Source organism: Mesorhizobium sp. M1D.F.Ca.ET.043.01.1.1, assembly GCF_003952385.1.
In the GTDB taxonomy this organism is placed as follows: Bacteria; Pseudomonadota; Alphaproteobacteria; order Rhizobiales; family Rhizobiaceae; genus Mesorhizobium.
Map to the genome: position 1 here is coordinate 5737487 of NZ_CP034444.1, position 114226 is coordinate 5851712.

Genomic DNA, 114226 nt, shown 5'->3' on the forward strand with positions numbered 1-114226 from the left:
TCTGAGATATTGCACGCTCAATCGTCTCAATGCCGGGCCGCAGGTTCTGACGTCGCCTTCGCAGGCTGCCGCACCGCGGGTGAATTGGTTGCCAACTCATCGCTCCCAGCCGAATGGTTTCGGCATCTTCCGGAATAAAAAGGTCAGTGAAACCCACCAAGTAATTTCAAGAAACTATGGACAATTTGTCCCTATCAATAGTGATAGGAATCGATCGGTTCATAATGTCGAGGAGAATTCTGACCGCGCCAGCGCTTCCGACATGATCAAGAATTCCAAGCTGGTCCGAAAACGGGCCATCTATGATTCTGATCTTCTGGCCCGGCCTCAATAGGATGTCCGGGTGCAAAATCCCGTCGTCGTCGGTTACCGATATCAATGACTCAACCACGCCGTAAGGCGCCGCTATCGGCATTCCCTTGCTCATGACCAGCCTTCGGACGCCGACCGTCGAGTTGATCGGGTACCAGCTCTGCTGATGCACAGCCAGTGAGACGAACAGATAGCAGTCGAAATACGCGCTTGAGACGGTCCTGACGCTGCGGGCGTGGCGGACGGTTCGCCTGCGTTTGGGCAGATAGGTGCGGAAGTTCTGTGACAGCAGGTGCCGCTCGGCCAGGCTCTCGGAATGCTGGTGCGTCTGGACCACGCACCAGCGCGCAGCTTCGCCGTCGTGACTTTTTCCCACCGTCTCCGGAAAGCGATTGTCGTATAGGTCAGGGCGCAGCATGGCGAAATACTGTCTCTTCTCTAGTTGAGGTAGTAACTGTCCGAGACGCTGCTTTCCAGCGACGTGTAACGGCCGTATCTCGGCAGTTTTGGTTCGTCCACCATCGTCAGGGCAATGCCGGCAAGCTTGGACCGATCGCCAAGGTGTCGAATTCCTTCGGCAACGGCCTCGCGCGAGGTTTCCCGCCACCTCACCACGAAGACGACCTTGTCGACATGCCTCGCCAGGATCGAGGCATCGGCCGCGGGCCCCACAGGCGGCGCGTCAATGATCACGGTGTCGAATTTTCCCCGAACCTCATCAAGCAGCGAGCGCATTCTGGCCGAAGCAAGAAGGGCAGGCGGGTTGCGGGTCCTTGCTCCCGCCGGCAACAGCGAGATCCCCGAGCGTTCGTCCAGGTGGATTGCGTTTGCGGCCTTCACCGGCAACGTCAGAAGATCGACCAAGCCGACCTTGTCGGCCATGCCGAAGAAGGCCGTGGTGGCCGAAAGGCGCAGGTCCGCATCGATGACCAGGACGCGTTCGCCGTCGGCAGCGGCCGAGCAGGCCAGGCTCAATACCAGAGTTGTCTTGCCTTCGCCGGGCATCGCCGATGTCACGAGCATCAGGCGCGGCGGACCGTCCAATTCCGGCGTTGCCTGGATGCCGAGGCGAAGCCGCCGCACCGCTTCGCTGTACCTGGACAGCGGTTTGCGCTCGAGATAGGCCACAGGCTGCGCCCGAACGTCCTTCGACCAACCCGACATCCTTGGCATCGATGCCAGAACCGGAACGGCCAATTCGTCCTCGATCTGCTTTTTGGCCATGAAGCCGGAGGCGAAAAGTTCACGCAGGACGGCTCCGGCCCCCCCGAAGAAGATGCCGAAGACCACGCCCAATGCCGCAAAAAGAGGCCTGTTCGGGAAGCTTGGCGAACCTGGAACACCGGCGTCGGTGATCACGCGGACGCCGCTGTTGAGGAGCGTGGATTTCTCCTCGGTAAGCTTGGCGCGTGAGAGGAACGTCTCAAAAAGTTCCTTGTTTGCCGCGGCGATCCTCTCCAGATCGCGCAGCTGGACGCCAACCTGACCTTCGACTTCCGATCGGTTGGACACCGAGTCCAGGGCGCGGGTCAGTGAAGCCTCGCGCGCTTCGGCCGCCTCGACTTCATTCTTCAGATTGCCGATGAGGCGCTGGACTTCGGCGGCGATCTGTCCCTCGATGTCGCGGCGTTCGGCCTGAGCCGACAGAACGTCGGGGTGACGTTCGCCATATTTCAATTGAAGGTCGGCTTCCCGCCGGGTCACTCCAGAGAGCTGAGCGCGAAGTGCATTGATCACCACGGACTGCAACACGTCCGGTATCGACTGGATGTCGCCTCCAGCAGCCTGCAACTTTTCAACCTGTTGATACTGCGCCCGTTTCGCCGATATCTCGGCGCGCGCGTTGATCAAGGCGACGTTCAACTCGGACAGTTGCTGGTCAGTCAAGCTGCCCGCTGGCGTCCCCAGCAGATTGTGATCGACCCGAAACTTCTGGACAGCTTGTTCCGAACGGCTGAGCTCCGCTCGCAGATACGCGGCTCTGTCGCTAAGCCATGTAGAGGCCTTTTGGACCCCTTCGTAACGAGACTTTAGTCGATCGGCGACGTAGGCCTGGGCAATCGCATTCGCGAGCGATGCTGCCTTTTGGGGATCGTATACGCTGACATCGATCTCGATGACATTTCCAAGCCCGACGCGCGAGACCCCCAAAGCGCTCTGGAGCCATATCAGTGCCGCCGGCCCGATCTTGGGATCCTGCGTCAGCCTCTCGCTGTCGACGACCTGCAGAAGAAGCGAGGCAGACCTCAAGACTGCCATCTGACTTTCAATAAATGTTGGATTGTCGGCAAAGTCGGAATTGGAATAATCTTGCGGAGTCATATAGTCGATCGGGGCATCGAGCAATATTTGTGAGACGCCTGTGTAAGACGGCGGGATAACATAGGCAGCGACGACAAATAGGCCGAAGGTGATTGCGGCAATTCCACACACCAGCTTCCATCGGCGGAGAAAGAAATCGAAGACCTCCCTGACATCGAGCGGCAGGAATTCCCGAATCATCATCGGATTGTCGGTTGGACTTGCCATTTCCTAGTCCTTACGATGGCAACGCAACTCCCACCCCCTCAGCGTCGGCTGAGCGGCCTTGACTTCGAAAAGGGTCCGGGCAGTTAGCTGTCAAGCGCGCTTAAACGCATGAAACGTAAGGCTTTAGTGCCCCCGCCGGCATGTCCAAATCGCTCTTTGCGCCCACTGACCGATCGCGTCACCGGTTAAGTCCAGAAACATATCAGCTTCGCGGACATCGCCGCCATTACCATTATTGAGTAGTAATTCGGCTAAAGGTCGATCTGGTCTACCCGGTATGCCTTTCAGAGCTTTAGGGCGTCGCCGGGACACCTTCCTCTCGCGCTGCAGGGAGGTCTACCACAACGCTACGATCGTCAGGGGTGCTCCTGACGGTGAGAGAGCGACTGGCCTCGGCGATTCCGAGGTGAACATGGACACTTACAGCGAAATCGTTCCGCCGTTTATAGGTTGGGCGCTCAGTCCCGGAGTCATTCTTATGCTGGCGGCAACCCTGCCACTGATGCTTCTTCTTAAGGGCCGACTGCTGGGCTACGGTACCATTGCGATCCTCATCGGGGCTGTCGCGTTGATACTGTTCGGTATCGAGAATTGGGCGGGATCGGTGACCGCCATTCTTGCATACTGTGTGCTGGTTTCATTTGCGCTGCTTTCCACCTGGAGGCGTTTGAAGCAAATCGAGGACCGCCTCGCACTGGTCCTGTCGGCAATAGAAGGCCTGGAAGTCGCCGAGGAAAGGCGGCAGACTTACAGCGCCAAGCGTTCGCGCCGGAAGCCGGCAGCCGGAGCAATCGAGCAAACCGTTTCGGCCGCTGCGACGGACAACGCAGGAAAAGAGACCCGATATATTCCCGGACCGCCTTGGCAAGAGCTGCAAGCGCTCGCTCCACGACCGGAATCAGCACCTCCGGCATCAATGAGACCGGCAGGGTCCAATTTTTCTTTGTCGTCGGGTCGAAGCCCTAACGACGAGTTCGAAGACAAGGACCTTCGGCTTGCTGGCGGCAGGTCCTCGGACAACGTGTCCGAGACGAGTCGATAGGTGAGTTGCAAGGACCTGCATCGCCGGCCTGGAAGATGAGCAGCCCGGTTCGACTTTTCATTGCGCCCGCACTGTCGCATCCGCACCGTGGTTGCTTCGACGAGATGGCGCCGCACGTGCAAGATCGATACAGCCAGTGCTTGCGCATCGATGGCATGCCGGTGCGCGCGACGTGTTGTCCGCGTCGGCGTCGCACGACGATATGTTCTGGAGCCATCGTGGCCCTGAAGGCAATCTCTGGGGCCTGGGGTGCGTTCCAGTCCGTCAAGGGTGGTACAGCCTAGTCCAAAGGTGGTAGACTGCGGCACTGTTCAGATGAACAGATAGATGGAACTTTTTGCCTAGTCGATAGTTTGCAGCTTCAGGTTGACCCGGGGGGCAAACGCGGTCTGGGGGTTATTCAGGAGAGATGAGCTTATCAAAGCAGGCTCTTGGATTGGCAAGGGGACCTACGCTTGCTGACGCAAGTTGGGAAAGGGGGATTTCTGTACTGCCGGGAGCCGTGCGCCGCACCTATCCGGCCAACACGACCATCGCAGGCGAATATCAGGCCAAACCCTTCATCCTGATTGTGATCGCCGGCTGGGCTGCATTCGCCAAGACATTGCCGAATGGCTCGCGTCTCATCGTCGATTTTGCGCTTCCTCACGAAATTGCCTTGATCGAGTTCGCCGGAGAAGCAGGCGAGACGGTAACGGCCCTGTCAGACGTTACCGCGATTGAGTTGGCTGGTCCCGTCCATACATGTTTTTTGCGCTATCCGCAGTCCATCTGCGAAGCCATCCTGCGGGCTCAGACGCTTCGATATTCAAGGGTTGCGGAACATCTCGCTAGCGTCAGCAGAAGGGGCGCCGTTGAGCGCACGGCGCATTTGCTTCTCGAACTGGCCTGCCGCGCGCAGCGATCGGCAACGAGTTTTCCGGATCGCTTTGAATGCCCCCTGACCCAGGCTGAACTGGGGGACGCATTGGGGCTCTCGGCTGTGCATGTGAGTCGCGTGCTGAAAACGTTGCGAGAGACCTCCCTGGCCTCTTTCCGCAATGGCGTCGTCGAGCTGCACGACCATGCTGGGCTTATCAAAACAGCCGGATTTGATCGGTCCTACATTTCGAGCTGACGCAGGCTGCTCCGCGGAAGACCGCACGCGGCAAGCGAGGGCCAGAAAACTTGCGCTCGTAAGAATCGGGCCCTGACGCTTCGGCCGCACCATCTTGCCGGCGCGCCATACATCGCTGAGCACATTTGGGCGATTGGGAACCGGTTCGGGACAAGGATATGCGCAAAATCAGAGATTTAGAGCGCAAGGAGTGAATCCGAAAGATCGCGATGCGCTTCAGGCGCAAGGATGCGCGCCACGTGTTCGGCGACAGCCAGGCTGGACGTCAGGCCGGGGCTCTCGATGCCGAACAGATTGACCAGGCCCTGGATACCGTGGGCCGCGGCATCCTGAATGACGAAATCGCTGCTGGCTTCGCCCGGACCGGAAAGTTTCGGCCGGATGCCGCTGTAGGCCGGCTGCAGGCTGCCATCGGCCAGCTCCGGCCAGTATTTGCGGATGGCAGCGTGGAAGCGCTCGCCGCGCGCCGGATCGACGCGGTAGTCGAGAACATCGGTCCATTCGACGTCAGGGCCGAAGCGAGCGGCACCGCCGAGATCGAGGGTCAGATGGACACCAAGCCCGCCAGGTTCGGGCACCGGATAGACAAGCCGCGAGAACGGGGCGCGGCCAGCCACCGAGAAGTAATTGCCTTTGGCGTAGCGAAGCGTGGGCAACAGTTGCCGGTCGATGCCTTCGAGCGAGCCGGCCAGCGCAACGGCGCCGAGGCCGGCCGCGTTGACCAGACGCGACGTGGCGATCTCGAAATTTTCGCCGCTCGCCGTGTTCACCGTCTGGAGCACGATGCGGTGGGCTTCGATGCGGCCCGAAACGATGCGCGTGTTGAGCGACAGCATTGCGCCGCTGTCCTCGGCGTCGCCGAGCAAGGCGAGCATCAGCGCGTGGCTGTCGATGATGCCGGTTGACGGCGAGAGCAGCGCCCTCGTGCAATGAAGGGCCGGCTCCAGTGCCTGCGCTTCGAAGGCGGAAAGGAAACGCAGGTCGCCGACGCTGCAGGCGATCGCATTGGCGTGGATCGTGGCCAGCACCGGCTCTTGCGCCTCGTCGGTCGCAACGATCAGCTTGCCCGAGCGCCGGTGCGGGATCGAGCGCTCCGTCGCATAGCGATAGAGCATATCGCGTCCGGCCACGCAGAGCCGTGCCTTCAGCGAGCCTTCAAGGTAGTAGATGCCGGCGTGGATGACTTCCGAATTGCGCGAGCTCGTCTCGGTGCCGATGGCGTCCGCCGCTTCGAGGATCAGCGTATCGAGGCCTCGCGCCGCCAGGCTCCGCGCGACCGCAAGGCCTATGACGCCGGCCCCGGCGACTATGCAGTCGACCTGTTCCATATTGCGTCTCTTCGGTTGCGCATGCCGTGCTCCACAGTCCGCGAGGACTTACACCGTCTCCGTCCGCCTTGGAAATCTCATGGCGCTATCGATTGTGACACAGCGGCTCTTGCAGCCGCATCCCGCCGTGATGCATCAAGCAGCACACGCGAGGCGGATTTTCCGGATGTTCGCAACAGGAAAACGGATCCTATTTCCGCCTGGACGGCCGCAGACAGGAGCCATCATGGACGCCAGACCGAATTCCCCTGAAGCCCGCGATATCCGCTACCATCTGCATGCCTATACCAATGCCCGCAAGCATCAGGAGACGGGCCCTCTGGTCATCGAGAGGGGCGACGGCGTCTATGTCGAGGACATTGCCGGCAACCGCTACATCGAGGCAATGGCTGGCCTGTGGAGCGTCGCCGTCGGCTTCTCGGAAAAGCGGTTGGTCGAGGCGGCCACAAGACAGATGTCGAAGCTGCCCTTCTATCACGATTTCGGCTCGAAGGCGCATTCGCCGCTGATCGACCTCGCCGAAAAGCTGGTGCAGATGGCGCCGGTGCCAATGAGCAAGGCCTATTTCACCAATTCCGGTTCCGAAGCCAACGACACGGCGATCAAGATGATCTGGTACCGGTCGAATGCGCTCGGCCAGCCGGGCCGCAAGAAGATCATCAGCCGCAAGCGCGGCTACCATGGCGTCACCATTGCCGCGGCGAGCCTGACCGGCCTGCCGAACAATCATCTCTCCTTCGACCTGCCGATCGCCAATATCCTGCACACCTCGACGCCGCACTATTGGCGCGACGCCGAGCCCGGCGAAAGCGAGGAGCAGTTCTCTAGCCGGCTCGCCGACGACCTGGAAAAACTGATCCTCGCCGAGGGGCCGGAAACCATTGCCGCCTTTATCGGCGAGCCGATCATGGGCGCCGGCGGCGTCGTCGTTCCGCCGGCCGGCTATTGGCAAAAAATCCAGGCGGTGCTGTCGAAATACGACATACTTTTGGTGGCCGACGAGGTGATCTGCGGCTTCGGCCGGACCGGCGAGATGTTCGGCTCGCAGACCTTCGCCATCAAGCCCGACATCATGGTGCTGTCCAAGCAGATCTCGTCGTCCTACCTGCCGATCTCGGCGCTCATCATCAACGACAAGGTGTTCGAGCCGATCGCCGACGAGAGCGACCGCATCGGCACCTTCGGCCACGGCTTCACCGGCGGCGGCCATCCGGTCGCCGCGGCTGTCGCGCTGGAGAACATCAAGCTGATCGAGGAGCGCGACCTCGTCGGCAATGCGCGCAAGGTCGGCGCGCATCTGCAGGCGCGGCTGCGCAAGCTGGATTCCCATCCGCTGGTGGGCGAGGTGCGCGGCGTCGGCCTGATCGCCGCCGTCGAGCTGGTCGCCGACAAGGCTTCCAAGGCACCATGGGGCAAGCCCGCCGCTGTCGGTGCGCTGGTCAACGGCTTGTTGCAGCAAAACGGCGTCATCTCGCGCAACATGGGCGACGCCATCGCCTTCTGTCCGCCGCTGATCATCACCGAGGCCCAGGTCGACGCTGTGGTCGACGCGTTCGAGCGGTCGCTCGACGCCGCGCTGCCGCAGGTCCGGCCACAGGGCTGAACCGATCGATCACCGCATCGCCAGGACCGCCACGCTTTGCGCCAGCCGGCGCTGACTTCCGGCCGGCGCGACGGTTCGGCCTCTACGGAGCGTCTCCTTCCGAGACGGCCAAGTCGTTCATGGACTATCCCGGGGCGACGGCGGCTGGCATCCTGCTATGCGCGAAAAGCGCGTTGACGACGAGGTCGGCGCTGGTTGGGAAGAAACGCTTCCGAGCGCACATTGTCCGGCAACAGAGCGTGAGGCAGGCATGAAAAAAGCTGTCGCGGAGACCAGCCGGCTGAAGATCGGCTTCATTCTTTCCCGCTCCTTCACGCTTTCGGCGTTTGCATTGTTTGTCGACACGCTGCGCCTGGCCAGCGACGAGGCAGACAGGTCCGGCAGGGTCTTTGCCGACTGGCAGGTTCTGGCGAGCACCAGGCATCTGATCACCGCCAGCTGCGGCGTGCAGGTCGCCCCGACATCGGATTTCGTGGATCCCGGGCTGTTCGACTACATCGTCGTGGTCGGCGGCCTGTTGAACAATGAGTTCCCGGTCGACGACGAAACCGTCCGTTACCTCAAGTGAGCCGCGGCAGCCAAGGTTCCGCTGATAGGGGTTTGCACGGGCACTTTCATCCTGGCGGATGCCGGCCTGATGAAGCACCACCGGACCTGCGTCAGCTGGCTGCACTATCAGGCGTTCCGTCAGCGTTTCCCGGGCCACGAAGTCAGGGCCGACCGAATCTTCAACCTCGATCGGACGCGGGGATCCTGCGCCGGCGGCAGCAGCGCGGCGGACATGGCTGCCTCGATCGTCAGGCGCCACATCAGCGAACGTGCGGAGCGAAACGCGCTCGAAGTGCTGCAGATCGACAAGGCACGCTCGGCTTTGCACATCCAGCCGCGCAGGCCACTTGCCATCGAATGCGACGATCCGCGGCTCCAGGCGGCGCTCATCATGATGGAGACCCATATCGAGAACACCATCTCGATTCCCGAACTGGCGGCATCGGTCGGGCTGTCGCGAAGGCAGCTGGAGCGTCTGTTCATGGAGAAGACGAAGAGCTCTCCGGCGCTCGTGTACAAGAGAGTGCGTCTCGAGCGGGCGAAGCAGCTGCTGCTCGAGACCAGCGTTCCGATGGTCGAGATTGCCATCGAGGTCGGCTTCGAGAACGCCTCGCATTTCTCCAGGGCTTTCGCGAGACGTTCGGCCTGCCGCCCAGCAAGGTCAGGTCGGTAGTTCCGAACTGACTTGCGGGTGGGGAACCTTACACAAGCTTGCCGTCGCCGATCTGGGCGGCGTCGAACCCGCGGCGGCTCACTCGGCCGCCTGAACCTGCCGGGCTTCGATGATTGCCCTGATCTCGGAACGGCACGAGCCGCAGTTGGTGCCGGCGCGCAGCGTCGAGCCGATCGCCTCCAGACTGTCGCATCCGGCGGCAACTGCCGATGCGAGCTGGTTGACACCGACATGAAAGCACGAGCACACGATCCGGCCGATGGCGGGCATGGGCACAGGCGAGCGGCCCGACAGGAGCGCGTGACGATCGGCGGTCGATAGCGGCTGGCGCGTAGCCAGCAACGACACCAGCCAATCCCGCGCCGGCAACTGGTCTGGAGCTGCAACCAGCAGGGCCTCGGCCATGGCGCCACCCTCCTCGACGGCGGCGGCGCGATAGGCGAGGCCGTGGCGATCCGTGTACTCCAGAAGCTGATCCTGCTGACGCACGCCGAGCAGCTTGCGCGCCAGAAGAATGCCCTGGTCCGGCGGCTCGGTTCCGGTGAGCTCATAGACCCAGCCGCCCTCGACCGCGTAGCGGCTCCAGTGGACGAAACCCGTCGGCCTCAGATCGCGCTGCGTGATGAGCACGCCCGCCCATCCGGTGTTCTCGCGCACGATCCTCGCCGGAACATGCTTGAGCTCCGGCTGGCCGGAATGCGGATCGGTGACCGGCGAGGACAGAAGGCCGGCCGCGGCCCTGGCCGCGAACTGGCCGCTCCAATGCATCGGCATGAAGGCCTGGCCGCGCCGCTGCGCTTCCGACACGCGCACTCTGGCGCGGACGAAACCGAAACGTGTCGACAGATGGGCGAGGTCGCCATCCTTCAGCTGGTGTGCAGCCGCGTCCGCCGGATTGAGGTCGACCGCGGGCTCCGGCGCGTTCGCCATCAGGCGCGGCACGTTACCGGTGCGCGTCATGGTGTGCCACTGGTCGCGCAGCCGGCCGGTGTTGAGAGCAAGCGGATAGTCCGCATCTACCGTGAAGGCCGTTGCCTCCTGCCGCACCGGCACGAAACGCGCGCGGCCGTCGGGTGTCGGGAAACGGCCGTCGGCAAACAGCCTTGTCTGGCGCTCGTCGCGATCCGGCGCAGGCCAGTGACGCGGCGCGAAGGCGACGTAGGCCGTGTCGCTGAGATCGGCGAGGCCGCCCAGGTCGAACAGGCGCTGGCCATCGTTCTCGAAAGTGGAGAGCGCGGCATGCTCGCGGAAGATCTCGGCAGGCGTCTGGTAGGCGAACGCATCGCCAAAGCCCATGTGTGCTGCGACCTCGCAGATGATGCGCCAGTCGGCCATCGCTTCGCCCGGCGGCGGCACGAACGGCCGCTGGCGCGAGACGCGCCGTTCCGAATTGGTGACCGTGCCGTCCTTCTCGCCCCAGCCGGCCGCCGGCAGCAGCACGTCGGCATAGCGCGTAGTGTCGGTGCGGGTCACGTCCGAGACGGCGACGAAATCGCATTTGGACAAGGCGGCGCGCACGCGCGACGCGTCCGGCATGCTGACGGCCGGGTTTGTGCCCATGACCCACAGCGCCTTGATGCGGCCGTCGGCGACCGCCTGGAACATGTCAACGGCCTTCAGGCCGCCGCGCCGCGCGATGTCGGGCGCGTTCCAGAAGCGGGAGACGCGGTCGATAGCGGACGGATCGGCGAAGTCCATATGCGCCGCAAGCTGGTTGGCCAGGCCGCCCACCTCGCGGCCGCCCATCGCGTTCGGCTGCCCGGTGACCGAGAACGGCCCCATGCCGGGTTTGCCGATGCGGCCGGTGGCGAGATGGCAGTTGATGATGGCGTTGACCTTATCGGTTCCATGCGCCGACTGGTTGACGCCCTGGCTGTAGACGGTGACGGCACGCTCGGTCTCGGCGAAGAGATCGTAGAAGGCCTGGACATCCGCTGCGGCCAGGCCGCAGCCCTTCGCGACACGCGCGATCGACGACGCATCGGCGCCGGCCAGCGCGGCCGCGGCGTCGAAGCCGGAGGTAGAATCGCGGATGAAATCGGCATCGATCTTTCCAGCCTGGACGAGATGCGCGAGCAGGCCGTTGAACAAAAGCACGTCCGTGCCGGGATCGAGCGCCAGATGCAGGTCGCATTCGTCGGCGGTGGCGGTGCGGCGCGGATCGATGACGACGATCCTGGTGCCGCGCTCGCTGCGCGCCGCAAGCATGCGCTGGTAGAGCACCGGATGGCACCATGCGGTGTTGGAGCCGGTGAGCACGACAAGGTCGGCGCGTTCGAAATCCTCGTAGACGCCGGGAACGATGTCCTCGCCGAAGGCGCGGCGGTGGCCAGCGACGGACGAGGCCATGCAGAGCCGCGAATTGGTATCGATGTTGGCCGAGCCGATGAAGCCCTTCATCAGCTTGTTGGCGACGTAATAATCCTCGGTGAGCAACTGGCCGGAGACATAGAAGGCGACCGAGTCGGGCCCATGCTCGGCAATCGTCTGCGAGAATTTCGAGGCCACCAGGTCGAGCGCTTCGTCCCAACTCGTCTGCCTGCCTTGGATTTCCGGCTGGAGCAGACGGCCTTCGAGGCCGAGCGTCTCGGCAAGGGCTGAACCCTTCGAGCAGAGCCGGCCCAAATTGGCCGGGTGCTCGGGATCGCCGCGGACGGTCGTCTTGCCGTCCGCGGCGACCTCGGCCAGCACGCCGCAGCCCACCCCGCAATAGGGGCAGGTGGTCCTCACCTCGCGTGCTTCTTCCATGCCTCAGGCCGCTTTCGAGGCCAGCGCTTCGAGCGCAATGAAGAGCCGTTCGCCCTCGACCCTGACCGGGATCGTCCGCACCGAGCCTTCGTCGGCGCCGAGCGCCTTGCCGGTCTCAAGCGAGATCACCCAATTGTGCAGCGGGCAGGTCACCGCCGCGCCATGAACGATGCCCTGGCTCAGCGGGCCGCCCTTGTGCGGGCAGTGGTCGTCAATGGCGAAGACCCGGTCGTCGGCGGTGCGGAAGACGGCGATCTTGCCCTGCGGTGTCGCAACACAACGCGCGCCGCGCAGAGGAATGTCGGTGATGGAGCCGATGGCGATCCAGTTCATGTTGTCTCGTTCCTGTCGGCTCACTCGGCCGCCTCCGCAAAACCCACCGACGCCATCGGCCGGAACTCATGCTTGTCCTTGCCCGAGACGCGTTCGGACCACGGATCGACCTGCGCGAATTTCTGCGAAAAGACGAAGCGGTCGAAGAGCGCCCCGCGCCGCTCGGCGTCGTCGAGGATCTGCCGTTTGATCTCGGCGGTGCCGATGCGCTTGGCCCATTTGTAGATGCGCTCCAGATAGCGGGCCTGCTCGCGATACAGCTGGACGAGCGCCACGATCACCTCCAGCGCCTCGTCCTCGGTCTTCACGAGGCCCAGCACTTCGGTGCCCTTGATGTCGAGGCCCGCAGCGCCGGCGAAGTGGATCTCGTAGCCAGAGTCGACGCAGACCACGCCGACATCCTTGCAGGTCGCCTCCGCGCAATTGCGCGGGCATCCCGACACCGCCATCTTCACCTTGGCCGGCGTCCAGGATCCCCACATGAACTTCTCGATGCGGATGCCGAGCCCGGTCGAATCCTGCGTGCCGAACCGGCACCAGTCGGAGCCGACACAGGTCTTCACCGTGCGCAGGCCCTTGGCATAGGCATGGCCGGAGACGAAGCCGGCCTTGCCGAGATCGGCCCATACCGCCGGCAGATCCTCCTTGCGGATGCCCAGCATGTCGATGCGCTGGCCGCCGGTCACCTTCACGGTCGGGATGCGGAACTTGTCGACCACGTCGGCGATGGCGCGCAACTCGTTGGCGCTGGTGACACCGCCCCACATGCGCGGCACGACCGAATAGGTGCCGTCCTTCTGGATGTTCGCATGCGCGCGCTCGTTGATGAAGCGCGACTGGTAGTCGTCGGCATATTGGTCCGGCCAGTCGCAGACCAGATAATAATTCAGCGCCGGCCGGCACTTGGCGCAGCCGCAGGAGGTCTTCCATTCGAGCTCCTGCATGACGGCGGGTATCGTCTTCAGGCCTTTTGCCTTGATCAGGCGGCGAACATCGTCGTGGCCGAGGCTCGTGCAGCCGCACATCGGCTGCACCGCCGCCGGATTGTAGGCCTCGCCGAGCGTGAGCTTCAGGAGCTGTTCGACCAGACCCGTGCACGATCCGCACGAGGCCGAGGCCTTGGTGTGGGCGCGCACGTCGTCGAGGCCGGTCAGCCCCTTGGTCGTGATCGCGCCGGTGATCTTGCCCTTGCAGACGCCGTTGCAGCCGCAGATTTCCGCATCATCCGCCAGTGCCGCAACGGCCGCCAAAGGGTCCGAGGAAACGCCTCCTTGGAACGCCTGGCCGAAGATCAGCGTGTCGCGCATCTCCGAGATGTCGGTCGCCTTCTTCTTGAGATCGTTGAACCAGGCGCCGTCGGCCGTCTCGCCGAACAACACCGTGCCGATGATGCGGTTGTCCTGCAGCACGACGCGTTTGTAGATGCCGGCGGATGCATCGCGCAGGATGATCTCCTCGCGATCGTCGCCGTCGGCGAAGTCGCCGAGCGAATAGAGGTCGATGCCGGTAACCTTGAGCTTGGTCGGCGTGTCGGAGTGGATGAAGCGCTTGTCTTCGCCGTCCGAGAGCCCGGCTGCCGCGACCCGCGCCATCTCATAGAGCGGGGCGACCAGCCCGTAGACGTGGCCGCCGACCTCGGCGCATTCGCCGAGCGCCATGATCGCCGGATCGGAAGTGCGCATGCGGTCGTCGACGACGATGCCGCGATTGACCTCGAGCCCGGCCTCCTTGGCCAGCGCGGTGCTGGGGCGAATGCCGACCGCCATCACGACCAGCGTCGCCGGGATGACCGTGCCGTCCATAAGCTCGACGCCCTCGACCTTGCCGTTGCCGACAATGGCCTTGGTGTTGGCCTTGGTCATGACCTTGATGCCGCGCGCCTCGACGGCTTTCTGCAGCAGGTAGCCGGCGGCCGGGTCGAGCTGGCGCTCCATTAGCGTCGGCATGACATGGAGCACGGTGACGTCCATGCCGCGCTCCTTCAGCCCCGCCGCGGCTTCGAGCCCGAGCAGGCCGCCGCCGATGACGATCGCCTTGGCGCGCGACTGCGCGGCAAGCAGCATGGCGTTGACGTCGTCGAGGTCGCGGTAGGTGAGCACGCCGGGCAGATCCTTGCCCGGCACCGGAATGATGAAGGGCACCGAGCCGGTTGCGATGACGAGCCTGTCGTAGCTCTCGGTCACGCCGTGGTCCGATGTGACGGTCTTCGCCTCCCGGTCTATGGCGACGATCCGGTGGCCCTTGTAGAGGGTGATGCCATGCTTGATGTACCAGCCGTCGCCATGGATGACGATTTCCTCAAAATCCTTCTCGCCCGAAAGCACTGGCGAGAGCATGATGCGGTCGTAGTTCACGCGCGGCTCTGCGTTGAAGATGGTGACGGCGTAGCGGTCATGCGCTGCTTCCAGCAGATGCTCCAGCATCCTGCCGGGAGCCATGCCGTTGCCGATGATGACGAGTTTTTCGGTCATGTCTGTCTGCTCCGATCTATTCGGCGGCATAGGAGAGGGACGCGGTCTCGACCTCGGCCGCCCGCTCCATCCGACGGATGGAGAGGTGCATCCAAAGCAGGCACGAGACGACGATCAGGAAAAGCAGCATGAAGCAGCTCGACCAGACGCCGGTAAGGTCGTTCAGCGCGCCGAAGGCGATCGGCAGGATGAAGCCGCCAAGACCGCCGATCATGCCCACCATGCCGCCGACCGCGCCGACGTTCTGCGGATAGTAGACCGGGATGTGCTTGTAGACGGCCGCCTTGCCGAGGCTCATGAAGAAGCCGAGCACGAAGGCGACGGCGATGAAGGCGAGCGGACCGATCTCGAAATGGAACGGGATCGGCCCGCTGATGCCGCGCACGACATAGTCTGCCGAGGGGAGAGACAGAACGAGCGTCGCGACAGCACAGACGGTGAAGGTCGAGTAGAGCACGGTGCGGGCGCCGACGCGGTCGGAAAGCACGCCGCCATAGGCACGGAAGACGCTTGCAGGAATTGAATAGGCGGCGCCGATCATGCCGGCGGTGGCGATGTTGAAACCATAGACGCCGATCAGGTAGCGCGGCAGCCAGAGCGACAGCGCCACGAACGCGCCGAAGGAGAAGAAATAGTAGAAGGCGAAGCGCCAGACCTGCAGGTTTTTCAGCGGCGCGAATTCCTGCCAGAAGCTTCTCGCGGGTGCGGCCTTGCCGGCACGGCGCTCGCGGATGACCGGATCGTCGCCGGTTGTGAACCAGAACACGCCGGCCATGACGACAAGTGCCGCCGCCCAGATCAGCGCGACCGACTGCCAGCCCCAGGAAAGGAGCACGAAGGGCGCCAGGAACTTGGTGACCGCGGCGCCGACATTGCCGACGCCGAAAATGCCGAGCGCCGTCCCTTGCTTGCCGGCTGGGAAGAAGCGCGAGACATAGGCGACGCCGACGGCGAAGGAGCCGCCGGCAAGCCCGACGCCGAGGGCGGCGATCAGCATCTGCTGATAGGTGTGGGCGAAAGCGAGCAGGAAGGTCGCGACCGCTGCCGCGAGCATGGTGACGGTGTAGACCAGGCGTCCGCCGTAGCGGTCGGTCCAGACGCCGAGCACAATGCGCACCAGCGATCCGGTGAGGATCGGCGTGCCGACCAGCAGGCCGAACGCAGTCTCGCTCAGGCCGAGCTCCTGCTTTATGCGCACGCCGATGATGGAGAAGATCGTCCACGCCGCGAAGCAGACGGTGAAGGCGATGGTGGACATGACAAGCGCCTGCCGAGGAGCACTGTCCTGGCTGAAGGCGGCTGGGATGTTTGCGGTCATGGTTGGCTCCGGTTGCGGTGTGGGAGGCACCGCGTGTCGTGTTGATCGAGAGGCGCGGTCGGTCAGCGCATCTGCAGGGTCGCTTCGGGGCGCTTACCCTCGGTCTTGGTACTGGTCGGGAACAGCAGGAGCGCCGCGGTGAACAGCACCGCCGTCAGCACGCTGCTCGCCAGGAAATCGCGGCGGGTGAAATCCTTGAGGGATGTTGCTCCGATCCGTTTCGTCATCGTAGTCTCCGGTTGGGCACCGCCTGGGATCGGCGCCCGCGATTGTGTTTTCGGTCAAAAACAAAAAAGCTGCCGTCCAGGCCTTCGCGTCCGTACATCCGGGATCGCGTGGTGACCTGAGCGGCAGCTTTGCCTGGGGCGCCCGCCATTGGACGCCTGTTCCGTTGCCCTGCGAGGGGCTCGACTATTTCAAAGCACGAAGCGTGCCAGTTTTGCGCTGATGGTGATTTTCAAGTAAAATCAATGCGGTATGCGCCCGTCGCGCCGACCGGGGCAAGCGGCGATGCGGTCAAACATTGATCAATGGGATGAGCAGGACGCATAAATTTTGTGCAATGCACAAGAATGACGCGCAAATAATCAGGCGCGTTTCTGGCCATGCCATTGCCGATGATGAAGAGTTTCTCGGTCATGACGTTACTCCGCGGCTTCGACGAAGTGGTGGCGTTCGTAGAGGAATTTCAGCACCGCCTCGCGGCAGCGCAGGAAAGTGCGATCCGACGCCAGCTCGATGCGCCGGCGCGGCCGCGCCAGCGGCACCGAAAGCACGTCGCCGATGGTTGCCGCCGGGCCGTTGGTCATCATCACGATGCGGTCGGAGAGCAGCACCGCCTCGTCGACGTCGTGGGTGATCATGATCATCGTCGAGCCCAGCCGCGAATGAATGTCCATCACCGCGTCCTGGAGGTGGGCGCGAGTGAGCGCGTCGAGCGCGCCAAACGGCTCGTCGAGAAGCAGGATCTTCGGCTCCATGGCTAGCGCGCGCGCGATGCCGACGCGCTGCTTCATGCCGCCGGAAATCTCTGCCGGGCGCTTGTTCCTTGCATGCGCCATCTGCACGAGGTCGAGGTTGCGCATGATCCAGTGATGCCGCTCGGCCTTGCCCTTGCTGCGGCCGAAGACTTTCGACACCGCAAGGTTGACGTTCTCGTAGACGGTGAGCCAGGGCAGCAGCGAGTGGTTCTGGAACACCACGGCGCGCTCCGGTCCGGGGCTGTCGACCTCCTTGTCCTCGAGCAGCACGGCGCCCGAGGAAACCTTGGTCAGGCCGGCGATCAGGTTGAGCAAGGTCGACTTGCCGCAGCCGGAATGGCCGATGATGGAGACGAATTCGCCCTTGTCGATGGTGAGCCTGATGTCCTTCAGCACCTCGCTGACCTGGCCGCCGCGGGTGAAGGATTTGTCGATATGGTCGAGCTTCAGATAGGCCGTCATGGCGCTCTCCTCACTTTGCCGTGGTGCCGCGGGTGACGAAGGCGCCGACCGCCGCGACCAGGCGGTCAAGGCAGAAGCCGGTGACGCCGATATAGGCGAGCGCGACGATGATGTCGGGCAGCCGCGAGGAATTCCACGCGTCCCAGATGAAGAAGCCGATGCCGACGCCACCGGTCAGCATCTCGGCGGCGACGATGGCCAGCCAGGAGAGCCCGATGCCGATCCTCAAGCCGGTGAAGATGTAGGGCGCGGCGGCCGGCACCATGATCTTGAAGAAGAACTCCAACTGGTTGAGCCGCAAGATGCGGGCGACGTTGCGGTAGTCCTCGGGGATGTTGCGCACGCCGACGGCGGTGTTGATGATCACTGGCCATATCGAGGTGATGAAGATCACGAACAGCGCCGACGGATTGGAGTCGCGGAAGGCGGCGAGCGACAGCGGCAGCCAGGCGAGCGGCGGCACCGTGCGTAGGATCTGGAACACCGGGTCGAGGCCGCGCATCGCCCAGACCGACTGGCCGACGAGCGCGCCCAGGGCCACGCCGACGACCGCCGCCATGCCGAAGCCGATGGCGACGCGCTGCAGCGAGATCAGCACCCGCCAAGCAAGGCCGATATCCTGCGGGCCGTTGTCGAAGAACGGATGCGCGATCAGGTCATAGGCCTCGTTCCACACCTGGCTCGGCGGCGGCAGGCTGGCGGTGGGCGACGAGCAGGCCACCTGCCAGACGACGAGCAGGATGGCGATGACGACGGCCGGCGGGATGAGCGCCGTCGCCATTCGGCCGGCGATGGCAGGCACATCGATGCGGCGCCCTGCCTTGGCGGTGAAGGCGATTACCTTGCCGGGCTTTGCCGGAAATGCCTTCACCTTGGTGTCCTCGATGGTTTGGATGGACATGTCTTCGCAAAACTCCGTGGGCAGGTCCTGGCGACAAACGGCGCATCGCGCCGTTTGCGCCTGGGTTGCGCTGGCGACGACGGCGCGAAGGCGCCGTCGCGCTTTGGCGCCGTTTGCGCTTAGGCCGATGCCTTGATCTTCAGGCTGTCGAGATAGGCGGACGGGTTGGCCGGATCGAAGGTCTTGCCGTCGAAGAAGGTCTCGACGCCGCGCGAGGAGGAGGCCGGGATGTCGCTTGCAGCGACACCCAGATCCTTCGCCGCCTCGCGCCAGAGGTCCTCGCGGTTGACCTGGTCGACCAGCGCCTTGACGTCGGTGGTCGGAGCGAATTTGCCCCAACGGATGTTCTCGGCAAGGAACCAGCTGTCATGGCTCTTGAAGGGATAGGAAACCCCACCCTTCCAGAACTTCATGTAGAGGTCGGTTCCCTTGGCGACGCGGTCGTTGCCGTAGTTGATGTCGCCCTTGAGGCGGCCGATGATGTCGGCGGCGGGCACGTTCATCCATTGCCGCTTGCCGATGATCGAGGCCATCTCCTCCTTGTTTTCCATGGCATCGCACCATTGCTGGGCTTCCATCACCGCCATCAGGATCGCCTTGGTGGCGTTGGGGTGTTTCTCGATGAATGCGGCGCGCAGCCCGAGCGCCTTTTCCGGATGGCCCTTCCACAACTCGCCCGTGGTGGCGGCGGTGAAGCCGATGCCCTGGTGGACGAGCTGTTCGTTCCACGGCTCGCCGACGCAGAACACGTCCATGTTGCCGACCTTCATGTTGGCCACCATCTGCGGCGGCGGCACGACGATGGTCGAGACGTCCTTGTCGGGATCGATGCCGCCGGCGGCGAGCCAGTAGCGTATCCAGAGGTCATGCGTGCCGCCCGGAAAGGTCATGGCGGCCTTGACCTCCTTGCCGGCGGCCTTCTTGGCGGCGAAGACCTCCTTGAGCTTGGAGGCGTCGAGACCGACGCCGGTGGCGGCATATTCCTGCGCCACCGAAATGCCCTGGCAGTCGTAGTTCAGCCGGGCAACGATCGCCATCGGCAGCGGCTGCTTGTTCTGCGTCACCTTGCCGGTGTGCATGAGATAGGGCATCGGCGTCAGGATGTGGGCGCCGTCGATGCCGTTGGCTTCGCCGCCGAGCACCAGATTGTCGCGCGTCGCGCCCCAGGAGGCCTGCTTCAGCACCTCGACATCGGGCATGCCGTATTTGGCGAACAGACCTGTCTCCTTGGCAATCATCAGCGGCGCAGCGTCGGTCAGCGCGATGAAGCCGAGCTTGGCGCCAGTCACCTCGGGTGCAGCCGTGGCGGCATAGGCCCCCGAGGGGAGGAGCTTGCGAGCCGCCACGAACAGCCCCGCCGTCAGCGCACCCCTGGCGAGGAAATCGCGACGCGTCATGCCCTTGAGTGCCGTTCCAGTTCCGATCCGTTTCGTCATCGTCATCTCCCGTTGAGGCGCTGCTTGGGATCAGCGCCGTCGATTGCGTGTTCGGTCAAAACAAAAAAGCCACCGGGCAGGCCGCGCGCGTCCGTCCATCCGGGATCGCGCGTTGACCTGAGCGGCAGCTTTGCCTGTGGCGCCCGCCATTGGACGCCTTTTCCGTGGCTCGCGAAGAGCTTGTTTGTTACGAAGCAGGAACCGTGCCAGTTTCGGGCGTTGCTAATAACATCAATGAAATCAATTATATGCTGTGATGCCCAGCGCGTCCGCCCGCAAAGCGCGCAGGCCAAAGAATGTTCATTGGCGCAAACGCGCGCATAATTATTGTGCAATGCACAAGATTGGCGCGAAAATAATCAGGCCGGTTGCTGGCCGGCGATGTATGCATCTATCCGGTCGGGATCGAAGGTCTGGCCGTCGAAGAAACCATCGGGTCCAAGGACAAGGCTTGCACCGGCCGAACCGACCGGGGTCGCGACCTTCAGCGCGCCTTCGACCTTGGCATTGGCGCCGGGCAGGGCGACCCCAAGCGGCTTCAGCGCCGAGCGGTAGAGGTCGGGCCGATAGCAGTCGCGGGCGATGGCCAGGTTCTCGGGCGTGTGCGCCAACTGCCCCCAGCGCACCATCTGCGTGTAGAACCAGAGCGCATGGCTCTTCCAGGGAAAGTTCGCGGCCTTGTCGAAGGGCACGAAGAAATCCTCGACCGTCCGCTCCACGCCGCCGCCGAGCTCGAGATGTCCGGTAAGGACCGGCATCTGGATTTTCGTCGGCTGGCCGAGGAAGCGGGCGTCCGCCATCAGCGCCGCCAGCTCGCCGCGGTTCTGCGCAGCCTGGCACCAGCGGGCGGCATGATGCAGCGCCCTCAGTAGCGCCGCCAGCGCGTCCGGGTTCTCCTCGGCCCACGCCTTGCGCACGCCGATGACCTTTTCGGGGCTGTTGCGCCAGAGCAGCGCCTTGACGGTGACGATGTGGCCGGTGCCGGCAGCGACGGCAGCGCTGTTCCAGGGCTCGCCGACACAATAGCCATCGATGCGCCCGGCGGCGAGCGCGTCGGCCATGAAGGGCGGCGGCACGATGACGATCTCGATGTCGCGATCGGGGTCGACGCCGCAGGCGGCGAGCCAATAGCGCAGCTCGTAGTTGTGCCCGGAATGCGGATGCACGACGGCGAAGCGCAGCGGCTCGCGGCGGCCGGCCGTCCGCTCGCGGATCAGCGCGCCGAGCGCTGCCCCGGCACGCGCCGGGTCGAGGTCCGGCGCGGCGCCATGCGCCGCCATGCCTTGCCACACCGCGTTGGAGACGGTGACGCAGTTGCCGCCGAGCCCGAGCGAGAAGGGCACGATGGTTTCCGAGGCAAGCGGCGTGAGGCCGAGGCTGCAGGCGAGCGGCATCGGTCCCAGCATATGGGCGACATCGAAATGGCCGATGGCGATGCGGTCGCGGATGTTGGCCCAGGAGGTCTCGCGATGCAGCTTGAGCTCGATGCCCTCGCGGGCGGCAAAGCCCATCTCGCTGGCCACCACCAGGACGGCGCTGTCGAAGAGCGGCATGAAGCCGGCGGTGATCTGGTGCGCGGCAGTCATGCTCATTCGCCCTCCAGCGGACCCAGCAGCCCCGCCGCGGTCACCAGGCTCTGGGCGATCTCGGCGATCTTGCGGTTCTGGTTCATCGCGGTCTTGCGCAGAAGCGCGTAGGCAGCCTCCTCGCTCAAGCCGCGCGACTTCATCAATATGCCCTTGGCCCGGTCGATGACCTTGCGGTTCTCGAGCTCGCTGCGCGCTTCCTCCAGTTCGCGCGCCATGCGCGAAAAGGCGTTGAAGCGGCTGATCGCCATGTCGAGGATCGGCTTGATGCGTTCCTTCTTCAGCCCATCGACGACATAGGCGGATACGCCGGCTTCGACGGCCGCCTCGATCGAGGCCTGGTCGGAGCGGTCGACGAACATGGCGATCGGCCGTTTCACCGCGCGCGAAAGCTGGAACATGTTCTCCAGCATGTCGCGGTTTGGATTTTCGAGATCGATGACGATGACATCCGGCTCGATCTCGGCGATCCGCCTGGCGATGCCGGCGACGTCATGGACCACGGTGACGTGGCGATGGCCGGCGTCCCGCAATCCGGCCTCGATGATCGAGGCGCGGATGCGGTTCTCGTCGATAACAAGGATGGTCAACGAACCGGCGGACATGCGCCCTATTGTGCAGCCGGACCGGAATTGTGCAATGCGGCAGCGTGATCCGAAGCGAACTTTCCAAGGCTCATGGGCCGTTGGCCAACCCCCTCATGTTCGAGGCGGCTAATTTCTCGAACTCCGTCCTTCGCTGGCCCAAAATGGTCAAAAACGTATCAGTCGGCGTGGCGTGACGAGGTGGCGGCAGTCCTTGGCCGCCGTTATCCTGACCCTAGATGAGCCAAACAAACGGCCGCGGTTCGAAGGCTGAAACACCCGACAGCCTCCGGGAGGAAGCATGGGACCCGATCTGGAAGTCATACAGATAAGGCCTGGCGAGTCATTCGCGGTGAATTGGCACGGCTATCCGTACCATACGGTGCGCTGGCATTTTCATCCCGAATACGAACTGCACCAGATCGCCGCGACTACGGGCCGCTATTTCGTCGGCGACTTCATCGGCGAGTTCGAGACCGGCAATCTGGTGCTCACCGGTCCGAACCTGCCGCACAACTGGATCAGCGAGGTTCCGGAGTCCGTTCCCCTGCGCTGCAGGCTGATCCAGTTCAGCGAGGAATTCATCGGCGGCGCGATCTCGACCTTTCCCGAGCTTGGCGCCGTTTCCCCGCTGCTCGACCTTTCGCGGCGCGGCGTCCTGTTCGGCAAGAGCGTGAGCAGGGAGGTCATGCCGTTGCTGGCGGAGATCACGCATGCATACGGCGTGCATCGGATCAGCCTGTTCATGTCGATCATGGAAGCGCTGAGCCGCGAGACTTCGCCGCGCGTGCTCGCCAGCGAAAACTATCTGCCGGATCCGTCGGGATATGTGTCGGCCGGCATGAACCAGGCGCTCGCCTATATCCGCGAGAACCTGACCCAGCAATTCAACGAAGGCGACCTCGCCGCGATCGCAGGACAGACGCCGAGCGCCTTCTCGCGCTCGTTCCGCAAGCACACCGGCATGTCAGTGCTACAATACATCAAGCGCCTGCGCATCAACCTCGCCTGTCAGATCCTGATGAGCAACGAAGAGGCGCAGATTTCGGACATCTGCTTCGAGGTCGGCTTCAACAACCTGTCCAACTTCAACCGCCAGTTCCTGGCCGAGAAAGGCATGCCGCCATCGCAGTTCAGACGATTGGTTGCGGACAATTTCGCGGCCGCGCGCGCCGCATAGAAAGGAGTTCGGGAGGAAAAACAAGCCTTAAACAAGAGTCAAGATCAAACGGTGGATCGCGCAAGCGAACCAGCGACGGATGAGTATTGCCTCGTGTCATGCCAGCGGGAGGAAGCCGTGAGGCTGCTGCACGAGTTCGTTAGACTTCCGATCGGACAGCGCAAGCAGACATCGGGGGTCCGTTACACCAAACAACGGGAATGGAGAAGACCTTATGTCCAGATACATGTCCAGACTGACTGCGGCCGCGTTGGCCGTCTCAGGCCTTGCACTCGGCGCGACGTTCGCCAATGCGCAGGATATCGCCGGCTCCACGGTCGCGTTCCTAATGCCCGACCAGGGCTCGACGCGCTACGAGGAGCACGATCATCCAGGTTTCGTCGCCGAAATGAAGAAGCTCTGCGACAGCTGCAAGGTGCTCTACCTCAACGCCGACGCCGACGTCACCAAGCAGCAACAGCAGTTCAACTCGGTCATCACCCAGGGCGCCAAGGTGGTCGTGCTCGACCCGGTGGACTCCGCTGCGGCGGCCTCGCTGGTGCACAACGCGCAGGCGCAAGGGGTCAAGGTCATCGCCTATGACCGTCCGATTCCCACCGCCAAGGCCGATTTCTACGTTTCGTTCGACAACAAGGCCATCGGCAAGGCGATCGCCGCCTCGCTGGTCGAGCATCTCAAGGCCAAGGGCGTGTCGAGCGACGGCGATGTCGGCGTGCTGCAGATCAACGGCTCTCCGACCGACGCGGCGGCGGGCCTGATCAAGGACGGTATCCATGAAGGCCTCAAGACCGGCAGCTACAAGACGCTCGCCGAGTTCGACACGCCGAACTGGGCGCCGTCGAATGCCCAGCAATGGGCGGCGGGGCAGATCTCGCGCTTCAGCACCAAGATCGTCGGCGTGGTCGCCGCCAATGACGGCACGGGCGGCGGCGCCATCGCCGCGTTCAAGGCCGCCGGCGTCGATCCGGTGCCGACGGTGACGGGCAACGACGCCACGATCGCCGCCCTGCAGCTCATCATTGCCGGCGACCAGTACAACACTATCTCCAAGCCGAGCGAAATCGTCGCCGCGGCCGCGGCAAACGTTGCGGTGCAGCTTCTCAAAGGCGAGACTCCGAAAGCCGAGACGACACTCTACGACACGCCTTCGCAGTTGTTCGTGCCGGCGGTGGTGACGCAGGAGAACCTTAAGGCCGAGATCATCGACAAGAAGATCCAGACCGCCGCCCAGCTCTGCACCGACCGCTACGCCGAAGGCTGCAAGAAGCTCGGCATTGAATAAGGAGCGAAACGGCGCAAGCCGCATCGTCTCCAGGAGCAATGCCGCACTTGCGGCATCGTCTCCAGAGCGAAGCGGCGAACCGTATCGCCAGCGATATACTCGGTGCGTCGCCCAGGCGACAGCCGGGCGTGTCCGGCCGCTACCTCCTGGCGGCCGGACATATCGACCAGAACGCGGGAACAGAGACAGGTCATGGCAATACCCGACACTCCGTCCACGACAAGCCGGCCGCCGGTGCTCAGCCTGCGCGGCATCTCGAAGAATTTCGGCGCCGTGTCAGCCCTCACCGATGTCGATCTCGACATCAATGCCGGCGAGATCGTGGCCCTGGTCGGCGACAACGGCGCTGGCAAGTCGACGCTGGTGAAGATCCTTGCCGGCGCGCACATGCCGAGCTCGGGCTCGATCACCTTCGATGGCCAGCCGGTGACGCTTGCCAATCCCGCCGCGGCGCTGAAGCTCGGCATCGCGACGGTCTTCCAGGATCTGGCGCTCTGCGAAAACCTCGACGTGGTGGCCAACATCTTCCTCGGCCGCGAGCTTCATCCGCTTCGCCTCGACGAAGTCTCGATGGAGGTCCGCGCCTGGACCCTGCTCAAGGAATTGTCCGCCCGGATCCCCAGCGTGCGCGAGCCGGTGGCGTCGCTGTCGGGCGGCCAGCGGCAGACCGTCGCGATCGCCCGCTCGCTGCTGATGGAGCCGAGGGTCATTCTGCTCGACGAGCCGACCGCGGCGCTCGGGGTCGCCCAGACCGCCGAGGTGCTGAACCTCATCGAGCGCGTGCGCGACCGTGGGCTCGGCGTCGTCATGATCAGCCACAACATGGAGGATGTGCGCGCCGTGGCCGACCGCATCGTGGTGCTGAGGCTCGGACGCAACAACGGCATCTTCCTGCCCGGCGCATCCAACCAGGAACTGGTGACCGCGATAACCGGGGCTGACGACAACGCGGTCTCGCGGCGCGGCAGGCGCATGGCCGAGGCGAGGGCGCAGGGAGATCAGCCATGACGACGGCTTCCGACCGCAATCTGCTCGACCGCAGCGACGAACGGCTCGAGGATCGCAGCGGCGCGCAGGGCGCCATCAAGGGCTTTCTCGACCGCGTCCGCTCCGGCGATCTGGGATCGCTGCCCGTCGTCGTCGGGCTGGTGCTGATCTGCACGATCTTCCAGACGCTCAACCCGGTCTTCCTGTCGCCGAACAACCTGGTCAACCTGTTGTTCGATTGCTCGACGGTCGGCATCATCTCGCTCGGCATCGTCTGCGTGCTGATGGTCGGCGAGATCGACCTGTCCGTCGGCTCCGTCAGCGGCCTGTCTTCGGCGCTGCTCGGGGTGCTGTGGGTGCAGTGGGGCTGGCCGGTCGCGCTGGCCATCCTCGCGGCCATGGCGGTCGGGTTCGTGACAGGCTGCGTCTACGCGCTGCTGCTCAACCGGCTGGGCATGCCGAGCTTCGTGTCGACGCTTTCGGGCTTGCTCGCTTTCCTCGGGCTGCAGCTCTACATCCTCGGCCCGACCGGCTCGATCAACCTGCCCTACGATTCGCCGCTGGTGAATTTCGGCCAGCTCCTGGTGATGCCGCATTGGGTGTCGTACGCGCTGGCAGCGGTGCCCGGCGTGCTCGCTTTGCTGCTCGGCTACCGCAAGGCTCAACGACGCCAGGCCGCCGGGCTTTCGTCGCGTTCGTTCGGCGGGCTCTTGCTCCAGGCCGTCGTGATCACGGTCGCGCTCGAACTGGCGGCTTACTACCTCAACCTGTCGCGCGGCGTGCCCTGGATGTTCGCCTTGTTCGTCGGCCTGGTCGTGGCGATGAACTACGCGCTGAAGCGGACCCAGTGGGGCCGCTCGATGACCGCTGTCGGCGGCAACCGCGAGGCGGCGCGCCGCGCCGGCATCAATGTGCGGCTGATCTACGCCAGCGCCTTCGCGCTCTGCGCCACGCTGGCTGCCACGGGCGGGCTGCTGTCGGCGGCACGGCTCGCAACCGCCAGCCAGCAGGCCGGCACCGGCGACGTCAACCTCAACGCCATCGCGGCGGCCGTCATCGGCGGCACCAGCCTGTTCGGCGGCCGCGGCAGCGCCTATTCGGCGCTGCTCGGCATCATCGTCATCCAATCCATCGCAAGCGGCCTGACGCTGCTCGATCTGTCATCCTCGCTCCGGTACATGATCACCGGCTGCGTGCTGGCGGTCGCGGTCATCGTCGATTCTCTCGCCCGCCGCTCGCGTGTCTCACACGGCCGCGCCTGACGGCTCATCAAGAAGACGGCTCATCGAAGAGGATCGCAATGTCTGAAAGTCTCTCCGGCAAGGTTGCCGCAATCACTGGTGCTGCCTCCGGCATCGGGCTGGAATGCGCCCGCGCCATGCTCGCCGCCGGCGCCAAGGTCGTCCTGGTCGATCGGGCCGAGGACCGGCTTAAGGCGCTTGTCGCCGAACTCGGCGACAACGCCTCGGCCGTGGTCACCGACCTGCTCGACCCGGCGAGCGTCGATCGCATGATGCCTGAGATCCTCGAGAAGGCGGGGAAGCTCGACATCTTGCACGCCAATGCCGGCGCCTATGTCGGCGGCGAGGTGGCATCCGGCGATCCCGACCAGTGGGACAAGATGCTCAACCTCAACATCAACGCCGTCTTCCGCACCGTGCACGCCGTGCTGCCGCATATGATCGAGAGGAAGAGCGGCGACATCATCGTCACCAGCTCCGTGGCCGGCTTCGTTCCCGTGGTCTGGGAGCCGATCTACACCGCCTCGAAATTCGCCGTGCAGGCCTTCGTGCACACGGTCCGCCGCCAGGTGTTGAAGCACGGCATCCGCGTCGGCGCCGTCGCGCCCGGTCCCGTGGTCACGGCGCTGCTCAGCGACTGGCCCAAGGCCAAGATGGAAGAAGCGCTGGCCGCCGGCAGCCTGATGGAGGCGAAGGAGGTGGCAGACGCCGTGCTCTTCATGCTGACGCGGCCGCGCAACGTCACCGTCCGCGACCTCGTGATCCTGCCGCAGAGCGTCGACATCTGAGCCAGCGAGGTCGCCGCCGAGAACATCCGCGTCAATGCCGTCGCGCCCGGCTATATCGAAACGGACCTTTCGCGCGGCGGCATCGAAAATCCGGAATGGTTCCCGATCTGGCGCGGCATGACGCCGATGGGCCGCATCGGCCAGCCGGAGGAGGTTGCGGCGGCCGCGCTTTTCCTGTGCTCTCCTGCTTCCAGCTATGTGACCGGCGAAGTGCTGATCATCGATGGCGGCTATACTACCCGCTGAGACCGGCTGCTGAGATAGGCGCTGAGATAGGAGAATGCCATGAAACTCAAGGACAAGGTCGCCGTCGTCACCGGTGGCGCGCAAGGCATCGGGGCGGCCATCGTGCGCGGCTTCGCCGAGGAGGGCGCCCATGTCGTGATCGCCGACCTGGGCGCAGACAAGGCGGAAGCGCTGGCGCGCGAGCTCGGCGGCAGGGCCACCGCTCTCCAGCTCGACGTGCGCGACCTCGCCTCGATCGAGGCGATGGTCGATACCGTGACAAGGACGCATGGCGGCATCGACATCCTGGTCAACAATGCCGCCATCTTCGACATGGGGCCGCTTTTGGAGATCTCGGAAAAGAGCTTCGATCTGCAATTCTCGGTCAATGTGAAAGGCCTGTTGTTCACGCTGCAGGCGGTGGCCAGGCGCATGGTCGCGCAAGGCCGCCGCGGCAAGATCATCAACATGGCCTCGCAGGCGGGCCGGCGCGGCGAGGCGCTGGTCGCCGTCTACTGCGCGACCAAGGCCGCGGTGATCAGCATCACGCAGTCGGCCGGCCTTGCGCTGATCAAGCACGGCATCAACGTGAACGGCATCGCGCCGGGCGTGGTCGACACGCCGATGTGGGACCAGGTCGACGCGCTGTTCGCGCGCTACGAGAACCTGGCGATCGGCGAGAAGAAGCGGCAGGTCGGGCCGGCGGTGCCGGCCGGCCGCATGGGCGATCCGGACGACTATCGGGGCGCCGCCGTCTTCCTGGCGTCGAGCGATGCCGACTATGTCGTGGCGCAGACGCTCAATGTCGACGGCGGCAACTGGATGAGCTGATCAACGCTCGCCGGGTCAGTGCCAATCGCGCGCGTGGTTAAGATGCGTGTCGGTCAGGCCGTTGCGGAAGAAGCGCTGGTAGTAGCCGACATCGACGTGGTGCACCTGCAGCCAGATGCCGGGCACGTGGATGGCGTCGCAATGCGCCGGGAAGCGTCCGTGCGTCTCGTAGATGTAGGTGCAGATGTCGCTCACGCAGTCGATGACGTCCGGCGTGTAGACCGCCGCCTCGTTGAGATAGCGGTGGCCGTAGTCGCCTTTGTAGATTTCGGCAAACAGCTTCTCGTCCGAGTAAAGGCCGTTCTTGCCGAACTTCGCCCCGATGACTTCGGCGACGGCGTCGGCCATCGAGTCGTAATAGGGCGGCGTCATGCCCTTGATCAGGTGCTCGCCCTTGAAGCGCAGGCCGATCGGGTTGCTGCGCAGGTTGGCGTATTTGGGCAGCGGAATGTGCCAGCGCAACAGGTCCATCAGGCGCCAGCGCGGCACGGCCACGTCGAAGCCGAGCATGGGGCCATAAATCTGCGAGAATTTCGGATCGCCGACCAGCACCGGCGGGCTGATCGAGCCGTGGATCCAGGCGCCGAGCCCCATGGCGTCGGCGACGAGGAAGATGTTCTGCAGCAAGAGATCGGCCTCGATCTGCGTGCGTAGCGAGCCGATCGCGCCGAGCGGGATCTTCAGGTCCTTGTTGAGGAAACCGTTCTTGACCCAGCGCTTGACGCCGGCCGAGCGATAGAAATTGCGGTCGTCGACGATGTGGGGCCGTGCGCAGTCGGGCTGGGTCAGCAGGTACATCAGGCCGTTGATGTACTGGCGCGAGAGATCGACGACCGGCAAAAGGATCGTCGTGCCCGGCAGGTTCGAGAGAAAACGATTGGAATCGAGATAGGCCGGAAAGTCGCGCCGGCCTTCGGCGACGTCGAGCCGGTGATCGAGGATCTTCACCTTGGCTTCGCGCGCTCGCTCCAACAGCCGCTCTGGCGTGAAAGGGGTGTTGCCGTCGGCGGGCGGCGGCAGCTTGCGCAGGAAATAGGTGCCGCTGTCGTTGACCAGGAAAAAATGCGTGCCTTGCGCGTTGTCGGGGCTGCCCGCGGTGCGGCCGGCCATGGTGAGGTTGGGCTTGGCCATCACCGGCTGCTTCGTCGCCGGGTCCTCGAAGGGCCGGTCGGGCATGGTGAGGCCGGTGCAGCCGGTCATGGCGATCAGCACCGCTTCCTCGAGCTCCGACAGCGGCTCGCCCGGCTGGTCGGACTGATAGCTCATACTGCCGGCAAGCACCGAGCTGCCCTGGCTGACGCGGTGCGTGCGGCGGCGGAAGATCGTCTCGACCAGCGGCCGTTTCAAAAGCACGTCGAGCCCGGAGGCGATGCTGCCATTCGCGGTTGCGCTCGGCTTGATCGGCGCCGTCATGGCTTCGCTCCCGCCATGGCCGGATCGGTGCTTGCGGGCACGATCGGGCGCCACGGCGCGAAGGCGCTCTGCGTCCTCGGCAGCACCGAGGCAAGGTCGGGGCAGTGGCGCAGGATGAGGCTGGTCATGCCGTTGTTGGCGATCCAGTCGATGCCGAAAGGCGAATAGATCTCCGGCCTGTAGTCGACGGTCAGGAAACGGTCGCTCTGCAGCCGCCGCGACGCCATCAGGATGAAGATGCGGAAGGCGGTGTCGCTGAAGCCGAAGCCCGCCGGGGCCGGCTCGGAGAGCAGGCCGACCACGGTATCGATCTTGTCGACGTCGCCGTAGATCTGCTCGAGCAGCCGCGCGTCCTCGGGGCTCGCGGTGACCTCCTCGAAGCTCCTGATCCGCGGCCGGTGCAGCCCGGCACGAAAATCATTGTAGCGCGGCACGCCGCGCCGCCTGGTGCGAACGATGTCGACCACCGAGAGATCGATGATCTCGTTGTCCCGCTCAAGCTTCAGCAGCGACCTTGGGAAGTTGTGCAAGGCAATGGCGCCCGGATGCGCGACGCCGAAGGAATAGAGCGTGTTGCGCAGGCCGAAGGAGCGCATGATGTCGTCGGCATTGGCGCCCTGTATGTCGAGAAAACCCTTCTCGGCGATCTTCTCGCCGGACCGGTGGTGATAGAAGCAATAGTCGTCGGGCAAGAGCGGGTGCATACGGTAGACGGTGGTGAAATCCTCGGTCAGCGAATAGGGTGCAGTGTGGTGGTCCGGCATCGTCTTCGGGATGCCGGTCGACGCATGCTCGTCGAGCAGCCACAGGCCGAATTTGGTCACCCAGTCATTGGCCGGCGGACCGTTCCAGTTGCTGGACAGGCCGACCTCGATCGCCCGCGTGGCGAGGATCGCCGGCGTCCATTCCACGGTGTGGATCTTGGCGATGAGCGCCGACACGATGAGCCGGGCGGTCTGATAGATGCGCTCGTCGTCCCAGTTCCTATAGCGGAGCCGCAATTCGTCGCAGAGCAGATTGTGCTCGCGCGCGAACAGCGTGTGCATGGCGCTGAGGCCGAGCCACCAGCTCTCGTTGAAGCCGGTGACCTCGAAGCCCTTGATGTCGACCGGCAGGTGGTTGTCGACCAGCCTGATCTTGGCGCCTTCGCGCAGCATGTTCGCCTTGGCGCTGTTCGGACCATAGACTTCCGATCCGTCCCACCAGTGCGAGGCGGCATTGCTGAAATAGACCGGCGGCCAGCCAGGGCCGTGGTTCAGCGCCTGGTTGCCGGCAATGCGCATGATCTCTTCCGGCTTGCCGCCGACCGAATTCGTCCACTTCATGCCGGCGGGCAGCGGCACAACGATGTCGTTCTTGCCGAGCGGATTGCGGGCATGGTTCACCCAGTCATGCACCTGGAACTGGATCCAGGCCGCGGCAAGGATGTTGAGCGAGCGTGCCGGAATGAACGTCTCGCGATGCAGCAGCTTTTCAGCGACAACGACCGGATTGGGTGTGTCGAACAGGTCGGGCGCGTAGGCCGGTTTCAGGTTGCGGCCGAAGGCGGCGCCGACCGCGCCCATCTTTGGCGCCGACAGGTCGTTGTAGGTGCCGTCATAGGTGCGCGTCTGCCGCACCGCCTCGGCGATCGGCGATTGCGGCTCCGGCCGCGCCTGCGGCGGCGCCTCGATCGCTTCCGTGCCGAGCAGGTTCCTTTGCCGCAGCACATGGCGGAAGGCGTCGAGGTTGAGCAGGCTGAGGCGCAGCGGCAGCTTGTGCCATTCGACGAAGCGATTGATGGCGACGAAGGCCTGGCGTGCGACGGCGCCCAGCACGCGGTTGCGCAGCGGCGCTTCGGTGCGCCAGCGATAGGCCAGCCGATGCGCGGCACTCGCGTCATAAACGACTTTGCGCGCCCGGTTGAGATTGCCGAGCGGACGGAATTCGTCGGTGGTGTTCCACGGGTTGAAGGCAAGCTCGTCGATCACCCTCGTGTTGGTGAAGGCTTCGGCGGTGCCGGCCGACGGCTGGGTGATGGTCAGCTCCGCCACCTTCATCGGCGGCGAGACGGTCTCGCTCCACTCGACCGCGGTGTCCTCGATCGGCGTCGAGCGCTCGTCGATGAAGGGCTGGAGGCAGAGCTCGAAACGGATGTCGCCAGTTGCCAGCCGCGCGGCGAATTCGTTCGACAGATAACTCGCATCCATTGTGGACGGATCCGGCGCGGGTGCTGCGCTCGGCACCGGCCGCAGCAGATACCGCACCGCAAGCGTTTCGCCCCAGCGGATGGCGCCGCGGCTCCAGTAGGTCTCCAGCGCGACGCTGCGCACCTTGCGTTTGCGCCCCTTGGAGACGTTCCCCAGCATGCGGATCACCTCGGCCGGACCGAAGCGGAAGGCGAGGCCGGCAAGACCGACGATCTTGCCGACCGTGCCGCCGGCGGTCGCCTTGGCGAAGGCGACGAACTGCGTGGCGTCGCGGGCGTGCGAAACCGGGAAGTTGGTGGCTAAAAGATCGTGCTGCTCCTGGTCCGAAACCTTGACGCGCAGCGCCACGCCGCGCAGATCTGGCTTGTAGTCGGCCTGGCCCGAGCCGTTCGCGTTGGAGAAGCGCACGATCGCCGGATAGGATTTTCCCGGCTGGGCGAAGCCGGCGCGGAAGTCAGCGGAAAGATCGTCATTGAAGCGCAGCGTCGCATCGATCGAGGCGAAGATCGGCTTGGCGTGGAAAGCGCGCTGGATGCCTGCCGCCTTGGAGCACCGCCTGGTCTTCAGCTGGACATGCATCATGTCCTGCGCCAGCCGCTCGAACAGCAGGCGCTCATTCTCCGCTGAACCTTGCGGTATCTCGCGCCAAATCGCCGTTGCCTGCCGGCCTGCTTGCATCAACACCGCGTGCCTCCTCGTCAGTTCGAGCGGATGCGTTCCGCGATCATTTCGGCGACGCCCGCGATCACGCCCTCGGGCGAAGCGCTGTAATGCGGCAGCGCTAGGCGCGTGATGTGGGCGTCGATGATTGCGGGCTTGCCAAGCGCCAGCGCCTCGTCGAGCGCGGCGTCGAATTCTTCGAGAGTCTCGACGCGATAGCCCTTGGCGCCGCAGGATTGGGCGAAGCCGACGTAGTCGGGATTGCCGAAATCGACCAATCCGTATTCGTGATAGGATTGCAACTGGTAGAGCTTGATCAGCTGGAACTCGGCGTTGTTGAAGACGATCCAGATCACCGGGATGTCATATTGGACGGCGGTGAGCAGCTCGAAGCCCGAAAGCAGGTAGCAGCCGTCGCCGCAGCCGACGATCACCGGTCGCTGCGGGTGAGCAAGCTTGACGCCGAGCGCGCCGTTGACGTTGCCGGCCATCGGGCCGAAGCCGCCCGGCTTGCGGAAATTCTGGCCCGGCGCGATCTGCAGATAGTAGCCGAGCCATGCGAGATGCGCGCCGCATCGGCGAGAACGACGGCATTGTCCGGCAGGCGCCTGGACAGCGCCTGCGCCATCTGGCCGGGGTGGATCTTGCCGGTGACGTGGAGGATGTGCTCGTCGCTGTAGTCGGTCGCCTCGCGGTCCGCCGGGGTGCTCGGCTCGAGCATGTCCGACACTCTGGCGAGGAGGGCGCCGATCGCCAGTTTCGCGTCGGCGATGATGGCGCCGTCGGTCCTGTAGACCTTGTCGATCTCGCCGCTGTCGATGTTGATGTGGATCAGCCTACGGTTGGCGAACAGGTCGTCGCGGAAGCCGAAGGTGGCGTGCTGGGCAAAGGAATTGCCGACGGCGAGAACGAGATCGGCATCGAGGAAAGCCTCCCAGGCGGCGCTGTGGCCGCTGTCGCAGAAGACGCCGAGACACAGCGGATGGCGCTCGGAAATGATGCCCTTGCCGTCGAGGGTGGTGGCGAACGGGATCTGGTAGCGCTCGACGAGCTCCTTCAGCTCGTGGCCGGCGCCGCTCTTCACCGCGCCGAAGCCGATGAGGGCCAGGACCTTCGTGCCTTTCTCCAGCGCCTCCACAAGTGTTTCGGCCGCGTTCCGCACCCGCGCCGGGTCCGGCAGGACAGGCTTCACCTGGAGCTCGATCGGGCGGAAATTGTCGACCGAGACGCCGTGATCGGTGAGGTCTTCCGGGACATGGATATGGACGGGGCCCGGCCTGCCTTCGAAGGCGACGTTGACGGCTTCTTCCAGCACATCGCAGGTTTTCGAGGCATCGGTGAGCAGGAAGGATTTCTTCGTCGTCGCGGCAAACATCGCCTGCGAATCCGGCGTGCGGCTCACGCCCGACGTCTCGTTCAGGGCGCCCTTGCCGGTCCATCTGCGCGAGGCGAAGCCGGAGATCGCAAGCACCGGGTAGGAATCCGACATCGCGACGGCAAGGCCGGAGAACAGGTTGAAGGCGCCGGGGCCGGCGGTGGCGAAGCAGACGCCGAGGCGGCCCGAGAACATGGCGTAGCCGCAGGCCATGAAGGAGGCTGCCTGCTCATGCCGGGTGATCACCGGCCGTATCGCCTTCGAATGTTTCAGCGCCAGCATCAGCCCGGCGGCGTTCTCGCCCGCGCCGCCGAACGCGGCACCGACGCCGATCCCCTCCAGCCCTTTGACGATCGCCTCGTAGACCCGCATCCGCATCGCCCCCGATTGCGCTTCCGGCCTGCGCGATCGAAGGGGTCCGATGGCGCGAGGCGGAATGGGCAGAAGTATTTACAAATGGAATCAATAGACGCTGCAGTTTCTGCTTCTGATCGTGCGCTGACTGTGAAGCAGCTAACACTTTTGATGCTGACACTCATGGAGAATGGAGACGAAGCTCAAGGCACCAAAGCCAAGTATTCCCAATGCGAGGCGCTGCTCAGGAGAAACGCGCGGCGGCGAAATCAGCGGCCAATGGATTCTCGCGGCCGGCGACGAAGCTGGCGACCCAGCGGGCCGTCACCGCCGCGAGCGTCAGCCCGAGATGGCCGTGGCCGAAGGCATAGATCACGTCCGCCGATTTGGGCGAGGGCCCGATGACCGGCCGCGAATCCGGCAGCGAGGGCCTGAAGCCCAGCCAATGTGATGAGGGTCTGCCCGGGTCTGGGAAGAACTGCCGCACGCCGCGGTCGAGCAGCGCCAGCCGGCGCGGATTGGCCGGGGCGGCAAGGCCGCCCAGCTCGACGGTGCCGGCAACCCGCAGCCGGCCGGCCATCGGCGTCATGTAGAAGCCGAGATCGACGGGGCAGACCGGACGCGTCAGCAAGGGCGTCCCGGTCGGAAATTCCAGGTGGTAGCCGCGCTCCGTCTCCAGCGGGATCCGGTCGCCGGCTTGCGCGGCGAGGGGACGCGAGAAGGCTCCGGCCGCGATCACGACCTTCCTGGCTACGACGCCGAAGCCGGGACCGCTTAACCGCACGCTGCCGGTGCTTGTTTCGAGGCCGGTGACTTTCGCCTGACACAGGACGACACCGCGCGCTGTCGCCGCGTCGACCAGCCGGCGCATCACAAGCGACGGATCGGTGAGGTTGAGCGAGTCCGGGAAATAGAGGCCGCCGCCTGCGACCGGCGGCAGCTTGGGTTCAAGCGCGGCGACCTCGTTCGGCGTCAGCACCTGCTGATGGATGCCGAAGCTGGCGCGCGCTTCCCGGCTGGCAGCCGAGTCGGTGAGATCGGCTGGGCTGCGATAAAGATAGAGGCAGCCGTTGCGGCGCAGCAGATCGGCGGCCTTGGCCTCGCCGGCCATCTCCTCCCAGGCGGGCAGCGCATCGGCGAGCAGGCCGGCCAGCGCGGCTGCGTTGGCGCGGGTCGCCGCCGGCAGCGACTGGCGAACGAAGCGTGTGAGCCAGGGCGCCAGCTGGAACAGCGCTGCCCAGCGCAGCGAGAACGGGCTGTCCGGATCGAGCAGTAGTTTCGGCAGGGCACGCAGCACCGCCGGCGTGCCGACGGGCATGCAGGCATATTCGGCGAGCGTTCCGGCGTTACCGAAAGAGGCGCCCGAGCCCGGCTCGTTCGGATCGATGAGCATGACCTCGCGGCCCTCGGCGGCCAGCCGCAAGGCTGTCGCCAGCCCGACCACGCCCGCCCCGACAACGGCAATCTCGATCCGATCAGAGGCTGGCACTTATCGCTCCTAGACGAAGCCGGGCAACTGCAGATGGCCCGCCGACAACAGCTCGGCCATGGTGGTGAGAGCGCTGCGCAGGTCCTCCTGCGAGCGCGCCGCGCCGACATTGATGCGCACGCCATGCTGAACCGGCTCGCGGCCGACGGCGAAGGCGTCGCCCGGCAGCACGGCGACGCCGCGTTCCAGGCAGGTGCGGGCAAAGCCCGCGCCGCGCCACGGCTCCGGCAGGCGCAGCCAGGCATGGGTCGATGTCGGATGCGCCTGGATGTCGAAGCGGCCGAGGATCTCGCTCAGGATCGCTTGCCGCTGGCGCAGTTCCTGTTTCTGGATGTCGATGATGCGGGCGGCGGCGCCTTCCTCGATCAGCCTGGCGCCGATCAGCGCCGTCAGCGGGCTGATGCTCCAGCAGTTGATGCGCAGTGCCGCCGCGACCTGGCCGGCGATCGCCCGCGGCGCAATCACGAAGCCTAGGCGCAAGCCGGGAGCCAGGCATTTCGACAGGGCGCCGATATGCACCGTCAGCTCCGGCTCGAAGCTGGCGAAGGAGGGCGGCGGGTCGTCGGCCAGCGGGCGATAGACGTCGTCCTCGATGATCAGCACGTTGTGCCGCCTGGCGACCGCCGCCAGCTCGTGCCGCCGTTCCTCGCTCAGCGTGATCGTCGTTGGATTGTGCAGCGTCGGCACCAGGAACACCGCGCGCGGGCGCAGCTGCGCGCAGGCAGCGTCGAAGGCGTCCGGGCGCATGCCGCCGCGATCCATGGCGACGCCCCTGAGGTCCAGCCCGTGCACGCGGCAAAGCGCGTTGATGCCCTGATAGGTGACTTCGTCGGCAAGCACGACCTCGCCCTGCCTGGTCACCGCGCCGAGCACGCCGTCCAGCCCGTGCTGGGCGCCGGCGGCAAGCACGACGCGGCCGGGGTCGCCGTCACCGGCTACGGATTTCAGCCATTCGGCAACGGCCGCGCGGCCCCAGAGCGGTCCCTCAGGCGGGTGATAGTCCTGCAGCGCGGAATAGTGTTTGTCCTTCGGCAGGCGTGGCAGAAGCGCCGCGACGGCGTCGAGGTAGGCCGGCGTGGGCGGCCGGTTGACGGAGAGATCGATGATGCCGGTTTCGTCGCTCGGCGCCGAGACGAAGCCCGGCCGCTCGGCCTGTTCGCGGGCAGCGACCGTCGTGCCGCGCCCCGGCCGCGCTTCCAGCAGGCCGCGCTCCTGCAGTGTCGAGAGGGCGCGCGTCACAGTGGTGACGTTGATGCCCAAAGCGCGAGCGATCTCGCGCTGCGGCGGCAGCCTTTCGCCGACGGCGAGGCGGCCGGTGGCGATGCGCTCGGCGATCGCATCGGCGAGACGGCGATAGACCGGATTTTCATCCTCGGTAAGGCGAAGATCTTGGAGCATGCGGATAGGATTCGGCTACGTCTTTGTCAGCGTCTAGCATAAGACATTGTCCCGGACAACACCGATTGTGTGATCATACATCCGGCGCGTGAAGCGTGAAATTATCACACATTCGCCGTAAAAACACGCTTGACGGCCAAAGTTGTATGCATCTATGGTCGAATTCAGGTGAATTGTGTGAGCATACAAGTTTGGATGGCCAGCCGAGCGCTGGCTGATTCCGACGGGATGGAGACATGCATCGCAAGCCGAACATTATAGTCTGCTGCCTGTCCGGCGCCTTTCGGAATTGCGCACGATGAGCGCCGGTCAGGCCGCTCTGTCTGCGTCGCCGGCGCCCCTCACCAGCCCGGGCTTCGTCGAGTTCAACGAAGTCGAAAAATCCTATGACGGGCGGACATTCGCGGTGACGCGGATGAACCTCACCGTCGCACGCGGCGAGTTCCTGACGCTGCTCGGGCCTTCCGGCTCCGGCAAGACGACGACGCTTAACATGCTTGCCGGCTTCGAGAGGCCGACGCACGGCACGATCACGCTGGAAGGGCAGGCGGTCGACCGGCTGCCGCCGTACCAGCGCAACATCGGCATGGTGTTCCAGAACTATGCGCTGTTTCCGCATATGAGCGTGGCCGACAATGTCGGCTTCCCGCTCTCGGTGAGGCAGGTCAGCAAGGCCGACATCGCAGCCCGGGTGGCGCGCGCGCTCGACATGGTGCGGCTGAAGCAATTCAGCGACCGCCGGCCGACACAGCTTTCCGGCGGCCAGCAGCAGCGCGTGGCGCTGGCGCGCGCATTGGTGTTCGAGCCGCGCCTGGTGCTGATGGACGAGCCGCTCGGCGCGCTCGACAAGAAACTGCGCGAGCACATGCAGCTCGAGATCAAGCAGATCCACACCATGCTCGGCGTCACCATCGTCTATGTGACGCACGACCAGAGCGAGGCGCTGACCATGTCTGACCGCGTCGCGGTCTTCAACAATGGCGCGATCGCCCAGCTCGGTTCCCCCGACGATCTCTACAACACGCCGCAAAGCTCCTTCGTGGCGAGCTTCATCGGCGAGAACAACACGCTGGAAGGCGTGGTCGATCGCGTGTTGGGACAGGAATGCCGGGTCCGACTGAACGGCGGCGGCGAGATCACGGCTTTGGCCATCGGGGTCGCGCAGGGCTCCCCGTGCCATGTTGCCGTGCGCCCGGAGCGGCTCAGCCTGGCGTCAGCCGCCAGTGGCGGCAACCTTCTGCCCGCCACGGTAGATGGCCGGATCTATCTCGGCGACCACCTGCGCCTGCTGGCCAGGCTCGCCAACAACCAGGTGCTGACCGTCAAGGTCGGTCCCGAAGCGACGATGGCAAGCGGCGAGACAGTGACGGTCTCCTGCGCGCCCAACGATTGCCGTGCCTTTCCGGTCGACGCCGGGACAGACGGCGCCATTCCAAAACAGGGGAAATAACATGAAACATGTGAGGAAGAATTTGCTCGCGCTCGCGGCCGCCATTGCGTGCATGTCGATTGGTCACGCGGCTTTCGCCGACGAACTCTCAATAATGGCGAGCGGCGGCGCCTGGCAGGACGCACAGCGCAAGGCATGGTTTGAGCCGTTCAGCAAGGAAACCGGCGTCAAGATCCTCGAGCAGGAATATCTCGGCGACCTCGGCAAGGTGAAGGCCATGGTCGATACCGGCAACGTGCCGATCGACCTGGTGACGGTCGAGACGGCGACCGTGCTGCAGGGCTGCGACGCCGGCATATTGGAGCGGCTCGACTATTCCAAGATCGGCCCGCGCGACAAGTTCATCGAGGGCTCGGCGCTCGATTGCGGAGTCGGACTCGATGCTTACGGCGACATCCTCGCCTATGATCCGACTGTTCTGAAAGAGGCGCCGACCTCGGTGCTCGACCTCTTCGACACGACGAAATTCCCGGGCAAGCGCGCCATGCGCAAGTTCCCGGCGCAGAATCTCGAATGGGCGCTGATGGCCGACGGCGTGGCGGCGGCCGACGTCTACAAGGTGCTCGCTACGCCGGAAGGCGTCGACCGCGCCTTCAAGAAGCTCGACACGATCAAGAAGGACATCGTCTGGTGGGATGCCGGCGCCCAGCCTGCGCAGCTTCTGGCATCCAAGGAAGTCGTCATGACCACTGCCTGGAACGGCCGCATTCAGAATGCGATCGATAATGACGGCAAACCGTTCAAGATCGTCTGGAACAACCAGATCCTGGAATACGACATGATCGCCATTCCGAAGGGCGCCAAGAGCCCGGACCTGGCCTACAAATACCTCGCCTATATCAGCGAGCCGAAAAACAACGCCAAGCTCGCCAGCTTCATCACCTACGGACCGGTTCGCACCGACGCGGCGTCCTTCGTCGCGGCCGACGCGCTGCCGAAACTGCCCAACGCTCCGGACCATCTGAGCGGTGCTTACCTCGTCGCCGACACCGAGTTCTGGGGCGACTATGGCGAGGACCTCGTCAAGCGCTTCAACGCCTGGCTCGCCCAATAGGCGGCCGGGGCAGGCGACGATGTCGGCGCTCCAGCCCAGCGATCTCGACCGGCCCGCGCTGGCCCGCGGCCGGTCAGCAGCCGCCGACGCGGACCTGAAGTCCGTGTCGGCGGCGCTCCGGCGCGCCGAGTTCGGCGACCGGCTGCGCTCGCTGGCGCTGGCTGCGCCGCTGCTTCTGCTTCTGGCGCTGAGCTTCGGCATCCCGATCGTGCTCTTGCTCTCTCGCGCCGTCTATGATCCGACAATCGCGGATGCCTTGCCCAAGACGACCGCGGCCCTGGCCGACTGGAGCGGCCAGGGCCTGCCCGGCGACGCGGCGCTTGCCGCGCTCGCCGCGGACCTCAGCGAGAACCAGGCCAAGGGCACGGCCTACGAGCTCGCCAAGAGCATCAACGCCCGGCTGCCGGGCGCCCGCAGCCAGGTCTTGAAGACCGTGCGCAAGCTCGAGAACGCGGGCGCCCAGCCGCCGCTCGACGTCATGAAATCGGTGCCGTTCTGGACGGCGCCCGGCACGTGGCCGGCGATCGCCAGCGGCACGCACCGGCTGACCTCGTTTTATCTGCTCAGCGCGCTCGACCTGCGCTGGAACGCCGACGGCAGCATCGAGCGGGTGCCGCCGGAACAGGCGATCTTCCTGCAGGTGTTCATGCGCACCTTCTTCGTCGCCGCCGCGGTGACGCTCGCAACGCTGCTTCTCGGCTTTCCGCTCGCCTATCTGATTTCGAGCGTGCCAAAGGGACTGGCGGCCATTCTGATCGTCGCGGTGCTCCTGCCGTTCTGGACCTCGATCCTGGTTCGCACCGCCGCCTGGACCGTGCTTTTGCAGAAATTCGGGCTGGTCAATGACATGTTGCTCTGGCTTGGCGTCACCAACGACCGGCTCGACCTGATGTACAGCCGCACGGGGCTGATCATCGCCATGACCCATATACAGCTGCCGTTCACGCTGCTGCCGATCTACAGCGTCATGCGCACGATCCAGCCTTCGCAGATGAAGGCGGCATATTCACTGGGAGCAAAACCCTTCACAGCGTTTCGGCGCGTCTACCTTCCGCAGGTCCTTCCCGGCGTGATGGCCGGCTGCCTGCTCACCTTCATCCTGTGCCTCGGCTATTACATCACGCCGGCGCTGATCGGCGGCGCCAGCGACCAGCTGATCAGCAACTTCATCGCCAACTACGTCAATGTCGAACTGAACTGGGAGATGGCTGCGGCGCTGAGCTTGATCCTGCTCGTCTTCACACTGGCGCTGTTCGGCATCTTCGCCCGTATCCTCGGCTTTGACCGCCTGAAGCTGGTGTAGCCATGCTCCTGTCTCCTTATCCGACCGCTGGTGAACGCATCCGCATCACGCTGCTCTGGATATGGTGCGGGCTGGTCATCCTCTTCCTGCTGGTGCCGATCCTCATCCCGGTGCCGCTCTCCTTCAACAGCGGCGCCTTCTTCATCTTCCCGCTGGAGGGGATCTCGACGCGCTGGTACGAGGTTGTGCTGGGCACGCAGCGCTGGCAATCGGCGATCGGCAACAGCCTGATCGTCGCCTGCGGCACGACCTTCATTGCAACCGTGCTCGGCACGCTGACGGCGATCGCGCTCTCCGACGAGAAATTTCCGGGGCGGCGCATCGTCATGCCGCTGTTGCTCTCGCCGCTGATCGTACCTGTGGTGATCACGGCCGTCGGCTCGTATCTGTTCTATGCGCGGATTGGACTTGCCAGCACCTATGCCGGCATCATCCTGGCGCATACGGCTCTGGCCAGCCCGTTCGTCGTGGTGACGGTGGCCGCGAGCCTTACCGGTTTCGACCGCAATCTGATGCGTGCCGCCGCGATCTCCGGCGCCAGGCCGCTGACCGCTTTTTTCCGGGTGATGCTGCCGCTGATCCTGCCCGGCGTGCTCTCTGGCGCCGCCTTCGCCTTCGTCACCTCTTTCGACGAGGTGGTGGTGGTGCAGTTCCTCGCCAGCGCCAGTCAGCGCACCATGCCGCTCGAAATGTTCATCGGCCTGCGCGAGAAGCTCAGTCCCGCCATCACCGCGGCGGCGACATTGATGATGGCGCTCTCCATCCTGCTGCTGCTGGTCGCGAATATTCTTTCGCGGCGCGGCCGGAAGGGCTCCGTCTAGCAGAGCCTCTTGCGAGCGCCCGGCGCCTTACACTCCGTCACATGCTGCCGATTGGGAGGAACGATCTCGCGGCTGATGCATTTTGCTTCCCTCAGCAGTTGAGGGAATCCATGCGCATTGCCCATGTCGCGCCGCTCTATGAGTCCGTCCCCCCGAGATTTTATGGCGGCACGGAGCGGATCGTCTCCTATCTCACCGAAGCGCTGGTGGAACTGGGTCACGATGTGACGCTGTTCGCGAGCGGCGACAGCGAGACATCGGCGCGGCTGGTGCCCGGCCGCGACCAGGCTATACGCCTCGACCCGCGGCCGAAGAAATCGGAGATCGCGGCGCATCTGGCAATGCTTTGCGATGTGCGCGAACGGGCCGGCGAGTTCGACGTCATCCACTTCCATCTCAGCCATTTCGTGCATTTCCCGTTCTTCGAGCATATGGCGGGACGGACGGTGACGACGCCGCATGGCAGGCTCGACTATGTCGACCTGGCGCCGGCCTACACGCGCTTTCCGCGCTTTCCGATGATCTCCATCTCGCACGCCCAAAAGCGGGGATTGCCCCATGCCAACTGGCTGGCGACGATCCACCACGGGATCCCGGTCGACGCCTATCCGCCGACCTACGAGAAGCCGGCCGGAGAGCCTTATCTCGCCTTTCTCGGACGACTTTCGCGCGACAAGCGGCCGGATCGGGCGATCGAGATCGCGCGGCGTTCGGGATTGAAGCTGAAGCTGGCGGCCAAGATCGGCGACGACGACCGCGCCTATTTTCACGACCGTATCGAGGCGCTCATCGACGGCGACCGCATCGACTATGTCGGCGAGATCGCGGAAGACGAGAAGGCCGAGTTTCTCGGCAACGCCGCGGGCCTGCTGTTTCCCATCGACTGGCCGGAGCCGTTCGGCCTGGCTCCGATCGAGGCCATGGCTTGCGGCACGCCGGTGATCGCCTGGAATTGCGGCGCCTTGCCGGAGATAATCGACCAGGGCGTGACCGGTTTCGTCGTCGACACGGTCGAAGACGCGGCCGCGGCGGTGCCGGCCCTGACCCAGCTCGACCGGCGGCAGGTGAGGGCGGTCTTCGAAAAGCGGTTTTCGGCCACTAGGATGGCGGGCGACTACCTTGCCGCCTATATGCGCCTGATCGGTGCTCATGCGGTCAAGGCTTCGTGAACCATATGCCTTAGGGGGGCGCAGCTAGCGAAGAGGTTTAGAATGATGGAACTCGACGAGCGCAAGCTCGATCCCGCCGTGGCCCTTGCCTCGCTGGACGAAACCGCGCCACGGGAACCACATCGGCTGTTCGCGCTCAAACAGGGCGACTGTTTCGTCGTCGCGGACGCCTATGGCGAAATCAGGGGCGCCGGCGACGGTTTCTTTCGCGATGACACCCGCGTCCTGTCCGAATTCCGCCTGACCGTCGGCGGCAGGCAGATGTCGCTGCTCGGTGCCTCGCTCAGCCAGGACAACGTGCTGTTCACCAGCAACCTGACCAACCTGCCTATCCAGAGCGCCGCCGGCCGCGACATTCCGCAAGGCGCGATCCACATCGAGCGCGTCAGACTGATCTGGCAGGACAGGCTGTTCGAGCGCATCACGCTTTCCAACTACAGCCGCGAGCACTCGACCATTGCGGTCTCGCTGCATTTCGCCGCCGATTTCCGCGACATGTTCGAGGTGCGCGGCTCGACGCGTCCACGGCGCGGCACGGTCCATGTCGCCAAGACCGACAAGGCGTCGGTGCTGCTCGGCTATGACGGCCTCGACGGCTTGCCGCGCCTGTCGGCCGTCTCCTTCTCGCAAGCTCCCGACCAGTTGCACGACAATCGCGCCGACTTCCTGATCGCGGTCACCAAGCGCAGCAGCAAGGTGCTCTATGTCGAGGTCGGTCCCGAGATCGCCGACACGCCCGGGCGCGACCGCTTCCGCGCCGCCGCTGCGCGCGCGCGTTTCGGCATGCGCGCCAAGCGCCGGCATGGCGCCACGGTGCGCAGTTCCGGCCGTGTCTTCAACGACTGGGTCGAGCGCGCCCGCGCCGATGTCGCACTGCTCACCACGGAGCTCGCGACCGGTCCCTATCCCTATGCCGGCATCCCGTGGTTCTCGACGGCCTTCGGCCGCGACGGCGTGATCTCCGGCTTGCAGATGCTGTGGCTCAATCCCGGCCTTGCGCGCGGTGTGCTGGCCTTTCTCGCCGAGCATCAGGCGACGGAGACCTCGCCCTTCAGCGATTCCCAGCCGGGCAAGATCATGCACGAGACGCGCAAGGGCGAGATGGCGGCGCTGCGCGAGCTTCCCTTCGGCCGCTATTACGGCGGCGTCGACACGACGCCGCTCTACATTCATCTTGCCTGCGCCTATGCCGACCGCACCGGCGACATGGCCTTTATCGATACGCTCTGGCCATCGCTCAAGGCGGCCGCCGAATGGACGGAGGAGGCAAGCCGGGCGACGGGTTTCGTCACTTACCAGCGCGCCGCCGAGTCCGGCCTGGCCAACCAGGGCTGGAAGGACAGTATCGATTCGGTCTTCCACGCCGACGGACGCATTCCCAAAGGGCCGATCGCCCTGGTCGAGGTGCAGGGCTATGTCTTTGCGGCCTACCGGGGACTCGCGGCGCTGGCGCGCCGCCGCGGCGAGTACGCCGAAGCCGAGCATTGGGAAAACCGCGCCGAAGAAATGCGGGTTGCCGTCGAGCGCGATTTCTGGATAGACGACCTCAATTTCTACGCCCTGGCCATCGACGGCGAGGGCAAGCCCTGCGAGGTCCGCACGTCCAACGTCGGCCATCTCCTCTATGTCGGGCTGCCGCAGCCGGAGCGCGCCAAGATGGTCGCCGACCAGCTGCTCTCGGCCTCTTTCCATTCCGGCTGGGGATTAAGGACGCTCGCCGACGACGCGGTGTTCTTCAACCCGATGTCCTACCATAACGGCTCGATCTGGCCGCACGACACCGCGCTCTGCGGCGTCGGGCTGGCGCGCTACGGCGAACGCGACAGCGTGGTGCGGCTGATGAGCGGCACTTTCGAGTCGGCCGTGCACTTCAACATGCGGCTACCGGAGTTGTTCTGCGGCTTCATCCGGGCGCCGGGCGAGGCGCCGATCGCCTATCCTGTCGCCTGCCTGCCGCAGGCCTGGTCGGCAGGTTCCACCTTCATGCTGATGCAAGCCTGCCTCGGCCTGGAAATCGATGGATGGGAAGGCGAGTTGCACGTCACACGCCCAAGGCTGCCGATCGGTATCGACACACTCACGCTCCGGCATCTGACCGTCGGCGACAAATCCGTCGACCTGACCTTCCAGCGCGTCGGCGACCGGGTCGTCGCCTTCCTTGCCGACCGGCATGAGGGCATGGTGCCGCTCATCGTGCGAACCTAGAACAAAGGCCGGCAAGGTTACGCCCGGAAACCGAAAAATGTCGGAACCGATCCCAACTTTGTGCGTTGCAAACCCGTACCGGCCTACCGGTCCGCAGCCGGCAAGAACGAAAACAAAACAGCGGACAGCCTGAGGCAACCTGGCATTCAATGACACAGTACGGCGTCGACCTCTTGTGGGTCCTTATCTTGGCGAGTCTCGGACTTTCGGCTCTCGCGATCTTCGTTTCAGTATCCAGGCACCGTCATCAGCATCCAATGGCTGTGAACTCGCCCGCTTCGGGTGACGACGTCGCTTCGGATGCCGCGCGCAACGTGTTGCGGGAATTCGAGAAGAACGGACAGTCGGTCGACGCGGCGCTGGTCACCTGGTCGCCGGAGACGCTGCGCAAGATTCTTGCCGAGGATCTGCCGGACGCACAGGTCATCGTCGTTTCCAACCGCGAGCCTTACATCCACAACGAGGACAAGAACGGCGATGTCGAACTCGTCGTTCCGGCGAGCGGACTGGTCTCGGCGCTGGAGCCGATCACGCGCGCCTGCGCCGGCACCTGGATCGCCTATGGCGGCGGAAGCGCGGATCGCCAGGTGGTCGACAACGACGACCGGGTGCAGGTGCCGCCTGAAAATCCATCCTATGCGCTGCGCCGGGTCTGGCTGACTGAAGACGAATACCAGGGCTATTATCTCGGCTTCGCCAATGAAGGGCTGTGGCCGCTCTGCCATATCGCCTTCACCCGACCGATCTTCCGCGAGTCGGACTGGGAGGCCTATGAGGCCGTCAACCGCAAATTCGCCGATACGGTGGTTGCCGAGGCCCGCAACGAACGGCCGATCGTGCTGGTCCAGGATTATCATTTCGCGCTTCTGCCGCGCATGATCCGCGAGCGCCTGCCCGAGGCGATCGTCATCACCTTCTGGCACATTCCGTGGCCGAACTCGGAAGTGTTCAGCATCTGTCCGTGGCGCGAGCGCATCCTGGACGGGCTGCTGGGCAGCTCGATCATCGGCTTCCACACCCAGTTCCATGCCAACAACTTCACCGAGAGCGTCGACCGCTTCATGGAAAGCCGGATCGAACGTGCAGATGCCGCGGTGTCCTATGGCGGCCAGACGACCTTGGTCCACGCCTATCCGATCTCCATCGAATGGCCTGTCCAACTCCTGAAGAGCCTGCCGCCGGTCGAGGAATGCCGCGCCCACATCCGCGAGCGCTTCGGGATTCCTGCCGACGCAAAACTGTGCGTCGGCGTCGAGCGCCTCGACTACACCAAGGGGATTCTCGACCGCTTCCATGCGCTGGAGGAACTGTTCATCCGCTACCCCGAAATGATCGGCAAGGCGGTGTTCCTGCAGATCGCCGCACCGAGCCGGGGCACGTTGCCGGCCTACAGACAACTGCATGAGGAGTGCCAGCGCCTCGCCGAGGAACTCAACGAGCGCTATGGCAGCGGCAGCTATCGGCCGGTCGTGCTCGTGGCCGAGCATCACTCGCAGAAGGACGTCTACAAGATCTACCGGGCGGCCGACATCTGCCTGGTCACCAGCCTGCATGACGGCATGAACCTGGTGGCCAAGGAATTCGTCGCCGCACGCGACGACGAAGAGGGCGTGCTTCTGCTCAGCACATTTGCCGGCGCTTCGCGCGAATTGCTGGAAGCGCTGATCGTCAACCCTTACGACGCGGCGATGATGAGCGAAGCCATGCGGCAGGCGCTGGTCATGGGGCCCGACGAGCAGCGCGAGCGCATGCGGCGCATGCGCGAGATCGTGCGCGACAACAATGTCTATCGCTGGGCCGGCAGCATGCTGCTCGACGCGGCGCGGCTGAGGAAGCGCGGCGAGCTCGACCGGGTCACCGCATTATCCGAACGGCCGGCGGTCGCCAACGGCGACAATGTCGTCTCCATCTTCGAACGCAAACAGGCAGCCGGATACCGATGAATATTCAGACAGATTTGACGCCGCGCCTTCCAGACGGCCGGTGGGCGCTCTTCCTCGACATTGACGGCACGTTGCTCGAGCATGCCGCGCATCCGGACAGCGTGTCGGTCAGCGACGACCTGCGGCTCCTCCTGGAGACGGTGGAGCGCCGGCTGGACGGCGCGCTCGCCTTCATCACCGGCCGTTCCATCGCGGCCGTCGACGGACTGTTCGATCCCTTGAAGCTGCGGATCGCCGGCCTCTACGGGCTGGAGCACAGGCTGACACCTGACGGGCAAATCGAGGCTGCCGACGAGCCGGCGGATATGGCAGCGCTTGCCGACGAGATCGAGCTGGAGCTGGCAAGCCAGGCCGTCTATGTCGAGCGCAAGGGCCCGGTGCTGGCCATTCATACAAGGGCGGCGCCGCATTTGCTCACCCGCGCGACGGAGCTGGTCGAGGCGGCGCTCGCCCGCCTGCCGAAAGGCTACCGCGTGATCGCCGGCAATGCAGGTGTCGAGCTGATGCCGCTGGAGGCAGCCAAGGGCGCCGCGATCCGGCGCTTCATGCAGCTCGATCCGTTCAGCGGCAGGCGGCCGGTGTTCCTCGGTGACGACACGTCCGATGAAAACGGTTTTGAGACCGTCAATGCCGCCGGGGGATCTCGATCCGCGTGAAGCCGCAGGGCGAGACCACGGCACGTTTCGCCATTGCCGATGTCGCCGGCGCGATCGCCTGGCTCGAGGCGAATTTCAGTGACGGCGTCGAAGAGGCGGCCCACGGCGATCTCACCGCCTGATCAAACTCGGAAAAGTCCGTAACGCGAAAAAACGGCCCCGCACGAGGCCGTCTTACGTATGGTTGCGCCGACCGCCTACTTGCTGCCGCCGTTCTCCTTGACGCTGCTGCAGAACTCCGGATGAGAGTTGGCTGCGTTGGCGTTCTTGGCCTCATCCGCACACGCGGTCATCATCGCCGTTTGATCCTCGGGCGAAAGTGCCTTCCACGCCTTTGTGAAGGCGTCCTTGCCGACCATCGTCTTCATGCTGGAGTCGGTATAGAAGGGCTGCATCTTGGCCGGATCGTCGAGTGCCGACGTACCGGTCTCGCCGGCGGCGAGAGCCGAGCCGGCGATCATCGAAAGCGCCATGGCGCCGAAGCAGATCATCTTGATGTTCACGATATAATCCTCCTGTTGCTTTCGATCGTCGAAGCAACGATCGGAAACCAACGGAAGGTTTGGATGAAAGTTCCAGGTTTTCGCTGATCCACGCGAAAATATTGCCGCAGGGGACTGGAAACCTTGCGTGATTTTCCCGTACTGCGGCGAAAAATGCCCGAGCCAATTGTTAGGGGATTTGCCGCCTTCGTCTAAGTCCTCAGTTCCTGTCGACCGGCTTGGAGCGCATCCGGGAAACGGTCTCGCGTTCGGCGCGCTTGGAGCGCATCGGCGGCAGGCCGCGATCGACAAGGTCCATGTCTTCCAGCACCATGTCGCCCATGCGCTTGAAGGCGACGTCGAGCGCGCCGGCGCGGTGGGCCGATCGCAGAAAGCCGGGGAGGGCGCGCACCGGATGCTTTTTCGCCAGCGGCTCTTCCGGAAACACGTCGCTTGCGGCAACGATATGGCCGCTTCGCACGGCCTCCATCAAGGCCGGGAAATCGACGACGCCGGCGCGGCTGAGCAGGATGAAGGCTGCCCCTTTGCGCATTTTCGCGAAGGCGTCGGCGCCGAGAAAACCCTGGTTCTCGCTGGTCACCGAGGCGACGACGAAGACGAAATCGCTTTGCGACAGCACCGTGTCGAGCGAGGCCGGCTCGACGCCATGCTCCACCAGCACGGAAGGCGGCAGCCACGGATCGAAGACCCGGGTGCGGGTGCGGAAGCCGGTCAGCAGGCGATTGAGCGCGCGGCCGAGATCGCCGAAGCCGATGATGCCGACATCGGAACCGGAAAGCAGACGTGCGCTCTGGTTGCCGTCGCCGCCCCAGAGTTCCTTACCTTGCCGGAAGGCGAGGTCGGCATCGACGATGCCGCGCGCCAGGTTGAGCGCCATGGCGAGCCCGAGTTCGGCGACCGGCTCGGCAAAGACCAGGCCGGTGGTGACGACATGGATGCCGCGGGCAAACAGCGTCTCATAGGGCAAGTTGTTGATGAGATTGGTCTCGACATTGAAGATGCAGCGCAGCGCCGTCATCTTTTGCAGCGTCTGCGGAGCGATCGGCGGCTGGCCGACGATGTAGCGCGCGTCGGCAAGCACATCCGACGGCAACTCCGCGACGCCTTCGGGCGTTGTCTCGACTATGCGATATTTGCTGCGAAACAGCGTCAACTGCGCCGGCGTGAAGATCAGGTCGAGCGTGCGCGGTTCGGGTGCGCTGATGACCAGCGGCAAGGCCTTGTCGGACATGATTATTTTCCTCCCGGCGCGATTGGATCGCGTCAATCACATCTGCGTTTTTTACTCCGGATGAAACGATTTACAACAGCGAAAAATCGATTTATCGATTACATTGATAAGAAGGCAGGCGGCCGCTTGCCTTCGGGAGAAAATTGATGGCGCAACAGGAAACCCAGCAGCGGCGCCCGTCGATCCACGACGTGGCAAGCCATGCCGGCGTGTCCGCCGCGACCGTCTCCAAGGTGCTTGCCGGCGTCACCACGGTGAAGCCGGAAAACGCGCAGCGCGTCCTCGACGCCGTCGAGCTGCTTGGCTACCGCGTCGACCCGCTCGCTTCCGACATGCGGCGGGCCAAGCGCCGCATCATCGGCGCCATCATGCCGGAGTTCGAAAGCGAGTTCTTCGGCCAGATGGTGAGCGAGCTCGAAGGCCTCGCCGAGCAGCGCGGCTACACGCTCGTCGCCGCCTCCAGCCGTGAATCGGAAGCGCGCGAAAAGGAGATCCTCGCCCGCATGCATGACTGGCGCGTCGCCGGCGTCGTGCTGGCGCCGGTGCGCAACGAGCACGGACCCGCGGCCGGTTTCATGAAGGCGAACGGGATGACGGGCGTGCTGATCGACCGCGTGCTTGCCGACGATGCTTTCGACACGGTTTCGGCCGATAGCGCCGCGGCAAGCGCTGAAGTGGCGCGCGCGCTCGTCGGGCAGGGCCATCGCCACGTTCTTGTCGTCGGCCTCGGCCAGCAGGCGGCGACGGTACGCGCCCGCCTCGAGGGGTTTCGCAAAACTGCGCTTGAGCTTACGCCGGACATCCGCATCGACGTCGTGCTCTGCGAAAGCGACGTCGAGCCATTGCGGACGCTGCTTCGCGACTATTTCAGCAAGCGGGAAGCCGGGAACGACCGGCCGACGGCGGTTTACTCGCTCTTCCTCAAGGGTACGCTGGTGGCGCTGTCGGAGTTCCGGCGGCGCGGCTGGCATTGCCCGAACGACATCTCGCTCGTCGGCTTCGACGACGCCGAATGGATGCAGGTGACGTGGCCGGCGATCGCCGCCGTGGTGCAGCCGGTGCGCGAGATCGCCGGCAACGCGATGGAGGTCTTGTTTCGCAGGATCGAAGGCGAGGACGGCCCGCCAAGAGCGCGGCTCGAGCCTTGCAAGGTGTTGATGCGGGAATCCGTTGGCTCGCCAGGCAGCGTCCCGCATTCCGGGGGAGGAGACCGACAATAGCCCCCATTGTCGAAACTGAGTGGCGCCACACCTGGCTTTGGCTCGTGGCGCGTGACATCAACAGGGAGGAAGACATGGTAGCATTCGTTCCAAAGATAAATCGATTTACGATGGCCTTGGGCATCGCTATGGCGATATCGGCCATCGGCGCGGCCAAAGCGGAGGACGGCGAATACGGCGTGCTGATGAAGACGCTGGCCAATCCGTTCTGGGGTGCGATGGCCCAGGGCGTCGCGGACGGCGCCAAGGAAGCCGGCGTGAAGTATTTCCAGCAGGCGGCCGAAAGCGACCAGGCGGCCGAGCCGCAGCTCAACCTCTGCAACACGATGCTCGAGCGCAAGCCGGTGGCGATGATCACCGCCGCGATCAACTCGACCAACCTTTTGCCCTGCCTGAAGTCGGCGCAGGACGCCGGCATCAAGATCGTCGACCTCGACAACAATCTCGACCAGGCCGTGCTCGACAAGGAGGGCGTCAAGGTGACCTTCCATATCGGCTCCGACAATGTCGCGGCCGGCGCGCAAGGGGCCGAATATCTCGTTTCCAAGCTCGGCAAGGACGCCAAGGGCCCGGTGTTGGTCATCGAGGGCCTGTCCGGCAACATCACCGGCCAGAAGCGCGCCAAGGGCTTTGCCGACAAGCTCAAGGAACTGGCGCCGGGGCTGGAGATCGTGGCTTCGCTGCCCGGCGACTGGGATCGCGGCAAGGCGGCCTCGATCGCTACCGACACGCTGACCGCGCATCCCGATCTCGTCGCCATCTTTTGCGCCAATGACACTATGGCGCTGGGCGCCGTGGAATCGGTCTATGCGGCGGGCAAAGGCCAGCAGGTGACGATGATCGGCGTCGACGGCAATGTCGATGCGGTGAAGTCGATCAAGGAAGGCCGCCTCAACGCTTCCGTCGCGCAGCTTCCTTATCTCGTCGGCAAGCAGGCGGTGGAGAACGTCAAGAAGGCGCTCGCCGGCGAGAAGGTCGAGGAAAGCATCGCCGTGCCGACCCTGGTGCTGACCAAGGAAATGCTCGACGCCGGCAAGGAACCGATGCTGCAATATGTGAAGTGAGGAAGGAGGGGAGCAAGGGAGTAGGGGAGTAGGGGAGTAGGGGAGTAGGTGGGCGACGGGTTTGCACTTCTCCGATCTGGCCCCTGCCACCTTGCTTTCCGCCTACTTCCCTACTGACTTACTCCCCTACTCCCCTACTCCCCTACTCCCCTACTCCCCTACCCAAAGGGTGAAAAACATGGCTTCCGAAACGGCGCAGCCCGGGTTTTGGGCTCGGGTGCAGCGCGCATCCGTCGAGAGACTCCACATCAGGCTGGAGTCGCTGCTGGTGCTTGTGCTGCTGAGCGCGGCGATGGCGCTGCTGTCGCCCTTCTTTCTGTCGCTCAGCAATTTCCTCAACATCCTGTTGGCGACATCGACGATCGGCGTGCTGGCGATCGCCGCCACCTTCGTCATCGGCTCGGGCGGGCTCGATCTGTCGCTCGGTTCGGTCATGGGCCTATCCGGCGTGGCGGGCGCGTTCGTTGCCGTCAATCTCGGCTGGCCGTCGGTGTTCGCGGTGCTGGCCTGCATTCTGGCTGGAAGTATCGCCGGTTACATCAACGGGCAGCTCGTCACCCGCGCCTTCGTGCCGGCCTTCATCGTCACGCTCGGCATGCTTGGCCTGGCGCGCGGGCTGGCGCTCGTCATCTCGCAGGGCAGGGCGATCTACGGCCTGCCGGCCGAGATCGTCTATATCGGGCAGGGCAGGCCGCTCGGCATTCCGATGCCGGTCGTCATCTTGGTGCTCACCGCGATCATCGCGCATGCGGTGCTCGCCTATACGCGCTTCGGCCGCCACACGCTGGCGTTGGGGGATAGTGAGAGTGCTGCCCGCGCGGCCGGCATCCGCGTCGAGCATCACCGCCGCATCATCTACACGCTCTCCGGCGCACTGGCCGGCCTCGCCGGCCTGCTCTTCACCGCCCGCGTCAACGCCGGCGACCCGACGGCCGGCATCAACTACGAGCTTACCGCGATCACGGCGGCGATCATCGGCGGCACCAATCTGTTCGGCGGTCGCGCCTCGATCCTCGGCACGATGATCGGCGCGCTGATCATGGGCGTCCTGCAGAACGGGCTGACGCTGCTTGCCGTGCAGTCCTACTACCAGCAGATGGCGATCGGCGCGGTGCTGATCCTCGCGGTCTTCATCGATCAGTACCAGGTGCGGAAGGAGTCGCGCGTATGACGCTCCTTTCGCTCCACGGCATCCGCAAGAGTTTTGGCGCGGTCGATGTGCTGCATGGCGTCGACCTGTCGGTCGCGGCCGGCGAGGTGGTCGGGCTGGTCGGCGACAATGGCGCCGGCAAGTCGACGCTGATGAAGACCATCACCGGCATCTACCGCGCCGACACCGGCTCGATCGAGTTCGACGGCAACGACATCCTTGCTCTCGACCCCGGCCAGCGCCGGAGGCTCGGCATCGAGATGATCTACCAGGATCTTTCGCTGGCCAAGCAGCAGGACGTGGCCTCCAACATCTTCCTCGGCCGCGAGCCGACGAAAAGGCTGTTCGGCCTGTTCCCGGGTTTCGTCGACAAAGCCGAGATGGACCGCCAGGCGGCGCGGATGGTCGAGCGGCTCGGCGCGCATCTGCCGTCGATCAACCGGTCCGTCGGCTCGTTCTCCGGCGGCCAGCAGCAGACGGTGGCGATTGCGCGCGCGCTCACCTTCAACCCGAAGCTCGTCATCATGGACGAGCCGACGGCGGCGCTCGCCGTGCGCGAGGTGCAAAGCGTGCTTGACCTGATCCGGCGGCTGAAGTCGGAAGGCATCGCGGTCATTTTGATCTCGCACCGGCTGAACGACGTGCTGTCGGTCACCGACCGCATCGTCGTGCTGCGCCACGGCAGGGCGGATGCCGATCTCGTCACCGCCAGGACCAACATGAACGAAGTCGTCAGCCGCATCGTCGGCGGCGGTGATACGGCCGCAGCGGCGGCGCACGAGCAACGAGGCTGACATGAACACCTTTGGACTGCACACTTTCGCCATCGCCCCGGTCTGGGACCTCGCCCGCATCGAGCCGCAGATGGACCGGCTGAAGGAGCTCGGCATCGGCCTGATGGAAATCCCGCTGCTCAGACCCGAGGAGCTCGACACCAAGCGTACGCGCGGTTTCGCCACCCACTATGGCGTTGAACTCATCCCCTCGCTCGGCTTGCCGCGCGCGCTCGATGTCGTCGAACGGCCCGATGAAGCGCTCGACTTCCTGCAGCCGGCCTTCAAGGTGTGCAATGAGGTGGGAAGCGAGGCGCTCGGCGGCGTCACCTACGGAACGATCGGTAAGACCACAGGCAGGGCGCCGACGCAGAGGGAGATCGACGGCATCTGCCGCTTCCTCGAACGCGCCGCGAAATCCGCCAAGTCGCGCAGCCTGAAGCTCGGCATCGAGCCTTGCAATCGCTACGAGACGCATCTCATCAACCGCGGCATCGACGCGGCGCGGATCATCGAGCGCATCGGCGCCGACAACATCTTCATCCATCTCGACACCTACCATATGCATATCGAGGAAGAGAGCTTTGCCGCAGGCTTCGAGGCGGCGGCGCCCTTCCTCGGCTATGTGCATGTTTCGGAGGCCAATCGCGGCGTGCCTGGGCGCGGCATGCTCAACTGGGCAGCCTGCATGAAGGCGATCGCCGACATCGGCTATGAGGGCGCGATCACGCTCGAAAGCATGAACCATGTCGATGTCGACATTGCCGGCGGGCTCGCCGTGTGGCGCCCGGTGGCGGAAGATCCGCGCGACGTCATCGAAGTCGGCCTGCCGTTCCTGCGCGAGGAGGCGAAGAAGGCAGGGCTCACTCTGGGATAGCGGGAGCCTTACTTTCGGGCGCGACTTGCCAGCCAGCGGCGGCGCGCCTCCTGCTGTTCGCCAAGCTCGGCCTCGTCCCAGTAGCCGATGAGCACGCCCGAGCCGACGATCGGGTCGAAATGGCCGATCTTGTCGTCGATCTCGGTCAGCCATTCGTCGGGGACAGTGATGCGGTTGTTGGGTAGCGCCAGCCAGCGCATCAGCATTTTCCGCAGCCGCTCGATGTCGGCGGCCGCGGACGGTTCGCGGCCGAGATCGCGCAATTCGCCGGGATCGTTCCGAAGGTCGAAGAGCATCGGAACGACACCTTCGCCATGCATGAGTTTGAAGCGGCCGTCGGTGATCATGTAGAGCTTGCAGTCCGAAACCGGCATGGCGAGCTTCAGCCGCGCCGCGTCGCCGCTGTAGTCGTATTCGCTGACGGCATAGTTGCGCAGACTTGTCTGTTCGCCGGCAGTGAGCGGCAGCAGCGAGCGGCCTTCGAGGATATGCGGCCTGGCCCTGCCGCCGAAATAGTCGAGGAAGGTCGGCGCGAGGTCGATCATCTCGACCAGTGCGTCGGATGTCGTTCCGCGCGTCGCATCGGCCTCCGGGCGCGGATCGTAGACGATCATCGGCACCTTCGCCGCGACGTCGTGGAACAGGTACTTTTCGCCGAGCCAATGGTCGCCGAGATAGTCGCCATGGTCCGAGGTGAAGACGATCAACGTGTTCTCGAACAGGCCGCGCTTCTCCATGAAGTCGAACAGGTGGCCGAGCTGGTCGTCGATCTGCTTGATCAGGCCCATGTAGCAGGGGATGACCGTCTCGCGGACCTCGTCGCGCGAGAAGTTCTTCGAATAGCGCTCCTGCTGGAAGGCCTCGAAGATCGGATTTGGCGAGGCGCGCTCGGCTTCGCTGCGGATCGGCGGCTTGATGTCCGCCTTGCCGTACATGTCGTGGTAAGGCGCGGGCGCGATATAGGGCCAGTGCGGCTTGATATAGGAAAGATGCGCGCACCAGGCCTCGCCCTTGGCTTCCGCCTCCTCGATGAAGCGCATGGCGCGGCGCGTCATGTACGGCGTTTCGGAATGCTCCTCCGGGATGCGCGCCGGCTTGTCGGCATGGACGAGCAGCCAGCCGTTGAAGTTCTCGCCATTGTCGCCTTCACCGGAATTCGCCCAATGCTCCCACGGATTTTCGGCGTCGAAGCCATGCTCGCGCAGATAGGTGTCGTAGGCCGGATCGGGGTCATAGCTGGTCGAGGGATGCAGGCCGTCATCGCGCTCGAACGGCTCGAAGCCGCATTCGGCGATACGCACGCCGATGATGGAATCCCTGCCGATGCCGAGGCGTTCCATGCCTTCCTCGTCGGCTCGCATATGCGTCTTGCCGATGAGCGCGCAGCGCACGCCGACTTCGCGCAGGTGATCGCCAAGCGTCGGCTCGCCGACCCTCAGCGGCACGCCGTTATGCGTCGAGCCGTGCGAGCGCACATAGCGGCCGGTATAGGCGCTCATGCGCGACGGGCCGCAGACCGTCGACTGCACATAGGCGTTGGTGAAGCGCACGGCCCGGCCGGCGAGCCGGTCGATGTTCGGCGTCCTCAGGCTTTTGTGGCCGGCGCAGCCCAGATAGTCGAACCGCAGCTGGTCGCACATGATGAAAAGGACGTTGCGCTTTGAGGTCATAGCTATCCGCCGGAATGGCTCTGGGACGAACGGTAATGCCAGAACAGCCAGGTTAATGAAACGCGGCCAAAGATCATTTTCTTGAGCCACCAACTGGTGCAATGTGGCTTCGGAGGATCGAAACCGTGCCATTCGTCAGCATCGGCGGCGTCACGCTGCACTATCGCTCGATCGAGGCGACCGGCACTTCGCGCCCGATCATCTTCATCAACTCGCTCGGCACCGACTTCCGGATCTGGGACGACGTCGTCGCGCGGCTAGCCGGCGAAATGCCGATGCTCGTCTACGACAAGCGCGGCCACGGGCTTTCCGATATCGGCGGCGGCGTGCGTTCGATCGACGACCATGCCGACGATCTGAGCGCGCTGATCGATCATTTCGGGTTCGACAAGGTCATACTCTTCGGCCTGTCGGTCGGCGGCATGGTGGCGCAGCGGCTCCATGCCCGCCGGCCAGAGATCGTCGAAGCCCTGATATTGAGCGACACCGCGCACAAGATCGGCACCGACGAAAGCTGGAACAGCCGCATCGCGACGGTCGAGCGCGACGGCATCGAGGCGATCGCCGACGGCATCATGAAGGTGTGGTTCACGCCGGACTTCCATGCCAACCGCGCGGCCGAGCTTGCCGGCTGCCGCAACATGCTGACCAGGCAGGCGCTGCCCGGCTATATCGGCACATGCATTGCGGTGCGCGACGCCGACTTCACCGACAGCGCGCGCCGCATCGCGGCGCCGACGCTCTGCATCGTCGGCGACCAGGACGGCTCGACGCCGCCCGATCTCGTCCGTTGGCTGGCCGATCTCATTCCCGGGGCACGCTTCGAGGTGGTCCGCGGCGCCGGGCACATTCTCTGCATCGAGCAGCCCGACGCGCTCGTCAGATTGATCCGCGACTTCGTCGCCTCGTTGCCTGAGGGAAAGCATGCCCATGGATGACGACCCCAACAACACCAGCCGCTACCGGACCGGTCTCGCGGTCCGTCGCTCCGTGCTCGGCGATCAGCATGTCGACCGCGCCGTGGACGCGGCAACCGATTTCGACCGGCCGTTCCAGCAGCTGATCACCGAGGCCGCCTGGGGAACGGTGTGGGCGCGCCCCGGCCTGTCGAAGCGCGAGCGATCGATTGTGACGCTGGCGCTGCTTGCGGCTCTCGGTCATGACGATGAGGTGGCAATGCATGTGCGCGCCACCGCCAACACCGGCGCATCGCGTGAGGACATCTGCGAAGCCTTCCTGCATGTCGCGATCTATGCCGGCGTGCCGGCGGCCAACCGCGCCTTCAAGATCGCCAAGGAGGTGTTCGCGCAAATGGACGGAGCCCCCCATGCCTGAGTCCCGCTCCAACCGGACGGCGGAAACCGGCGCCTTCTTCCAGCGCGACCGCCAATGGCATCCGCCGGCCTTCACGCCGGCCTACAAGAGCTCGGTGCTGCGTTCGCCGCAGAAGGCGCTGGTCGCCTTCGACAACACGCTGTCGGAACTCACCGGCCCGGTGTTCGGGCACGCGATGCTCGGCGAGCTCGACAACGACCTGATCCATAACTTCGCCAGGCCGGGCGAGAGCGCCCTCGGCGAGCGCATCATCGTCCACGGACGCGTGCTCGACGAGCGCGGCAGGGGCATGCCCGGCGTGTTGCTCGAGTTCTGGCAGGCCAACGCCGGCGGCCGCTACCGCCACAAGAAGGATGGGTATCTGGCGCCGCTCGATCCGAATTTCGGCGGCTGCGGCCGCACCATCACCAGCGAGGAGGGCGGCTACGCCTTTCGCACGGTCAGGCCCGGGCCCTATCCCTGGCCGAACGGCCCGAACGACTGGCGGCCGGCGCATATCCATTTTTCGGTGTTCGGCCATGGTTTCGCGCAGCGGCTGATCACGCAGATGTATTTTGAAGGCGATCCGCTGATCTGGCGCTGCCCGATCGTCGGCGGCATTTCCAACAAGGCCGCCATCGAAGCGCTGATCGCCGCGCTCGACATGCAGTCGACGATCCCGATGGACGCGCTCGCCTACAAGTTCGACATCGTGCTGCGCGGGCGACGCTCGACGCTGTTCGAGAACAGGCCGGAGGGCAATTGATGGCGCAGTCGCTCGACCGGCTGAAGGAGAGCCCTTCGCAGACCGCCGGACCCTATGTCCATATCGGGCTGACGCCCAATTTCTGCGGCATCGGCGGCGTCTATGACAACGACCTTGGCTCGACCATGGTCAACAAGCAGACTAGGGGCGAGCGCATCGAGTTGCGTATCCGGGTGCTCGACGGCACCGGCACGCCGCTCAAGGACGCGCTGGTCGAGATCTGGCAGGCGGACGCCGACGGGCTCTACAATTCGCCCGCCGAAATGCGCGGCACCGCCGATCCGGACTTTTTGGGCTGGGGCCGCCAGCCGACCGACATGGAAACGGGCGTCTGCCTGTTCCAAACGATCAAGCCCGGGCGCGTGCCGTTCCGCGACGGCCGGCTGATGGCGCCGCATATCGGCCTGTGGATCGTGGCGCGCGGCATCAATATCGGCCTCAACACGCGGCTCTATTTCTCCGACGAGGAGAAGGCCAATGCCGAGGATCCGATCCTTGCCCGCATCGAGCATCGCGCGCGGGTGCCGACGCTGATCGCCGAGCGCCAGGGCGACACTTATGTCTTCGATGTCCATCTACAAGGCGAGAAGGAGACGGTCTTCTTCGACAGCTGACCGAGATCGACATGACCGTTTCGCCTTTCGATCATCCGCTGCTTTCCGGCCTGCTCGGCGACGAGGAGGCGGCGAGACATTTTTCCGTGGAAGCCGATATCGCCGCGATGCTTGCCTTCGAAAGGGCGCTGGCCGAGGCGGAGGCCGAGTGCGGCGTGGTTTCGCGTGAGGCGGAGGCTGCGATCGTCAAGGCGATGGCCGCGTTCCGGCCCGACACAGCCAAGCTGAGAGCAGGGGTCGCCAAGGACGGCGTCGTGGTGCCGGAACTGGTGCGCCAGATCAGGGCGGCGGTCGGCGGCCAGCACAGCGAATTTGTGCATTTCGGCGCGACCAGCCAGGATGTCATCGACACCTCGCTGGCGCTGAGACTGCGCCAAGCGGTCGAGCATATCGGCCTGCTGCTCAGCGAAAACATCGTGCGCCTTGCCAGCCTCGAACAGGAGTTCGGGGGCAGGGCGCTGATGGCGATGACGCGCATGCAGCCGGCAATCCCGATCACGGCGGCGGACCGGATCGTTTCATGGCGGGCGCCGCTCGAGCGCCACCAGCAGCGCCTGAAGGAACTGTCCGGCCGGCTCCTGGTGGTGCAATTCGGCGGCGCCGCGGGCACACTGGAAAAGCTCGGCGACAAAGCGTCGGCCGTGCGCGCGGCACTCGCCGCGAAGCTCGGCCTCGGTGATGCGCCGCAATGGCATAGCCAGCGGGATGCGTTTGCCGAATTCGCCGGCTGGCTGTCACTCGTCACCGGCAGTCTCGGCAAGTTCGGGCAGGGTGTCGCGCTGATGGCGCAGGCGGGAACCGACATCAAGCTGTCGGGCAGTGGCGGCTCGTCGGCCATGCCGCACAAGCAGAACCCGGTGAAGGCAGAGGCGCTGGTGGCACTTGCCCGCTTCAACGCCACGCAGCTTGCCGGCATGCACCAGGCGCTGGTGCATGAGCAGGAACGCTCGGGCGCGGCCTGGACGCTGGAGTGGCTCATGCTGCCGCAGATGGTGGTGGCCACGGCCGGGGCGCTGAGGCTGGCGGCCGAGCTTGCCGCGCAGATCGAAAGCCTCGGGCACTAACGCATGTCGCCCAAAAGTGCGCAGCGGTTTTGGAACATGTGGGAAGGGACTTGATGCGCTCGCAGGTCGTCATCGTAGGCTCAGGACCGTCCGGCCTGCTGCTCGGCCAGTTGCTCGCCACCATCGGCGTCGAGACGATCATCCTCGAGCGGTCGAGCCGCGAGCATGTGCTCGGACGGGTGCGCGCCGGCGTGCTCGAGCAGGGCACGGTCGACCTGCTTGGCGAGGCAGGCGCCGCGGACAGACTCCATACCGAAGGTTTGCCGCATTCGGGCATCTCGCTTGCCTTCGATGGGCGTATGCACCGCATAGACCTCACTGGCCTGACCGGCGGCAAGCACGTCACCGTCTACGGCCAGACCGAGGTGACGCATGATTTGATGGACAAGCGCGAAGGGGCGGGGCTCGTCACCGTCTACGAGGCCGCCAGTGTCGCGCTGCACGATTTTGCCGGCGCATCGCCTTTCGTCACTTACGACAAGAACAGCGTCACGCATCGCGTCGACTGCGACTTCATCGCCGGCTGCGACGGCTATCACGGCGTCAGCCGCGGGTCGGTGCCGGAGGGCGCGCTGAAGACGTTCGAGCGGCAATATCCGTTCGGCTGGCTGGGCGTGCTGGCGGAGGTGCCGCCGGCCGACCATGAGCTGATCTACGCCAATCACGAGCGGGGTTTTGCGCTGTGCTCGATGCGCTCGCCGCGCCGCAGCCGCTACTATGTGCAGGTCTCTGCCGATGAGCGCGTCGAGGCCTGGTCCGACGATCGCTTTTGGGACGAGCTCAGACGCCGGCTGCCGTCGCAGACCGCTGCTGCCGTCACCACCGGCCCGTCCTTCGAAAGGTCGATCGCGCCGCTGCGGTCCTTCGTCGCCGAGCCGATGCGCTTCGGCCGGCTGTTCCTGGTCGGCGATGCCGCTCATATCGTGCCGCCGACGGGCGCCAAGGGCCTCAACCTCGCTGCCAGCGACGTGCGCTATCTCTTTGCCGGGCTTCGCGAATTCTTTTCCGACCGATCGGAGGCCGGGCTCGACGCCTATTCAGCCAGGGCGCTGGCGCGTGTCTGGAAAGCGGTGCGCTTTTCCTGGTGGATGACGACGATCCTGCACCGCTTTCCCGAGACAGGCGAGTTCGGCCAGCGCATCCAGGAGGCCGAGCTCGACTATCTCGTGCATTCGAAGGCTGCTTCTACGGCGTTGGCCGAAAACTACGTCGGCCTTCCCTATTGATTGGTGGAAGCGGTCAAACCCGCTCCAGCGCGATCGCAATGCCCTGGCCGACGCCGATGCACATGGTCGCAAGCGCATAACGCCCGCCGCGCTCGCGCAGCTCCAGCGCCGCCGTGCCGGTGATGCGCGCGCCCGACATGCCGAGCGGATGGCCGAGCGCGATGGCGCCGCCGTTCGGATTGACGTGCGCTGCGTCCTCGGCGATGCCGAGCTGGCGGAGCACCGCGATGCCTTGGGAGGCAAAGGCTTCGTTGAGCTCGACGACATCGAACCGATCCGGCGACAAACCAAGGCGGGCGCAGAGCTTCTTCGTGGCCGGCGCCGGGCCGATGCCCATGATGCGCGGGGCAACGCCAGCGGCGGCACCCCCAAGGATACGCGCGATCGGCGTCAAGCCATGTTTCTTCGCCGCTGCTTCCGAAGCGACGATGAGGGCGGCCGCGCCGTCGTTGACGCCGGAGGCATTTCCTGCCGTTACCGTGCCGCCCAGGCGAAACGGCGTTGGCAATTTGGCCAGCGCCTCGATGGTCGTGCCGGCGCGGGGATGTTCGTCCTTCGCTACCACGACCGGATCGCCCTTCCTCTGCGGGATCGTCACTGGCGTGATTTCTTTCGCCAGCCGGCCACTCTCTTGCGCGGCGACCGCCTTGTCCTGGCTGCGCACGGCAAAGGCGTCCTGGTCGGCTCTGCCGACGGAAAAATCCTCGGCGACGTTCTCGCCCGTCTCCGGCATGGAATCGACGCCGTACTGCTTCTTCATCAGCGGGTTGATGAAGCGCCAGCCGATGGTGGTGTCGTGGATCTCGGCATTGCGCGAGAAGGCCGTATCGGCCTTCGGCATGACGAACGGCGCGCGGCTCATCGATTCCACCCCGCCGGCAATCATCAGCTCGGCCTCGCCGGCCTTGATGGCGCGCGCGGCGATGGTGACGGCATCCATGCCGGAGCCGCACAAACGATTGACGGTCGAGCCGGGGAGGTCCTGAGGGAGACCTGCGAGCAGCAGCGCCATGCGCGCCACGTTGCGGTTGTCCTCGCCGGCCTGGTTGGCGCAGCCATAGACGACATCGTCGACAGCGGCCCAGTCGACGCCCTGATTGCGTTCCACGAGCGCGCGCAACGGGATGGCGCCGAGATCGTCTGTTCGCACCGAGGACAACGAACCGCCAAAGCGGCCGATCGGGGTGCGGATGTAATCGCAGATGAAGGCGTCAGTCATTTATGCAGCTTTCCCTTTGGCGGTACCCGCATGCGCCGCCTTGGTGCGGGCCTGCAGGTCGCGCAATGTCTTCAGCTCGAGTTCCGTCGGCGCCGGCGTCTCGTCAAGCGCCTCGGCAAATCTTACGACCCAGCCACAGGTCGCCTGCACCTCTTCGCGCGTGACGCCGGCATGCAGCGACACCACGGTGAATTCCTTGGTCACCGGGTCCGGCTTCCAGACCGCCAGATCGGTGATCAGCAAGGTCGGCCCGGCGGTGTCGATGCCGAGGCGCCTGCGGTGGTCGCCGCCTTCACCGTGGCCGAAGGAGGTGAAGAAGTCGATCTTTTCGACCATGCCGCGTTTCGACTGCGCCATGGTGATGTAGATCTCCTTCGACGACGTCGCGATCTCCGGCGCGCCGCCGCCGCCGGGCAGGCGGGTCTTGGGATGCATATAGTCGCCGATCACCGTGGTGTTGATGTTGCCGAACTTGTCGACCTGGGCGGCCCCGAGGAAACCGATCGAGATGCGGCCGCCCTGCAGCCAGTAACGGAACATCTCCGGCACCGCGACCGTGGTGACCGCCGTCTCGCATAATTCGCCGTCGCCGATCGACAACGGCAGCACGTCCGGAGCGGTGCCGATGGTGCCGCTCTCGTAGATCAGCGTGATGTCGGGCGCATGCGTCAGCCGGGCGACGTTGCAGGCGGCCGACGGCGCGCCGATGCCGACGAAGCAGACATCGTCGTTCTTCAGCGCGCGGCTGGCGGCGATCGTCATCATCTCGTTGGGGGTGAAGCCCAAGTCCCTGGTTTCGCTCATGCGGTCTTCCTCAGATGCCCGACGCGGGCGGCAAAGTCACCTGCCTTGGCCTCGAGGACGTTCTTCTGCATCCAGGCCTGGAAACGGTCGCGATCGGCGGCGATCTCGTCCCATTCGAGATAGGCGGCGTTGTCGCGCTCGTAATAGCCATGCGTGTAGGAGGGATGCGAGCCGCCGGGCACAACAGCAATCGCGGCGATCGTCCAGCTCGGCAACACGGTAAGGTTCGGGTGGACATCGTCGAAAGTGTCGACCACTTCCTCGACCGTCACCACCGCGCGTTTTGCCGAAAGCACGGCTTCCTTCTGGATGCCGATGATGCCTTCGACCAGCACATTGCCCTTCCGGTCGGCCTTCTGCGCGTGGATGAACGTGACATCGGGCCGGATCGCCGGAACCGCGGCGAGCACCTCGCCGGTGAACGGGCAGGTGACGGATTTGATGTTCGGATTGACTGCGGCAAGACCCGCGCCGCGATAGCCGCGAAACACCGCGCAGGGCAGGCCGGCGGCGCCCGCCTCATAGGCGTTGGCCATGCCGGCATGGCTGTGCTCCTCGACCTCGATCGCGCGCGGAAAGCCGTTTTCGATGGCGTCGCGGGCGCGCCTGAGCAGACCGACGCCGGGATTGCCGACATAGGAGAAGACGATCTTCTTCGCCATGCCCATGCCGATCATCTGGTCGTAAACCAGGTCGGGCGTCATGCGGATCAGCGTCAGGTCGCGAAAGCCCTGGCGGATCGCCTCATGCGCGGCGGCGGTCGGGATCAGATGGGTGAAGCCTTCGAAGGCGACGATATCGCCATCATGCAAATTCTCCGCGACGGCCTCTTTCAGCGGCAGGAACTTGACCATCGTGACGGCTCCCGAGATGCGAAAAAGTTCGCATTGCGAACATAAGTTTTATATGTGATATTCTTATCGTGGCGCCCTGCCCAGAGTCAACGCCAGCCTGGTACGTCCCTTGGAAGACGAAGCAACATCGCGCGACCATGTCGGCTCGCTGGAACGCGGGCTGGCGGTGATGGAAATCCTCGCCCGCCATCCCGCCGGCATGACGCTGACCGAGATGGCAGAGGAGGCGGGCCTGACCCGCGCCGGCGCCCGGCGCTTCCTGCTGACGCTGAGCGCCACCGGCTATGCGACGCAATCGGGCCGCTTGTTTTCGCTCTCGCCGCGCCTGCTGACTGTCGCCCGGACATGGCTCGGCGGCGCTTCGCTGTGGACTTTTGCCACGCCCATCATGCGCGAGGTGGCGGGGCGGTTCGACGAGGCCTGCAACGCGGCGGTGCTGTCGGGTGAGGACGTCGTCTATGTCGCGCGCATTCCCGGCCGCCGGATCTTGAGCGTTGCGCTCGACGTCGGCACGAGGCTGCCGGCCTATTGCACCTCGATGGGGCGCGTGCTGCTCTCCGGCCTGGCGGCGGACGAACTGAAGTCCTTCCTTGTGGAAGCCAAGATCGAGCGGCGGACGGCAAAGACGATCACCGGCCGTGGCGCGCTGGGCAAGGCCATCGAGAAGGCTAAGGCGGATGGCTTCGCGATCGTCGACGAGGAGTTGGAATCCGGCCTGCGCTCGATCGCTGTGCCGATCAACGACCGCGCCGGCCGCACCGTTGCCGCCATCAACGTGTCGACCCAGTCGGCCCGCTTCTCGGTCGAAGCTATGGAGCGCGAGATCCTGCCGGCGCTGCTGAGCGCCAAGCGCCGCGTCGAGGAATTCTTCTTCGTTTAGCGACGATCAATCTCGTCGGCTTGCACTCCCGGCATGATATCGTCACTCCAGCCAAGAGCCAGGCTGCGAAGCTACGTCGCTGCTGGCTACGATTGTAGAAAGACCAGACCGGTGCAGCCGATTCATCCGGCGATTTATCTCTTTGGCGCCCGCGCCCTGCGGGACTTCGGCGACGGCTTCGTCGCGGTGCTGTTGCCGGTCTACCTGCTCGCCCTTGGATTTACTCCCCTGCAGGTCGGCGTCATCGCGACAGCGTCGCTGCTCGGTTCAGCGCTGCTGACAATCTGTGTCGGACTTCTCGGCGCCCGGCACGATCGTCGCCAGCTCCTGCTGGCCGGCGCCGGCCTGATGATTGCCACCGGCGTGGCCTTCGCCGTGATCGATGACTACGCGCTGCTTCTGGTCGTTGCGCTCGCCGGCACGATCAACCCTTCGGCCGGCAGTGTCAGTGTATTCGTACCTTTGGAGCATGCCGTGCTTGCGCGCGAGGTCACCGAGCGTGAGCGCACCGGGATGTTTGCTCGCTACAGTGTCGCGGGCGCGCTCGCGGCCGCCGCGGGTGGACTGGCTTCCGCGCTGCCCGACCATTTGGCCCCGGTTGGCCTGGACCGGCTTGCAGGCATCAAGGCCATGTTCGTCCTTTATTCGCTTCTCGGTCTGCTGGGCGGCTCGCTTTACGCGTCGATCCCGCGCCGTCCGCCGCCGGCCCCCGGGAAAGCCGCCGCGCTAGGTCCTTCGCGCCATATTGTGTTCAAGCTCGCGGCCCTGTTCAGTCTCGATGCCTTTGCAGGGGGGTTCGTCGTTCAATCGCTGCTTGCACTTTGGCTGTTCGAGCAATTCAACCTTTCGCTTTCGGCCGCAGGTGCCTTCTTCTTCTGGTCGGGGGTGCTGTCGGCATTCTCGTTTCCAGTGGCCGCCCGGCTGTCGCGACGTATCGGTCTGGTCAACACGATGGTGTTCACGCACATTCCGTCCAGCATCGCCCTGATGCTGGCGGCGCTGGCGCCCAAGCTGCCCCTGGTGCTTGGCTTCTTATTGATCCGGGCCGCGCTGTCGCAGATGGATGTGCCGACGCGCTCGTCTTACGTGATGGCCGTCGTTACCGAGGCGGAGCGAGCGGCCGCCGCGAGCTTCACGTCGGTTCCGCGCAGTCTTGCCGCCTCGGTAAGCCCTGTCCTGGCGGGGGCTCTCTTCGCCGCCTCGTTTCGGGCGTGGCCACTGCTCATCTGCGGTGCATTGAAGATCGTCTACGACCTCCTCCTGCTGATGCAGTTCCGGCAGCTGAAGCCGCCGGAGGAGCGCTGACGCGACCCTGGCCCAAAGTTTGGCAACACTCGCGGACTTTTTCACCGCAGACGCTTCCGCGATTGACCGCACCTTTCAGGTGCGCTATTGAACAGGATTATACAGGTTCAATGAACAGGTATCGATATGGCTCGTCGCGCGATGCAACTCACCCCCGGCACGGGCAAGCCCGAGCAGATCGCGACCGTGCTGGAGCATGAGATCCGCTCCGGCGTGCTCGGCTTCGGCGACCGGCTGCAGAGCGAGAACGAGCTCGTGCAGCGCTTCTCGGTCAGCCGCAACACGGTCCGCAAAGGGCTGGAGGAGCTTTCCAGTCGGGGGCTCATCACCACCAAGGTCGGCATCGGTTCCTTCGTCACCTTCGACGGCATGCCGGTCGATGACGCGATCGGCTGGTCGCGCGCGCTTGCCAATGCGGGCGCCAATGCCGAGACCCGGACGCTGCGGCTCGAGATCATCGAGGATGCCGCGCTCGCGGCCAAACTCGGTGTCGAGAACCCATCCTTCATCGCCGTCGATCGCGTCCGCACCAATGCCGATGACGGCCATGCCATCTCGATCGAGCGCAGCCGCCTGCCGCTGTCGCCGGAGCTCGAAGATGTGCCGCTGCGCGGCCTGCGAGAAGGCTCGCTGCACCAGACGCTGCGCGGGGCAGGGCTGGTTCCCGATCATGGCGAGGAATGGGCCGACATCGAGATGCTGAGTGCCACCGATGCCGCGATCCTCGACTGCGCGCCGGGCACGCCGTTCCTGCGCACGCGGCGCCTGACGCGCGCCGCCGACGGCCGCGCCATCGAATTCGTCACCAGCCTGCTCAACCCGGCGCATTTCGCGCTGCATCTGGAATTTTGAGCATGGGCGCGGCCGATATGATGGACCGGGCAATGGGCGCGCTCGTCGGCGGCGCGCTTGGCGATGCGCTGGGCATGCCGACGCAGCTTTTGTCGCCCGCCCGCATCGCCGAGCTCTACGGCCGTGTCGAGGGCTTCGTGGCGCCTGTCGCCGACCATCCGGTGTCGAAAGGGCTGCCGGCCGGCGCCGTCACCGACGACACCGAACAGGCGCTCTTGCTTGGGCGCATCCTGGTCAGCTCCGGTGAGCGCTTCGACCACGCGCGCTGGGTGAACGCGCTGCTCGACTGGGAGCGCGACGTAAAGGCGCGCGGCAGCTACGACCTGCTTGGACCGTCGACCAAGCGCGCCATCGACGCGATCAACAACGGTGTGCCGGCCGAAGACGCTGGACGCGGCGGCGACACCAACGGCGCCGCGATGCGCATCGCGCCGGTCGGCGTCCTGATGCCGCCGGAGCCGCTCGACGCGCTGGTTGCGAAAGTCGCGGAAACCTGCCGGGCTACGCACAATACGTCGATTGCGATCGCCTCAGCCGCCGCGGTCGCTGCCGCGGTCAGTCTCGGTGTTTCGGGCGGCGACTGGCGCGCCGCTTCCGACCATGCCGTCGCGGCGGCAAAGCTTGGTGCGGCGCTCGGCCATTGGGTTACCGGCGGCGACATCGCCCGGCGTATCCTCTGGGCGCAGGAACTCGTCCGCGGCAAGTCGGAGAAAGATGCGATCGGGCTGATCGTCGATCTGATCGGAACCGGCGTCGCGAGCCAGGAATCGGTTCCGGTGGCGTTCGCCGTGCTGGAGGTGGCGCAAGGCGATGCGTGGCGGGCGGCCGTCATCAGCGCCAATCTCGGCGGCGACACCGACACGATCGGCGCCATCGCCGCCGGCATGGCGGGCGCCTGCGCCGGCCTGGCGCGGCTACCGCAGGATCGGATCGCGAGCCTGAAGGGCATCGACCTCGGCGAGGTCCGTACGCTGGCCGGCGATCTCGTCGCGGCGCGGGTCGCGGGCGGTTCCCGGAAGGAGGTTGCCTGATGGGCGGGCGCCTCGTTCATGTCGGCAGCGCGGTGGTGGATTACGTCTATCACGTCGATGCCTTGCCGGCGCCCGGCACCGAGAAGACCGCGTCGAGCTACGCGCGCGTTCCCGGCGGCGGCTTCAACATGATGGTCGCGGCGAGCCGTACCGGCATGAAGGTGGTGTTCGGTGGCCAGTTGGGAACGGGACCTGACGGCGACTTCCTGCGCGCCGCTTTCGCAGCCGAAGGCATCGAGACGCTGACGCCGCCGTCACCCTTGATGGACAGCGGCAATTGCGTCGCCATGATCAGCGGCGACGCCGAGCGGACTTTCGTCTCCTGGCCGGGAGCCGAAAGCCGGCTCACGCCCGATATGATGGCTCCCGTCAAAGTCGGCCCCGGCGACTGGGTTTTCGCGTCAGGCTACACGCTGAGCTATCCCGGCAGCCGCGATGCGCTCGCCGACTGGATCGAGGAGCTGCCGGCGGAAATTCCTTTCGTCTTCGACCCGACGCCGGTCATCGCCGAGATTCCGCGGCCGATCCTGGATCGGGTGCTCACGCGCGCGACATGGCTGAGCTGCAACACCGATGAGGCCGCCGAAATCGCCGGCGCCGGCGATGCCCAGACCATCGCCATCCGCTTGCTCTCCGAGCACTGCTCCGCAGCTAAAGGTGTCGTCATCCGGGCCGGCGCGCATGGTTGCCTGGTTCGCCTGGCCGACGGCGGCACGCGCGCCATTCCCGGCTTCGCGGTCCACGCCGTCGATACCAACGGCGCCGGCGACACCCATATCGGCGCCTTCGTCAGCGCTTTGTCGCGCGGTCTGTCGCCCTGCGGGGCTGCTTGCTACGCCAACGCGGCGGCGGCGCTTTCGGTTACCCGCCATGGCGGGTCGTCGGCGCCGACCGGCAACGAAATCCAGGAATTCCTTGCCCAGCGCGATCAAGCGGCGGCCGAGCAGGACAAGGAGCAAGAGGCCACGACTTAACAAGCTCGCAAACCGGGCGAACAATGAGAGGAAAGAAACCATGCGCATGCCCAGACTGACCGCTTTTCTGACGGCGACCGCCGTCGTCGTTTCAGCATTCACGATTGCGGCTCGGGCCGCCGAAGAAGTGCATGTGCTCAACTGGAAGGGCTATGGCGCCGACGAACCCTGGGCTGTCGCCAATTTCGAGAAGGCGACGGGCTTCAAGGTCGTCAACGACTTCTTCAACTCCGAGCAGGAGATGCTGACCAAGCTCAGGACCAATCCCGGCCTTTACGACGTCGTGATGATCAATGCCGCCTTCAACGACCAGGCGATGGCCGGCAAGCTGATCCAGCCGATCGATGCCTCGAAGCTTTCCAACTATGCCGACATCGCCAAGGACAAGGCCGGCTCGCCGATGCTCAACCATGACGGCAAGGTCTATGGCGTGCCGTGGGTCTGGGGCCTGACCGCTGTCGCCATCAACGAAAAATCCTTCGACAAGCCGCCGACGAGCATCGACGAGATGTGGGATCCGGCGCATAAGGGCCGCGTCATCATCCGCGACGATGCCGTCGAGGCGGTGCAGTTCGGGGCAATCGCCAGCGGCCAGAACATCAACGATATCAAGGACATGGACGCGGTCAAGACCAAGCTCACCTCGCTGATGCCGCAGATCAAGACCTTCTGGAGCTCGGAGAACGACTGGAACCAGATGGTCGCCTCCAACCAGATCGACATCGGCACCTACTGGAGCGGCTCGGCCGACCGCGCCAAGACGCATTTCAAGCTGCCGGTCTCGCTGGTCATCCCGCAGGAAGGCGCCGTCGCCTGGCTCGACGCCTTCTCGATCCCAGCCGGCTCCAAGAACGTCGCCGGCGCCGAGGCCTTCATCAACTACATGATCGACCCGAAATTCTACGTCGAATGGGTCACCAAGGTCGGCGCGCCGGTGTCGGCCAACACCAAGGCGGTCGAGGCGCTGCCCGAGGACGCCTTCAACCGCAAGGTCATGGGCAGCCCCGAGGTCGCCAAGCGCATCCAGTTCCAGGCGCCGATCACCGACGAGCAGCGCGAGAAATACCTGGCGCTGTGGCAGGAGCTGAAGGTCAACGTGAAGTAGCCGGCGTCTTTCGGGGAGGAGAGGCAAAAAATGGCTGACCAGCTTGCGATGGGTTCGCGCCGCAGCCTCAAGCCGGCCCTACCGCTTCTCCTTCCCGCCTATCTGTGGCTGACGGTGGCGATCTTCCTGCCGCTGTCGGCCATGGTCTTCTTCTCCTTCATGACCGACCTGCCGCTGGCCGGGAAGGAATGGTCGTTCACGCTCGGCAACTACGCGGCCTTCTTTTCGCAAAGCCTTTATCTGACGCTTCTTCTGGCTTCGCTGCGCCTCGGCCTGGAGGTCACGCTGTGGTGTGTCGTCATCGGCTATCCGGCGGCCTATGTGCTGGCGAAGGTGCTCAAAGGCCGCAGCCGCGAGGCGATCTTCCTGCTGGTCATCCTGCCGTTCTGGTCGAATGGGCTGGTGCGCATCTTCTCCTGGGCGATGGTGCTGCGCGAGGGCGGCATCCTCGACACGGCGCTCAACGCCGTGCTGCCGTTCAAGATCAACATCGACCTGATGTATTCCTATCCGGCGGTCCTCATCGGCCTGGTGCACTCCTATGTGCCCTACATGGTGCTGACCTGCTACCTCACGCTGCAGGCGATCGACGACTCGCTGATCGAGGCCGGCCGCTCGCTCGGCGCCTCGCGCCTGCAGGTGCTCAAGCGGGTGATCATCCCGCTGTCGATGCCCGGCCTGATCGCGGGCGCGGCGCTGATCTTCGTGCCGGTCGTCGGCTCCTTCATGGAGCCGCGCATCCTCGGCGGCCGCACCGGCACCTTCTACGGAACCATCATCGAGGACCAGTTCGTCGCCGTCTTCAACTGGCCGCTGGGCGCGGCGCTGTCCTTCATCCTGCTCGCTGTCGTGCTGATCATCCTGGCACTCGCGGCGCCGGTCCTGCGGAGGGCCGCCTGATGGCGACGACGCGCATCCTCGAATGGGTCGGGCGCTTCTACATCGTGCTGCTGCTCGCCTTCCTCTATCTGCCGATCATCATCATGGCGCTGATGTCGTTCAACGCCTCGCCCTTCTACCAGCTGCCGTTCGAGTGGACGACGGACTGGTATCAATCGCTCTGGCAGAACGACCAGCTGATCGCGGCGACCTGGAACAGCATCGAGATCGCGGTCATCACCACCATCATCTCGACGGTGCTGGGGTCGATGGCGTCGCTCGCGCTCTATCGCTACGAGTTCCGCGGCAAGAAATTCCTGCAGGTGCTGCTCTTCCCGCCGATCGCCATACCGTGGCTGATCACCGGCACGGCGATGCTGATCTTCTTCTTCGGCATTGGCATCGGCCGCGGCCTCGTCGCCATCCTGCTCGGCCATGTCGCGCTGGCGCTGCCTTACGTGATCGTCGTCGTGTCCGCGCGGCTGCAGACCTTCGCGCCGGAGCTGGAGGAGGCGGCGCGCTCGCTCGGCGCCAACCAGTGGCAGGTGACGAACCGTGTCACGCTGCCCTGGATCATGCCCGGCGTTATTGCCGGCGGGCTGTTCGCATTCGCCGTGTCGTTCGACCAGTTCGTGGTTTCGTATTTCCTCTCGACGCCTGGCCAGACGACTTTGCCGGTCGAAATCTACGCCGCGATCCGCAAGGGATTCACGCCCGAGATCAACGCGGTGTCGACGATCATCATCGTGGTGTCGATGGCCCTGATGCTGCTTACGGCGCGTTTCTTCAAATTCGGCGGAGAGAAATGATGGCAGGCGTCCAGGTAGCGAACGTCTCCCGCAGTTTTGGTGCGCACAAGGCGCTGGACGACGTCTCGATCGATTTCGCGGACGGCGGCTTCTATGCGCTGCTTGGGCCGTCCGGCAGCGGCAAGACCACGCTGCTCAGGCAGATCGCCGGCTTCGACTTTCCCGATTCCGGCCGCATCGCCATCGGCGGCGAAAGCGTCGAGCGCGTGCCAGTCGAGAAGCGGCGCATCGGCATGGTGTTCCAGAACTATGCGCTGTTCCCCAACATGAGCGTCGCCGACAACGTCGCTTTCGGTCTGTCGGTGCGCGGCGAAGCGAAGGCGACGATCGCAGCGGAAGTGCAGCGCGCGCTCGACCTCGTGCAACTCGGCAAGCTCGGCACCCGCCGGCCGCATCAGCTTTCCGGCGGCCAGCGCCAACGCGTGGCGCTCGCCCGTGCCATCGTCACCAAGCCGCGCGTGCTCTTGCTCGACGAGCCGCTCGGCGCGCTCGACAAGGCGCTGCGCGTCGACATGCAGATCGAATTGAAGCGCATCCAGCGCGAGATCGGCATCACCACCATTTTCGTCACCCATGACCAGGAAGAGGCGCTGACGATGAGCGACCGCATCGGCATCCTGCGCGATGGCAGGCTGGTGCAGGAGGGGCCGCCGGAAGAGATCTACGACCGGCCGCAAAGCGAGTTCGCCGCGACCTTCCTCGGCGACGCCAACATCTTTCGCGGCGATGCCACCGGCAATGGCATCAGGTTGCCGGATGGCACAGCCATCGCCGCCGCTTCCGGCGCGCCTGTCCCAGCTGGCGCCAGGGCGAGCTGCGCCGTGCGGCCGGAGCGCATCCAGATCTCGACCGGCCTGGCAAAGCCCGACACCGGCAATGCCAACACGCTCGAAGGGCAGGTCTCGAAACGGATCTTCGCCGGCAACAACAGCACCTATTTCGTGGAGCGAGACGGTCAGACGCTGAAGGTCATCGTCCAGAACACCGGCGCCGACAGGCTGGCCGAGGGCGAGCCCGTGGTGCTCAGCTGGTCGCCGGAAAGCACGGTGCTGATCGCGGCGAACTGATGTAACTGCTGATGGGAAATGATGGCGCGGGCCTTGGCCGAGGCCCGGACCATGGCGTTATATCCAGTCCTCGACGGGAGGAATGGATGGCTGACGTGGGTTTCGAGCCCGACGTAAAGATCCGGGTCAAGGACTACCGGATCGGCTGCATCGGCGCCGGCATGATCATGGCCGAATGCCATCTCGCCGCCTACAAGGAAGCCGGGTTTGCCGTCGTCGCAATTGCCTCGCGCACCAGGGCGAATGCCGAGAAGGTCGCGGCCCGCTGGGGCATTTCGACCGTCCACGACACGCCGGAGCAATTGATCGAGGACAACAGCGTCGAGATCGTCGATCTTGCCTTCCCGCCGGATCAGCAGCCGGCGCTGATCCGTCATGCGCTGAGACAACCGCACGTCAAGGCGATCCTGGCGCAGAAGCCGCTGGCGCTGTCGGTCGAGGAGGCGGTGAAGCTGCGCGACGAGGCGGCCAAGTCCGGCAAGATCCTCTCGGTCAACCAGAACATGCGCTACGACCAGTCGATGCGCGTCCTGAAGCAGATCATCGACAGCGGGGCGCTGGGCGAGATCGTCTTTGCCGAGATCGACATGCACGCGATCCCGCATTGGCAAACCTTCCTTGCCGGTTACGACCGGCTGACGCTCGCCAATATGAGCGTGCACCACCTCGACGTGCTGCGCTTCCTGTTCGGCGATCCGGACGAGATCACCACGCTGACGCGCAAGGATCCGCGCACGCGATTTGAGCATTCCGACGGCATCACGGTGTCGACGCTCAGATTTCCCTCTGGCGTGCTCGCCGTGTCGCTGGAAGATGTCTGGTCCGGCCCGCGTCAGCAAGGTTATCAGGACGACCAGCACATCAACTGGCGCGTCGACGGCACCAAGGGCGTTGCCAAGGGCACGATCGGCTGGCCGAAAGGCATAGCCTCGACGCTGACCTACGCCTCGACCGAGACGACCGGCGGCAAATGGGTCAGCCCAGGCTGGGAGACGATGTGGTTCCCGCATGCTTTCATCGGCGTGATGGAGCAACTGCAATATGCGCTCAAGACCGGCACGCCGCCGGCGCTTTCGGTTGCCGACAACGTCAAGACCATGGAGCTCGTCGAGGCCGGCTACCGCTCAATGGCGGAAGGCCGGACCATCAGGCTCGCCGAAGTCCCTGTCGACTGAGGCAGGCAAAAGACACGACGACAGAACCGCTTACCCGGAGGACTTCACCTCATGATGCAGGCAGGGATCTTTACAGGCTATTTCCCCTACGAGCTCGAGGAGGTCGCCAGGCGCATCCGCGCGCTCGATTTCAACACGGTGCAGCTCGATCTGCATTTCAAGGATATCGATCTGTCGGCCGGGCGGATCACCAGGGACAAGGCGCGGAAGGTGCGCGATGCATTTCGCGACCATAACCTGCCGGTCTGCTGCGTGTCCGGCTACACCAACATCATTCATCCGGACAAGGCCGAGCGCGAGCGGCGGCTGGCGTATCTGAAGGAGATCATCCGCAACGCGCGCGAATTCGGCAGCCCTTACGTGATCTCGGAAACCGGCACCTACAACACCGAATCCGACTGGGTGCACCATCCGAAGAACAAGACCGAGGAGGGGTTCGAGGAATGCCGCAAAGTGATTTCCGACCTTGCCCAGACGGCTTACGACCATGGCGCGGTGTTCCTGCTCGAGACCTATGTCAACAACGTCGTCGGTTCGGTCGAGGAGACCGTGAAAATGTTCGCGCAGGTCGACCATCCCGGCCTCGGCCTGCTGATGGATCCGACCAATTATTTCGAGGCGCACAACATCGACTGCATGGATCAAGTGCTGAACCAGGTGTTCGACACGCTGACCGACAAGATCAAGATCGCGCATGCCAAGGACGTCAAGCGCTCGGGCAGCGACAAGACGGAAAAGCATGCCGATATCGGCGACGCGGATGCGCATGAAGGACTGACGTTCCGGGGCGTCGGTGAGATCGAATTGCCGGCGCCGGGGCTCGGTGCGCTCAACTACGACGTCTATCTCAAGCGGCTCAGCGAGAAGCATCCGAACATTCCGGTGATCATCGAGCATCTCTCTGAGGACGACGTGCCGCGGGCGAAGAAATTCCTCGACGGGAAATTCCGCGCCAACGGGCTTTGACGACCGGGGAGGTGACGATGACGGCCGCCGGGACGAAGCGCGATTACAGCCTTGTCGGTGAGAGCGCGCGCAAGGCGATCGAGACCGGGCTTGCCTCGGCCGAGTGGTACCACACCGACGTGGCGCGCAAGACCATCAAGGAGCTGATGCAGCGTTCCGATGGGCCGGCGATCCGCGACACCACCATCTGGATTGTCGCGATCCTGGGCTCCGCCGCCGGCATCGTCTGGTTCTGGGGCACATGGCGGGTCGTGCCGTTCCTGTTCGTCTACGGCGTGCTCTATGGCTCCTCGAGCGACTCGCGCTGGCACGAATGCGGCCACGGCACCGCCTTCCGCACGCGCTGGATGAACGACGTCGTCTACCACATCGCCTCCTTCATGCTGATGCGCAATCCGGTGCAGTGGCGCTGGAGCCACGCGCGGCACCACACCGACACCATCATCGTCGGCCGCGATGCCGAGATCGCGGTGATGCGGCCGCCGGATCTCATCAAGGCGGCGCTCGCCTTCACCGGCATCCTCGACTTCCGCTATTCGCTGCCGACGCTGGTGCGTCAGGCCTTCGGCGAGCTGTCGGACGACGAGAAGAGCTACATCCCTCAGATGGAACAGCATAAGGCGGTGATTGCCGCGCGCTGGCACATGGTCGTGTATGCCGCGACGATCGCTGTCGCGATCGCGCTTGGGTCATGGATACCGCTGGTGCTGATCGGCCTGCCGCGCCTTTACGGCACCTGGCACATGGTGATGACCGGGCTTTTGCAACATATCGGGCTCGCCGACAACGTCACCGACCACCGGCTCAACACGCGCACCGTCTACATGAACCCGGTCAGCCGGTTCATCTACTGGAACATGAACTACCATGTGGAGCATCACATGTTCCCGATGGTGCCCTATCACGCGCTGCCGAAGCTGCACGAGCTGATCAAGCACGATCTGCCGGAACCGAACCCGTCGATATGGCATGCCTATCGCGAGGTCTGGCCGGTGCTGCTCAGGCAGCTGAAATACGAGGACTATTACATCAAGCGCGAACTGCCGCCGACGGCCAAGCCTTATCGCGGTGAGTTCCACGAGGTCGACATGACGACAACGGCCGCCGAATAGGCGTCGCGCAGCAATCCCGAGGAAGATGATGACCGGAGAGAGACGATGGCGGACTGGGTCGAAGCTTGCGCGGTGGACGACGTGGATGAGGAGGACGTGATCCGCTTCGACCATGGCGGCCGCAGCTTCGCGATCTTTCGCTCGCCTGACGACGAGTTCTTCGCCACCGATGGTTTCTGCACGCATGAAAAGGCGCATCTGGCCGACGGGCTGGTGATGAACGACATCATCGAATGCCCCAAGCACAATGGCCGCTTCAACTACAAGACCGGCCAGGCCAAGGGCGCGCCGGTCTGCGTCAACCTCAGGACCTATCCGGTCAAGGTCGAGGCCGGCAAGGTCTTGATCGAAATCGGCTGAGCCGCCAAACGCCCGAAGAATGAGGAACACCAATCGATGAGCCGAAAGAGACCGACCGTTGCCGATCTGCGCGCCATGAAGGGCAAGCGGCAGCTGACCATGTTGCGCGTGTTGACGCTCGATGAGGCCGAAGCCGCCGAGCGCGCCGGCATCGACATCGTCTCGGTGCCGCCGGAGCTGGTGCTCAATCCTGAGTACCGTGATGCTGCACCCAGCCTCTTCACCATGCCTGGCGAGAACTTCTTCGAGATCGGCACGGCGGACGATTTCCTGCGCTGGGCTTTCCGGCTCTACAAGGCCGGAGCCGATGCGGTCTACTGCAGCGCCGGCTATGCCACTATCAAGCGGATGGCAGAAGACGCCATTCCGGTCATCGGCCATGTCGGCCTGATCCCGTCGCGCGCGACCTGGACCGGCGGGTTCAAGGCCGTCGGCAAGACCGCCGACACGGCGATCAAGGTGTTCGAGGCGGTGAAGCAGCTGGAAGCCGCCGGCGCGATCGGCGCCGAGATCGAGGTGGTGCCGGTCGAGGTGGCGAAGGCGATCTCCGAGCGCACCTCGCTGATCATGCTGTCGATGGGCGCGGGCACGGGCTGCGATGCGCAATACCTGTTCGCCGAAGATATTCTCGGCGCCAATCGCGGTCACATGCCGCGCCATTCGAAAGTCTATCGCAACTTCGCCGCCGAATACGACCGGCTGCAGGCGGAGCGGATCGCGGCGTTCTCCGAATATGCCGCGGACGTCAACAGCGGCGCCTATCCGGAAGACCGGCATGTCGTGCATATGGATGCGGACGAGCTCACTCTCTTCATGAGGAAGGTGGACGAAAAAGCCTAAGCGCGTCGCGATCTTTCAGATTCACGATGCGTTTTAGGTTTTTGATTTGCGCATGTCTTTATCCCGAAAACCGGTTCCCACTTTCGGGAGACATGCTCTAAGCAAGCAGTATCTGGTGCACCGCAGGGCGCCAATAGCCATCGGCGAGCACGGCGTGGAGCGCGTCGGCATTGGGTCCCAGCGGCCGGTCTTCCTTGAGCGTCGGCACATGGGCGCGGACGGCCGCGTGGATCGTGCCGGTGGCGGGCGCCAGCGTCAGCCCTTCGCGCAGGTCGATCGCCTGCGCCGCTGCCATCAGCTCGAGGGCGATCAGGCGCCGCCACAGCACGATCATCTCGGCGCATTTGGCGACGGCAAGCGGCGTCTGCGTGGCGTGGTCCTCAACGCCCTCGGACACGGGCAGGAAGTCGAGCATCACCGGATTGGCCTTGTGGCGGATGGCGGCCAGGATCGCCGTCACCGTCTTCTGCAGCGGCACGAAGCCGGCGGAAGCGCCGCCAACCGGCGACAGGTATTTCGGCAGGCCGTGGCGGGTTGAGCCGGTGAGCTGGATGAAGCGGGCGGCGGAAGCCGCCGCACATTGGGCGATCGCGAGGCCCAGCGTCTCGAAGGCCAGCGACAGCGAGGCGGTGTGGAAATTGCCTGTCGACAGCACCAGCGCGTCTTCGGCAAGGACCAGCGGGTTGTCGGCGGACGCGTTGAGCTCGATCTCGACGGCGAGCCTGGCATGGTCGATCGCCTGGATCAGCGCCCCGTGGATCGAGGGCATGCAGCGGATCGACAGCGGATCCTGAAGCGCGGTCGGCGGCGCTACCTCGTCCCGGGCGAGCAGGTCGCGCAACGCCTTTGCCGCGACCTGCTGGCAGGCAGCCGGCCGCGCCAGATGCAGGCGCGCGTCAAGGATGGTGCGGTTGGCGCCCAGCGCCTCCATGGTGAGCGCGCCGGCTTGTTGTTGCTGTTCCAGTGCCGAGAGCGCATCGGTCAGCGCCAGCGCGCCGGCGCCGGTGGAGACAGCGGAAGCGTTGATCAGCGACAGGCCGTCCTTGGGAGCCAGGCCGACCGGCGCAAGGCGCGCCATCATCAGCGCCTTTGCCGAGGGCATGCGCCTACCCTGATAGTCGGCGTCGCCTTCGCCGATCAGCGTATGAGCGATCGCCGTCATCAGCACCAGGTCGCCGGCGCCGATCGAGCCAAGCGAGGGCATCACCGGATGGACGCCGGCGTTGAGCAGATCGACGAACGCGGTGAAGACATGCGGCGACAGACCGGAGCCGCCTGCCGCGAGCATGGCGATACGGGCGAACATTGCGGCGCGCACGAGCTGCGCAGACAGTGCGTTTCCCACCGCGGCGCCGCGTCCGTCGAGAAGCTGGCGCTGGAAGGCGTCGGCATCGCCTTCGACTGTCGTGCCGAGATTGGCGCCCAGCCCGGTGTTCAGCCCATAGATCTGCTGGCCACCGGCCGCAGCGGCGTCGAGGACCTCGCGCGCCTTGGCCAGTCTTTCGATGACGGCAGGCGTGACTTCGATCTTGCCCGCGTTGCGCGCGACGGCGGCCACGTCCTCGATGCTGACACCGGCGCCGGTGAGAACGAGCGGGGTCATGCGAAGCGCAGCCTCTGGCCGATGCCGTGTTCCGCGGCTTTGGTCAGCATCGCCTTGCCGAGCGCGATGTCGGAGAGCGAGAGGCCGCGATGCCAGAACAGGATCGTCTCGCCGTCGCTTTGCCGGCCCGCTTTGCGGCCGGCCACGATCTGGCCGAGCTCGGCATGCAGCGTCGCCTCGCTCAGCCGGCCCGTCTCGACATGGGCGCGCAGCGCGCCGAACTTGCCGCCCTTGCACTGGCCCCAGTCGTCGACGACGATCTTCTGCATGATGTCGGTGAGCGAAAGCTCCACCGCGCTCATCGTGCCGTAAGGCACCACCAGCGCGCCCCGCTTGATCCATTCGGTCTTGAGCAGCGGCTGCGGTTCCGGCAGCCGCGAGGCCTCGACGACGATGTCGGCGCCTTCGACGCAGCTCTTCCAGTCGGCCACGGTCATGACGGGTTTGCCGAGATCGGCGGCAAGCTTCGCGGCGAAGGCGTCGCGGCTCTCCGGCCGGCGTGAATGAACGCGGATCTCGTCGAAGTCGAAGAGGTGGTCGAGCAGGCGGACGTTCCAGTAGGCCGTGCCGCGCGCGCCGATGTGGCCTAGCACCTTCGACGACTTCTTCGCCAGATGCCTGGCGCCGATGGCGGTGACGGCGCCGGTGCGCATATCGGTGATGACGGTGGCGTCGAGGATGGCTCGCGGCGCGCCGGTGCGCGGGTCGAAGAGGTTGAGGATGCCGAATTCGGACGGCAGCCCGTGCAGGTAGTTGTCGACATAATCGCCGACGATCTTCACGCCGGCCGCATCGAGCGGCGCCACATAGCCCCGCAGCACGTTGAAGTGACCATGAAAAGACGGGTCCGGCTCGAGATGGACGCGCGGCTCGATCACCGTCTGGCCGTTGCCCTGGGCGACGAGCCCGGCTTCGACGGCGGCAATGATCTCGGCATCGGTCATGGCAAGGGCTTCGATGTCGAGAGCATTGAGGTAGTCGATATAAATGGGCTTCATGCATTTCCCTCGGCCGGCCCGCGCTCTCATCCATAACAGGCGACGGGCCGACACGAAAGTTTGTTGGATAAACACCTGGACTGGTTCGGCCTTATGCTGTTCAACCAGCGCGTCATGACCAGCATTCCCGACAACGAGGCCGTGTTCCAGCCGGCGACTTCCGCCCGGCGGTCACGGCGCGTGGCGCTGATCGTCGCGGTTGCCTTCTTCATGCAGCTGCTCGATTCGACCATCATCTCGACGTCGCTGCCGCAGATGGGGCAGTCCTTCGGCGTGCCGGCGGTGGCGATGAGCATCGGTATCACCGCCTACATGCTGACCATGGCGGTGTTCGTGCCGCTGTCGGCTTGGCTCGCCGACCGGTTTGGCGCGCGCAACGTCTTCCTCGTCGCGATTGCGCTGTTCACGCTGGCGTCGATCGCCTGTGGCCTCTCGCAAAGCCTGACCGGCTTTGTCGGCGCCCGCATCGTGCAGGGGCTCGGCAGCGCGCTGATGACGCCGGTCGGGCGCATCCTGGTGCTGCGCAACGCCCCCAAATCCGAACTGCTCAATGCCACGGCGCTGATCACCTGGCCGGCTTTGTTCGCGCCGGTGGTCGGACCGGTGCTCGGCGGTTTCATCACCACCTATCTCTCCTGGCACTGGAACTTCTTCATCAACGTCCCTTTGGGGTTGGCCGGACTGCTGCTGGTCGCCCTTTTCGTGCCGGGCGATCGCGATTCGAAAGCGAGACCGCTCGACTGGCCGGGCTTCTTCTTCACCTCGCTCGGCCTCGCAGTGATGCTCTATGGCCTGGAGCGGCTTGCGCATCCCGAGGACGGCATTCTGCCGACAGTTGCCCTCATTGCCGCCGGCGTTGCGATCGGCTGGATCGCCGTGCGCCACTTGTTGCGCACGCCGCATCCCTTGCTCGATCTCTCGGCTTTCAAGGTCCTGACCTTCGCCGTCTCGACATTGTCGGCAGGCACGATCTTCCGCGTTGCGATCAATGCAACGCCCTTCCTTTTGCCGCTGCTCTTCCAGGTCGGCTTCGGGATGCGGCCGGTCGATGCCGGCTTCTTGATCCTGGCCTATTTCCTCGGCAATCTCGGCATGAAGGCGGTGACCACGCCGATGCTCAGGCGCTTCGGCTTCCGCCGCGTGCTGATCGTCAACGGGCTGATCGCCTCGCTGGCGATCATGGCCTGCGGAGCGATCTCGCCGCAGACGCCGTCGGCGCTGACGGTGGTGCTGATGCTGGTCGCCGGTCTCACGCGGTCGATGCAGTTCACGGCGCTCAACACGCTTGCCTTCGCCGATATCGGCGAGGCCCAGCGGAGCTCGGCCGCGACGCTCTCCAGCATGCTGCAGCAGATCTCGATGCTGTTCGGCGTGGCGGTCGCGGCGGCGATCCTCAACCTGTCGCAGATCGCCAGGGGTGACGCGGCGCCCGACCTCGCCGACTTCAGAATCGCGTATGCAGCCATCGGCCTGATCGGGCTCGCGGCGTCGTTCCGCTTCATGGCCCTGCCGCGATCCGCCGGCGCCGAGGTCTCGGGCCACTCCCAGGAGAATTGATGCCGGCAACATTGCTTCGGCGCCGAAAATTTGAATCCGGCAAACGGATTGGCTGCAGTTGTTGAGGACGCGATTCAGAAAGCTTGCGCAGCGATTCAACCGAAAGGACCACACCATGGCCACGACAAGACTTCTCGGCGATGCCGAGGTGGAGAAGATCCCGGCGGTGAAGGCGGTGTTCGACGACATCCGCGCGACGCGCAAATCCGACTTCGTCAACAATTTCTGGCGCGGGCTCGCCAACGATCCGGCGGCGCTGAAGCGGGTGTGGGAACAACTCAAGGCGGTGATGTTCGCCGATAGCGCCATCGATCCGCTGACCAAGGAGATGATCTATATCGCTGTCTCGACGGCCAATGGCTGTTCCTACTGCATTCACTCGCATACGGCCGCCGCCAGGGCCAAGGGCATGACCGACGCGCAGCATGGCGAGCTGGTTTCGATCATTGGCTTGGCCGGCCAGACCAACCACTTGGTCACGGCGATGCAGATTTCGCTCGATCCGCAGTTCGAAGTGAAGTGAGGCGCTTTTCCTTCTCCCCTTGTGGGAGAAGGTGTCGCCGAAGGCGACGGATGAGGGGTGTTCCATCGGAGTGAGGCGCTGGCGTTCCCTGGAACACCCCTCATCCGTCTCGGCGCTATCGCGCCGATCCACCTTCTCCCACAAGGGGAGAAGGGGAGGCCGCGCTACACCGGCCGATAGACCCTTTCCGCCGTGTTCCAGAAGATATCAGCCTCGGCTTCCGACCCGTGCCTGGCGACTGCGGCGCGGTGCGCCTTGATCAGCTCGGCGTGGCTGGTCCACAGCTTCTCGATCGGGAAGTTCGAGCCGAACATCAGCCGGTCGCTGCCCAGTATCCCGACCGCGTTGTCGACAATGTAGGCGATCAGCTCCGGATCGTTGCGATGCTCGAAAGTGCCGAGCCCCGACAGCTTGGCGTAGAAGTTGGGCGCCGCCGAAAGCGTGCGCAGGCCTGCCTTCCACGCTTCGGTGGTTTCCGGCTCCATGCCGGTCAGCATGCCGGCATGGGTGAGGATGAAGTTCGTTTCCGGGTTTTCGCCGACCAGCGTCAGCCCGTCCTTCATCTGCGCCGGAAAAAGCTGCAGGTCGAAGGAGAGGCCGTAATCCTTCAGTTGAGCCACATTGGCGCGCACCCTGGGATCGATCACCTGGTCGGCCGAAGCGGCGAAGCGGAAGGCGGGAGTCTCGTGCCAGTGGAGCTGCATGCGCACGCCGCGCAGCAGCCTGTATTTCATCAGGCGGTCGATCTGCGGCCGGACGTCGTCGACCGTCATGTCGGCATAGCCGACGATCGCATGCGGCCAGCCGGTTTCCTCCGCGGTCTTCTGCAGGAAGGCGACCTCCTTCTCGAAATCCTCCTTGGCCCAGTTGGTCTGGACATAGACGGCCTTCTCGACGCCCGAACCATTCTGATCTTCGAGGAATTCCGTGATCGGGTAGTCGCGGCGGATCGGCTCGTAAGGGCCGAAGATGCGCGGCACCACCGGTCCGACCAGCCAGGGCTGGTCCTTCTGGCGCCAGATGTGGAAATGCGCGTCGATCGCTTTCAGCATCACGATACCCTTTTCCAGATGGTCTCGGCCGCGGGAGCGGGGCGGGCGAGCGACAAGATGAAGTCGGAGAGACTTCTGACCGACGAGCCGTCGACCAGATCGTCGAGCACCGGGAGGATGGCGCTGAGTGCCGCGGTTGCCGGCCGGAAGCGCGGGTCGCCGGCGAGCGGGGTCGCCAGCGACAGCCGGAAGGCGCGGGCGCTGAGCCGGCGCATCGCGGTTTCAAGGTCGGCATGGTCGCCGCGCTCGAGCGCGTCCGACAGGATCACCACCGCCGCGCCGCGCGCAAAGGCCGCGAAGCGTGGCACCGAAAGAAAGGCAAGCAGTGTCGGCCCCATGCGAGTGCCGCCATCCCAGTCGTCGACCAGTGCGGCGGTGCGCGCGAGCGCCTGGCCGCGGTCGCGGATACGCAACGCCGAGGTGATGCGGGTGAGGCGCGTACCGAAGGTGAAGACTTCCGCGCGGGCTGCGCCTTGCACTGCCGCATGCGCAATCTTCAGGTAGTCGGCGGTGTGCAGCTTCATCGAGCCGGAGACGTCGATGAGCAAAAGCAGCTTGCGCGGCACGGTCTGCCGGCGGCGCAGCAGCGGCGAGGGGATGTCGCCATCGGCACTGACGATTTCGCTCAACGAGCGGCGCAGGTCGAGCGTGCCGCGCGAACGGGTGCGCATGGTGCGGAAGGAGCGGCGCGCGGGCAGGGCCGAGGCCAGCCGGCCGCGGAACGGGCCTAGGCTGTCGGGGTCGAACTGGAAATCGCGGCGGCTCAGTTGCTCGAGCGCCGAGGACAACTCGCCGCCTTTCTCCTGGCGGACAGCCTGGCTTTCTTCGTCGCGCGAGCCGCGATCGTCCTTGACGCGGGTTTCATCCTCTTCGCCTTCGATCGGGGGTTTGACGTCGCCATAGAAGTGGCTGCGGAAATGCGCGTCAAATTCGATGCGACGGTCGGGCGAAGGCGCGAGCGTGGCAAGTGCTGCTTCTCGGATGTCGGACATGGAGCTCGGGCCGAGCAGGGTGACGGCCTGCATGAAGCTGGAGACATGCTCGGGGGCGATGGGAAAGGCGTGATGGCGCAGCAAGCGGGCGAAGCCCAGTAAGGGCTCGGCGGCACGAGGCAGTTTTTCCGCACGCCTCATTCCTTCGCGCCCCCCTCTGTCCTGCCGGACATCTCCCCCACGAGGGGGGAGATCAGCGGTTTCGCCGGCGGCGTCCAATCTTCAACGTTGGAGATTTGCGAAGGCCGAAGTGACAGCCAATCTCCCCCCTTGTGGGGGAGATGTCCGGCAGGACAGAGGGGGGCGCTGGCCCGCCAACCTTGCGAAATAGGCGCGTTGCGATTACTCATCACCCCAACGCCTCCTCGACGATCCTCCCGAGCTCCGGCGCGATTGCGGACAGGTCCTCCTCGTCCTTGATCAGCACGCCGATGGCGCGGCGGAAGGCTTCAGGCCACGGGCTGCCGCCTTTTTCAAGGATGGTCGCGGCATTCGCCCATTCGACGGCTTCGGCAATGCCCGGCGGCTTGGCCAGCGGACGCGCGCGGATCTGCTGCACGGCATTCGCCACCGCTCGCGCGGTCGCTTTTGCCACGTCGCCGGCGCGCAGCATGATGATCTCGGCCTCGCGAGCCGCATCTGGGTATCCGATCCAGTGGTAGACGCAGCGCCGCCGCAGCGCCTCGGCAAGCTCGCGGGTGCGGTTCGAGGTCAGGATGACGATCGGCTGCGTCGCGGCGCGGATGGTACCGCGTTCCGGGATGCTGATCTGGAAGTCGGAAAGGAATTCGAGCAGCAGCGCTTCGAATTCGTGGTCGGAGCGGTCGATCTCGTCGACCAGCAGCACGCGCTGTTCCGGCACGCGCAGAACCTGCAGCAGCGGCCGCGCGATCAGGAAGCGGTCGTCATAGATATCGATCTCGTGCTCGCCGGCGTGGCGGATGGCGAGGAGCTGCCGCTGGTAGTTCCATTCGTAGAGCGCATGCGCGGCATCGATGCCTTCATAGCATTGCAGGCGCACCAATTCGCGGCCGAGCAATTCGGCGGTCGCCTTGGCGGCTTCGGTCTTGCCAACGCCAGGCGCGCCTTCGAGCAGCAGCGGCTTGCCCAGACGGATCGCGAGGAAGATCGCGGTCGCGAGGCCGTCGTCCGCCAGGTAACGCGACGCGGCGAGGCGCGCGGCCACCGCCTCCGGTGAGGCAGCGGTCTGCTCGGCATCGGCGCGAGCCATCTTCTTGCTCAGCCCGCCGCTAGCGCCTTCAGCGCGCGCAGGATGCGCTCGGGCGTGATCGGCAACGTGTCGATGCGCACGCCGACGGCGTCGAAGACGGCATTGGCAACGGCCGGAATCTGCGGGTTGGCGCACATCTCGCCCGGTCCCTTGGCACCGAACGGGCCATCGGCGGACGGGCGCTCCAGCACGATGATCTCGGTCTCGGCGAGGTCGCCAGGACCCGGCATCAGATACTGGTTGAAGTCGGTGCCGCCATGGTCGCGGTTCGGATAATAGGGCTCGGTCGTCTCATAGAGCGCGTGGCTGATGCCCATCCAGGAGCCGCCGACCAACTGCTGCTCGACCATCTTAGGGTTCAGCGCGCGGCCGATCTCGAAGACGTTCTTCACGCTAAGCACCGTCACCTCGCCGGTTTCGTCGTCGACCTCGACCTCGGCCACCGTGCAGGCGTGGGCATAGCAGGTCGAGGGCTTCATCGCGCCGGTCTCCTTCTCCGGGTAGGAGCGCGGGATCAGGAACATGCCGCGGCCGGAGATCGAGCGGCCGCGCTTGAAATGCGCCGACAGCGCGACGTCGAAGATCGAGATCGATTTCTGCGGCGCGCCCTTCACCAATATGTTGCCCTGGCCGTCGGTTTCGAGGTCGGAAGCGTTCACCTCCAGCTCTTCGGCCGCCACTTCCAGCATCACCTGGCGGGCTTCCCTGGCCGCCTGGATGACGGCATTGCCGGCGCGGTGCGTGCCGCGCGAGGCGAAGGTGCCCATGCAGTGCGGGCCGGTGTCGGTGTCGGCGGTGTCGACGATGACGCGGTCGGTCGGCACGCCGATCGTCTCGGCGCAGATCTGCGCCATGATCTGCTTCATGCCCTGGCCCAGATCGACGCTCGACAGCGTCACCATGAAATTGCCGGTCGGCGTCGAGTGAACCAGCGCCTGGGTCGGGTCGCCGCCGAGATTCATGCCCGTCGGATAGTTGATCGCGGCGACGCCGCGTCCACGCCGGATCGCCATCTCAGGCTCCCTTCCTGTAGGAGGACATCGCCATGTATTTATCCGCCACCGGCCAGTTTGCGGCGCGCGAGGCTTCCTGCATGCATTCGATCAGCGCCGCACCCTCGGTCAGCTGGCGATGCGCCTTCATGTCGCCGTCGCGGTAGGCGTTGATGAAGCGGAACTCGAGCGGATCCATGGCGATCAGCCGCGCCAGCTTGTCCATCTGCACCTCCAGCGCGAAGTCGCCGATGGTGACGCCGAAGCCGCGCATGGCGGAGGAGGGGGTGCGGTTGGTGTAGACGCAGTAGGTGTCGATCCAGACATTGGGAATCGTGTAAGGGCCCGGGTAGTGCGCCGCCCCTTTCTGCGCGCCGTAAGGCGAATGGCGCGAATAGGCGCCGGCATCGGTGTAGCCGGTCACCTTGCGGGCTACGATGCGGCCGTCCTTCATGACGCCGTCCTTGATGACGACCTTCTCGGCAGCGCGCGGCGAGGAGATCTGCATCTCCTCCTCGCGGCTGTAGATGAATGAGACCGGACGTCCGGTTAGCTTGGCTGCCAGGATGGCGATAGGTTCGACGATGACGTCGACCTTGCCGCCAAAACCGCCGCCGACGGTGCCGCCGACGAAATGCAGCTTGCTGCCAGGCATCTGCAGGATGATCGAGGCGTTGTCGAGCGTGAAGAACATCGCCTGGGTGTTGGTATAGCAGGCGAAGCGGTCGTTGCCCTCGGGCGCCACAATGCAGCCGGTCGTCTCGGTCGGCGCATGCTCGATGGGCGAGGACTGGTACGTCTGCTCGAGGATGTGGTCGGCCTCGGCAAAACCCGCCTCGACATCGCCGAAGCGCACCTTGCGGCAGTCGCCGCTGTCATAGAGGTAGTAGTTGCGGCCGTGATATTCGTTGACGATCGGCGCGCCGGGCTTCAGCGCTTCCTCCATGTCGAAGACGGCGGGCAGCACCTCGTAGTCGACCTTGACCTTGGCGGCGGCTTCCTGCGCCGCGCGCTCGGTCTCGGCCAGCACCGCCACCACGGCCTCGCCCTTCCAGCGCACCTTGCCGTCGGCGAGCACCGTTTCGTCCTCCGGGCCGATCTGGATCAGGATCAGGATGGTGTAGACGTTGTGCGGCACGTCCTTGGCGGTCAGCACGCGCACGACGCCCGGATGTTTCTCCGCCTCTGAAGTGTCGACGGAACGGATGCGGGCGTGATGATGCGGGCTGCGCACCATCTTCAGATGCAGCATGCCGGGGAAATTGCGATCGGCGAAATAGGCGGTCTGGCCGGTGACATGGCCGGGGGAATCTAGCCGCGGCCGCGGTTGGCCGATCTCGTTGAGGCCGTCCTTGCGGACATCGGCGAAATAGTCCTTGCGCAGTTCCATGGCTCGTCCCCTCAGGCGGCGCTCTGCGAATTGGCGCGCGCGGCGGTCAGCACCGCCTGGATGATCGGCTCGTAGCCGGTGCAGCGGCAGATGTTGCCGGACAGCGCCTCGACCACATCCTCGCGGCTCGGATTCGGCGTGCGGTCGAGCAGCACCTTGGCGGCCATGATCATGCCCGGCGTGCAGAAGCCGCATTGGGTGGCGAAGGCATCGAGGAAGGCGCGCTGCAGCGGATGCAGCACGCCGCCTTCGGCGAGGCCGGCAGTGGTCGTGATGTCGGCGCCGTTGCAGGTCTCGGCCAATGTCAGGCAGGACAGCCTCAACTCGCCGTCGATGATGACCGAGCAAGCGCCGCAGGTGCCCTGGTGGCAACCGCCTTTCGGCGATGTGTCGCCGATCTTGTCGCGCAGCGCGTGGAGCAGCGTCGTGCCGCTCTCGATGAATTCGGCCTTCTCGGAGCCGTTGAGCGTGAATTGGACAGGTACCTTTGCCATTTTTTCTCCCTGCGCGCCTGCCCGGATGAACCGGACAGACGCGCGTCCCCCCACGGTTGGTCAGCTCAGCAGCAATCGCCCGAGATGGACCGGCAGCACCTCAGCGCGATACCAGGCGCTGGCGATCGGGTCGGTGATCGGCGAGATGCCTTCGCCAGCCGCGGCCAGCGCCGGCGCGATTTCCTGCGGCATCAGCTTGCAGCCGAGCAGCGCCTTCTCCGCCGCCTTGGCCCGTATCGGCCGATCGGCCATGCAGCCAAGCGCGATGCGTGCGGAGGTCATCGTGCCGTCTGCCGTGCGCTGCAAAAGCGCCGCGATGCTCAGCACCGAGACCCCTTTCGGCTTGACTCGCGACACTTTGAGGAAGCGGAAGCTTTCCGCCTCGGGCAGCGAAAAGCCGACAGCGGTGACGACGGCGCGGCTGGTGTCGCGACTCGCCAGGAAAGTCTCGACCGGCATTTCGCCGGCCTCGGCGGCGACGGTGGCGTCCAGCGCCAGCAGCGCCACGGCGAAATCGCCGTAAGGAGCGGAGGCGAACAGATTGCCGCCGACGGTCGCCATGTTGCGGATCGCCGGCCCGCCGACGGCGCGCGCGGCCGGCGCGAGCGCGGCAAGCTCGGCATGGCGGGCGATCGCCGCCATGGTGACGGAAGCGCCGAGCCGGACCTTGCCGTCGGAAACGGCGATCTGCGAAAGCCCGGGGTCGGTGACGCGTACGAGGCTGGAGACGGAACCGTCGCCCTCATTGGCGGCGCGAACGACCAGCGTGCCGCCGCCGAGATAGCGGGTGCCCGCCGCCTGCAGGGCCGCATTGGCGTCTTTCACGGATGAGAAGGTCTGCAGCGCAAGCGGCATGGCGCGCTCCCTGATTTAGCCGTTGCCGGCGAAATGGCTCTTCAGGGCATTGAAGCCGCCCTGGAAGACGTTGGCGCCCATGCCTTCGGCCAGCTTGTCGGCTTCTTCGGGCGCGGCGTCGAAGCTCGCGGTCCATTCGGCATAGGTGCGGTTGCCGTCGGTGACGCGTCGCAGCTGCAGCGTCGCCTTGTGGTTGGTAATCGGCTGCGGGGTCTCGAGGATCGCGTAGCTGACCAGGAAATTCTCGTCGGAGAAGTCGAGCAGCTTCTCGCGCAGGCGGGCGCCGCTGATGAGCTGGAAGTTGCGCACGCAGCCGATCATGGCGGCGTCCTTGCCGTCCTCGATGTGGCTTTCGACCATGCGCGGATGCCAGCCCGGCAGGCCGTTGAAGTCGCGGATGCGCGCCCACACCTGTTCGACCGGCGCGTCGATGACGCTGGAGATGGTGACTTTCGCCATGAACTCGTTCCCCTGCAACGATGGCAAGGAGGCTAGGGCGGAGGCCCGGGTTGCGCTTATCAACGCGTCTTGCGCGCCTATCAATCAGTCTGAAAAACAGCGACTTCTGGCTGTTTAAGACATCGCCCGCGCCGCTTCGCGGTAGAGCGTCGGCGGCACGCCGACATGGTCGCGGAAGAAGCGCGAGAAATTGCCCTGGGTGGTGAAGCCGAGATTGGAGGCGACCGAGATCAGCGGCTCCTGCGACCACTGCAGCTGGCGCACGGCTTCCTCCATGCGCAGCGTGTTCCAGTAGACGTTCGGCGTCAGGTTGGTCTGTTCCTTGAACAAAGCGAAGAAATGCGGCCTCGACAGGCCGACCGAACGCGCCACGTCGTCGAAGGAGATGCGCTCGCAGACATTGGCCTTCATCAGCTGGATCGCCTTGCGGACGCGGAAATCCAGCATCGTGTTGATGCGCGCGCGTACCACCTGCGGTGCCGAAGCGTCCGCGGCGTCGAGCACGCTGTCGATGAAGCGCTCGATCTCGTAGTTGGCAACGTCGTCGATGCTTTCATTGTCGGCAAGGTGATCGAGCAGGTTCGCCGCCGCCTGATGCAGCCACGGCTCCAGCGTGATTGCGGCTTGCGCAAACAGCGGCGCCGAAGCTGGCAGGTCGCGGCGTCGGCGCGCCCAGTCGGGATCGATGTAGAAAGCGAGGAACAGGCCGGGCCTGCCGTCGCGGGAAAGCGCGTGGCTGTGCGGCTGGAAGGAATTGATGCCGGCGGCGGTCTCAGGTCCCAGCCCCACCGTCTCGCGGCCGATGGTCATTTCGCCAGCCGTGCCTTCCAGCCAGATGATGAGATGCGCCTCGCCATGGGCATGAGTGACGAAGTCGTTGGCGACATTCAGGACAGAGACATGTCCGAACCGGCCCCAATAGAGCCTGATCGCGTCCGTCATGGGTATAGTTCCTCCCGCAGGCGACTGGCCTCCCTTCGCCTGCCCGGGGATTGTGCGACCGGCGTCCGCCCTGCGTCAAGGCACAGAGGGACGACGGCCGCTTCGCATTGGCTGCCCGGGCAGATTTTCAGACTGAGCGATAGGGGGCGTCCCCCTTCTCCCCTTGTGGGAGAAGGTGTCGCCGAAGGCGACGGATGAGGGGTGCTCCAGGGAACGCCAGCGTCTCACTCCGCTGGAACACCCTTCATCCGTCTCGGCGCTATCGCGCCGATCCACCTTCTCCCACAAGGGGAGAAGGCAAGGCTGCGCTTCAATCGCTGCGCCGGAAGTTGCGGATGCGGTCGAACAGCACGGCCAGAAGAATGGCGCCGCCGATGAACGTGCCTTGCCAGAAGGCGTTGATGCCGAGCAGGCCGAGGCTGTTGCGGATCACCTCGATCAGTGCGGCGCCGACGATGGCGCCGAATGCGGTGCCGACGCCGCCGGCGAGATTGGCGCCGCCGATGACGGTGGCGGCGATCACCTGCAGCTCCATGCCGGTGCCGATATTGGTGGTGACGGCGCCCAGCCATCCGGTCTGGATGATGCCCGCCAGACCCGCCGAGAGCGCCGAGGTCATATAGACCGCGACCTTGATCTGGCGCACCGGAACACCGGTCAGCGTCGCCGCGTGCTCATTGCCGCCGATGGCGAAGATGTGCCGGCCGAACTTGGTCCAGCGCAGGATGAAACCGGTGATCAGCGCCAGGATGATCATGTAGAGCACCGGGTTGGCGATGCCGAACAACCAGGCGCCGCCACCCAGAGCCAGAAGCTTTTCGTGGTCCGGCCCGAACTGGAAGACGACGGTGTTGTTGGAGGCCACCATGGCGAGGCTGCGGGCGACCGAGAGCATGCCGAGCGTCACCACGAAGGGCGGGAAGCCCAGATAGGCGATGAGCACGCCGTTGAAGGCGCCGATGGCGAGCGCGGTGACGATTGTGGCCAGGATGCCGACCTCGATCGAATAGCCGGCATGCATGGTGACGGCCAGCACCATCGAGCACAGGCACAGCACAGAGCCGACCGACAGGTCGATGCCGCCGGTGATGATGACGAAGGTCATGCCGAGCGCGACGATGGCGACGAAGGTGATGTTGCGGGTGATGTTGTAGAGGTTCTTCTGCGTGGCGAAGGCGTCGGTGGCGAAGGAGAGGAACAGACAGGCGAGGATGACCGCGATCACCACCCAAAAAGTCTGGCTGGACATCACGCGCGACAGGAAAGTGTGCTGCTTCTGCGCGATCGTCTGGTCAAGGGTGACTGCCATTATCGACCTTTCCTGCCGGCGCCGAAGACGCCAAGAATTCCAGTGCTTTCATGCCACTTGCTCGATGGCGCCGGTGATCAGCCCGGTGACTTCCTCCGGCGAGCTCGAGGCGATCTTCTTGTCGGCGACCTTCCTGCCGCGCCGCATGACGATGACGCGGTCGGCGACGTCGAAGACGTCGGGCATGCGGTGGCTGATCAGCACCACGGCGATGCCCTGGTCGCGCAGATGGCGGATCAGGTTCAGCACCTCGGCGACCTGCCTGACCGAGATCGCCGCCGTCGGCTCGTCCATCAGCACGATCTTGGCCTGCGAAAGCATGGTGCGGGCGATCGCCACCGCCTGGCGCTGGCCGCCCGACATCTGCTTGACCAGATCGCGGGGCCGGGTCTCGGATTTCAGCTCGGCGAAGAGCTGGCCGGCGCGCTTGTACATGGCGGCGTAGTCGAGAATGCGGAAGGGTCCAACGCCCTTGCGAAGCTCGCGGCCAAGATAGACGTTGGCGGCGGCCGTCAGATTGTTGCAAAGCGCCAGATCCTGGTGGACGATCTCGATGCCATGCTGGCGGGCTTCCGCCGGCTTGTGCAGGATCAACTCCTTGCCGTCCATGCGCATCGTGCCGTGGCTCGGGTGGAAGTTGCCGGCGATCATCTTGACCAGCGTCGACTTGCCGGCGCCGTTGTCGCCCATCAGGCCAACGACTTCACCGGCCTCCAGCGTGAACGAAACGTCGTTCACCGCCTGGATGGCGCCGAAATGCTTCGAAATGTTGGCGAGTTCGAGAACCGACACCAGCCTTAAGCCTCCCCATTTTCGCCCTGCGACTGCTTCGCCATCGACGCCGGCGCTCGCATTGGCCTCGCACCTCCAGCTCCTCCCGAGCCGGTGCGACAGACCCATTTAGGCAAATGCGGACATGGGCGTCAATCAATTGTCGGACGATTAATTTCGAAACTCGTAAAAAAATCCGTTTTGTAGGACAAATAGGAATTGACGGCAGCGGCGAGCCGATATTAGCTAGCGTCGGAGGAACAACCTGCCCGCGCAAATAGCCCGTTCGGCGGAAGCGAGGGGCAGGGGATTTGATCCGGCAACCCCAGCGTTCATTCGACCTGGAACGGATCGGCAAATGCTTATCGGCCCGGCCAGGACACGGACGTTGGAGGCAATCCCCGTGTCCCTTGCATCCGGACCGATCGGTGTGGCGGGCACGCCGTGTCCGTCTTTTTCAAGGGAGGAACGTTATGAGGAAATCACTTTTGCTCGCCGCCGTCGCCGCCATGGCGCTGGGCGCCGGGCCGGCTTTGGCCAAGAAGCAGCTCGTCATTGTCGTGAAGGGTCTCGACAACCCGTTCTTCGAAGCCATCCACCAGGGCTGCGAGAAGTGGAACAAGGAGAACGCCAGCTCCGAATATGAATGCTTCTACACCGGTCCGGCATCGACCTCGGACGAGGCCGGCGAAGCCCAGATCGTGCAGGACATGCTGAGCAAGCCGGACACGGTGGCGATGGCGATCTCGCCGTCCAACGCGCCGCTGATTGCGCAGACGATCAAGAGCGCCAATCCGTCGATCCCGATCATGACCGTCGACGCCGACCTTGCCAAGGAAGACGCAGCCCTTCGCAAGACCTATCTCGGCACCGACAACTATCTGATGGGCAAGCGCATCGGCGAATACATCAAGAAGGCCAAGCCGAATGGCGGCACGGTCTGCACCATCGAAGGCAATCCGGCCGCCGACAACATCCTGCGCCGCGCGCAGGGCATGCGCGATGCGCTGTCGGGCAAGGATGGCCTGTCGGCGCTCGCCGGCGAAGGCGGCTGGACCGAGGTGGCCGGCTGCCCGGTGTTCACCAATGACGACGGCGCCAAGGGTGTGCAGGCGATGACGGACATCCTCGCCGCCAATCCGAAGCTCGACGCGTTCGGCATCATGGGCGGCTGGCCGCTGTTCGGCGCTCCGCAGCCCTATCGCGACCTGTTCAAGCCGATGGCCGACAAGATCGCCAAGAACGAGTTCGTCATCGGCGCCGCCGACACCATCGGCGACGAGGTGGCGATCGCCAGGGACGGCCTGGTGACCGCGCTGGTCGGCCAGCGGCCGTTCGAAATGGGCTACAAGGCGCCTTCGGTGATGATCGACCTGATCGAAGGCAAGAAGGTCGACGATCCGGTCTTCACCGGCCTCGATGAATGCACCAAGGACACGGTCGATACCTGCATCCAGAAGTAGGCTTCGATGCGGGGGCGCCTTTTACGGGCGCCCCTTCACCTTTCCCTCGGACGCTGAACGCGGCCTTTGCCCCGGCAAGAGGCGACAGGCTTCGCGCGCCCGAATTTCTGGCGGATGTTTCGCGGGCAACTTCCGCCCGCGACGGGAGGCACCGGAACGCGGATGCCACGGGAAAAGTCAGGCAAGCGCCTAGCCGAGCCGGCGCAGCCGGCCACGATCCGCAGGTCCGAGGCGACGCGGATTGCCGGTCTCAGCGTGCATGCTTCGCTGGCCGGCGAGATCGGCCTCAGGATCGTGCGCGGCGACTATCCGCCAGGCGCCATCCTGCCCAACGAAGCCAAATGGTCGGAAACCTTCAATGTCAGCCGCTCGGCGGTGCGCGAGGCCATCAAGATGCTGATGGCCAAGAGCCTGCTTGCGTCGCGCCCGAAGATCGGCAGCTGGGTCGAGCCGAGGGAACGCTGGAACCTGCTCGACCGCGACGTGCTCGCCTGGTACGCGACCTCGCCGGACCGCGAGGTGTTCCTGAGGACCGTGCAGGAGTTCCGCCACATCATCGAACCGGAAGCGGCCGCCTTCGCGGCGATGCGGCGCTCCGACGAGCAGATGGTCGAGATCAGCCAGGCCTGCCGCGAGATGGGAGAGGCGGCGCACATCCAGGAGCGCACGCGCGCCGATACGCGGTTCCATCTCGCCATCCTGCGCGCCTCCGGCAACGAGCTCCTGGTGCCGCTCGGCGTGCTGATCGAATCGGCGCTCGACCATCTCTTCGTCTTCGTCACGCGCGAGCACAGCGACCAGCGGCGGGCCCAGTCGCTGCACGAGGCGATCGAGCGGAACATCCGCCTGCAGCGTCCGGCCGCCGCCAGGACCGCGGTGCACAGGCTGCTCGCCAACACCGACGAGGTGATCGAGCGGTCGCGGCGCTGAGAAGCCTTGCGCCGGCGGCGTCAGATCTTCTGCTTCACGCCATCCTTCGACGGCATCAGGTCGACGCCGTTGAGCTTGCCGATATGGGTGGCCAGCATCGGCACATACTGTTCGGCCGGCCCCGCGGCGAAGGCGGTCGCGAACGAGTTCTTGGTGGCGTTGCCGAGCGGGTTGGCAATGCCGGCCGCGCCCGCCATCGATTCCAGATAGGTAAGGTCCTTGAAGGCATTGGCGATGGAGAATTTGTGGGCGTCGCGGTCGCCGTCCAGCGTCCAGCGCATGAAGGTCTGGTAGAAGCCGCAATCCATGCGGCCGTTGCGGATCACGCTGTCGAAGCGCGGCGGCGAGATGCCGACCTTCTCGGCCAGCGCCAGCGCCTCCGAATAGATCGCCGCGTAGCCCAGCGAGATGAAATTGTTGAGCAGCTTCATGCGGTGGCCGTCGCCGGTGTCGCCGATATGGACGATGCGGCCGGCCCAGGTTTCGATCACCGGCTTCAGCCGGGCGAACACCGCGTCGGGCGCGCCGACCATGGCGTCGAGCGTGCCTTCCCAGGCCTCCTTCGGCGTGCGGCTGAGCGGCGCGTCGACATAGTCGACGCCGAGCGCCTTGAGCTCGGCGGCCAAGGCAACGGTGGATGTCGGGTCGGCCGTCGAGCAATCGACCACCACGGAGCCTTTCCGCAAGCCCTCCTTCAGCCCGCCAGGACCGCGGATGATCGCCTCCACCTCGCGCGAGCCGGTGACGCAGATGAAGACGATGTCGGAGGCGGCCGCCACCTCTTTGGACGTGGCCGCTTCCTTTGCGCCGCGACCGAGCAGGTCTTCCGCCGGCTTGCGGTTCTTGCGGCCGAGGAAGGTGAGCGGATAGCCCTTGTCGACGATGTTCTTGGCGATGCCGTGCCCCATCAGGCCGAGGCCGATGAAACCGATGTTTTCGCGGGCAGCGGTGGTGGTCATGTCGTTTCGTCCCTGTCTTTGTTGATGATCGGCGCCGGGCGCGACCGGCCGGCGGGCGATTGCTTGAGAAGGTTTTCGCCGATCGCGCTTGGCAGGCGATTGCGCAGCCCCATATTGTCTGACAATACACATAATTCCCGAGCGATGTGGAGAGCAAAATGACGAAGCGGATCATGTTTACCGGCGGCAGCGGCAAGGCCGGCCGTCACGTCGTGCAGTATCTGGTCGAGCATGGCTGCCAGGTGCTCAACATCGACACCAGGCCGCTCGACAACCCGAAGGTGCGCACTTTGATCACCGACATCACCGACAGCGGCCAGGTTTTCAATGCGCTGTCGAGCTATGCGGGGCTGCATGAATTCGACCCGTCACTGCGGGCGCAGCCGGTCGACGCCGTGGTGCATTTCGCCGCCATCCCGCGCATCATGATCACGCCCGACAACGAGGTGTTCCGCATCAATGCGATGGGCACCTACAATGTGATCGAGGCGGCGGTGAAGCTCGGCATCCGCAAGGTGATCATCGCCTCCAGCGAGACGACCTACGGCCTGGTCTTCGCCAACGAACCGCGCAACCCGACACATTTTCCGCTGGATGAGGACTATGATGTCGATCCGATGGACTCTTACGCGCTGTCGAAGATCGTCAACGAGAAGACCGCACGCGCCTTTGGGCTGCGCAGCGGCTTCGACATCTATGCGCTGCGCATCGGCAACGTCATCGAGCCGCATGAATATGCGCTGTTCCCAAAATGGTTCGCCGATCCAGGTTTTCGCAAGCGCATCGCCTGGAGCTATATCGATGCCCGCGATCTCGGCCAGATCACCTTGCGCGCCATCGAGAAGGACGGACTGGGCTATCAGGTGTTCAACGCCGCCAATGACGACACCTCGTCCGACCTGCCGACGGCCGAACTCCTGAAGCGCTTTTATCCAGGCGTGCCGGTGAAGGCCGAGCTCGGTGAATTCGAGACGCTGCTGTCGAACCGCAAGGCGCGGGACGTGCTGGGCTTCCGGCCCGAACATAGCTGGCGCAAATACGTCAAAAACGCGTGAGCGGCGACAAACACAGGTTGAGCTGTGCACATCCTGGCACCTTGAGGCAAAGCGGGCTTTGCCGTGCTTGACAGCTTCTGAAAACCGGACTTTCTGGATATATGCGCGACGCAAAGCCGAATAACGAAAAAAAGCCGCCGGCGAAAACGGCGTTCGCCGAGCGTCTGGCGGGCGTTCGGCGGCCCGATGCGCCGCGCATCCCCGGCGCCAGCGTGCACACCTCGCTGGCGAGCGAAATCGGCCTCAGGATCGTGCGCGGCGACTATCCGCCCGGCACCATCCTGCCCAACGAAGCGAAATGGTCTGAAACCTTCGATGTCAGTCGCTCGGCGGTGCGCGAGGCGATCAAGATGCTGATGGCCAAGAGCCTTTTGTCATCGCGGCCCAAGATCGGCAGCTGGGTCGAACCGAAAGAGCGCTGGAACCTGCTCGACCGCGACGTGCTCGCCTGGTACGCGACCTCGCCCGACCGTGAGGTGTTCCTCAAGACCGTGCAGGAGTTCCGCCACATCATCGAGCCGGAGGCGACGGCGTTTGCCGCAATGCGGCGCACCGACGAGCAGATGGCCGAGATCAGCCAGGCCTGCCGCGAGATGGGCGAGGCGACCAACCTGCAGGAGCGCACCCGCGCCGACACGCGCTTTCATCTCGCCATCCTCCGGGCCTCCGGCAATGACCTCCTGGTGCCGCTGGGCGTCCTGATCGAGTCCGCCTTCGATCATCTCTTCGCCTATACGACCCGCGAGCTGGACGACCTGCAGCACGCCCAGAAGCTGCACGAAGCGATCGAGAGGAATATCCGGCTGCAACGGCCGGATGCCGCGCGCAATGCGGTGCGCAAGCTGCTTGCCAATACCGACGACGTCATCCGCTCCCGGTAGTCAATCTTCCTTGTCGCGCCCGAAGGCGACGCGCAACTCGTCCTTCGCTTTTTCCAGCACCCGCTTTCGCTCCTCCGGCAGGTTCCTGCCGGCGCGGTTGATGTAGAAATTCAGCATCGACATCGCGGACCGGAACGGCTCTGCCTTGCGGCGATGGCTGTGCTCGGCCGAGCGCTTCAACGAGGCGGCGATCTTCCTGGCATCGTCGGATTCGAAGACGTGCTCCTCGAGATCCAGCGCATCGCTGTGCTCGGTGACTTCGGCCGACCATTTCTTGCTGGCGGTCATGGCGAAACTCCTTCCCTGGGTGCACAACTCCGGGCGGCATGGCCGGTTCCCGATTGCTGGAGCCACCGATTTGTCCCTTGTGGCGCTGCTCGGTACAGGAAACGCGCCGATACTGGACGAGACCGCCCGATCACAAGGACGCGCGGACAGGAAACGCCGTGACGACAACCGTCTCCAGCCGCGCGGGTGGCCCCAGCATAGACAGCGCCTACGCGTGGATGCGGCTCGGCATCTCGATGCTCTTGTCGACGATCGGCGGCGCCGGCATGTGGGCGGTGGTCGTGGTTCTGCCCGCCGTGCAGGCCGAGTTCGGCGTCGATCGGGCCGCGGCCTCAATGCCCTACACCGCGACCATGGTCGGCTTCGCCGCCGGCAACGTGCTGGTCGGACGCGCTATCGACCGCATGGGCTACTGGATCCCGGCGCTCGTCTCGGCGGTGGCGCTCGGCGCGGGCTTCCTGCTCGCCTCGCTGACCACCTCGATCCTTGCCTTCAGCCTTATCCAGGGACTTCTGATCGGCCTCGGCACATCGGCGATCTTCGGCCCGCTGATCGCCGACATCTCGCACTGGTTCAACCGCCGCCGCGGCGTCGCGGTGACGGCGGCTGCATCCGGCAGCTACCTTGCCGGAGCCGTCTGGCCGACGGCGATGCCCTATGTCATGCAAGGCGAAGGCTGGCGCTTCACCTATGCCGCGATCGGCATCTTCTGCCTCGCCACGATGGTGCCGCTGGTGCTGATGCTGCGGCGCGGCGCGCCGCGCGAGGCCGCCCAAGGCTCGCCGGGAAGCCGGCCGGTGCAGCCGATCTCGCTGTCACCGGCGGCGCTGCAGATGCTGCTGGTGATTGCTGGCTTCGGCTGCTGCATGGCGATGTCGATGCCGCAGGTGCATATCGTCGCCTATTGCATGGATCTCGGCTACGGCGTCGCGCGCGGCGCCGACATGCTGTCGATCATGCTGGCGGCGGGCGTCGTCAGCCGCATCGGTTCAGGCTTCCTCGCCGATCGCATCGGCGCGGTGAAAACCTTGATCATCGGTTCGGCGCTGCAATGCCTGTCGCTGCTGTTCTACATTCCCTTCGACGGGCTGGCCTCGCTCTACGTCGTCTCGCTGGTGTTCGGCTTGTCGCAAGGCGGCATCGTGCCCTGCTACGCGATCATCGTGCGCGACTACATGCCGGCCAAGGAAGCCGGGCAGCGGGTCGGCATCGTCTTGATGGCGACGATCTTCGGCATGGCGGTCGGCGGCTGGATGTCGGGCTGGATCTACGATCTCAGCGGCTCCTACGCCGCCGCGTTCCTCAACGGCATCGCCTGGAACCTGGTCAATCTCGCGGCGATCTTGCTCCTCATATGGAAGGCAAGGCGGGGCGCCGAGGCGCTGGCCTGAAGTCCGCCGGCAACCTGGCTGTTCCAAGGTTGTCTACCGGCGCAAAGGGAGGGGCCAGGTGGGGCGGCGGCACTCGTCCGTGCTCTTTCGCTTGACGTCGCGCCCGAATACTGGATGCAGCAGGCTATTTACTTGGACAGGCTTTGGGCGGAAAATTGCGAAGTGGGAGGAAGCACTCGGAAAATCTCCTGAATAAATGCGCTCGAACGGCTTCCGCCCGTTGAATGCAAGGGAGGATAATCATGAGACGTACTTGCCTGCTCGCGGCATCCGCCGCGGCGTTGTTGCTCGGCGTGCCCTCCGCCTTCGCGCAGTCCGGCGGCGTCGAGAAAGCAGTCGGCGGCTACAGCTTCGAGGAAGCCGCAAAGGAAGCCCCCACCACCAAGGATTTCCATTCGGCCGATGGCCATCTCACCTTCGCCATCGTCACACATACGGCCGGCAACGGCTTCTTCGACCCGGTCTATGTCCGCGCAACCGCTGCCGGCAATCTGATCGGCGCCAAGATACTGCTGCTCGGCTCGGAATCTCCGACTGACGACCCGGCCCGCGAGATCGAAATCCTGAATCAGATCGTGCAGGATCCGACGATCGACGGGCTGATCATGACAACGCCCCAGGTCGGCGCCTATAACGACATCGTCAAGGCCGCCGAGGCCAAGGGCATACCGGTAGCAACGACCAATTCCTTCGACGGCACGATCCTCGACCGCAGCGGCATCAGCCATACCGGCCAGGACGCCTCCGCCGCGGCGATCGCCGGCGAGGCGCTCGTCAAGTGCTTGGCCGACAAGGGCATCGAGAAGGGCTCGATCGTCTTCCCGTCTTCGACCGCAATGGGCAACATCGAGGTAAACAGTCGCGTCACCTCGGCGTTCAACGCGGTCGTCAAAGGCCTGAAGGCCGCCGGCAAGCTCGAGGCCTTCAAGGTCGACGCAGGTCCCGAGAACACAGGTATCGACACCAATCCCAACGATCCGGTAAACGGCATCGTGACGCTGTTCGAATCGCGCGGTGACGTCGTCGGCGCCTTCGCCGGCAACAACGTTTTCACGCCGGCGTTGGTTAAGGCCGTCGCCCAGACCGGAAAGACCGGAAAAATCTGTGCCTATGGCTTCGACCTCGGTCCGGCCCAGCAGGATGCGTTGAAGAGCGGCGACCTGACCGGCGCGCTCGGACAGCAGCCCTTCCTGCAGGGCTTCTATCCGGTCATGCAGCTCTATCTGCAGATCGACCGTGGCATCTCAGCCGCCAATCTTGATACGCGCGCTCAGCTCGTGACGCAGGAGACTGTTGGAAAGATCGGCAAGCGTTTCGAGAACTGAATGTCGAAGCGATCCTGAACCCGGCGCGGGAGGATTTCTCCCGCGCATTTTGGCCTTCGGAACCCTTCATCAAGAAAATGCCCGCTGAAGCTCTCGCTCGTCGCCTTCCACCCCAGCTCGTCGGCGGCTGGGAAATGGGATTGCTTGCCCTGCTGGCGCTGATCTATCTCGGCGGCGCGGCTGTCAATCCGACGTTCTTCGGCTCGCCCGAGGCGTTCCATGCGTTGCTTCGCGATACCTCGCGGGTCGCCATCATCGCCGTCGGAATGACCTACGTCATCATCAACAAGGACCTCGACCTTTCGGTCGGCTCCATCTACGGCCTTGTGGCCGTCGTTTTTGCCAGGCTGTTCGCGCCAAGCTTCGCCGATCTCGACATCGTCACGTCGGTGGTCGTCTGCGTCCTGCTTGGCATGGCGATCGGCCTCGTCAACGGCGTGCTCGTCACCATCCTAAAAGTGCCGGCGTTCATCGCCACCTTGACCACGCTTTTGATCGGCCGCGGCTTCGTCCTCGCCCTGACGCATGGTCAGGCGATCTACTATCCAGGCAAGGCGAAGGAGGCGCCGCTGTTCTTCCATCTCGGCGAGACGAATGTCTTCGGGTTCAACAATCAGATCGCGATCTGCGCGGTCGTTGCCGTGATCGGCGCCTACGTGCTCGCCAACACCCGCTGGGGCTACGAGACCTTTGCGACGGGCGGCAACGAGCAGGCAGCGGTCTATGCCGGCATTCCGACGAACTGGGTGCGCATCCGTGCCTATCTGCTCTCGTCGCTCTGCGCCACCGTTGCCGGCCTCCTGTCGGCCGCTCAGGACAAGGGTGTGACCCCACTTTACGGCGTCAGCGGCGAACTGACCGTCATCGCAGCGGTGATCATCGGCGGGGCTTCCATTCTCGGCGGTCGCGGCCGCGTCGCCGGGTCCTGCCTCGGCGCCACGCTGGTCGTTCTGCTCGACAAAGTGCTGCGCGAGGGCTTGCCGATCACGCGCACCATCAAGATCGGCGAGGAGGAGGTGACGGTCAACGCCGTCTACTCCCTGCCAGTGGGCGCGGTGCCGGTCTTTCTCGGGCTGCTGCTCGTCATCGCCGTGCTGATCGAGCCCTATCTGATCCGCCGCCAGGTCGCGGCGCGCCTTTGGGCATGGCTGCGCGGCAGGCCGCCGCCGCCGGCCTTCGAGATCGGCGGCGTCGCGCTCGAGGGTGTGGTGACCAAGGGCGCGATGGCGACCGACATCGCACTGTCGGCGACCGGGTTCGGCAAGTTCCTCGCCCGGCGCGATGCCCTCGCCGTCATCCTGACCGTGGTGCTGTGGCTCACGGGTCTTTTCCTCAGGCCGGATTACTGGTGGAACCTGTCCAACACTTTCGCGATCCTGCTCAACTATACCGAGCTGGCGCTGATTACGGTCGGGCTTACCTACGTCATCGCGGCCGGCGATATCGACCTCTCAGTCGGAGCCGTCCTGGCGCTCGCCGGCAGCGCCGCGGCCTATTTCCTGAAGGTCCTGGGCGCCGACCCCGTCACCGCTGTCGCGATGGGCCTGCTTGCGGGAATGCTTGCCGGCCTCGTCAACGCCGTCGTGGCCGTCGGCTTGAAACTCCCGGCCTTCATCGCAACGCTTGGCATGTTTTACATCGCCCGCGGCCTCGCGGCGTGGTTCGTCGCCGGCCAGCAGCTTACCGGCTGGCCGGAGGGCTACAATTTGCTCGGCCGCAAGGTGAACGACGTCCTCCTTCACTTCGGCATCGTGCTTCCGGACGGCATCCTCAAAACACTGGCCGAGGTGGTCAGCGTGCAGACGATCTGGATGACCTTTGTCGCCGTGATTGCCGGCATCGTGCTCGCCTACACGCCGTTCGGGCAAAAGGTCTATGCAACCGGCGGCAACATGCGCGCCGCCGCCTATGCCGGCATCAACACCAATCGAGCGCGCTTCATCTCGCTCATGCTGGCGGCGTTCTGCGCGACGATGGCCGGGATCATCAACGTCGCCTATTTCCGAAGCTTCAACCCCGTTGCAGGCCAGTTCCGCGAACTCGACGCCATCGCGTCGGTGATCATCGGCGGCGGGTCGATCTTCGGCGGCTACGGCACCATGCTGGGTTCTCTGGCCGGTGCAGCCGTGATCACTCTCGTTAGGGCGCTCCTGCAGCTCAATGTCCAGGGCTTCAGCATGCCGCAGCATTGGATCAACGTCTTCATCGGCGTCATCCTCATTGCCGCGGTGCTGATCGACATCTGGGTGCGCCAGGCCAACCTCTTCGGTCGCCTGCGAGCCCGCCTCGCGCGACGCGCACGAACCCGGGAAACCATTCATGGCTGACGCTGCCTTGCCTCAACCGATCGTGGAGATGCGAGGCATCGAAAAAGCCTTCGGCGCCGTTCAGGCGCTTCGGAAAGTCGATCTGGTGCTCTATCCCGGAGAGATCCTTGGGCTGGTCGGCGACAACTCGGCCGGCAAGTCGACGCTCATGAAGATACTGACCGGCGCCTATCAGCGCGACGCCGGCGAAATTCTCGTCGCCGGCCAACCGGTGCACTTCAAGAGCCCGCATGAGAGCCGCGATGCGGGCATCGAGATGATCTACCAGGATTTCGCTCTTTGCGGAAACATGGATGTCGGCCAGAACATCTTTCTCGGCCGCTGGCCGCGCAAAGGCCCTTTTGTCAATCGCCGCAAGATGTACGCGGAAGCCGACAGCGTGCTGAAGCGACTGAAGGTGGACGTGAACTCCGTTTTCCAGAAGGTCGAGAGCCTGTCGGGCGGCCGCCAGCAATCCGTGGCGATTGCCCGCGCGATTTCGTTCGAGCCACGCGTCGTGATCCTTGACGAACCGACCGCCAATCTCTCGGTGATGGCGACCGAGCGGCTCCTCGAGACCATGCTGGAACTGAAAAGGCAGGGTGTCGCCCAGATCATCATCTCGCATCGGCTGGTCGACATTTTCGCCGTAGGCGACCGTGTCATGGTGCTCAAGCGCGGCGAGAATGTCGGCGACCGTCACGTCAGGAACACCGACGAGCACGAAGTCCTTGAAATCATAGTCTCCGGCACGCGGGAGCAGGCGCTTACGGCCGATCAGGCGAGGGCGGTCTGACCACCGAGGCTTGGACTGAGGGCTTATCGCCTCTACCGGGTGGGCTGAACCAATATTCGTCGGCTTGACAATGGCCATGGCCTGCGCGACCCAGACCGGAATGGGACGGGCTGCGAAACATGGCTGCTGTGGCTAAGCTGTCGATCCTCAACTCGCCGCTTCGCTCCTCTCGTGCAAAAAGGGCAAGGCGGTGACAAGGCCGCGATCGCGCCGCGGCGGCGGCCGGCCAACAATTGCCGACGTCGCGCGCAAGGCCGGCGTCGGCGCAATCACCGTGTCGCGCGCCCTGCGCGAGCCTGGGCGGGTTTCGGAAGATCTGCGCCGGCAGATACAGGCTGCCGTCGACGAACTCGGCTATGTGCCGGATCCGAATGCGCGGGCCTTGGCCTCGGCGCGCGCGGAGGTCTTCGGCGTGCTGGTGCCGTCGCTCACCAACAACGTCTTCGCCGAAGTGGTGCGCGGCATCTATGACAGCCTGTCGGACGGCCCGATCCGCGTCCAACTCGGCAACACTCACTATTCGGGGCTGGAAGAAGAGCGGCTGCTGCAGGTGTTCGCGCCGCAGCGCCCGGCGGCGCTGATCGTTGCCGGCATCGACCAGACGCCGCTGTCGCGAAAGCTCCTGGAGACGGCCGGCTGCCCGGTGGTGCAAGTGATGGAGACCGGGCCCGATCCGGTCGACATGCTGGTCGGCTTCTCGCATTTCGACGGCGGCCGGACGGCGACCGAGCATCTCATCGAAGCGGGCTATCGGCGCATCGGCTTCATCGGCGCGCGTATGGATCCGCGCTCGCAGCGGCGCCTTGCCGGATATCGCGCGGCGATGGACGCGGCCGGCCTGTTCGATCCCCGCCTGGTGACCACCACGCCGCTATTGTCCAGCGTGACGCTCGGCCGCGAGCTCCTGCGCGATGCGCTGGCCAAGATGCCGTCGCTCGATGGCGTCTTCTGCAACAATGACGACATCGCGCTCGGCGTGCTGTTCGAATGCCACCGCGCGGCGATCGCGGTGCCGAAGACCATCGGCATTATCGGCTTCAACGACCTCGACATGATGCAGTCGGCTTTCCCGTCGGTCACCAGCATTCGCACGCATCGCTACGAAATCGGCCGCCGGGCCGTGGCGATGGCGCTCGCCGCGATCGCCGGACAGCGGCCGCAGCAACGGGTTGTCGACCTCGGTTTCGAGCTCATACGCCGCGAGAGCACCGCGCGTTGAAACACGCAAAGGCGACTGTGCGAATGCCGGTTTACACCTAAATATGGTAGCGCTACCATATTTTCCGCCAAGTATGACATCGGCGAAACAGGGCTGTTTATTATACATAAGCAACAGCTCATGCTTGTTTATTATGTATAATATGATAGTTTTGTAAGCCGCCTGGAGGGACGGAAGGGGGAAGAAGAGGGACGGCGCAAGTCACCTCGAAAACGCATCGGGCTGGCGGGAGGGTGCTGGCCGACGGTGTCGGGACTTCATCAACAAGCAGAACTGCAACTGGGAGGAATACCGATGATCAAGTCACTCGTTGGCGGCGTCATTGCCGCCACTGCATTCGTCATGCTGAGCTCTTCGGCGATCGCCGATCCGGAAATCGTCAAGGGCCCGTCGGCAGAGCCGGACTGCTTCGCGCCGTGGGCGGCCGACACGCAGTTCTTCAAGTTTCCGAAGAAAGACGGGCCATATCGCATCGCGCTCGCCAACGGCTATATCGCCAATACCTGGCGCATCCAGATGATCCAGACCGCCAAGGCCTATGCCGCGCAGCCGGACGTTGCCAAGAAGTTGAAGGAATTCAAAGTGGTGTCGACCGGCGAGGACGTGCCGGCGCAGATTTCGGCGATCAACAACTTCATCGATTCCGGCTTTGATGCGATCGTCGTCAACGCCCAGAATCCGACTGCCTTCGGGCCGGTCATCAAGCGTGCCAAGGAAGCCGGCGTCATTCTCGTCGCCTTCGACAACATCCTCGACACCAAGGACGCCATCAACGTCAACGTCGACCAGAAAGGCCTCGGCGAGTTGTGGGGCAAGTGGCTGGTCGCGCACGTGCCGAATGGCGGCAAGGTGCTCGAGGTGCGCGGCGTTGCCGGTACCTCCGTCGACACCGACCGCCACAACGGCATCCATGAGGTGCTCGACGGGTCCGGCAAGAAGTGGGATGTCACCGAAGTCGTCGGCAAATGGGATGACGGCGTGGCGCAAAAGGCCACCGCCGACGCGATCGCCACCAGCGGGCCGTTCGTCGGCATCACCGGACAGGGCGGCGACACCGGCATCGTGCAGGCGATGATCGACGCCAAGCATCCGTTCGTGCCGTTCGGCGGCGAGACGGAAAACGGCTTCCGCAAGTTCTGCGCGGCGCACGCCGGCGATGGGCTGAAATGCTCTTCGGCCGGCACCGGCCCGGCCCAGGTCGCGGTCGCCATCAAGACGGCCATCGCAGCCCTCGAAGGCAATGTCGTGCCGCAGTCGGTCAAGCTGCCTTTGGCCATCGTCGAGGATCCGAACTTCAAGGCGGGCCAGGATTTCTTCCCCGACCAGTCCGACAATTTCTTCGTCGGCAATTCCTTCCCGACCTGCGGCATCAATTTCACCGCGCAGGAAATCATGGGCCAGACCAAGGAAAACAAGTAGCCTGATCAACCGGCGCCGTGGGGAAACCGCGGCGCCGGCTGCCTTGATGCCAATCGCAAACCGGCCTGGGGAGGGCTGATGGACGGCGCGGCTCCGCTTTTCCATATGGAAGGCATATCCAAGCGCTTTGGCGGCGTACGGGCCCTGGAAAAGGCCGACCTCACGGTGACGGCCGGCAGCATCCACGCCATCCTCGGCGAAAACGGCGCCGGCAAGTCGACGCTGATCAAGGTGATGGCGGGCGTCGTGGCGCCCGACGAAGGCCGCATGACGCTCGAGGGCCGCGACGTGACCTTCGCATCGCCGGCGGCCGCGAACCACGCCGGCATCGTCTGCATCTTCCAGGAGTTGTCGCTCATCCCGGAGCTCAGCGTCGCCGACAACATCGTCATTTCCGATCCGCCGAAACGCTTCGGCATGATCGACCGCAAGGCGCAGCGGCGCATCGCGGAAGAGGCGCTGGCGCGCGCCGGCGCTTCCGACATCCATCCGCTGGCGCTGGTCAAGGATCTGCCGCTGTCGCGCCGGCAGATGGTCGAGATCGCCAAGGCGCTGGCCAGGAAGCCGCGCATCCTGATCCTCGACGAAGCGACTTCGGCGCTGACGGCGGCCGATGTCGCCAAGATATTCGGCGTGCTCAAGCGCCTGCGCGAGGAAGGGCTGGCGCTGCTCTACATCTCGCATCGCATGAACGAGATCGCCGAGCTTGCCGACCAGTGCACGGTGTTCCGCAACGGCCGCAATGTGGCCAGCTACGCGGCTGGCTCGAAGAGCGACAACGAAGTCGTCGAGCTGATGATCGGCCGCGAATACAGCCACATCTTCCCGTCGAAGCCGGTCCGGCCACAGGCGGGCACCGTCCCGGTGCTGGAGGCGCGCAACCTCTCGTGGAGCGACCGGCTGGACAACGTCTCGTTGTCGATCGCGGCCGGAGAGGTGGTCGGGCTCGGCGGTCTCGACGGCCAGGGCCAGCGCGAACTGCTGCTCGCCTTCTTCGGCGTGCTGCGCGGTCTTTCCGGGCAGATACTGGTCGACGGCAAGCCGGTTTCGATCGCCAGCCCTTCCGCTGCGAGCGACGACCGCGTCGGCATGGCGCTGATTCCGGAAGATCGCAAGACCGAAGGGCTGATGCTGCCGATGACGGTGCGCGAGAACCTGTCCTTCGCGGCGCTCGACAGGCTGTCGAAAGCGGGCGTCATCGACCGCGGCGCCGAGCAGCGGCTGATCGACGACATGGTCGGGCTGTTGGCCATCAAGACGGCGGGCCTCGACATTCCGGTCGGCGCGCTGTCCGGCGGCAACCAGCAGAAGGTGGTGATCGCCAAATGGCTGATGCGGCAGCCACGCATCATCCTGCTCAACGATCCGACACGCGGCATCGATGTCGGCACCAAGCAGGAGCTCTACCAGTTGATGCGCAAGCTGGCCGACGCCGGCGCCGCAATCCTGTTCTATTCGACCGACTATGACGAACTGATCGGCTGCTGCGACCGCGTGCTGGTGCTCTATGACGGCGCGGTCAAACGCGAACTGGTCGGCGCCGACATCACCGAGCGCGCTCTGATCGCCAGCGCGCTGAACATCCACGGCGATGACGCCCGCGTGGGACAGGGAGAGGGCGCGTGAAAGACTGGCGCTACTGGCTTGCCGAGCAGCGCGGAACATTGCTCGCGTTCGGCATCTTCATTGTCATGTTCGCCATCTACAGCGGTAACCACCCGGCCGGCTTTACCGCCAATGTCGTGCAGACGGCAGCCAACAAGGGTGTGCTGCTTGCCTTTGTCGCCATGGCGCAGACGCTGGTGGTGATCACCGCCGGCATCGATCTCTCGGTCGGCATGATCTTCACGCTGACCAACTGCATGGCTTCCTGGCTGGTGATCGGCACCGGCCTCGAAACCGCGCTCGGCGTGGTGGCCGTGCTGGGCACCGGGCTCATCTGCGGCGCTGTCAACGGCGCGATCGTCATCTACGGCCGTTTGCAGCCGATCGTCGCGACAATTGCCACAAGTGCCGTCTATTTCGGCCTTGCCTTGCTGCTGCGGCCGGTTCCCGGCGGTTCGGTCAATGAAGACCTCGCCGATTTCCTGACCGGGCGCTTCTTCGGCGTCGTGCCGGCGAGCCTGGTGGCGCTGTTCGTCGTCGTGCTCATCGTCTGGGTGCCGTTCAGCCGCTCCGAACTCGGCCGCGCCGCATACGCGGCGGGCTCGTCGGAGACAGCGGCCTATATGTCGGGCGTGCCGATCCGCAGGGGCAAGTTCCTTGCCTATACGCTGGCCGGGCTGCTCGCCGCGATCGGCGGATTGTTCCTCACCTTCTTCACCTATACGGGCGAGGCGGCCTATGCGAGCGGCAACGCCTACACGCTGTTCTCGATCGCAGCCGTCGTGCTCGGCGGCGTGTCGCTGTTCGGCGGCAAGGGCAGCGCCATCGGCGCGATCTTCGGCGCGCTTGCCTTCCGCACCATCGGCGACCTGCTGTTCGTCTTCGACTTCGATCCGCTCTGGCAGCCTCTGTTCCAGGGCGTTATCCTGTTGATCGCGGTCAGCCTCGGCGCCTTCGCGCTGTTCAGGGTGCGCAACAGGCTGGAGTGGTTCCTGTGAGCGAAACGACGCTTGGCGGCATCGCCGGCCGCATGCCGAAATTCATCCGACGCGCCGACCCGGCGGTGGTCACCGCCTTTGCCTGCATCGTGATCCTGCTTTTGGTGGGCAGCCTCTATTCGCGCAGTTTTCTTTCGCCGGAATATCTCCTGCAGCAGCTGAAGGTCGCCTCGTTCCTCGGCGTGATCGCCACCGGCATGATGCTGGTGATCCTGCTCGGGCAGATCGACCTGTCGGTGCCGTGGTCCGTGGCGACTGGCGCGATGATGGCCTGCGCGGCCGCTGCCTACGGGCCGGTCGGCGTCGCGCTCGCCATCCCGTTCGGCATCCTGTGCGGCGTTGCCATCGGCATCGTCAACGGCGTCGGCGTCGCTTATCTGCGCATTCCCTCGATGATCATCACCTTGGCCACCAACGCCGTCGCGCAAGGGCTGATGGTGGTCTATACCGGCGGGTTCTCGCCGCAGGATGCGGCGACGGCAGCGATGCGCTACCTCGCGACCGGTTTTGCCATTCCGGCGGTGCCGAACGCCGTGATCATCTGGGCGCTGATAGGGGCCGCGATGGTCTTCGTGCTGACACGCACCAGCTTCGGCCGCGCCGTCTACGGCATCGGCAATCGCGAGCGCGCCGCCTATCTTTCCGGCATCGACACGCGCCGCGTGGTGCTGATCGCCTTTGCCGTGTCCGGCGGACTGTCGGCCTTCGGGGGCGTCCTGCTTGCGGGCTACGCCTCGAAGGCCGCGCAGTCGATGGGCGACGCCTATCTCTTGCCGTCGATCGCCGCGGTGGTGCTGGGCGGCACCTCGATCCTCGGCGGCCGCGGCTCCTATCTCGGCACCGTCGCCGGCGTGATCCTGATCACGCTGCTGCAATCGATCCTGTCGGTCATGCAGATGCCGGAGGCGGGACGCCAGATCATCTACGGCGTCGTGATCGTCGCCATGCTTCTGCTCTATGGCCGCGCGCCGGCAAGTCGCTGATCGTGGATGAAAGAATGAACGACATCCGGTCAGCGCCGGCCATCGTCGTGATGGGGGTGGCCGGCTGCGGCAAGACGGCCGTCGGCGAGGCGCTGGCCAAAGAGCTGCGCGCGATCTTCATCGAGGGCGACCGACTGCATCCGCCGGAAAACGTGGCGCGGATGGCGCGCGGCGAGCCGCTGACGGATGCGTTGCGAGAGGGCTGGCTCGACGCCATCGGCGGGCGCATCGCCGCCGCCGTCGCCGACGGACAGAAGGCGGTGGCGGCCTGCTCGGCGCTGAAGCGCAGCTACCGCGACCGGCTGCGCGGCTTCTGCCCCGGCGTCGTGTTCCTCTATCTGAAGATCGATCGCGAGACCGCCTGGCGGCGGGTCGCGCGCCGCAAGGGCCACTTCATGCCGGCAAGCCTGGTCGACAGCCAGTTCGCGACCCTGGAAGAACCGGGCCTGGGCGAGCCGGCGGTGACTGCGGATGCGACGCGGACCGTGACCGGGATCGTAAAGGACGCGCTCGCTAAACGGTGAACCGCTCTATCCTCTTTGCTTTGACGCAATCCGGACGGAAAACCGTCACACACTTTTCCTGGAATTGCTTCAGGCGGCGTCGCCGCCGATCGCGGGTTGATCCTGCTGGCCGGTGAGCCGGGAGGCGCCGGACCAGGCCATCATCTGATCCGGATATAATTTCACGGCTTCCAGCAGTCGGTCGCGCTTGAGCAGGATGTAGCCCGCCTGCAGGACCAGGTTCTTTGCCGCCACTTCCTTTGCCGGCAGGGATGCGGGTCGGGTGGCGTCGGGCCTCAGTTCCGGGCTGACGATCGCTCGGTACTCACGAAAGGGCGCCGCCTCCAGGGTCGACATGGCAAACAGCGCTGCACCTGCGCGGGCCGCGAAATTCGCCGGCGCCGAGGCGAGGTGGGTCCAGCCACGATCGCCCATGGCGATCTCGGTGAAGGTTGAGCCGGCGTGGATGGTGTTGGTCATCAACACGACGCCGTTCTCCTTCAGCGTCTTCTGGATGCGGGCCGTGACCTGGTAGGCGTCGGCGCGCTCGAAGACGATGCGGCTTTTCAGGAAGCGGTTTTCGACCTCGACCAGTGGCCTGTTGATCACATGCAGGCCGAATTTGCTTTCCGAGAAGCCGTGGAAGTTGACGCTCACCTGGTGCGCTTCGATGCCGGCTTCGAAGAGGGCGCGCTTGCCGATGATGGTCTGGGCGATGAACTGATCGCACCAGACGATGGCGCCACGGCCGCGCTGCAAGGCCTCGCGCAAGCCGTCGAGCCCGTCCAGCCGGATAGCGGGCGACCAGCGCCTGCCAGGCACCAGATGAGCGGCAAGCATCAGGCGGCGGCGGTGCGCGGCGGCGAGATGGCCCCTGAAAAGGCTTCGCGTGTCGACGTCATCGCCAAGCACTGCTTTGATCGCGACGTCATAGCGCGCGAATTCCTTGCGAAAATGGCGCTTGCGCCGAAGCGTCGAAACCCAATCGCAGATCGGCGCCCACCAGGCGACCGGCAGGATCGCCGCCACGCCGAGATAGAACAGGGAAAGCAGGCTTTCGCGCAGATCCTTGTTGGAGACGCTGCGCAACTTGCCGGGGCGAACGAGCTTGCGGCTGAAGAAGCGGACGGTCTCGCCGCGGTCCGGCACCGCCACGTCGGCGATGACCTCGGTATGGTAGATGCTGGCGGATGACGGTTGCCGTTTGGCCCTGCGGGACTTGCCAAGCCAAGGCAGCCTCATGCGTCGGATACCCCCAGGATCTTCTTCCATCCGTCAGCCGCTTTACTGCGTCCGTCGCAGATAGACAACCACGGCATGGCAGCGCGGCCTGGGCGATCAGATCTGCGACGTCAGCTCTGCGGGGAAATCGTCGTTGTCGGCGTCGCGCATGGCGGCGAGGCTGCGATTGTCGAGCACCTCGGCGATCGCCTGGCGCACTTCCAGCATCATGTGGCGGACCTGGCAGGTCGCCTCGTCGCAATCCTCGCAGCGCTGGTATTGCGTGCGGCTGGCGCAAGGGATCGGCGCCAGCGGTCCGTCGAGCACGCGCACGACATGGCCGATCTTGATCTCGGAAGCGGGCCTGGCGAGGCGATAGCCGCCTTCCTTGCCCTTGCGGCTCTGCACGAAACCGGCATTGCGCAGTTCGCCGAGGATGGCATCCAGGAACTTCTTCGGGATGTTGTTGGCGACCGCAATGTCGTTGACGAATGCAAGCTGGCCAGCCGGCAGGGTGGAAAGATGCACGAGGGCCTTGAGGCCGTATTTGCCTTTTTTGGTCAGCATGCCCGATTCAGTTCATCAAACCCCAATCGCCCTGCATCTGGCGGTTGTTTGTGTGCAAATCATGACAGTCTGGCCGCGCGAGGCGATTTGGCACAACAATTCGTCAACGCAGGTTTAGGCACAAACGCGTTGATTCTTCGTAACGTTTTTCACATTGGCCGCGATGATTTCGCCGGCAGAAGCGACGCCGGCTCCAGATAAGAAGAAAGCCGGCAAAGCCGGCTTTCCAGTACTTCCCCGTCGAGGCTTATCGGCTGCCATAGGCCTGATCGAGCAGGCCGCCTGCCGCGAAATGCTCTTTCTGCACCTTGTCCCAACCGCCGAAGACGTCCTGCACCGTCAGCAGGCGGACGTCGGGGAAGTCGGCCTTGTACTTGGCGGCGACCGACGTGTCGCGCACCCGCAGGCCATCGCGGGCGGCAATGTCCTGGCCCTCGGGCGAATAGAGAAAGTCAAGATAGGTCTTGGCGAGATCGCGACTGCCGTGCTCGTCGGCGACTTTGTCGACGATCGCCACCGGGAATTCGGCCAGCAGGCTGACTGAGGGCGTGACCTGCTCGAACTTGCCGACGCCATATTCCTTGCGGATCCCGCGTGTTTCGGATTCGAAGGTGATCAGCACGTCGCCGATCTCGTGCTGCACGAAGGTGGTGGTGGAGGCACGGCCGCCGGTGTCGAAGATCGGCACGTTGTTGAACAGCTTGGCGATGAACTCCTTTACCTTGGCGTCGTCGCCCTTGAAGGCCTCCTTGGCGTAGGCGGTGGCGGCGAGATAGGTGTAGCGCGCATTGCCCGAAGTTCTCGGATTGGGGAAGATAACCTGCACGTCGTCGCGGACAAGATCGTTCCAGTCCTCGATGTGCTTGGGATTGCCGGCGCGGACTAGAAAGGACGGCAGCGAATAGAAGGGTGAGGCGTTGTCGGGGAAATCCTTCTGCCAGTCGGCGGAAACGAGGCCCTTCTTGACCAGGAAATCGACGTCGGTGACCTGGTTGAGAGTGACGACATCGGCACCCAGGCCGTCGGCGACGGCGCGCGCCTGAGCCGAGGCGCCGGCATGGGACTGATCGATCGTCACGCCGGGATGCTGGGCGATGAAGGCCTTGTTGATATCGGCGAACAATTCGCGGCCAACGTCGTAGGACGCATTCAGGAGCCTGTCGGCTGACCAGGCCTGGGAGGAAGCGAGAACGAGGCCGACGAAAGCGGTGACGCCAAGCAATAAGCGCTTCATGGAGCGAGTCTCCTTCGGAATAATCAGAAACTATGATGCGACCATAATAAGGAAAGCCTGGTCCGACGAGGCACGCACTCCGGGTGGATGGCGGGAGCGAGGAAAAAGGCGCGCCCGAACAGCTGTTTGGCTGGATTTTTTTCCAGGCAGATTCATCGCGACGCCTGGCGGGCGCCACAGGAAAGCGCAGGCGCAAAGATGCGTCAGGAAGCCGGGAAAAGCTTCC

At 64.7% G+C, this 114226-nt stretch carries 102 protein-coding genes and 3 pseudogenes (1 of these 105 only partly in view); 60 read left to right on the plus strand and 45 right to left on the minus strand.

The features are described from left to right. Positions 1–166: 166 nt before the first annotated feature. Positions 167–730, minus strand: a complete 564-nt coding sequence (locus EJ067_RS27555) for a transcription termination/antitermination NusG family protein (protein WP_126088303.1) — start codon at positions 728–730, stop codon at positions 167–169. Between the two features lie 20 nt (positions 731–750). Then, the gene (locus EJ067_RS27560; RefSeq protein ID WP_126088304.1) at positions 751–2841 is read right to left on the minus strand and encodes a polysaccharide biosynthesis tyrosine autokinase; all 2091 of its coding nucleotides are present in this window, start codon (positions 2839–2841) and stop codon (positions 751–753) included. Positions 2842–3253: 412 nt separating this feature from the next. On the opposite strand from EJ067_RS27560, the gene EJ067_RS27565 reads away from it, so the two are divergent. Together EJ067_RS27565 and EJ067_RS27570 are read left to right on the plus strand one after the other, a co-directional pair. After that, the gene (locus EJ067_RS27565) at positions 3254–3883 is read left to right on the plus strand and encodes a hypothetical protein (RefSeq protein ID WP_126088305.1); all 630 of its coding nucleotides are present in this window, start codon (positions 3254–3256) and stop codon (positions 3881–3883) included. Positions 3884–4385: 502 nt separating this feature from the next. Then, entirely contained in the window at positions 4386–5000 is a 615-nt protein-coding gene (locus EJ067_RS27570; protein WP_189510146.1) for a Crp/Fnr family transcriptional regulator, read from the plus strand. Between the two features lie 176 nt (positions 5001–5176). Here EJ067_RS27570 and EJ067_RS27575 read toward each other — a convergent pair whose 3' ends face one another. Then, positions 5177–6328, minus strand: a complete 1152-nt coding sequence (locus tag EJ067_RS27575) for an NAD(P)/FAD-dependent oxidoreductase (protein ID WP_126088307.1) — start codon at positions 6326–6328, stop codon at positions 5177–5179. A gap of 226 nt (positions 6329–6554) precedes the next feature. On the opposite strand from EJ067_RS27575, the gene EJ067_RS27580 reads away from it, so the two are divergent. Together EJ067_RS27580 and EJ067_RS27585 are read left to right on the plus strand one after the other, a co-directional pair. Then, complete coding sequence (locus tag EJ067_RS27580; protein ID WP_126088308.1) at positions 6555–7931, plus strand: aspartate aminotransferase family protein; 1377 nt, start codon at positions 6555–6557, stop codon at positions 7929–7931. A gap of 250 nt (positions 7932–8181) precedes the next feature. Beyond that, positions 8182–9153, plus strand: a pseudogene (locus EJ067_RS27585) (GlxA family transcriptional regulator). Positions 9154–9231: 78 nt separating this feature from the next. Here EJ067_RS27585 and EJ067_RS27590 read toward each other — a convergent pair. The 11 genes from EJ067_RS27590 to EJ067_RS27635 all read right to left on the minus strand — a co-directional run bounded on the left by EJ067_RS27590 (position 9232) and on the right by EJ067_RS27635 (position 21993). Beyond that, on the minus strand, positions 9232–11901 hold the full coding sequence (locus tag EJ067_RS27590; RefSeq protein ID WP_126088309.1) for a nitrate reductase: 2670 nt from the start codon (positions 11899–11901) through the stop codon (positions 9232–9234). Positions 11902–11904: 3 nt separating this feature from the next. Then, positions 11905–12234 (minus strand): nitrite reductase small subunit NirD, encoded by a 330-nt coding sequence (gene nirD, locus EJ067_RS27595; RefSeq protein WP_126089774.1) that lies wholly within the window; start codon positions 12232–12234, stop codon positions 11905–11907. Positions 12235–12254: 20 nt separating this feature from the next. Then, complete coding sequence (gene nirB, locus EJ067_RS27600) at positions 12255–14705, minus strand: nitrite reductase large subunit NirB (RefSeq protein ID WP_126088310.1); 2451 nt, start codon at positions 14703–14705, stop codon at positions 12255–12257. Positions 14706–14721: 16 nt separating this feature from the next. Continuing rightward, positions 14722–16023, minus strand: a complete 1302-nt coding sequence (locus tag EJ067_RS27605) for a nitrate/nitrite transporter (RefSeq protein WP_126088311.1) — start codon at positions 16021–16023, stop codon at positions 14722–14724. Positions 16024–16085: 62 nt separating this feature from the next. Then, positions 16086–16250 carry a hypothetical protein gene (locus EJ067_RS34750; protein WP_168247502.1) on the minus strand — a complete coding sequence of 55 codons (165 nt, stop codon included), beginning with the start codon at positions 16248–16250 and terminating at the stop codon, positions 16086–16088. 230 nt (positions 16251–16480) lie between these two features. Next, positions 16481–16663 (minus strand): hypothetical protein, encoded by a 183-nt coding sequence (locus tag EJ067_RS27610; protein ID WP_126088312.1) that lies wholly within the window; start codon positions 16661–16663, stop codon positions 16481–16483. Positions 16664–16667: 4 nt separating this feature from the next. Further along, entirely contained in the window at positions 16668–17465 is a 798-nt protein-coding gene (locus EJ067_RS27615; protein ID WP_126088313.1) for an ABC transporter ATP-binding protein, read from the minus strand. Between the two features lie 10 nt (positions 17466–17475). Next, entirely contained in the window at positions 17476–18366 is an 891-nt protein-coding gene (gene ntrB / locus EJ067_RS27620) for a nitrate ABC transporter permease (protein WP_126088314.1), read from the minus strand. A 119-nt stretch (positions 18367–18485) separates the two neighbouring features. Beyond that, on the minus strand, positions 18486–19802 hold the full coding sequence (locus EJ067_RS27625; protein WP_126088315.1) for a CmpA/NrtA family ABC transporter substrate-binding protein: 1317 nt from the start codon (positions 19800–19802) through the stop codon (positions 18486–18488). A gap of 359 nt (positions 19803–20161) precedes the next feature. Then, positions 20162–21388 carry a CmpA/NrtA family ABC transporter substrate-binding protein gene (locus EJ067_RS27630; RefSeq protein ID WP_189510815.1) on the minus strand — a complete coding sequence of 409 codons (1227 nt, stop codon included), beginning with the start codon at positions 21386–21388 and terminating at the stop codon, positions 20162–20164. 2 nt (positions 21389–21390) lie between these two features. After that, positions 21391–21993, minus strand: a complete 603-nt coding sequence (locus EJ067_RS27635; RefSeq protein WP_126088317.1) for an ANTAR domain-containing response regulator — start codon at positions 21991–21993, stop codon at positions 21391–21393. A gap of 280 nt (positions 21994–22273) precedes the next feature. Between EJ067_RS27635 and EJ067_RS27640 the strand changes: the two genes are divergently transcribed. The 7 genes and pseudogenes from EJ067_RS27640 (at position 22274) to EJ067_RS27670 (ending at position 28506) form a co-directional block, all read left to right on the plus strand. Further along, the gene (locus EJ067_RS27640) at positions 22274–23152 is read left to right on the plus strand and encodes an AraC family transcriptional regulator (RefSeq protein ID WP_126088318.1); all 879 of its coding nucleotides are present in this window, start codon (positions 22274–22276) and stop codon (positions 23150–23152) included. A 214-nt stretch (positions 23153–23366) separates the two neighbouring features. Beyond that, positions 23367–24434, plus strand: coding sequence for a sugar ABC transporter substrate-binding protein (locus EJ067_RS27645; RefSeq protein WP_126088319.1), 1068 nt, complete (start codon positions 23367–23369; stop codon positions 24432–24434). Between the two features lie 192 nt (positions 24435–24626). After that, entirely contained in the window at positions 24627–25442 is an 816-nt protein-coding gene (locus tag EJ067_RS27650) for an ATP-binding cassette domain-containing protein (protein WP_126088320.1), read from the plus strand. Beyond that, positions 25439–26683, plus strand: a complete 1245-nt coding sequence (locus EJ067_RS27655) for a sugar ABC transporter permease (protein ID WP_126088321.1) — start codon at positions 25439–25441, stop codon at positions 26681–26683. The genes EJ067_RS27650 and EJ067_RS27655 overlap by 4 nt, the downstream gene beginning before the upstream one ends. Before the next feature lie 38 nt (positions 26684–26721). Beyond that, complete coding sequence (locus EJ067_RS27660) at positions 26722–27450, plus strand: SDR family oxidoreductase (protein WP_126088322.1); 729 nt, start codon at positions 26722–26724, stop codon at positions 27448–27450. Further along, positions 27451–27696, plus strand: a pseudogene (locus EJ067_RS27665) (SDR family oxidoreductase); the annotation flags it as partial. It lies immediately after the preceding gene. 39 nt (positions 27697–27735) lie between these two features. After that, on the plus strand, positions 27736–28506 hold the full coding sequence (locus tag EJ067_RS27670; protein ID WP_126088323.1) for an L-iditol 2-dehydrogenase: 771 nt from the start codon (positions 27736–27738) through the stop codon (positions 28504–28506). A 15-nt stretch (positions 28507–28521) separates the two neighbouring features. On the opposite strand, the gene EJ067_RS27675 is transcribed toward EJ067_RS27670, so the two are convergent. The 6 genes from EJ067_RS27675 to EJ067_RS27695 form a co-directional block, all read right to left on the minus strand. Further along, positions 28522–29919 carry a hypothetical protein gene (locus EJ067_RS27675; protein WP_126088324.1) on the minus strand — a complete coding sequence of 466 codons (1398 nt, stop codon included), beginning with the start codon at positions 29917–29919 and terminating at the stop codon, positions 28522–28524. Further along, a complete protein-coding gene (locus EJ067_RS27680) occupies positions 29916–32786 on the minus strand; it encodes a peroxidase family protein (protein ID WP_126089775.1) in 2871 nt (956 codons plus the stop codon). Before EJ067_RS27680 ends, EJ067_RS27675 begins: the two co-directional genes overlap by 4 nt. 20 nt (positions 32787–32806) lie before the next feature. After that, complete coding sequence (locus EJ067_RS34975; RefSeq protein ID WP_210211719.1) at positions 32807–33310, minus strand: thiamine pyrophosphate-dependent enzyme; 504 nt, start codon at positions 33308–33310, stop codon at positions 32807–32809. Beyond that, positions 33199–34515, minus strand: a complete 1317-nt coding sequence (locus tag EJ067_RS27685) for a thiamine pyrophosphate-binding protein (protein WP_210211673.1) — start codon at positions 34513–34515, stop codon at positions 33199–33201. Before EJ067_RS27685 ends, EJ067_RS34975 begins: the two co-directional genes overlap by 112 nt. Before the next feature lie 226 nt (positions 34516–34741). Further along, positions 34742–35986, minus strand: coding sequence for an FAD-dependent oxidoreductase (locus EJ067_RS27690; protein WP_126088325.1), 1245 nt, complete (start codon positions 35984–35986; stop codon positions 34742–34744). Positions 35987–35995: 9 nt separating this feature from the next. Beyond that, positions 35996–37384, minus strand: a complete 1389-nt coding sequence (locus EJ067_RS27695; RefSeq protein WP_126088326.1) for a PLP-dependent aminotransferase family protein — start codon at positions 37382–37384, stop codon at positions 35996–35998. Between the two features lie 298 nt (positions 37385–37682). Here EJ067_RS27695 and EJ067_RS27700 point away from each other — a divergent pair, with 298 nt between their 5' ends. From EJ067_RS27700 to otsB, 8 genes and pseudogenes are all read left to right on the plus strand, one after another. Continuing rightward, on the plus strand, positions 37683–38834 hold the full coding sequence (locus EJ067_RS27700; RefSeq protein ID WP_126088327.1) for an ABC transporter ATP-binding protein: 1152 nt from the start codon (positions 37683–37685) through the stop codon (positions 38832–38834). Between the two features lies 1 nt (position 38835). Next, on the plus strand, positions 38836–39888 hold the full coding sequence (locus tag EJ067_RS27705; protein ID WP_126088328.1) for an ABC transporter substrate-binding protein: 1053 nt from the start codon (positions 38836–38838) through the stop codon (positions 39886–39888). A 19-nt stretch (positions 39889–39907) separates the two neighbouring features. After that, positions 39908–41191 (plus strand): ABC transporter permease, encoded by a 1284-nt coding sequence (locus tag EJ067_RS27710; RefSeq protein ID WP_126088329.1) that lies wholly within the window; start codon positions 39908–39910, stop codon positions 41189–41191. 2 nt (positions 41192–41193) lie between these two features. Then, the gene (locus tag EJ067_RS27715; RefSeq protein WP_126088330.1) at positions 41194–42012 is read left to right on the plus strand and encodes an ABC transporter permease; all 819 of its coding nucleotides are present in this window, start codon (positions 41194–41196) and stop codon (positions 42010–42012) included. Positions 42013–42122: 110 nt separating this feature from the next. After that, the gene (locus EJ067_RS27720) at positions 42123–43181 is read left to right on the plus strand and encodes a glycosyltransferase family 4 protein (protein ID WP_126088331.1); all 1059 of its coding nucleotides are present in this window, start codon (positions 42123–42125) and stop codon (positions 43179–43181) included. Positions 43182–43223: 42 nt separating this feature from the next. Further along, positions 43224–45386 (plus strand): amylo-alpha-1,6-glucosidase, encoded by a 2163-nt coding sequence (locus EJ067_RS27725; RefSeq protein WP_126088332.1) that lies wholly within the window; start codon positions 43224–43226, stop codon positions 45384–45386. 149 nt (positions 45387–45535) lie between these two features. Next, a complete protein-coding gene (locus EJ067_RS27730; RefSeq protein ID WP_126088333.1) occupies positions 45536–47329 on the plus strand; it encodes a trehalose-6-phosphate synthase in 1794 nt (597 codons plus the stop codon). Continuing rightward, positions 47326–48107, plus strand: a pseudogene (gene otsB, locus EJ067_RS27735) (trehalose-phosphatase). The gene EJ067_RS27730 and the pseudogene otsB overlap by 4 nt, the downstream one beginning before the upstream one ends. Positions 48108–48182: 75 nt before the next feature. Here the strand turns inward: otsB and EJ067_RS27740 are convergent. Then, the gene (locus tag EJ067_RS27740; protein WP_126088334.1) at positions 48183–48488 is read right to left on the minus strand and encodes a hypothetical protein; all 306 of its coding nucleotides are present in this window, start codon (positions 48486–48488) and stop codon (positions 48183–48185) included. A gap of 199 nt (positions 48489–48687) precedes the next feature. After that, positions 48688–49719: a hydroxyacid dehydrogenase gene (locus EJ067_RS27745; RefSeq protein ID WP_126088335.1), complete on the minus strand. Its 1032-nt coding sequence runs from the start codon at positions 49717–49719 to the stop codon at positions 48688–48690. Between the two features lie 146 nt (positions 49720–49865). Here EJ067_RS27745 and EJ067_RS27750 point away from each other — a divergent pair, with 146 nt between their 5' ends. The 5 genes from EJ067_RS27750 (at position 49866) to EJ067_RS27770 (ending at position 54803) form a co-directional block, all read left to right on the plus strand. Further along, on the plus strand, positions 49866–50939 hold the full coding sequence (locus EJ067_RS27750; protein ID WP_126088336.1) for a LacI family DNA-binding transcriptional regulator: 1074 nt from the start codon (positions 49866–49868) through the stop codon (positions 50937–50939). A 74-nt stretch (positions 50940–51013) separates the two neighbouring features. After that, complete coding sequence (locus EJ067_RS27755) at positions 51014–52003, plus strand: substrate-binding domain-containing protein (RefSeq protein ID WP_245468075.1); 990 nt, start codon at positions 51014–51016, stop codon at positions 52001–52003. Between the two features lie 178 nt (positions 52004–52181). Further along, complete coding sequence (locus EJ067_RS27760; RefSeq protein WP_126088337.1) at positions 52182–53174, plus strand: ABC transporter permease; 993 nt, start codon at positions 52182–52184, stop codon at positions 53172–53174. Further along, on the plus strand, positions 53171–53947 hold the full coding sequence (locus EJ067_RS27765; protein WP_126088338.1) for an ATP-binding cassette domain-containing protein: 777 nt from the start codon (positions 53171–53173) through the stop codon (positions 53945–53947). Before EJ067_RS27760 ends, EJ067_RS27765 begins: the two co-directional genes overlap by 4 nt. A 1-nt stretch (position 53948) precedes the next feature. Beyond that, positions 53949–54803, plus strand: a complete 855-nt coding sequence (locus EJ067_RS27770) for a sugar phosphate isomerase/epimerase family protein (RefSeq protein WP_126088339.1) — start codon at positions 53949–53951, stop codon at positions 54801–54803. Between the two features lie 8 nt (positions 54804–54811). Here EJ067_RS27770 and EJ067_RS27775 read toward each other — a convergent pair whose 3' ends face one another. Continuing rightward, positions 54812–56473 (minus strand): sulfatase-like hydrolase/transferase, encoded by a 1662-nt coding sequence (locus tag EJ067_RS27775; RefSeq protein ID WP_126088340.1) that lies wholly within the window; start codon positions 56471–56473, stop codon positions 54812–54814. 125 nt (positions 56474–56598) lie between these two features. Between EJ067_RS27775 and pcaD the strand changes: the two genes are divergently transcribed. From pcaD to pobA, 6 genes are read left to right on the plus strand one after another with little or no spacing between them, the layout of a single operon-like run. Next, entirely contained in the window at positions 56599–57411 is an 813-nt protein-coding gene (gene pcaD / locus EJ067_RS27780) for a 3-oxoadipate enol-lactonase (protein ID WP_126088341.1), read from the plus strand. Continuing rightward, positions 57404–57808 (plus strand): 4-carboxymuconolactone decarboxylase, encoded by a 405-nt coding sequence (pcaC, locus tag EJ067_RS27785; RefSeq protein WP_126088342.1) that lies wholly within the window; start codon positions 57404–57406, stop codon positions 57806–57808. The genes pcaD and pcaC overlap by 8 nt, the downstream gene beginning before the upstream one ends. Then, positions 57801–58553: a protocatechuate 3,4-dioxygenase subunit beta gene (gene pcaH / locus EJ067_RS27790; RefSeq protein ID WP_126088343.1), complete on the plus strand. Its 753-nt coding sequence runs from the start codon at positions 57801–57803 to the stop codon at positions 58551–58553. The genes pcaC and pcaH overlap by 8 nt, the downstream gene beginning before the upstream one ends. Continuing rightward, a complete protein-coding gene (pcaG, locus tag EJ067_RS27795; RefSeq protein ID WP_126088344.1) occupies positions 58553–59167 on the plus strand; it encodes a protocatechuate 3,4-dioxygenase subunit alpha in 615 nt (204 codons plus the stop codon). The genes pcaH and pcaG overlap by 1 nt, the downstream gene beginning before the upstream one ends. Positions 59168–59178: 11 nt before the next feature. Continuing rightward, complete coding sequence (locus tag EJ067_RS27800) at positions 59179–60231, plus strand: 3-carboxy-cis,cis-muconate cycloisomerase (RefSeq protein ID WP_126088345.1); 1053 nt, start codon at positions 59179–59181, stop codon at positions 60229–60231. Between the two features lie 53 nt (positions 60232–60284). After that, on the plus strand, positions 60285–61457 hold the full coding sequence (gene pobA, locus EJ067_RS27805) for a 4-hydroxybenzoate 3-monooxygenase (RefSeq protein WP_126088346.1): 1173 nt from the start codon (positions 60285–60287) through the stop codon (positions 61455–61457). A gap of 13 nt (positions 61458–61470) precedes the next feature. Here pobA and pcaF read toward each other — a convergent pair whose 3' ends face one another. From pcaF to EJ067_RS27820, 3 genes are read right to left on the minus strand one after another with little or no spacing between them, the layout of a single operon-like run. Then, positions 61471–62676: a 3-oxoadipyl-CoA thiolase gene (gene pcaF / locus EJ067_RS27810; RefSeq protein ID WP_126088347.1), complete on the minus strand. Its 1206-nt coding sequence runs from the start codon at positions 62674–62676 to the stop codon at positions 61471–61473. Next, positions 62677–63480 carry a CoA-transferase subunit beta gene (locus EJ067_RS27815; RefSeq protein WP_126088348.1) on the minus strand — a complete coding sequence of 268 codons (804 nt, stop codon included), beginning with the start codon at positions 63478–63480 and terminating at the stop codon, positions 62677–62679. It lies immediately after the preceding gene. Continuing rightward, a complete protein-coding gene (locus EJ067_RS27820; RefSeq protein ID WP_126088349.1) occupies positions 63477–64334 on the minus strand; it encodes a CoA-transferase in 858 nt (285 codons plus the stop codon). The genes EJ067_RS27815 and EJ067_RS27820 overlap by 4 nt, the downstream gene beginning before the upstream one ends. Positions 64335–64443: 109 nt before the next feature. Here EJ067_RS27820 and EJ067_RS27825 point away from each other — a divergent pair, with 109 nt between their 5' ends. The 14 genes from EJ067_RS27825 to EJ067_RS27890 all read left to right on the plus strand — a co-directional run bounded on the left by EJ067_RS27825 (position 64444) and on the right by EJ067_RS27890 (position 77689). Continuing rightward, a complete protein-coding gene (locus EJ067_RS27825; protein ID WP_126088350.1) occupies positions 64444–65214 on the plus strand; it encodes an IclR family transcriptional regulator C-terminal domain-containing protein in 771 nt (256 codons plus the stop codon). Positions 65215–65325: 111 nt separating this feature from the next. Beyond that, on the plus strand, positions 65326–66519 hold the full coding sequence (locus EJ067_RS27830; RefSeq protein ID WP_126088351.1) for an MFS transporter: 1194 nt from the start codon (positions 65326–65328) through the stop codon (positions 66517–66519). 126 nt (positions 66520–66645) lie between these two features. After that, complete coding sequence (locus EJ067_RS27835; RefSeq protein WP_126088352.1) at positions 66646–67371, plus strand: GntR family transcriptional regulator; 726 nt, start codon at positions 66646–66648, stop codon at positions 67369–67371. A 2-nt stretch (positions 67372–67373) separates the two neighbouring features. Next, positions 67374–68402, plus strand: coding sequence for an ADP-ribosylglycohydrolase family protein (locus EJ067_RS27840; RefSeq protein ID WP_126088353.1), 1029 nt, complete (start codon positions 67374–67376; stop codon positions 68400–68402). After that, positions 68402–69376, plus strand: coding sequence for a PfkB family carbohydrate kinase (locus tag EJ067_RS27845; RefSeq protein WP_126088354.1), 975 nt, complete (start codon positions 68402–68404; stop codon positions 69374–69376). Before EJ067_RS27840 ends, EJ067_RS27845 begins: the two co-directional genes overlap by 1 nt. Positions 69377–69416: 40 nt before the next feature. Beyond that, entirely contained in the window at positions 69417–70481 is a 1065-nt protein-coding gene (locus tag EJ067_RS27850) for an ABC transporter substrate-binding protein (RefSeq protein ID WP_126088355.1), read from the plus strand. A 30-nt stretch (positions 70482–70511) separates the two neighbouring features. Continuing rightward, positions 70512–71381 (plus strand): ABC transporter permease, encoded by an 870-nt coding sequence (locus tag EJ067_RS27855; RefSeq protein ID WP_126088356.1) that lies wholly within the window; start codon positions 70512–70514, stop codon positions 71379–71381. Continuing rightward, complete coding sequence (locus EJ067_RS27860; protein WP_126088357.1) at positions 71381–72169, plus strand: ABC transporter permease; 789 nt, start codon at positions 71381–71383, stop codon at positions 72167–72169. The genes EJ067_RS27855 and EJ067_RS27860 overlap by 1 nt, the downstream gene beginning before the upstream one ends. Then, a complete protein-coding gene (locus tag EJ067_RS27865; protein WP_126088358.1) occupies positions 72169–73236 on the plus strand; it encodes an ABC transporter ATP-binding protein in 1068 nt (355 codons plus the stop codon). Before EJ067_RS27860 ends, EJ067_RS27865 begins: the two co-directional genes overlap by 1 nt. Before the next feature lie 86 nt (positions 73237–73322). Next, the gene (locus EJ067_RS27870) at positions 73323–74411 is read left to right on the plus strand and encodes a Gfo/Idh/MocA family oxidoreductase (protein WP_126088359.1); all 1089 of its coding nucleotides are present in this window, start codon (positions 73323–73325) and stop codon (positions 74409–74411) included. A gap of 51 nt (positions 74412–74462) precedes the next feature. Beyond that, positions 74463–75377, plus strand: coding sequence for a sugar phosphate isomerase/epimerase (locus EJ067_RS27875; protein ID WP_126088360.1), 915 nt, complete (start codon positions 74463–74465; stop codon positions 75375–75377). 17 nt (positions 75378–75394) lie between these two features. Beyond that, entirely contained in the window at positions 75395–76489 is a 1095-nt protein-coding gene (locus EJ067_RS27880) for a fatty acid desaturase family protein (protein WP_126088361.1), read from the plus strand. A 45-nt stretch (positions 76490–76534) separates the two neighbouring features. Next, positions 76535–76849, plus strand: a complete 315-nt coding sequence (locus EJ067_RS27885; RefSeq protein ID WP_126088362.1) for a MocE family 2Fe-2S type ferredoxin — start codon at positions 76535–76537, stop codon at positions 76847–76849. Positions 76850–76885: 36 nt separating this feature from the next. Next, the gene (locus EJ067_RS27890) at positions 76886–77689 is read left to right on the plus strand and encodes a 3-methyl-2-oxobutanoate hydroxymethyltransferase (protein ID WP_126088363.1); all 804 of its coding nucleotides are present in this window, start codon (positions 76886–76888) and stop codon (positions 77687–77689) included. Between the two features lie 97 nt (positions 77690–77786). On the opposite strand, the gene hutH is transcribed toward EJ067_RS27890, so the two are convergent. Together hutH and EJ067_RS27900 are read right to left on the minus strand one after the other, a co-directional pair. Continuing rightward, on the minus strand, positions 77787–79292 hold the full coding sequence (hutH, locus tag EJ067_RS27895) for a histidine ammonia-lyase (RefSeq protein WP_126088364.1): 1506 nt from the start codon (positions 79290–79292) through the stop codon (positions 77787–77789). Next, positions 79289–80290: an ornithine cyclodeaminase family protein gene (locus tag EJ067_RS27900; RefSeq protein WP_126088365.1), complete on the minus strand. Its 1002-nt coding sequence runs from the start codon at positions 80288–80290 to the stop codon at positions 79289–79291. Before EJ067_RS27900 ends, hutH begins: the two co-directional genes overlap by 4 nt. Before the next feature lie 114 nt (positions 80291–80404). Between EJ067_RS27900 and EJ067_RS27905 the strand changes: the two genes are divergently transcribed. Further along, positions 80405–81847, plus strand: a complete 1443-nt coding sequence (locus EJ067_RS27905) for a DHA2 family efflux MFS transporter permease subunit (RefSeq protein ID WP_126089777.1) — start codon at positions 80405–80407, stop codon at positions 81845–81847. A gap of 115 nt (positions 81848–81962) precedes the next feature. After that, positions 81963–82370: a carboxymuconolactone decarboxylase family protein gene (locus EJ067_RS27910; RefSeq protein ID WP_126088366.1), complete on the plus strand. Its 408-nt coding sequence runs from the start codon at positions 81963–81965 to the stop codon at positions 82368–82370. 164 nt (positions 82371–82534) lie between these two features. Here the strand turns inward: EJ067_RS27910 and EJ067_RS27915 are convergent, their stop codons facing one another. The 11 genes from EJ067_RS27915 to EJ067_RS27970 all read right to left on the minus strand — a co-directional run bounded on the left by EJ067_RS27915 (position 82535) and on the right by EJ067_RS27970 (position 92878). Further along, positions 82535–83422 (minus strand): amidohydrolase, encoded by an 888-nt coding sequence (locus EJ067_RS27915; protein WP_189510817.1) that lies wholly within the window; start codon positions 83420–83422, stop codon positions 82535–82537. Further along, positions 83422–84555, minus strand: a complete 1134-nt coding sequence (locus EJ067_RS27920; protein WP_126088368.1) for a VWA domain-containing protein — start codon at positions 84553–84555, stop codon at positions 83422–83424. Before EJ067_RS27920 ends, EJ067_RS27915 begins: the two co-directional genes overlap by 1 nt. A 208-nt stretch (positions 84556–84763) precedes the next feature. After that, entirely contained in the window at positions 84764–85645 is an 882-nt protein-coding gene (locus tag EJ067_RS27930) for a MoxR family ATPase (protein ID WP_126088370.1), read from the minus strand. 8 nt (positions 85646–85653) lie between these two features. After that, the gene (locus EJ067_RS35725) at positions 85654–86658 is read right to left on the minus strand and encodes a molybdopterin cofactor-binding domain-containing protein (RefSeq protein WP_126088371.1); all 1005 of its coding nucleotides are present in this window, start codon (positions 86656–86658) and stop codon (positions 85654–85656) included. A gap of 1 nt (position 86659) precedes the next feature. Next, entirely contained in the window at positions 86660–88027 is a 1368-nt protein-coding gene (locus EJ067_RS35730; RefSeq protein WP_126088372.1) for a xanthine dehydrogenase family protein molybdopterin-binding subunit, read from the minus strand. Between the two features lie 11 nt (positions 88028–88038). Continuing rightward, complete coding sequence (locus tag EJ067_RS27945) at positions 88039–88521, minus strand: (2Fe-2S)-binding protein (RefSeq protein ID WP_126088373.1); 483 nt, start codon at positions 88519–88521, stop codon at positions 88039–88041. A gap of 60 nt (positions 88522–88581) precedes the next feature. Then, complete coding sequence (locus tag EJ067_RS27950; RefSeq protein ID WP_126088374.1) at positions 88582–89376, minus strand: FAD binding domain-containing protein; 795 nt, start codon at positions 89374–89376, stop codon at positions 88582–88584. 15 nt (positions 89377–89391) lie between these two features. Continuing rightward, complete coding sequence (locus EJ067_RS27955) at positions 89392–89835, minus strand: SRPBCC family protein (protein WP_126088375.1); 444 nt, start codon at positions 89833–89835, stop codon at positions 89392–89394. A gap of 114 nt (positions 89836–89949) precedes the next feature. Next, complete coding sequence (locus tag EJ067_RS27960; protein WP_126088376.1) at positions 89950–90777, minus strand: AraC family transcriptional regulator; 828 nt, start codon at positions 90775–90777, stop codon at positions 89950–89952. A gap of 310 nt (positions 90778–91087) precedes the next feature. Next, positions 91088–92086, minus strand: a complete 999-nt coding sequence (locus tag EJ067_RS27965; RefSeq protein ID WP_126088377.1) for an ABC transporter permease — start codon at positions 92084–92086, stop codon at positions 91088–91090. A 48-nt stretch (positions 92087–92134) separates the two neighbouring features. Then, the gene (locus EJ067_RS27970; RefSeq protein ID WP_126088378.1) at positions 92135–92878 is read right to left on the minus strand and encodes an ATP-binding cassette domain-containing protein; all 744 of its coding nucleotides are present in this window, start codon (positions 92876–92878) and stop codon (positions 92135–92137) included. Between the two features lie 452 nt (positions 92879–93330). Here EJ067_RS27970 and EJ067_RS27975 point away from each other — a divergent pair, with 452 nt between their 5' ends. Beyond that, a complete protein-coding gene (locus tag EJ067_RS27975; protein ID WP_126088379.1) occupies positions 93331–94320 on the plus strand; it encodes a sugar-binding protein in 990 nt (329 codons plus the stop codon). A 162-nt stretch (positions 94321–94482) separates the two neighbouring features. Next, positions 94483–95250: a FadR/GntR family transcriptional regulator gene (locus EJ067_RS27980; protein WP_126088380.1), complete on the plus strand. Its 768-nt coding sequence runs from the start codon at positions 94483–94485 to the stop codon at positions 95248–95250. Positions 95251–95270: 20 nt separating this feature from the next. Here the strand turns inward: EJ067_RS27980 and EJ067_RS27985 are convergent, their stop codons facing one another. Further along, a complete protein-coding gene (locus tag EJ067_RS27985) occupies positions 95271–96209 on the minus strand; it encodes an NAD(P)-dependent oxidoreductase (RefSeq protein ID WP_126088381.1) in 939 nt (312 codons plus the stop codon). A gap of 158 nt (positions 96210–96367) precedes the next feature. Here EJ067_RS27985 and EJ067_RS27990 point away from each other — a divergent pair, with 158 nt between their 5' ends. Both EJ067_RS27990 and EJ067_RS27995 read left to right on the plus strand, forming a co-directional pair. Further along, positions 96368–97264: an NAD(P)-dependent oxidoreductase gene (locus EJ067_RS27990; RefSeq protein WP_126088382.1), complete on the plus strand. Its 897-nt coding sequence runs from the start codon at positions 96368–96370 to the stop codon at positions 97262–97264. A 101-nt stretch (positions 97265–97365) separates the two neighbouring features. Next, positions 97366–98145, plus strand: coding sequence for a FadR/GntR family transcriptional regulator (locus EJ067_RS27995; protein ID WP_126088383.1), 780 nt, complete (start codon positions 97366–97368; stop codon positions 98143–98145). Here the strand turns inward: EJ067_RS27995 and EJ067_RS28000 are convergent, their stop codons facing one another. After that, positions 98146–98433 carry a DUF3175 domain-containing protein gene (locus EJ067_RS28000; protein ID WP_126088384.1) on the minus strand — a complete coding sequence of 96 codons (288 nt, stop codon included), beginning with the start codon at positions 98431–98433 and terminating at the stop codon, positions 98146–98148. A 218-nt stretch (positions 98434–98651) separates the two neighbouring features. On the opposite strand from EJ067_RS28000, the gene EJ067_RS28005 reads away from it, so the two are divergent. From EJ067_RS28005 to EJ067_RS28050, 10 genes are all read left to right on the plus strand, one after another. Continuing rightward, complete coding sequence (locus tag EJ067_RS28005) at positions 98652–99824, plus strand: MFS transporter (protein ID WP_126089778.1); 1173 nt, start codon at positions 98652–98654, stop codon at positions 99822–99824. 242 nt (positions 99825–100066) lie between these two features. Further along, entirely contained in the window at positions 100067–101149 is a 1083-nt protein-coding gene (locus EJ067_RS28010; protein WP_126088385.1) for a substrate-binding domain-containing protein, read from the plus strand. A 77-nt stretch (positions 101150–101226) separates the two neighbouring features. After that, positions 101227–103476: an ABC transporter permease gene (locus EJ067_RS28015; protein WP_126088386.1), complete on the plus strand. Its 2250-nt coding sequence runs from the start codon at positions 101227–101229 to the stop codon at positions 103474–103476. Continuing rightward, entirely contained in the window at positions 103469–104251 is a 783-nt protein-coding gene (locus EJ067_RS28020; RefSeq protein WP_126088387.1) for an ATP-binding cassette domain-containing protein, read from the plus strand. Before EJ067_RS28015 ends, EJ067_RS28020 begins: the two co-directional genes overlap by 8 nt. A 190-nt stretch (positions 104252–104441) precedes the next feature. Further along, positions 104442–105470 carry a LacI family DNA-binding transcriptional regulator gene (locus EJ067_RS28025; RefSeq protein WP_126088388.1) on the plus strand — a complete coding sequence of 343 codons (1029 nt, stop codon included), beginning with the start codon at positions 104442–104444 and terminating at the stop codon, positions 105468–105470. A gap of 294 nt (positions 105471–105764) precedes the next feature. Then, a complete protein-coding gene (locus tag EJ067_RS28030) occupies positions 105765–106889 on the plus strand; it encodes a sugar ABC transporter substrate-binding protein (RefSeq protein ID WP_126088389.1) in 1125 nt (374 codons plus the stop codon). Positions 106890–106967: 78 nt separating this feature from the next. Then, entirely contained in the window at positions 106968–108515 is a 1548-nt protein-coding gene (locus tag EJ067_RS28035; protein WP_126088390.1) for a sugar ABC transporter ATP-binding protein, read from the plus strand. After that, the gene (locus tag EJ067_RS28040; protein WP_126088391.1) at positions 108512–109492 is read left to right on the plus strand and encodes an ABC transporter permease; all 981 of its coding nucleotides are present in this window, start codon (positions 108512–108514) and stop codon (positions 109490–109492) included. Before EJ067_RS28035 ends, EJ067_RS28040 begins: the two co-directional genes overlap by 4 nt. Further along, the gene (locus EJ067_RS28045) at positions 109489–110475 is read left to right on the plus strand and encodes an ABC transporter permease (RefSeq protein ID WP_126088392.1); all 987 of its coding nucleotides are present in this window, start codon (positions 109489–109491) and stop codon (positions 110473–110475) included. Before EJ067_RS28040 ends, EJ067_RS28045 begins: the two co-directional genes overlap by 4 nt. A 14-nt stretch (positions 110476–110489) precedes the next feature. Then, positions 110490–110999, plus strand: a complete 510-nt coding sequence (locus tag EJ067_RS28050) for a gluconokinase (protein WP_245468077.1) — start codon at positions 110490–110492, stop codon at positions 110997–110999. Between the two features lie 69 nt (positions 111000–111068). Here the strand turns inward: EJ067_RS28050 and EJ067_RS28055 are convergent, their stop codons facing one another. The 4 genes from EJ067_RS28055 to EJ067_RS28070 all read right to left on the minus strand — a co-directional run. Then, on the minus strand, positions 111069–112220 hold the full coding sequence (locus tag EJ067_RS28055; protein ID WP_126088393.1) for a hypothetical protein: 1152 nt from the start codon (positions 112218–112220) through the stop codon (positions 111069–111071). A 96-nt stretch (positions 112221–112316) separates the two neighbouring features. After that, a complete protein-coding gene (locus tag EJ067_RS28060) occupies positions 112317–112766 on the minus strand; it encodes an Rrf2 family transcriptional regulator (RefSeq protein ID WP_126088394.1) in 450 nt (149 codons plus the stop codon). 247 nt (positions 112767–113013) lie between these two features. Beyond that, positions 113014–114000: a sulfate ABC transporter substrate-binding protein gene (locus EJ067_RS28065; protein WP_126088395.1), complete on the minus strand. Its 987-nt coding sequence runs from the start codon at positions 113998–114000 to the stop codon at positions 113014–113016. Positions 114001–114203: 203 nt separating this feature from the next. Beyond that, a protein-coding gene (locus EJ067_RS28070; RefSeq protein WP_126088396.1) for a sulfate/molybdate ABC transporter ATP-binding protein crosses the window boundary here: on the minus strand, positions 114204–114226 show its 3' portion. It continues 1018 nt past the right edge of the window; only the last 23 of its 1041 coding nucleotides appear in the window; the start codon falls outside the window, past its right edge; the stop codon is at positions 114204–114206.

Coding starts and splice junctions, on each gene's coding strand:
- EJ067_RS27555 (WP_126088303.1), bottom strand. CDS start 730: ATGCTGCGCCCTGACCTATACGACAATCGCTTTCCGGAGACGGTGGGA.
- EJ067_RS27560 (WP_126088304.1), bottom strand. CDS start 2,841: ATGGCAAGTCCAACCGACAATCCGATGATGATTCGGGAATTCCTGCCG.
- EJ067_RS27565 (WP_126088305.1), top strand. CDS start 3,254: ATGGACACTTACAGCGAAATCGTTCCGCCGTTTATAGGTTGGGCGCTC.
- EJ067_RS27575 (WP_126088307.1), bottom strand. CDS start 6,328: ATGGAACAGGTCGACTGCATAGTCGCCGGGGCCGGCGTCATAGGCCTT.
- EJ067_RS27580 (WP_126088308.1), top strand. CDS start 6,555: ATGGACGCCAGACCGAATTCCCCTGAAGCCCGCGATATCCGCTACCAT.
- EJ067_RS27590 (WP_126088309.1), bottom strand. CDS start 11,901: ATGGAAGAAGCACGCGAGGTGAGGACCACCTGCCCCTATTGCGGGGTG.
- nirD (WP_126089774.1), bottom strand. CDS start 12,234: ATGAACTGGATCGCCATCGGCTCCATCACCGACATTCCTCTGCGCGGC.
- nirB (WP_126088310.1), bottom strand. CDS start 14,705: ATGACCGAAAAACTCGTCATCATCGGCAACGGCATGGCTCCCGGCAGG.
- EJ067_RS27605 (WP_126088311.1), bottom strand. CDS start 16,023: ATGACCGCAAACATCCCAGCCGCCTTCAGCCAGGACAGTGCTCCTCGG.
- EJ067_RS34750 (WP_168247502.1), bottom strand. CDS start 16,250: ATGACGAAACGGATCGGAGCAACATCCCTCAAGGATTTCACCCGCCGC.
- EJ067_RS27610 (WP_126088312.1), bottom strand. CDS start 16,663: ATGACCGAGAAACTCTTCATCATCGGCAATGGCATGGCCAGAAACGCG.
- EJ067_RS27615 (WP_126088313.1), bottom strand. CDS start 17,465: ATGACGGCCTATCTGAAGCTCGACCATATCGACAAATCCTTCACCCGC.
- ntrB (WP_126088314.1), bottom strand. CDS start 18,366: ATGTCCATCCAAACCATCGAGGACACCAAGGTGAAGGCATTTCCGGCA.
- EJ067_RS27625 (WP_126088315.1), bottom strand. CDS start 19,802: ATGACGAAACGGATCGGAACTGGAACGGCACTCAAGGGCATGACGCGT.
- EJ067_RS27630 (WP_189510815.1), bottom strand. CDS start 21,388: ATGACTGCCGCGCACCAGATCACCGCCGGCTTCATGCCGCTCTTCGAC.
- EJ067_RS27635 (WP_126088317.1), bottom strand. CDS start 21,993: ATGTCCGCCGGTTCGTTGACCATCCTTGTTATCGACGAGAACCGCATC.
- EJ067_RS27640 (WP_126088318.1), top strand. CDS start 22,274: ATGGGACCCGATCTGGAAGTCATACAGATAAGGCCTGGCGAGTCATTC.
- EJ067_RS27645 (WP_126088319.1), top strand. CDS start 23,367: ATGTCCAGATACATGTCCAGACTGACTGCGGCCGCGTTGGCCGTCTCA.
- EJ067_RS27650 (WP_126088320.1), top strand. CDS start 24,627: ATGGCAATACCCGACACTCCGTCCACGACAAGCCGGCCGCCGGTGCTC.
- EJ067_RS27655 (WP_126088321.1), top strand. CDS start 25,439: ATGACGACGGCTTCCGACCGCAATCTGCTCGACCGCAGCGACGAACGG.
- EJ067_RS27660 (WP_126088322.1), top strand. CDS start 26,722: ATGTCTGAAAGTCTCTCCGGCAAGGTTGCCGCAATCACTGGTGCTGCC.
- EJ067_RS27670 (WP_126088323.1), top strand. CDS start 27,736: ATGAAACTCAAGGACAAGGTCGCCGTCGTCACCGGTGGCGCGCAAGGC.
- EJ067_RS27675 (WP_126088324.1), bottom strand. CDS start 29,919: ATGACGGCGCCGATCAAGCCGAGCGCAACCGCGAATGGCAGCATCGCC.
- EJ067_RS27680 (WP_126089775.1), bottom strand. CDS start 32,786: ATGCAAGCAGGCCGGCAGGCAACGGCGATTTGGCGCGAGATACCGCAA.
- EJ067_RS27685 (WP_210211673.1), bottom strand. CDS start 34,515: ATGCGGGTCTACGAGGCGATCGTCAAAGGGCTGGAGGGGATCGGCGTC.
- EJ067_RS27695 (WP_126088326.1), bottom strand. CDS start 37,384: ATGCTCCAAGATCTTCGCCTTACCGAGGATGAAAATCCGGTCTATCGC.
- EJ067_RS27700 (WP_126088327.1), top strand. CDS start 37,683: ATGAGCGCCGGTCAGGCCGCTCTGTCTGCGTCGCCGGCGCCCCTCACC.
- EJ067_RS27705 (WP_126088328.1), top strand. CDS start 38,836: ATGAAACATGTGAGGAAGAATTTGCTCGCGCTCGCGGCCGCCATTGCG.
- EJ067_RS27710 (WP_126088329.1), top strand. CDS start 39,908: ATGTCGGCGCTCCAGCCCAGCGATCTCGACCGGCCCGCGCTGGCCCGC.
- EJ067_RS27715 (WP_126088330.1), top strand. CDS start 41,194: ATGCTCCTGTCTCCTTATCCGACCGCTGGTGAACGCATCCGCATCACG.
- EJ067_RS27720 (WP_126088331.1), top strand. CDS start 42,123: ATGCGCATTGCCCATGTCGCGCCGCTCTATGAGTCCGTCCCCCCGAGA.
- EJ067_RS27725 (WP_126088332.1), top strand. CDS start 43,224: ATGATGGAACTCGACGAGCGCAAGCTCGATCCCGCCGTGGCCCTTGCC.
- EJ067_RS27730 (WP_126088333.1), top strand. CDS start 45,536: ATGACACAGTACGGCGTCGACCTCTTGTGGGTCCTTATCTTGGCGAGT.
- EJ067_RS27745 (WP_126088335.1), bottom strand. CDS start 49,719: ATGTCCGACAAGGCCTTGCCGCTGGTCATCAGCGCACCCGAACCGCGC.
- EJ067_RS27750 (WP_126088336.1), top strand. CDS start 49,866: ATGGCGCAACAGGAAACCCAGCAGCGGCGCCCGTCGATCCACGACGTG.
- EJ067_RS27755 (WP_245468075.1), top strand. CDS start 51,014: ATGGTAGCATTCGTTCCAAAGATAAATCGATTTACGATGGCCTTGGGC.
- EJ067_RS27760 (WP_126088337.1), top strand. CDS start 52,182: ATGGCTTCCGAAACGGCGCAGCCCGGGTTTTGGGCTCGGGTGCAGCGC.
- EJ067_RS27765 (WP_126088338.1), top strand. CDS start 53,171: ATGACGCTCCTTTCGCTCCACGGCATCCGCAAGAGTTTTGGCGCGGTC.
- EJ067_RS27770 (WP_126088339.1), top strand. CDS start 53,949: ATGAACACCTTTGGACTGCACACTTTCGCCATCGCCCCGGTCTGGGAC.
- EJ067_RS27775 (WP_126088340.1), bottom strand. CDS start 56,473: ATGACCTCAAAGCGCAACGTCCTTTTCATCATGTGCGACCAGCTGCGG.
- pcaC (WP_126088342.1), top strand. CDS start 57,404: ATGGATGACGACCCCAACAACACCAGCCGCTACCGGACCGGTCTCGCG.
- pcaH (WP_126088343.1), top strand. CDS start 57,801: ATGCCTGAGTCCCGCTCCAACCGGACGGCGGAAACCGGCGCCTTCTTC.
- pcaG (WP_126088344.1), top strand. CDS start 58,553: ATGGCGCAGTCGCTCGACCGGCTGAAGGAGAGCCCTTCGCAGACCGCC.
- EJ067_RS27800 (WP_126088345.1), top strand. CDS start 59,179: ATGACCGTTTCGCCTTTCGATCATCCGCTGCTTTCCGGCCTGCTCGGC.
- pobA (WP_126088346.1), top strand. CDS start 60,285: ATGCGCTCGCAGGTCGTCATCGTAGGCTCAGGACCGTCCGGCCTGCTG.
- pcaF (WP_126088347.1), bottom strand. CDS start 62,676: ATGACTGACGCCTTCATCTGCGATTACATCCGCACCCCGATCGGCCGC.
- EJ067_RS27815 (WP_126088348.1), bottom strand. CDS start 63,480: ATGAGCGAAACCAGGGACTTGGGCTTCACCCCCAACGAGATGATGACG.
- EJ067_RS27820 (WP_126088349.1), bottom strand. CDS start 64,334: ATGGTCAAGTTCCTGCCGCTGAAAGAGGCCGTCGCGGAGAATTTGCAT.
- EJ067_RS27835 (WP_126088352.1), top strand. CDS start 66,646: ATGGCTCGTCGCGCGATGCAACTCACCCCCGGCACGGGCAAGCCCGAG.
- EJ067_RS27840 (WP_126088353.1), top strand. CDS start 67,374: ATGGGCGCGGCCGATATGATGGACCGGGCAATGGGCGCGCTCGTCGGC.
- EJ067_RS27845 (WP_126088354.1), top strand. CDS start 68,402: ATGGGCGGGCGCCTCGTTCATGTCGGCAGCGCGGTGGTGGATTACGTC.
- EJ067_RS27850 (WP_126088355.1), top strand. CDS start 69,417: ATGCGCATGCCCAGACTGACCGCTTTTCTGACGGCGACCGCCGTCGTC.
- EJ067_RS27855 (WP_126088356.1), top strand. CDS start 70,512: ATGGCTGACCAGCTTGCGATGGGTTCGCGCCGCAGCCTCAAGCCGGCC.
- EJ067_RS27860 (WP_126088357.1), top strand. CDS start 71,381: ATGGCGACGACGCGCATCCTCGAATGGGTCGGGCGCTTCTACATCGTG.
- EJ067_RS27865 (WP_126088358.1), top strand. CDS start 72,169: ATGGCAGGCGTCCAGGTAGCGAACGTCTCCCGCAGTTTTGGTGCGCAC.
- EJ067_RS27870 (WP_126088359.1), top strand. CDS start 73,323: ATGGCTGACGTGGGTTTCGAGCCCGACGTAAAGATCCGGGTCAAGGAC.
- EJ067_RS27875 (WP_126088360.1), top strand. CDS start 74,463: ATGATGCAGGCAGGGATCTTTACAGGCTATTTCCCCTACGAGCTCGAG.
- EJ067_RS27880 (WP_126088361.1), top strand. CDS start 75,395: ATGACGGCCGCCGGGACGAAGCGCGATTACAGCCTTGTCGGTGAGAGC.
- EJ067_RS27885 (WP_126088362.1), top strand. CDS start 76,535: ATGGCGGACTGGGTCGAAGCTTGCGCGGTGGACGACGTGGATGAGGAG.
- EJ067_RS27890 (WP_126088363.1), top strand. CDS start 76,886: ATGAGCCGAAAGAGACCGACCGTTGCCGATCTGCGCGCCATGAAGGGC.
- hutH (WP_126088364.1), bottom strand. CDS start 79,292: ATGACCCCGCTCGTTCTCACCGGCGCCGGTGTCAGCATCGAGGACGTG.
- EJ067_RS27900 (WP_126088365.1), bottom strand. CDS start 80,290: ATGAAGCCCATTTATATCGACTACCTCAATGCTCTCGACATCGAAGCC.
- EJ067_RS27905 (WP_126089777.1), top strand. CDS start 80,405: ATGACCAGCATTCCCGACAACGAGGCCGTGTTCCAGCCGGCGACTTCC.
- EJ067_RS27910 (WP_126088366.1), top strand. CDS start 81,963: ATGGCCACGACAAGACTTCTCGGCGATGCCGAGGTGGAGAAGATCCCG.
- EJ067_RS27915 (WP_189510817.1), bottom strand. CDS start 83,422: ATGCTGAAAGCGATCGACGCGCATTTCCACATCTGGCGCCAGAAGGAC.
- EJ067_RS27920 (WP_126088368.1), bottom strand. CDS start 84,555: ATGAGGCGTGCGGAAAAACTGCCTCGTGCCGCCGAGCCCTTACTGGGC.
- EJ067_RS27930 (WP_126088370.1), bottom strand. CDS start 85,645: ATGGCTCGCGCCGATGCCGAGCAGACCGCTGCCTCACCGGAGGCGGTG.
- EJ067_RS35725 (WP_126088371.1), bottom strand. CDS start 86,658: ATGGCGATCCGGCGTGGACGCGGCGTCGCCGCGATCAACTATCCGACG.
- EJ067_RS35730 (WP_126088372.1), bottom strand. CDS start 88,027: ATGGAACTGCGCAAGGACTATTTCGCCGATGTCCGCAAGGACGGCCTC.
- EJ067_RS27945 (WP_126088373.1), bottom strand. CDS start 88,521: ATGGCAAAGGTACCTGTCCAATTCACGCTCAACGGCTCCGAGAAGGCC.
- EJ067_RS27950 (WP_126088374.1), bottom strand. CDS start 89,376: ATGCCGCTTGCGCTGCAGACCTTCTCATCCGTGAAAGACGCCAATGCG.
- EJ067_RS27955 (WP_126088375.1), bottom strand. CDS start 89,835: ATGGCGAAAGTCACCATCTCCAGCGTCATCGACGCGCCGGTCGAACAG.
- EJ067_RS27960 (WP_126088376.1), bottom strand. CDS start 90,777: ATGACGGACGCGATCAGGCTCTATTGGGGCCGGTTCGGACATGTCTCT.
- EJ067_RS27965 (WP_126088377.1), bottom strand. CDS start 92,086: ATGGCAGTCACCCTTGACCAGACGATCGCGCAGAAGCAGCACACTTTC.
- EJ067_RS27975 (WP_126088379.1), top strand. CDS start 93,331: ATGAGGAAATCACTTTTGCTCGCCGCCGTCGCCGCCATGGCGCTGGGC.
- EJ067_RS27980 (WP_126088380.1), top strand. CDS start 94,483: ATGCCACGGGAAAAGTCAGGCAAGCGCCTAGCCGAGCCGGCGCAGCCG.
- EJ067_RS27985 (WP_126088381.1), bottom strand. CDS start 96,209: ATGACCACCACCGCTGCCCGCGAAAACATCGGTTTCATCGGCCTCGGC.
- EJ067_RS27990 (WP_126088382.1), top strand. CDS start 96,368: ATGACGAAGCGGATCATGTTTACCGGCGGCAGCGGCAAGGCCGGCCGT.
- EJ067_RS27995 (WP_126088383.1), top strand. CDS start 97,366: ATGCGCGACGCAAAGCCGAATAACGAAAAAAAGCCGCCGGCGAAAACG.
- EJ067_RS28000 (WP_126088384.1), bottom strand. CDS start 98,433: ATGACCGCCAGCAAGAAATGGTCGGCCGAAGTCACCGAGCACAGCGAT.
- EJ067_RS28005 (WP_126089778.1), top strand. CDS start 98,652: ATGCGGCTCGGCATCTCGATGCTCTTGTCGACGATCGGCGGCGCCGGC.
- EJ067_RS28010 (WP_126088385.1), top strand. CDS start 100,067: ATGAGACGTACTTGCCTGCTCGCGGCATCCGCCGCGGCGTTGTTGCTC.
- EJ067_RS28015 (WP_126088386.1), top strand. CDS start 101,227: ATGCCCGCTGAAGCTCTCGCTCGTCGCCTTCCACCCCAGCTCGTCGGC.
- EJ067_RS28020 (WP_126088387.1), top strand. CDS start 103,469: ATGGCTGACGCTGCCTTGCCTCAACCGATCGTGGAGATGCGAGGCATC.
- EJ067_RS28030 (WP_126088389.1), top strand. CDS start 105,765: ATGATCAAGTCACTCGTTGGCGGCGTCATTGCCGCCACTGCATTCGTC.
- EJ067_RS28035 (WP_126088390.1), top strand. CDS start 106,968: ATGGACGGCGCGGCTCCGCTTTTCCATATGGAAGGCATATCCAAGCGC.
- EJ067_RS28050 (WP_245468077.1), top strand. CDS start 110,490: ATGAACGACATCCGGTCAGCGCCGGCCATCGTCGTGATGGGGGTGGCC.
- EJ067_RS28055 (WP_126088393.1), bottom strand. CDS start 112,220: ATGAGGCTGCCTTGGCTTGGCAAGTCCCGCAGGGCCAAACGGCAACCG.
- EJ067_RS28060 (WP_126088394.1), bottom strand. CDS start 112,766: ATGCTGACCAAAAAAGGCAAATACGGCCTCAAGGCCCTCGTGCATCTT.
- EJ067_RS28065 (WP_126088395.1), bottom strand. CDS start 114,000: ATGAAGCGCTTATTGCTTGGCGTCACCGCTTTCGTCGGCCTCGTTCTC.